This is a genomic window from Bacteroides sp. RCH18 (genome assembly GCF_058231005.1).
Window position 1 is genome coordinate 1,499,456 of record NZ_JBIPTC010000001.1, and the last position, 115,343, is coordinate 1,614,798.

The 115,343-nt window shown below is 41.3% G+C and carries 97 protein-coding genes and 1 tRNA gene (1 of these 98 cut by a window edge); 38 read left to right on the forward strand and 60 right to left on the reverse strand.

What is annotated here, in order from left to right:
- The 13 genes from rho to ACHLI0_RS06110 form a co-directional block, all read left to right on the forward strand.
- Positions 1-164, forward strand: the final stretch of a protein-coding gene (rho, locus tag ACHLI0_RS06050; RefSeq protein ID WP_490748659.1) for a transcription termination factor Rho. The gene continues 2,008 nt to the left of window position 1, outside the view; only the last 164 of its 2,172 coding nucleotides appear in the window; its start codon lies off the left edge, out of view; the stop codon is at positions 162-164.
- Between the two features lie 268 nt (positions 165-432).
- Positions 433-1,899, forward strand: a complete 1,467-nt coding sequence (locus tag ACHLI0_RS06055) for a sulfatase family protein (RefSeq protein ID WP_490748660.1) — start codon at positions 433-435, stop codon at positions 1,897-1,899.
- Between the two features lie 83 nt (positions 1,900-1,982).
- Entirely contained in the window at positions 1,983-3,839 is a 1,857-nt protein-coding gene (locus ACHLI0_RS06060; RefSeq protein WP_490748661.1) for a tetratricopeptide repeat-containing sensor histidine kinase, read from the forward strand.
- Positions 3,836-5,803 (forward strand): tetratricopeptide repeat-containing sensor histidine kinase, encoded by a 1,968-nt coding sequence (locus ACHLI0_RS06065; RefSeq protein WP_490748662.1) that lies wholly within the window; start codon positions 3,836-3,838, stop codon positions 5,801-5,803. The genes ACHLI0_RS06060 and ACHLI0_RS06065 overlap by 4 nt, the downstream gene beginning before the upstream one ends.
- A 39-nt stretch (positions 5,804-5,842) precedes the next feature.
- Positions 5,843-7,165 (forward strand): MATE family efflux transporter, encoded by a 1,323-nt coding sequence (locus ACHLI0_RS06070; RefSeq protein WP_234119423.1) that lies wholly within the window; start codon positions 5,843-5,845, stop codon positions 7,163-7,165.
- Positions 7,166-7,223: 58 nt separating this feature from the next.
- On the forward strand, positions 7,224-8,546 hold the full coding sequence (ffh, locus tag ACHLI0_RS06075; protein ID WP_008767918.1) for a signal recognition particle protein: 1,323 nt from the start codon (positions 7,224-7,226) through the stop codon (positions 8,544-8,546).
- A 615-nt stretch (positions 8,547-9,161) separates the two neighbouring features.
- A complete protein-coding gene (locus tag ACHLI0_RS06080) occupies positions 9,162-10,040 on the forward strand; it encodes a cytochrome c biogenesis ResB family protein (protein ID WP_413555539.1) in 879 nt (292 codons plus the stop codon).
- Positions 10,024-10,809, forward strand: a complete 786-nt coding sequence (locus ACHLI0_RS06085; protein ID WP_413555540.1) for a cytochrome c biogenesis protein — start codon at positions 10,024-10,026, stop codon at positions 10,807-10,809. Before ACHLI0_RS06080 ends, ACHLI0_RS06085 begins: the two co-directional genes overlap by 17 nt.
- Before the next feature lie 20 nt (positions 10,810-10,829).
- A complete protein-coding gene (locus ACHLI0_RS06090) occupies positions 10,830-12,212 on the forward strand; it encodes a cytochrome c peroxidase (protein WP_413555541.1) in 1,383 nt (460 codons plus the stop codon).
- Between the two features lie 251 nt (positions 12,213-12,463).
- Positions 12,464-13,345, forward strand: a complete 882-nt coding sequence (gene folD / locus ACHLI0_RS06095) for a bifunctional methylenetetrahydrofolate dehydrogenase/methenyltetrahydrofolate cyclohydrolase FolD (RefSeq protein ID WP_490748663.1) — start codon at positions 12,464-12,466, stop codon at positions 13,343-13,345.
- 154 nt (positions 13,346-13,499) lie between these two features.
- Positions 13,500-14,636: a CapA family protein gene (locus ACHLI0_RS06100; RefSeq protein ID WP_490748664.1), complete on the forward strand. Its 1,137-nt coding sequence runs from the start codon at positions 13,500-13,502 to the stop codon at positions 14,634-14,636.
- 65 nt (positions 14,637-14,701) lie between these two features.
- Positions 14,702-14,778: transfer RNA gene (locus ACHLI0_RS06105), tRNA-His, on the forward strand.
- Between the two features lie 140 nt (positions 14,779-14,918).
- The gene (locus ACHLI0_RS06110; protein ID WP_369897843.1) at positions 14,919-16,181 is read left to right on the forward strand and encodes a phage integrase SAM-like domain-containing protein; all 1,263 of its coding nucleotides are present in this window, start codon (positions 14,919-14,921) and stop codon (positions 16,179-16,181) included.
- Positions 16,182-16,302: 121 nt separating this feature from the next.
- Here the strand turns inward: ACHLI0_RS06110 and ACHLI0_RS06115 are convergent, their stop codons facing one another.
- Positions 16,303-17,547: a hypothetical protein gene (locus tag ACHLI0_RS06115; protein WP_369897841.1), complete on the reverse strand. Its 1,245-nt coding sequence runs from the start codon at positions 17,545-17,547 to the stop codon at positions 16,303-16,305.
- A gap of 422 nt (positions 17,548-17,969) precedes the next feature.
- Here ACHLI0_RS06115 and ACHLI0_RS06120 point away from each other — a divergent pair, with 422 nt between their 5' ends.
- The 4 genes from ACHLI0_RS06120 (at position 17,970) to ACHLI0_RS06135 (ending at position 22,211) form a co-directional block, all read left to right on the forward strand.
- Positions 17,970-18,584 (forward strand): hypothetical protein, encoded by a 615-nt coding sequence (locus ACHLI0_RS06120; protein ID WP_369897839.1) that lies wholly within the window; start codon positions 17,970-17,972, stop codon positions 18,582-18,584.
- A gap of 369 nt (positions 18,585-18,953) precedes the next feature.
- Entirely contained in the window at positions 18,954-19,784 is an 831-nt protein-coding gene (locus ACHLI0_RS06125) for a radical SAM family protein (protein ID WP_369897837.1), read from the forward strand.
- A 156-nt stretch (positions 19,785-19,940) separates the two neighbouring features.
- Positions 19,941-20,393 carry a leucine-rich repeat protein gene (locus tag ACHLI0_RS06130; RefSeq protein WP_369897835.1) on the forward strand — a complete coding sequence of 151 codons (453 nt, stop codon included), beginning with the start codon at positions 19,941-19,943 and terminating at the stop codon, positions 20,391-20,393.
- 3 nt (positions 20,394-20,396) lie between these two features.
- Positions 20,397-22,211: a hypothetical protein gene (locus ACHLI0_RS06135; protein ID WP_369897833.1), complete on the forward strand. Its 1,815-nt coding sequence runs from the start codon at positions 20,397-20,399 to the stop codon at positions 22,209-22,211.
- A gap of 851 nt (positions 22,212-23,062) precedes the next feature.
- Here the strand turns inward: ACHLI0_RS06135 and ACHLI0_RS06140 are convergent.
- The gene (locus ACHLI0_RS06140) at positions 23,063-24,124 is read right to left on the reverse strand and encodes a helix-turn-helix domain-containing protein (protein ID WP_221659270.1); all 1,062 of its coding nucleotides are present in this window, start codon (positions 24,122-24,124) and stop codon (positions 23,063-23,065) included.
- Positions 24,125-24,677: 553 nt separating this feature from the next.
- Here ACHLI0_RS06140 and ACHLI0_RS06145 point away from each other — a divergent pair.
- Genes ACHLI0_RS06145 through ACHLI0_RS06155 form a run of 3 tightly spaced genes read left to right on the forward strand, consistent with a single transcriptional unit; the run spans position 24,678 to position 26,809 of the window.
- Positions 24,678-25,325 (forward strand): multiubiquitin domain-containing protein, encoded by a 648-nt coding sequence (locus ACHLI0_RS06145; RefSeq protein WP_221659269.1) that lies wholly within the window; start codon positions 24,678-24,680, stop codon positions 25,323-25,325.
- On the forward strand, positions 25,285-26,460 hold the full coding sequence (locus tag ACHLI0_RS06150; RefSeq protein ID WP_221659268.1) for a ThiF family adenylyltransferase: 1,176 nt from the start codon (positions 25,285-25,287) through the stop codon (positions 26,458-26,460). The genes ACHLI0_RS06145 and ACHLI0_RS06150 overlap by 41 nt, the downstream gene beginning before the upstream one ends.
- Positions 26,453-26,809, forward strand: coding sequence for a ubiquitination-like system serine protease family protein (locus ACHLI0_RS06155; RefSeq protein WP_221659267.1), 357 nt, complete (start codon positions 26,453-26,455; stop codon positions 26,807-26,809). Before ACHLI0_RS06150 ends, ACHLI0_RS06155 begins: the two co-directional genes overlap by 8 nt.
- 286 nt (positions 26,810-27,095) lie before the next feature.
- Here the strand turns inward: ACHLI0_RS06155 and ACHLI0_RS06160 are convergent, their stop codons facing one another.
- The 12 genes from ACHLI0_RS06160 to ACHLI0_RS06215 all read right to left on the reverse strand — a co-directional run bounded on the left by ACHLI0_RS06160 (position 27,096) and on the right by ACHLI0_RS06215 (position 37,128).
- The gene (locus ACHLI0_RS06160) at positions 27,096-27,533 is read right to left on the reverse strand and encodes a hypothetical protein (protein ID WP_369897829.1); all 438 of its coding nucleotides are present in this window, start codon (positions 27,531-27,533) and stop codon (positions 27,096-27,098) included.
- Position 27,534: 1 nt separating this feature from the next.
- On the reverse strand, positions 27,535-28,098 hold the full coding sequence (locus ACHLI0_RS06165; protein ID WP_369897827.1) for a hypothetical protein: 564 nt from the start codon (positions 28,096-28,098) through the stop codon (positions 27,535-27,537).
- Between the two features lie 474 nt (positions 28,099-28,572).
- Positions 28,573-29,154 (reverse strand): hypothetical protein, encoded by a 582-nt coding sequence (locus ACHLI0_RS06170; protein ID WP_144426528.1) that lies wholly within the window; start codon positions 29,152-29,154, stop codon positions 28,573-28,575.
- 40 nt (positions 29,155-29,194) lie between these two features.
- Complete coding sequence (locus tag ACHLI0_RS06175; protein ID WP_490748668.1) at positions 29,195-31,531, reverse strand: carboxypeptidase regulatory-like domain-containing protein; 2,337 nt, start codon at positions 31,529-31,531, stop codon at positions 29,195-29,197.
- Positions 31,532-31,594: 63 nt separating this feature from the next.
- Positions 31,595-32,449, reverse strand: a complete 855-nt coding sequence (locus tag ACHLI0_RS06180) for a DUF5683 domain-containing protein (RefSeq protein ID WP_062694730.1) — start codon at positions 32,447-32,449, stop codon at positions 31,595-31,597.
- A gap of 4 nt (positions 32,450-32,453) precedes the next feature.
- A complete protein-coding gene (locus tag ACHLI0_RS06185; RefSeq protein WP_128832512.1) occupies positions 32,454-33,092 on the reverse strand; it encodes a hypothetical protein in 639 nt (212 codons plus the stop codon).
- A 7-nt stretch (positions 33,093-33,099) separates the two neighbouring features.
- Positions 33,100-33,540 carry a hypothetical protein gene (locus tag ACHLI0_RS06190; RefSeq protein ID WP_062694733.1) on the reverse strand — a complete coding sequence of 147 codons (441 nt, stop codon included), beginning with the start codon at positions 33,538-33,540 and terminating at the stop codon, positions 33,100-33,102.
- 478 nt (positions 33,541-34,018) lie between these two features.
- Positions 34,019-34,708 carry a recombinase family protein gene (locus ACHLI0_RS06195; RefSeq protein ID WP_062694735.1) on the reverse strand — a complete coding sequence of 230 codons (690 nt, stop codon included), beginning with the start codon at positions 34,706-34,708 and terminating at the stop codon, positions 34,019-34,021.
- Positions 34,709-35,165: 457 nt separating this feature from the next.
- Positions 35,166-35,441, reverse strand: a complete 276-nt coding sequence (locus ACHLI0_RS06200) for a hypothetical protein (RefSeq protein ID WP_490748669.1) — start codon at positions 35,439-35,441, stop codon at positions 35,166-35,168.
- 19 nt (positions 35,442-35,460) lie between these two features.
- Positions 35,461-35,706, reverse strand: a complete 246-nt coding sequence (locus tag ACHLI0_RS06205; RefSeq protein ID WP_258983035.1) for a hypothetical protein — start codon at positions 35,704-35,706, stop codon at positions 35,461-35,463.
- 95 nt (positions 35,707-35,801) lie between these two features.
- The gene (locus tag ACHLI0_RS06210) at positions 35,802-36,827 is read right to left on the reverse strand and encodes a DUF3871 family protein (protein ID WP_270439273.1); all 1,026 of its coding nucleotides are present in this window, start codon (positions 36,825-36,827) and stop codon (positions 35,802-35,804) included.
- 154 nt (positions 36,828-36,981) lie between these two features.
- Positions 36,982-37,128 carry a hypothetical protein gene (locus tag ACHLI0_RS06215; protein WP_272193206.1) on the reverse strand — a complete coding sequence of 49 codons (147 nt, stop codon included), beginning with the start codon at positions 37,126-37,128 and terminating at the stop codon, positions 36,982-36,984.
- A gap of 563 nt (positions 37,129-37,691) precedes the next feature.
- Here ACHLI0_RS06215 and ACHLI0_RS06220 point away from each other — a divergent pair.
- Positions 37,692-37,928, forward strand: coding sequence for a PspC domain-containing protein (locus ACHLI0_RS06220; protein WP_258973122.1), 237 nt, complete (start codon positions 37,692-37,694; stop codon positions 37,926-37,928).
- A gap of 70 nt (positions 37,929-37,998) precedes the next feature.
- On the opposite strand, the gene ACHLI0_RS06225 is transcribed toward ACHLI0_RS06220, so the two are convergent.
- Positions 37,999-39,858, reverse strand: coding sequence for a DNA polymerase III subunit gamma/tau (locus tag ACHLI0_RS06225; RefSeq protein WP_490748671.1), 1,860 nt, complete (start codon positions 39,856-39,858; stop codon positions 37,999-38,001).
- 158 nt (positions 39,859-40,016) lie between these two features.
- Here ACHLI0_RS06225 and ACHLI0_RS06230 point away from each other — a divergent pair, with 158 nt between their 5' ends.
- Together ACHLI0_RS06230 and ACHLI0_RS06235 are read left to right on the forward strand one after the other, a co-directional pair.
- Positions 40,017-40,319 (forward strand): FtsB family cell division protein, encoded by a 303-nt coding sequence (locus tag ACHLI0_RS06230; protein WP_008762119.1) that lies wholly within the window; start codon positions 40,017-40,019, stop codon positions 40,317-40,319.
- Positions 40,316-40,657, forward strand: coding sequence for a hypothetical protein (locus ACHLI0_RS06235; RefSeq protein WP_008767910.1), 342 nt, complete (start codon positions 40,316-40,318; stop codon positions 40,655-40,657). The genes ACHLI0_RS06230 and ACHLI0_RS06235 overlap by 4 nt, the downstream gene beginning before the upstream one ends.
- Positions 40,658-40,751: 94 nt before the next feature.
- On the opposite strand, the gene ACHLI0_RS06240 is transcribed toward ACHLI0_RS06235, so the two are convergent.
- Together ACHLI0_RS06240 and ACHLI0_RS06245 are read right to left on the reverse strand one after the other, a co-directional pair.
- The gene (locus tag ACHLI0_RS06240; protein WP_008762117.1) at positions 40,752-41,354 is read right to left on the reverse strand and encodes an OmpH/Skp family outer membrane protein; all 603 of its coding nucleotides are present in this window, start codon (positions 41,352-41,354) and stop codon (positions 40,752-40,754) included.
- Positions 41,355-41,380: 26 nt separating this feature from the next.
- On the reverse strand, positions 41,381-41,614 hold the full coding sequence (locus ACHLI0_RS06245) for a hypothetical protein (RefSeq protein WP_008762116.1): 234 nt from the start codon (positions 41,612-41,614) through the stop codon (positions 41,381-41,383).
- A 132-nt stretch (positions 41,615-41,746) separates the two neighbouring features.
- Here ACHLI0_RS06245 and ACHLI0_RS06250 point away from each other — a divergent pair, with 132 nt between their 5' ends.
- From ACHLI0_RS06250 to ACHLI0_RS06285, 8 genes are all read left to right on the forward strand, one after another.
- Positions 41,747-43,207 carry an aminoacyl-histidine dipeptidase gene (locus ACHLI0_RS06250; protein WP_008767909.1) on the forward strand — a complete coding sequence of 487 codons (1,461 nt, stop codon included), beginning with the start codon at positions 41,747-41,749 and terminating at the stop codon, positions 43,205-43,207.
- Positions 43,188-44,384, forward strand: a complete 1,197-nt coding sequence (locus ACHLI0_RS06255; protein WP_490748672.1) for an endonuclease/exonuclease/phosphatase family protein — start codon at positions 43,188-43,190, stop codon at positions 44,382-44,384. Before ACHLI0_RS06250 ends, ACHLI0_RS06255 begins: the two co-directional genes overlap by 20 nt.
- Before the next feature lie 91 nt (positions 44,385-44,475).
- Complete coding sequence (locus tag ACHLI0_RS06260; RefSeq protein ID WP_490748674.1) at positions 44,476-45,039, forward strand: RNA polymerase sigma-70 factor; 564 nt, start codon at positions 44,476-44,478, stop codon at positions 45,037-45,039.
- Between the two features lie 78 nt (positions 45,040-45,117).
- The gene (locus ACHLI0_RS06265; RefSeq protein WP_490748675.1) at positions 45,118-46,125 is read left to right on the forward strand and encodes a FecR family protein; all 1,008 of its coding nucleotides are present in this window, start codon (positions 45,118-45,120) and stop codon (positions 46,123-46,125) included.
- A 113-nt stretch (positions 46,126-46,238) separates the two neighbouring features.
- Entirely contained in the window at positions 46,239-49,691 is a 3,453-nt protein-coding gene (locus tag ACHLI0_RS06270; protein ID WP_490748676.1) for a TonB-dependent receptor, read from the forward strand.
- A 13-nt stretch (positions 49,692-49,704) separates the two neighbouring features.
- Positions 49,705-51,561, forward strand: a complete 1,857-nt coding sequence (locus tag ACHLI0_RS06275; protein ID WP_490748677.1) for a RagB/SusD family nutrient uptake outer membrane protein — start codon at positions 49,705-49,707, stop codon at positions 51,559-51,561.
- A 292-nt stretch (positions 51,562-51,853) separates the two neighbouring features.
- Positions 51,854-53,413: a beta-N-acetylhexosaminidase gene (locus tag ACHLI0_RS06280; protein ID WP_490748679.1), complete on the forward strand. Its 1,560-nt coding sequence runs from the start codon at positions 51,854-51,856 to the stop codon at positions 53,411-53,413.
- A gap of 13 nt (positions 53,414-53,426) precedes the next feature.
- Complete coding sequence (locus ACHLI0_RS06285; RefSeq protein ID WP_490748680.1) at positions 53,427-54,929, forward strand: arylsulfatase; 1,503 nt, start codon at positions 53,427-53,429, stop codon at positions 54,927-54,929.
- Between the two features lie 166 nt (positions 54,930-55,095).
- Here ACHLI0_RS06285 and ACHLI0_RS06290 read toward each other — a convergent pair whose 3' ends face one another.
- The 12 genes from ACHLI0_RS06290 to ACHLI0_RS06345 all read right to left on the reverse strand — a co-directional run bounded on the left by ACHLI0_RS06290 (position 55,096) and on the right by ACHLI0_RS06345 (position 77,862).
- Positions 55,096-56,271, reverse strand: coding sequence for a mechanosensitive ion channel family protein (locus tag ACHLI0_RS06290; RefSeq protein ID WP_490748681.1), 1,176 nt, complete (start codon positions 56,269-56,271; stop codon positions 55,096-55,098).
- Positions 56,272-56,405: 134 nt separating this feature from the next.
- Positions 56,406-57,953 (reverse strand): sulfatase family protein, encoded by a 1,548-nt coding sequence (locus tag ACHLI0_RS06295; RefSeq protein ID WP_008767901.1) that lies wholly within the window; start codon positions 57,951-57,953, stop codon positions 56,406-56,408.
- Positions 57,954-58,039: 86 nt separating this feature from the next.
- The gene (locus tag ACHLI0_RS06300) at positions 58,040-59,857 is read right to left on the reverse strand and encodes an alpha-L-fucosidase (RefSeq protein ID WP_225695782.1); all 1,818 of its coding nucleotides are present in this window, start codon (positions 59,855-59,857) and stop codon (positions 58,040-58,042) included.
- Positions 59,858-60,024: 167 nt separating this feature from the next.
- On the reverse strand, positions 60,025-63,096 hold the full coding sequence (locus ACHLI0_RS06305) for a glycoside hydrolase family 2 TIM barrel-domain containing protein (RefSeq protein ID WP_490748682.1): 3,072 nt from the start codon (positions 63,094-63,096) through the stop codon (positions 60,025-60,027).
- Positions 63,097-63,122: 26 nt separating this feature from the next.
- Complete coding sequence (locus ACHLI0_RS06310) at positions 63,123-65,453, reverse strand: glycoside hydrolase family 20 protein (RefSeq protein ID WP_490748683.1); 2,331 nt, start codon at positions 65,451-65,453, stop codon at positions 63,123-63,125.
- 15 nt (positions 65,454-65,468) lie between these two features.
- The gene (locus tag ACHLI0_RS06315; RefSeq protein WP_490748685.1) at positions 65,469-67,052 is read right to left on the reverse strand and encodes a sulfatase family protein; all 1,584 of its coding nucleotides are present in this window, start codon (positions 67,050-67,052) and stop codon (positions 65,469-65,471) included.
- A gap of 196 nt (positions 67,053-67,248) precedes the next feature.
- On the reverse strand, positions 67,249-69,144 hold the full coding sequence (locus ACHLI0_RS06320; RefSeq protein ID WP_490748686.1) for a DUF5006 domain-containing protein: 1,896 nt from the start codon (positions 69,142-69,144) through the stop codon (positions 67,249-67,251).
- Between the two features lie 30 nt (positions 69,145-69,174).
- Positions 69,175-71,010, reverse strand: a complete 1,836-nt coding sequence (locus ACHLI0_RS06325) for a RagB/SusD family nutrient uptake outer membrane protein (RefSeq protein ID WP_490748687.1) — start codon at positions 71,008-71,010, stop codon at positions 69,175-69,177.
- Positions 71,011-71,026: 16 nt separating this feature from the next.
- Positions 71,027-74,356: a SusC/RagA family TonB-linked outer membrane protein gene (locus tag ACHLI0_RS06330; RefSeq protein ID WP_181981961.1), complete on the reverse strand. Its 3,330-nt coding sequence runs from the start codon at positions 74,354-74,356 to the stop codon at positions 71,027-71,029.
- 334 nt (positions 74,357-74,690) lie between these two features.
- Positions 74,691-75,614, reverse strand: coding sequence for an Rpn family recombination-promoting nuclease/putative transposase (locus ACHLI0_RS06335; RefSeq protein WP_225658162.1), 924 nt, complete (start codon positions 75,612-75,614; stop codon positions 74,691-74,693).
- Positions 75,615-75,685: 71 nt separating this feature from the next.
- The gene (locus tag ACHLI0_RS06340) at positions 75,686-76,432 is read right to left on the reverse strand and encodes a nucleotidyltransferase family protein (RefSeq protein ID WP_259020436.1); all 747 of its coding nucleotides are present in this window, start codon (positions 76,430-76,432) and stop codon (positions 75,686-75,688) included.
- The gene (locus ACHLI0_RS06345; RefSeq protein ID WP_008762096.1) at positions 76,432-77,862 is read right to left on the reverse strand and encodes a RapZ C-terminal domain-containing protein; all 1,431 of its coding nucleotides are present in this window, start codon (positions 77,860-77,862) and stop codon (positions 76,432-76,434) included. Before ACHLI0_RS06345 ends, ACHLI0_RS06340 begins: the two co-directional genes overlap by 1 nt.
- Before the next feature lie 131 nt (positions 77,863-77,993).
- Here ACHLI0_RS06345 and ACHLI0_RS06350 point away from each other — a divergent pair, with 131 nt between their 5' ends.
- Both ACHLI0_RS06350 and ACHLI0_RS06355 read left to right on the forward strand, forming a co-directional pair.
- The gene (locus ACHLI0_RS06350; protein ID WP_490748688.1) at positions 77,994-81,959 is read left to right on the forward strand and encodes a two-component regulator propeller domain-containing protein; all 3,966 of its coding nucleotides are present in this window, start codon (positions 77,994-77,996) and stop codon (positions 81,957-81,959) included.
- A gap of 37 nt (positions 81,960-81,996) precedes the next feature.
- Positions 81,997-83,526 carry an arylsulfatase gene (locus ACHLI0_RS06355; RefSeq protein WP_008762095.1) on the forward strand — a complete coding sequence of 510 codons (1,530 nt, stop codon included), beginning with the start codon at positions 81,997-81,999 and terminating at the stop codon, positions 83,524-83,526.
- A gap of 277 nt (positions 83,527-83,803) precedes the next feature.
- On the opposite strand, the gene ACHLI0_RS06360 is transcribed toward ACHLI0_RS06355, so the two are convergent.
- A complete protein-coding gene (locus ACHLI0_RS06360) occupies positions 83,804-83,953 on the reverse strand; it encodes a hypothetical protein (protein ID WP_008762094.1) in 150 nt (49 codons plus the stop codon).
- A 156-nt stretch (positions 83,954-84,109) separates the two neighbouring features.
- Here ACHLI0_RS06360 and ACHLI0_RS06365 point away from each other — a divergent pair, with 156 nt between their 5' ends.
- Positions 84,110-84,736, forward strand: a complete 627-nt coding sequence (locus ACHLI0_RS06365; protein ID WP_055299260.1) for a BT4734/BF3469 family protein — start codon at positions 84,110-84,112, stop codon at positions 84,734-84,736.
- Between the two features lie 58 nt (positions 84,737-84,794).
- Positions 84,795-86,642, forward strand: coding sequence for a DUF3987 domain-containing protein (locus tag ACHLI0_RS06370; RefSeq protein WP_490748689.1), 1,848 nt, complete (start codon positions 84,795-84,797; stop codon positions 86,640-86,642).
- 199 nt (positions 86,643-86,841) lie between these two features.
- Here ACHLI0_RS06370 and ACHLI0_RS06375 read toward each other — a convergent pair whose 3' ends face one another.
- A complete protein-coding gene (locus tag ACHLI0_RS06375; RefSeq protein WP_008767886.1) occupies positions 86,842-87,060 on the reverse strand; it encodes a DUF4248 domain-containing protein in 219 nt (72 codons plus the stop codon).
- A 219-nt stretch (positions 87,061-87,279) separates the two neighbouring features.
- Here ACHLI0_RS06375 and ACHLI0_RS06380 point away from each other — a divergent pair, with 219 nt between their 5' ends.
- From ACHLI0_RS06380 to ACHLI0_RS06390, 3 genes are all read left to right on the forward strand, one after another.
- Entirely contained in the window at positions 87,280-87,780 is a 501-nt protein-coding gene (locus ACHLI0_RS06380) for an HU family DNA-binding protein (protein WP_490748690.1), read from the forward strand.
- 90 nt (positions 87,781-87,870) lie between these two features.
- On the forward strand, positions 87,871-87,975 hold the full coding sequence (locus tag ACHLI0_RS06385) for a smalltalk protein (RefSeq protein ID WP_008767884.1): 105 nt from the start codon (positions 87,871-87,873) through the stop codon (positions 87,973-87,975).
- Between the two features lie 4 nt (positions 87,976-87,979).
- Positions 87,980-88,393 carry an N-acetylmuramoyl-L-alanine amidase gene (locus tag ACHLI0_RS06390; RefSeq protein WP_048697669.1) on the forward strand — a complete coding sequence of 138 codons (414 nt, stop codon included), beginning with the start codon at positions 87,980-87,982 and terminating at the stop codon, positions 88,391-88,393.
- A gap of 297 nt (positions 88,394-88,690) precedes the next feature.
- Here ACHLI0_RS06390 and ACHLI0_RS06395 read toward each other — a convergent pair whose 3' ends face one another.
- The 29 genes from ACHLI0_RS06395 to ACHLI0_RS06535 all read right to left on the reverse strand — a co-directional run bounded on the left by ACHLI0_RS06395 (position 88,691) and on the right by ACHLI0_RS06535 (position 115,084).
- Entirely contained in the window at positions 88,691-89,788 is a 1,098-nt protein-coding gene (locus tag ACHLI0_RS06395; RefSeq protein ID WP_048697671.1) for an MraY family glycosyltransferase, read from the reverse strand.
- A 31-nt stretch (positions 89,789-89,819) separates the two neighbouring features.
- Positions 89,820-90,932 carry a glycosyltransferase family 4 protein gene (locus tag ACHLI0_RS06400; RefSeq protein ID WP_048697674.1) on the reverse strand — a complete coding sequence of 371 codons (1,113 nt, stop codon included), beginning with the start codon at positions 90,930-90,932 and terminating at the stop codon, positions 89,820-89,822.
- A gap of 38 nt (positions 90,933-90,970) precedes the next feature.
- Positions 90,971-92,059: a hypothetical protein gene (locus ACHLI0_RS06405; RefSeq protein ID WP_048697676.1), complete on the reverse strand. Its 1,089-nt coding sequence runs from the start codon at positions 92,057-92,059 to the stop codon at positions 90,971-90,973.
- Positions 92,060-92,109: 50 nt separating this feature from the next.
- Positions 92,110-93,045, reverse strand: coding sequence for a WaaS/CpsH family glycosyltransferase (locus ACHLI0_RS06410; RefSeq protein ID WP_490748691.1), 936 nt, complete (start codon positions 93,043-93,045; stop codon positions 92,110-92,112).
- Positions 93,046-93,095: 50 nt separating this feature from the next.
- Entirely contained in the window at positions 93,096-94,241 is a 1,146-nt protein-coding gene (locus ACHLI0_RS06415) for a glycosyltransferase family protein (RefSeq protein ID WP_048697680.1), read from the reverse strand.
- A gap of 2 nt (positions 94,242-94,243) precedes the next feature.
- Positions 94,244-94,936, reverse strand: coding sequence for a CatB-related O-acetyltransferase (locus ACHLI0_RS06420; RefSeq protein WP_490748692.1), 693 nt, complete (start codon positions 94,934-94,936; stop codon positions 94,244-94,246).
- A gap of 115 nt (positions 94,937-95,051) precedes the next feature.
- Positions 95,052-96,515: a lipopolysaccharide biosynthesis protein gene (locus ACHLI0_RS06425; protein WP_490748693.1), complete on the reverse strand. Its 1,464-nt coding sequence runs from the start codon at positions 96,513-96,515 to the stop codon at positions 95,052-95,054.
- Positions 96,515-97,399 (reverse strand): glucose-1-phosphate thymidylyltransferase RfbA, encoded by an 885-nt coding sequence (rfbA, locus tag ACHLI0_RS06430; RefSeq protein ID WP_048697683.1) that lies wholly within the window; start codon positions 97,397-97,399, stop codon positions 96,515-96,517. Before rfbA ends, ACHLI0_RS06425 begins: the two co-directional genes overlap by 1 nt.
- Positions 97,400-97,404: 5 nt before the next feature.
- Complete coding sequence (gene rfbD / locus ACHLI0_RS06435) at positions 97,405-98,283, reverse strand: dTDP-4-dehydrorhamnose reductase (RefSeq protein WP_055230263.1); 879 nt, start codon at positions 98,281-98,283, stop codon at positions 97,405-97,407.
- A gap of 23 nt (positions 98,284-98,306) precedes the next feature.
- Entirely contained in the window at positions 98,307-98,555 is a 249-nt protein-coding gene (locus ACHLI0_RS06440) for a hypothetical protein (protein ID WP_055230261.1), read from the reverse strand.
- Positions 98,556-98,557: 2 nt separating this feature from the next.
- Positions 98,558-99,130: a dTDP-4-dehydrorhamnose 3,5-epimerase gene (gene rfbC, locus ACHLI0_RS06445; RefSeq protein WP_055230289.1), complete on the reverse strand. Its 573-nt coding sequence runs from the start codon at positions 99,128-99,130 to the stop codon at positions 98,558-98,560.
- A 9-nt stretch (positions 99,131-99,139) separates the two neighbouring features.
- Complete coding sequence (locus tag ACHLI0_RS06450; protein WP_055230259.1) at positions 99,140-99,739, reverse strand: MBL fold metallo-hydrolase; 600 nt, start codon at positions 99,737-99,739, stop codon at positions 99,140-99,142.
- Positions 99,736-100,959, reverse strand: coding sequence for an acyl-CoA reductase (locus ACHLI0_RS06455; RefSeq protein WP_225719486.1), 1,224 nt, complete (start codon positions 100,957-100,959; stop codon positions 99,736-99,738). The genes ACHLI0_RS06450 and ACHLI0_RS06455 overlap by 4 nt, the downstream gene beginning before the upstream one ends.
- Positions 100,925-102,010 carry a LuxE/PaaK family acyltransferase gene (locus ACHLI0_RS06460; protein WP_055230255.1) on the reverse strand — a complete coding sequence of 362 codons (1,086 nt, stop codon included), beginning with the start codon at positions 102,008-102,010 and terminating at the stop codon, positions 100,925-100,927. Before ACHLI0_RS06460 ends, ACHLI0_RS06455 begins: the two co-directional genes overlap by 35 nt.
- A gap of 2 nt (positions 102,011-102,012) precedes the next feature.
- Positions 102,013-103,425 (reverse strand): AMP-binding protein, encoded by a 1,413-nt coding sequence (locus ACHLI0_RS06465; RefSeq protein ID WP_055230252.1) that lies wholly within the window; start codon positions 103,423-103,425, stop codon positions 102,013-102,015.
- A gap of 5 nt (positions 103,426-103,430) precedes the next feature.
- Positions 103,431-104,402 carry a transketolase family protein gene (locus ACHLI0_RS06470; RefSeq protein ID WP_055230250.1) on the reverse strand — a complete coding sequence of 324 codons (972 nt, stop codon included), beginning with the start codon at positions 104,400-104,402 and terminating at the stop codon, positions 103,431-103,433.
- A gap of 10 nt (positions 104,403-104,412) precedes the next feature.
- Complete coding sequence (locus ACHLI0_RS06475; RefSeq protein ID WP_016267471.1) at positions 104,413-105,234, reverse strand: transketolase; 822 nt, start codon at positions 105,232-105,234, stop codon at positions 104,413-104,415.
- A gap of 10 nt (positions 105,235-105,244) precedes the next feature.
- Positions 105,245-105,988 (reverse strand): SDR family NAD(P)-dependent oxidoreductase, encoded by a 744-nt coding sequence (locus tag ACHLI0_RS06480; RefSeq protein WP_055230248.1) that lies wholly within the window; start codon positions 105,986-105,988, stop codon positions 105,245-105,247.
- Between the two features lie 2 nt (positions 105,989-105,990).
- Positions 105,991-106,470 (reverse strand): 3-hydroxyacyl-ACP dehydratase FabZ, encoded by a 480-nt coding sequence (gene fabZ, locus ACHLI0_RS06485; RefSeq protein WP_055230245.1) that lies wholly within the window; start codon positions 106,468-106,470, stop codon positions 105,991-105,993.
- Positions 106,471-106,544: 74 nt separating this feature from the next.
- A complete protein-coding gene (locus tag ACHLI0_RS06490; protein WP_055230243.1) occupies positions 106,545-106,781 on the reverse strand; it encodes a hypothetical protein in 237 nt (78 codons plus the stop codon).
- Positions 106,782-106,799: 18 nt separating this feature from the next.
- Positions 106,800-107,546 (reverse strand): SDR family NAD(P)-dependent oxidoreductase, encoded by a 747-nt coding sequence (locus tag ACHLI0_RS06495; RefSeq protein ID WP_490748695.1) that lies wholly within the window; start codon positions 107,544-107,546, stop codon positions 106,800-106,802.
- 4 nt (positions 107,547-107,550) lie between these two features.
- A complete protein-coding gene (locus ACHLI0_RS06500) occupies positions 107,551-108,606 on the reverse strand; it encodes a ketoacyl-ACP synthase III (RefSeq protein WP_055230239.1) in 1,056 nt (351 codons plus the stop codon).
- Positions 108,607-108,609: 3 nt separating this feature from the next.
- The gene (locus ACHLI0_RS06505) at positions 108,610-108,840 is read right to left on the reverse strand and encodes a phosphopantetheine-binding protein (protein WP_055230238.1); all 231 of its coding nucleotides are present in this window, start codon (positions 108,838-108,840) and stop codon (positions 108,610-108,612) included.
- A gap of 1 nt (position 108,841) precedes the next feature.
- Positions 108,842-109,387 (reverse strand): GNAT family N-acetyltransferase, encoded by a 546-nt coding sequence (locus ACHLI0_RS06510; RefSeq protein WP_055230236.1) that lies wholly within the window; start codon positions 109,385-109,387, stop codon positions 108,842-108,844.
- A 1-nt stretch (position 109,388) separates the two neighbouring features.
- Positions 109,389-110,519, reverse strand: coding sequence for a DegT/DnrJ/EryC1/StrS family aminotransferase (locus tag ACHLI0_RS06515; protein ID WP_490748696.1), 1,131 nt, complete (start codon positions 110,517-110,519; stop codon positions 109,389-109,391).
- Between the two features lie 36 nt (positions 110,520-110,555).
- Positions 110,556-111,683, reverse strand: coding sequence for a chain-length determining protein (locus ACHLI0_RS06520; RefSeq protein ID WP_490748697.1), 1,128 nt, complete (start codon positions 111,681-111,683; stop codon positions 110,556-110,558).
- Between the two features lie 14 nt (positions 111,684-111,697).
- Positions 111,698-114,109 carry an SLBB domain-containing protein gene (locus ACHLI0_RS06525; RefSeq protein WP_181982094.1) on the reverse strand — a complete coding sequence of 804 codons (2,412 nt, stop codon included), beginning with the start codon at positions 114,107-114,109 and terminating at the stop codon, positions 111,698-111,700.
- 17 nt (positions 114,110-114,126) lie between these two features.
- Entirely contained in the window at positions 114,127-114,495 is a 369-nt protein-coding gene (locus ACHLI0_RS06530; protein ID WP_490748698.1) for a UpxZ family transcription anti-terminator antagonist, read from the reverse strand.
- A gap of 10 nt (positions 114,496-114,505) precedes the next feature.
- The gene (locus ACHLI0_RS06535; RefSeq protein WP_011107925.1) at positions 114,506-115,084 is read right to left on the reverse strand and encodes a UpxY family transcription antiterminator; all 579 of its coding nucleotides are present in this window, start codon (positions 115,082-115,084) and stop codon (positions 114,506-114,508) included.
- Between the last annotated feature and the right edge of the window lie 259 nt (positions 115,085-115,343).

Here is a 115,343-nt window from a genome sequence, read left to right on the forward strand (position 1 = left end):
CTCGTCGCGACGATCTGCTGCTTGATAAGACAACACTCGACCGCATGTGGATATTACGCAAATACCTTGCAGATATGAATCCTATCGAAGCAATGGATTTCGTAAAAGACCGCCTGGAAAAAACAAGAGACAACGACGAATTCCTGATGAGCATGAATAGCTGATCAAGAATAAACGATCATAAATAAGGAACGGTGAATAGACTGGACGATGAATAATCACAGTTTATTCACCGTTCCTTTTATGATTCCCATTAATTGTTTTCATTGATTATTCATCGTGGCCTTTGCTGTTCCTCATGAAACGTTCATCGCGTATTTCATTTTTGTACAAATTACTTTCATTTACGTCCAAAACCACTCCCCCGCCCTTTTTTGCTTTTTGTTTTTTCCTACTTTTGCTACCCAATCAATTACTTAATTCTAGCCAAGAATGAAAACAATTTATCCATTCATGGGATTAGCCCTTTGTGGCGCAGCAGCCCAGGCACAAGAAAAGCCGAACTTCCTGATTATCCAGTGCGACCATCTCACACAGCGTGTCGTAGGCGCTTACGGACATACACAAGGCTGCACACTTCCCATTGACGAAGTAGCATCAAGAGGAGTAATCTTCTCTAACGCTTATGTAGGCTGCCCCCTCAGCCAACCTTCACGCGCAGCATTATGGAGCGGTATGATGCCTCACCAGACCAATGTACGTTCAAACTCCAGCGAACCCGTCAACACCCGCCTACCGGAAAACGTACCTACACTGGGTAGTCTCTTCTCCGAAAGCGGTTATGAGGCCGTACACTTCGGCAAGACTCACGACATGGGCTCACTGAGAGGCTTCAAACATAAAGAACCGATAGCCAAACCATTCATCGACCCCGAATTTCCGGTCAACAATGACAGTTTCCTGGATGTAGGTACCTGCGAGGATGCCGTTGCCTACCTCAGCAATCCTCCGAAAGAACCCTTTATCTGCATCGCGGATTTTCAGAACCCGCATAATATCTGCGGATTCATCGGCGAAAACGCAGGAGTACACACCGACCGGCCGATCAGCGGACCGCTGCCCAAATTGCCGGACAACTTTGACGTGGAAGACTGGAGCAATATTCCGACTCCCGTACAATATATCTGTTGCAGTCACCGCCGCATGACACAGGCTGCCCATTGGAACGAAGAAAACTATCGTCACTACATCGCCGCCTTCCAGCATTACACCAAGATGGTGTCCAAGCAAGTAGACAGCGTACTGAAAGCCCTCTACTCCACCCCTGCCGGAAGAAACACGATTGTCGTAATCATGGCGGACCACGGTGACGGCATGGCATCCCACCGCATGGTGACCAAGCATATCAGCTTCTATGATGAAATGACCAACGTTCCGTTTATCTTCGCCGGTCCCGGCATCAAACAGCAAAAGAAACCTGTAGACCATCTGCTGACACAGCCGACATTAGACCTCCTGCCCACCCTTTGCGACCTGGCAGGCATCGCCGTTCCGGCAGAAAAAGCCGGCATCAGCCTTGCACCGACTCTAAGGGGAGAGAAACAAAAGAAAAGCCACCCTTACGTTGTCTCCGAATGGCACAGCGAATATGAGTACGTTACCACTCCCGGACGCATGGTGCGCGGGCCGAGATATAAATACACCCATTATCTGGAAGGCAACGGAGAAGAACTGTACGATATGAAAAAAGATCCGGGTGAAAGAAAAAATCTTGCCAAAGACCCTAAATACTCCAAAATACTCGCCGAGCATCGTGCTTTGCTGGACGATTACATCACACGTACCAAAGATGATTACCGCAGTTTGAAGGTAGATGCCGATCCCCGGTGCAGAAATCATACTCCCGGCTACCCCAGCCACGAAGGCCCTGGGGCACGGGAGATTCTCAAAAGAAAATAATTCTATAAAAAAGAGTGAAGATTGCTTGCCAGTCTTCGCTCTTTTTATTTCTTTTGCACATCACCATACGAGCAAACAAAATAGTGAATAGTAATTTACAGCATATAATAGCACTCATCGCAGCCATATTCATATCGGCGGCTCTCTATGCAACAAACCTGAACAAAGAACGACTTACCTTACTCCAGCCACTTGTCGAGCATGATCTTTCTTTCAATACCAATATCGATATTACAACGGACAGCATCATCTTATGGGAAAAACTCTTAAGCCCCGAACTGGAAAAACAGCAAGAATATCATATTCTGTTTCCATTGAAAATGATGGCAGTTCAGGCATTAATTACGGAAGGAAATATCAGTCTGGCTGTCAACAACGCCAACTCAATGTATCAGCAAGCCAAAGCTATAGATTATCCTTTCGGAACAGCACTGGCATTGCGTGCCCTTGCAGACACCTACCAAAGTTCGGGAAATCCCCAGTCTGCTATGGAGTCTTATGAGGAATCTCTGAAAATAATGCAAAAAATTCCGGCAAGTATTCCATATCTTAAGACGAGCATGTTTCATTTGATCTTGAGCAAACTCAAATCCAGGCAAATGACAGATATCGAAAAAGATTTTGCCTATCTGGAGTCCCTTTACCATAAAGAATCAGGTTTGCCCGATGACTTCTATCTGCCTTGCAGCTATGCCTATTATTATATACAGACAAACGATCTTCCCAAAGCACTGGAGTATCTGAAACAACTGGACTCCATCTACGAAAAATATCCGTATCCGTACTATTCTTCAATCAGCAACTATATGTATGCCGGCTATCATATTGAGTCTAAAGAATATGATAAAGCGCTGAAAGAATATGAAGAATTACTCACAATAACAAAGAAAACGGCTTTATTCAGGCACGTTCAGTTATTACAGGAACGCGCCAAAGTGCTGGTACTTATGAATCAGAAACAAGAGGCGTGCAAGATTTATGAGGAGATTAATCATCTCAAAGATTCATTAGACGCCCAAAGCTATCTCAGCCAGATAAACGAACTACATACCCTGTATCAGATAGATAAAAGCGAACTTAATTATATCAACATACAAAAAAATCTCTATTATTGGAGTCTGTCTGTTATCCTGGTGATCGTAGTACTGATCATCATTGCCATTTTCCGCATCAAGCGCACCAACAATCGTCTTCTGCAATCACAACAGGAACAGGAAAAAGCCAAGAAACAGGCTGAAAAGTCTATCCACACCAAAAGCCTTTTTCTCTCCAATATGAGCCATGAGATTCGTACTCCGCTCAATGCTTTATCAGGTTTCTCAGCTATTCTGACAGAAGAATCCATCGACAACGAAACGAAACAACAGTGCAACGATATCATCCAGCAGAACTCGGAGCTACTGCTCAAACTGATTAATGATGTAATTGACTTGTCCAGCCTTGAAATTGGAAAAATGCAATTCAAATTCAACGAGTGTGATATTGTAGCGCTATGCAGAAATGTCATCGACATGGTAGAGAAAATAAAGCAGACCCAAGCGGAAGTACGGTTTTCCACCTCTCTTGATTCACTGAAGCTGACCACGGACAGTGCCCGCCTGCAACAAGTACTGATCAACCTGCTTATCAACGCCACAAAGTTTACTGCACAGGGCACTATCACCCTGGAACTGGTGAAACAAACGGAAGATACGGCCCTTTTCTCCGTTAGTGATACCGGTTGCGGAATCTCCAAGGAGAACCAGAACAAGATATTCAACCGCTTCGAAAAGCTCGATGAAAACGCACAGGGCACAGGACTCGGATTATCTATCTGTCAGCTTATCATCGAGCAACTGGGAGGCAAAATATGGATCGACCCGGACTATGACAAAGGAGCACGTTTTCTGTTCACACACCCGATTCGCCATGCGCAGATAAAAAAGGAGGAAGCACGATGAAACGACTGATATTACTGATCATCACCTGCTATGGCCTGCTGTCGGGCTATGCAAACACCGATACTGCCTCAGACAGTCTGCTGCAAATGTTGCAGACACTGCCGCATGATACCACACGCCTCTCTACACTGAATGCAATCATAAAAATAGAGCAAAACAACTACAAATGTATCCAATATTCGGACACGTTGATGCTAGAGGCATTAAAACTAAAGAATGATAAGTACGCCAGTCTGGCCGCCTACTATCATCTATTGTATTATTACAACCGTTGCGAACAGGACAGTGTAGCCAAATGGATAGTCAAGATGGAACCGCTTGTACAAAAATCCGGTTTATGGGATTATTTCTTCGACGCCCGACGCTTTCAGATTGACCTATACACCTTTACCGAACAATATGAGCTTGCCATCAGCGAAGCAAACAAGATGAAACAGAAAGCCCTTGATATCGACAACAACCGTGGAATGGTAGCTGCTTATCAGTGCCTGTCCAACGCATACATCGGCAGCCAGCGTTGGAACGAAGGACTCAAAGCGCTGGAAGAAGCCTACAGGCTGCTTCCAAAGAATGGCAATGCGGTAGTCCGTATCTCCGTCTTGTCACAGCTCATATCCGTTTCCAAAGAAATGAAAGACAATAACAGGCAACTGAAATACCTGCAAGAACTGGAAAATGTACTCCGTAAATTCATCATTGACAACCCATCTTTAAAAGACGGATTTGCCGACGTATTCATTTTCAATGAGATTTTCTACGCACATTATTATCTGAATACCGATCAGCCCCAACTCGCTTATTCACATATAGAAAAGTCTAAAAAGTATCTGACTGAAAACACCTATTTCATGTATAAGGTGCTCTACTACGACATCTATGCGAAATACTATCAGAGTATCAAACAATATCAGCAGGCATCAGCCTACATCGACACGACATTAACTATGCTCAAGAAAGATTTCACCAGCGACTATGCCGAACAACTGCTGAAACAGGCTAAAATATGGGTGGAAGCCGGAGATAATAACAGAGCGACAACCCTCTACCAACAGGCACTGGCCATCAAGGACTCGGCTGCCATGGCACTCTCCAACACCCAAATGGAGCAAATCAAGAAAAGCTATAATCTGGACAAGATAGAACTGGAACAACAGAAGCAGACCAACCAAATACGTCTGATCAGCCTGATCGTAATCAGTGTCATTCTGATCGTATTATTTATTTCCCTGTTCCGGCTCTCCAAAATCCGCAAAGCCCTGAAATATTCGGAGAGCGAAATACGCAAAGCAGCGGAAACGGTGCGGGTAACCAACGAAATAAAAAATCGCTTCCTGTCAAACATGAGTTATAACATCCGGACCCCGCTCAACAATGTGGTAGGTTTCTCGCAACTCATAGCCAGCGAACCGAATATAGATGAAAAAACAAGAGAAGAATACTCGACGATCATCCACCAAAGCTCAGAAAGATTAATGAGACTGGTCAATGATGTACTCGACCTGTCTCGCCTGGAAGCCAAAATGATGAAGTTCCAGATACAAGACTATGATGCCGTCGCACTTTGCAATGAAGTATGCTACATGGCACGCATGAATAATGAAAAGACAGGTATTCAAGTCCGTTTCACTCCGGAAGTCGAGTCACTGTCGCTTCGCACGGATACCACCCGATTGGGACACGCCCTGCTTAGTAGCCTGACCTACCCGCATGAGCATGAAACGGAGGGACAACAGGAGGAACGGATAATCCGCTTTACATTAAGCCGGAACGGTGAAATGCTTTATTTCCGCATTCTCAACTCTCCATTGGCGGACGAGGCTTTCACCTCGCAGGAGACCGTCATCCGGCATGAGATCAACCAGTTATTGCTGGCTTACTTCGGAGGAAGCTATCAGGTAAACGCCCGAGGAACGGAAGGTCCGGAAATTGTTTTCACCTATCCCATTGCTTCAGAATCGGAATAAAGCGCTATCTTTGCAAACTGTAAACTTAAACGCTTAATTATGTATACCAACAAACAGATTTGGAGTGTCAGTTACCCGATACTACTCAGCTTGCTGGCGCAAAATGTCATCAATGTCACCGATACCGCATTCTTAGGGCACGTTAGTGAAGTGGCCCTAGGAGCTTCGGCTATGGGCGGACTTTTCTATATATGTATATTCACCATCGCTTTCGGATTCAGCACAGGATCACAAATTGTCATTGCACGACGCAATGGAGAAGGACGTTACAGTGATGTAGGTCCCGTAATGATTCAGGGAGTCATGTTCCTCCTGTTGATAGCTATATTGATGTTCGGCTTCACCAAAGCGTTCGGAGGAAATATCATGCGGTTGCTGGTTTCTTCCGAATCCATCTACGAAGGCACTATGGAGTTTCTGGACTGGCGTATTTACGGGTTCTTCTTCTCGTTTGTCAATGTCATGTTCCGTGCCCTGTACATCGGTATCACACGTACAAAGGTATTGACCATCAATGCTGTCGTTATGGCATTAACCAACGTCATACTGGACTATGCACTGATTTTCGGTAAATTCGGTCTGCCGGAAATGGGAATCAAGGGAGCTGCCATCGCCTCTGTGCTGGCGGAAGCCTCTTCTATTCTCTTCTTCCTGATCTATACATATATCAGTATTGATTTGAAAAAGTATGGCCTGAATCGTCTGCGCTCGTTCGATCCGGCATTGCTGATGCGTATTCTCAGCATCTCTTGCTTCACGATGCTTCAATATTTCTTATCGATGGCGACCTGGTTCGTATTCTTCGTTGCCGTAGAACGGTTGGGACAACGGGAACTGGCCATTGCCAACATTGTCCGTAGTATCTACGTCGTACTGCTGATTCCGGTGAATGCACTGGCAACAACGACCAACAGCCTTGTCAGCAATGCTATCGGCGCAGGAGGTATCCAGTACGTCATGCCGCTTATCAATAAAATAGCCCGGTTCTCGTTCTTCATCATGCTGGGACTGGTGGGATTGTCGGTTTTGTTTCCTCAGTTCCTCCTCTCCGTTTATACCAGCGAAGCAGCGTTAATCACCGAGTCCGTGCCTTCGGTATATGTCATCTGCTGCGCCATGCTCATTGCGTCGGTAGCCAATGTCGTATTCAACGGTATCTCCGGAACAGGAAATACACAGGCAGCCCTGTTGCTCGAAACCATCACGATTGTCATTTACGGTTCCTACATCGTTTTCGTCGGAATATGGCTCAAGGCACCGATTGAAATCTGCTTTACAATTGAGATTCTGTACTATACCTTGCTGTTGATAACAAGCTATATTTACCTCAAAAAAGCAAAATGGCAGAATAAAAAGATATAAATACAAGAGATTTTTGTACATTTGCAGGCTCAAATAATTAATTCGTAATTAAACAACTATGTTCGATAATTTAAGTGAAAGACTAGAACGGTCATTCAAGATTCTGAAAGGTGAAGGCAAAATCACCGAAATTAACGTGGCGGAGACGCTGAAAGATGTACGTAAGGCATTGCTTGATGCCGACGTTAACTACAAGGTTGCAAAAACTTTCACTGACACGGTGAAGGAAAAAGCCATCGGTCAGAATGTACTTACGGCTGTGAAGCCAAGCCAGTTGATGGTGAAGATTGTGCACGACGAACTGACCCAGTTGATGGGTGGCGAAACGGTAGAAATCAACCTCGAATCCCGTCCGGCAGTAATCCTGATGTCAGGTCTGCAAGGTTCGGGTAAGACTACTTTCTCCGGTAAGTTGGCACGCATGCTGAAAACGAAAAAGAATCGCAAACCATTATTGGTAGCCTGTGACGTTTACCGTCCGGCAGCTATCGAACAGTTGCGTGTACTGGCAGAACAAATTGAAGTGCCGATGTACTCAGAACTGGACAGCAAAAATCCGGTAGAGATTGCACAACACGCCATTCAGGAAGCCAAAGCCAAAGGGTATGACCTCGTAATCGTCGATACAGCCGGACGTCTGGCCGTAGACGAACAGATGATGAACGAGATCACCGCTATCAAGGAAGCGATCAATCCAGACGAAATTCTGTTCGTGGTAGACTCCATGACAGGACAGGATGCCGTCAATACAGCCAAAGAATTTAATGAACGTCTGGACTTCAACGGTGTGGTACTGACCAAATTGGATGGTGACACCCGTGGTGGTGCGGCTCTTTCTATCCGTTCGGTAGTCAACAAGCCGATTAAGTTTGTGGGTACAGGTGAAAAGCTGGATGCTATCGACCAGTTCCACCCGGCACGTATGGCAGACCGTATCCTCGGTATGGGTGACATCGTTTCGCTGGTAGAACGTGCTCAGGAACAGTATGACGAAGAAGAGGCCAAACGTCTGCAAAAGAAGATTGCCAAAAATCAGTTCGACTTCAACGACTTCCTCAGCCAGATTGCCCAGATCAAGAAGATGGGTAATCTGAAAGAACTTGCATCCATGATCCCGGGCGTAGGCAAAGCTATCAAAGATATTGATATCGACGACAATGCTTTCAAGAGCATCGAAGCGATCATTTATTCCATGACTCCGGCAGAACGTTCCAATCCGGAAATATTGAACGGCTCACGCCGTACACGTATCGCTAAAGGTAGCGGAACAACGATTCAGGAAGTAAACCGTTTGCTGAAACAGTTCGACCAGACCCGCAAAATGATGAAGATGGTGACCAGCAGCAAAATGGGAAAGATGATGCCGAAAATGAAAAAATAAAAAGAATTTTATTCTGTTTCAGATAGAAGGAGGGGTGTCAAAAGTAACTAAACTCCCCTCCTTCAGGAAGGAGGGGTGGCTGAAAGCCGGGGTGGTAGGTATATTGCATAGCTGAATATCAATAGCTTACGTATTTACCTACCACCTCCCCCTACGGGTACTCCTCCTTCCTGAAGGAGGAGAGTTTAGTTACTTTTGACTTTTGACACACCTTCTTTATTTTTGGTATTACAGATTTCACTTTCCTATATCAATCAGCTTTTTATCAGACAGCTTCAATTTTATAAATCTCCACTTTCCACTACCTCTTGTATCGACTACTCCCGCTATGGTAAGTCCAATATAAAACACTGCGTTTTACAAGGTATAAAGCTATGCTTTAGGGAGTGAAAAGCATAGCTTTATACCTTGTAAAGCATAGCTTTATACCTTGTAAAGCGTAGCTTTAGCTTCCATATCCTCTCCCCTTTCACCAACAACTACACTGAAGGATTACCCTAAACTCATATTAATATCATTATCTACTTGTAACGATTACAATTTTATAAAGATTTTATATGAATATTCATTTTTATTTCTTTACTTTGCAAAAGATAACAAAACAGAAGCACGAATATGTACTATGTATATGTAGCAGGTTACATTTTATTTGCAGCAGCCATGCAGTTGTTCACAGGAAACTTTCCTGTTTCTTTTCTCGCCTTTCCGCTGAATATCATCTTTGCGGCGATCTGGCTTTTCCTGTTATGGATACTATATAAAGAATATAATAATCTAAGAATCACCCGTTTTCTCGGTTCATCCAAAGCCAGCGTTTTATCTATCAGCCTGTTTATCGGTGGTTGCCTGATCATAGGACTTTTCCCCCAGCTATCTGAACCGGAAGCCGAAATGCGCAAAGGAATATCAGCCTCATTGGGATGTTACAATTTCATGACTTCATGGATATTCATTTCTATACTCTTATTATTATTAAGCAATCTGGCGATGATCACCATCCACGCCTGTCGGCATCGCAAACAAGCACGCTGGCGCTTTATTCTGAACCATACAGGTTTATGGCTGGCTCTGTTTGCCGGATTTCTGGGTAGCAGTGACACGCAGACATTACGCATACCTTTATATAAAGGTGAACCGACACATGAGGCATTCGACATGAATGGCGCATCTTATTATTTAGATTATGATATGGAACTCAATTCGTTCGCTGTAGAATATTACCCGAACGGACGTCCTTCCCGCTTTTCCGCCAATGTACGTTTGGGGAATGAGAACGTTCTGTTGGAAGTAAACCACCCCTATTCCTACCGACTGGGGGAAGACGTCTACCTCACCGGATACGACGTTACGAAAGGCAACGAAAGCAATTACTGTATTCTACAGGTCGTAAAACAACCCTGGAAGTATGTGATGGTAGCGGGTATTCTGATGATGCTTGCAGGAGCAGTTCTTTTATTTGTAAACGGAGCTAAAGCGTATGATAAACTGGGATAACTTCTATGTATTTGCAGCAGTATCCAACTGCTTATGGTTGGCAGGAGCTGTATTTGCCCTTCGTTCATCATCGAAAAGTAAGGTGGCAATCGGTTTTACTTCCAGCGGCATTATTATATTGGGAGTATTCATTGCCGGATTATGGATATTCCTCCAGCGCCCTCCATTACGCACTATGGGAGAAACCCGCTTGTGGTATTCATTCTTCATGGGAATAGCAGGATTGCTAACCTATATCAGATGGAAGTATCGCTGGATTCTCTCTTTCTCGACGTTACTTTCCACAGTTTTTGTGATCATTAATTTGATGAAGCCTGAGATACACGACCAGTCATTGATGCCTGCGCTGCAAAGTGTATGGTTTATCCCTCATGTGACCGTATATATGTTCTCTTATTCCGTTCTGGGATGTGCTTTCATCATCGCCCTGACCGGACTGTTCCGTCATAAAGAAGAATACCTGCACACAGCAGACAATCTGGTTTACGCAGGTGTCGCCTTTCTTTCCATCGGTATGCTACTCGGTTCTCTTTGGGCAAAGGAGGCTTGGGGAAACTACTGGAGCTGGGACCCTAAAGAAACTTGGGCAGTCATCACCTGGATGGGATATTTGCTCTACATTCACCTCCGCCTGTTCAGAAGAACCGGACAGAAAACTCTCTATGCCCTGCTCATTGTCTCCTTCCTTGCTTTACAAATGTGCTGGTATGGAGTCAATTACCTGCCGGCGGCCCAACAAAGCGTACATTTATATAATCGTAATAACTAACCTCAAAAAACAAATGTGAAATGAAGAGAAGTACAAAACTAATCGTAGCATTATTGGTAGTCGTGGCGGCATTGGCAGTCACTTACCGACTGATGCACCGGGTGCCTTCTGCCGATTTGGAAGCAAACGTGCAGATGCAACAGATTATTACGGATGCAGGATGCCTGAGATGCCATACCTCGACACCGGAACTGCCGTTCTATGCAAATATGCCTGTCGCCGGAAAAATTGTAATGGAAGACGTGAGCAAAGCCTATCGCGCTTTTGACATGACTCAGATGGAGAAAGACATGAAGGAAGGCCGCCCTCTTAATCCGGTTGACCTGGCTAAAGTAGAAAAAGTAATCCTCGACGGAAAGATGCCGCAGGCAAAGTATTACCTTGTACATTGGGGAGCTTCTTTCAACGATGCAAAGAAAGAGGTAGCACTGAGCTGGGTAAAAAATCACCGCATGGGACTGTATACCGATGTAGCGGTAGCACCTGATTTCATTAACGAACCGATTCGTCCCATTGCCGACTCGATCTCAGTCGATGTACGCAAAGTGGTCTTAGGAAATCTGTTGTATCACGACACCCGCTTATCGGCAGACAACACCGTTTCATGTGCCAGCTGTCATGGCCTGGACACCGGTGGCGTTGACAACAAGCAGTATTCTGAAGGAGTAGGCGGTCAGTTGGGCGGTGTCAATGCCCCGACCGTATACAATGCTGCCTATAACTTTGTTCAATTCTGGGACGGACGTGCCGGAACTCTGGCAGAACAAGCTGCCGGCCCTCCATTGAATCCGGTAGAAATGGCTTGCGAGTCATTCGATCAGATCATCAGCAAACTGGCAGAAGACAAGAATTTCGTAGTAGCATTCAACGAAGTATATCCCGACGGATTGAGCGAAAAGAATATCACAAATGCTATTCAAGAGTTCGAAAAGACATTGCTGACTCCTAATTCACGCTTCGACCGTTATCTGAAAGGACAGAAAGATGCCATCACCGCAGATGAAATCGCCGGATACGACCTTTTCAAGAAATATGATTGTGCGACTTGTCATGTGGGAGAAATCCTCGGCGGACAATCTTATGAACTGATCGGTGTACAGCATGATTATTTCGCAGACCGTCAGGCAGAAATGACTGAAGAAGACAACGGACGATTCAAGCAGACAAAAGCAGAGCGTGACCGTCACCGCTTCAAAGTGCCGGGATTGAGAAATATCGAACTGACCGCTCCTTATTTCCACGACGGCAGCATGGCTACTATGGATGATGCGGTTCGCGCCATGGCCAAATATCAGTTAGGCATCGAACTGCCACAACCGGAAGTAGATAAGATTGTCGCCTTCCTCCGTACATTGACCGGAGAGTATAAAGGCAAATTACTGACGAATAAGAACATGATCTGACAAGACCAAACAGAGGCTCCATTTCACCCGAACAGAGCCTCTGATTGATGCAAACAGAGCCTCCGTTTCACCTAAACAGAGGCTCTGTTTTTCTTGCCTGAAAATCAGAGCTTTTCCTTGTTCTTTTTGCCTTCTTTCCTGCTCGTATTCCAATATGTTCCGCTGTCCCCTCTCCACAAAAAGTCCATTCCTTTTGGAGAGTTCAGTTATTTATTTTACTTTTGTCCATCACCAATAAATACTCTGAAAATATGACTCTGATAGACGGAAAAGCCATTTCCGAACAAGTGAAACAAGAGATTACAGCCGAAGTAGCCGAAATTGTTGCTCGTGGCGGTAAACGCCCGCATCTGGCAGCAATCCTTGTAGGACATGATGGTGGCAGCGAAACGTATGTAGCCGCCAAAGTAAAAGCCTGCGAAGTATGTGGATTCAAATCCTCCCTCATCCGTTACGAAAGTGACGTGACCGAAGAAGAACTACTCGCCAAAGTACGCGAACTGAACAATGACGACGACGTAGACGGATTTATCGTACAGCTCCCGTTACCCAAACATATCTCCGAACAGAAAGTTATCGAAACGATCGACTATCGTAAAGATGTAGACGGATTCCACCCTATCAACGTGGGACGCATGTCTATCGGACTTCCCTGCTATGTATCCGCCACCCCGAACGGTATTCTCGAACTGCTGAAACGCTATGAGATAGAGACGTCGGGAAAGAAATGTGTTGTACTCGGCCGCAGCAATATTGTCGGCAAACCGATGGCTGCCCTGATGATGCAGAAAGCGTATCCGGGGGATGCAACCGTCACTGTATGCCATAGCCGCAGCAAAGACCTGGTAAAAGAATGTCAGGAAGCAGATATTATTATCGCTGCTTTGGGACAACCCAACTTCGTGAAAGAAGAAATGGTAAAAGAAGGTGCAGTGGTAATCGACGTAGGTACTACCCGTGTGCCGGATGCCAGCAAAAAATCCGGCTTCAAGCTGACAGGCGATGTGAAGTTTGATGAGGTAGCGCCAAAGTGCTCATTCATCACTCCCGTACCGGGCGGTGTGGGTCCAATGACGATTGTATCACTGATGAAAAATACACTTTTAGCCGGTAAAAAAGCTATTTATAAGTAGAACATTGAAGGACAGTGAAATGCATTTCACTGTCCTTTTCCTTCCCTTAATCTGACAGTTATGAAAACAATTACGATTCTCCCTCTCTTATTATGTCCGTTTCCTGCCTAAGTAACAATCATTCTCGAAAAGACATTATAATCCTCTTGAACGTATGAAAGAACTATTAGTATCCCTTCTCTTGGTTACACAATTCTCTTGTATCAGCAAAGCGCAAGAAAATGATACTACCACACAGATACTGACAACTGACAGCCTGCAAACAGACACCCTTTCGCTTCTTTTTGCAGGTGACCTCATGCAGCATCAAGGACAAATTAACGCTGCACGTACTGCGACAGGAGGCTACGATTATTCCAGCTATTTTGAATATGTCAAAGACGAAATCCAAAGTGCTGACTTTGCCATAGCTAATCTGGAAGTTACTCTCGGAGGAAAACCCTACAAAGGCTACCCTGCTTTCAGCGCTCCCGATGAATATCTGACCGCTATTCATAATGCCGGATTCAATGTACTGATAACCGCCAATAACCATAGTCTCGACCGTGGCAGAAAAGGTTTGGAACGCACCATACAATTAATAGACTCCTTAAAAATTCCACACGCCGGAACGTACCTCAACGCTGAAGAGCGTGAAAATAAATACCCTCTTTTATTAGAAAAAAAAGGCTTCCGCATTGCCATACTCAACTATACATACGGAACAAACGGAATCCCTGTCACTCCGCCTAACATCGTCAATTATATTGATACGACCATTATATCCAAAGATATCGAAGCAAGTAAAACACTGAATCCCGATGCGATTATTGCTTGTATGCATTGGGGGATCGAATACCAGTCACTCCCCGACAAAGAACAGAAGTTTCTGACCGATTGGCTGCTTCAAAAAGGAGTAAATCACATAATCGGTTGTCATCCGCATGTTGTGCAACCTATCGAAGTTCGCGAAAACAGTCTGACAAACGAGAAGCATCTGGTAGTCTATTCACTAGGGAATTATATTTCCAATATGTCCGCCCGTCGCACGGATGGTGGCCTGATGGTTAAAATGGAATTAGTAAAAGATAGTACCACCCGACTCAACCATTGCGAATATAGCTTGGTATGGACAGCCCGTCCCGTTCAATCAGGAAAAAAGAATCATCAATTACTACCGATTAATTTTCCCACTGACTCCATTTCCGTAAATGCACGTAACTCTCTGAGAATCTTCGCAAATGATGCGCGATCCCTCTTCAGCAAGCATAATCGGGGAATAAAAGAATATCTTTTTTATAAAAAAAAGTAGTAGAATCTTTTGGAGATTTAAAGATAATATCTATCTTTGCACCGCGTTAGAGAAACGCAGACATGGTGGATGTAGTTCAGTTGGTTAGAGCGTCAGATTGTGGTTCTGAATGTCGCCGGTTCGAGTCCGGTCTTCCACCCCAAAGAGAATCCTTGATAATCAGTAGATTATTGAGGATTTCTTCGTTTTAAGCGGTTCGTTTTCAAGTACCACATTGGCTTCATTTCACTAGTTTTACTGCATTTGTTGATTAATAGTTTATTAATTAAAAACAGATGTAACATGTTGACATTCAGAGAAGAGATTATGAGAAACGAGCAAAAGAGTGATGGAACTTACAATGTGAAGATAAGAATCACTTATCAGCGCAAAATCAAAAGGTTATCCACAAGTATATTTGTGCTAAAGAAAGACCTGACTAAAGATTTCAAACTAAAGAATCCAATCTTTATTAAGGAAGTAAACGACTTAATACGTAACTACCAAGAACAGTCAGCTAAACTACAATTAGAGCTAAACAATTACAGTATCAATGAGATAGTAACATTTCTAAAAGAAGAGCGTGAAAGATCTAAAACAATTGACTTTATTCAGTTTAGCAAAGACTGGCTGGAATACACAGAGATAAAAGGTAAGAAGAATTATAAATCAGCGATCAATGCTTTTATCACTTTTTTAGGTAAGGATAAGCTAAACACTAATCAAGTTACCAAGTTACTTATGATGGAGTTCATGGACTATCTCAATAAAAAAAGAGATAAACAAGTCACAGAACTCCAGAAGAAAGGTAAGAGAATCCCTTCCAACAGAATGGTCTCCCTGTATATGGGTAGCATTAGGCATCTGTTCAATGAAGCAAAGAAAAAGTATAATGACTACGATAGAAATATCATTCTCATACCCAATTCTCCTTTTGAGAACCTAGAAATACCTAAACAAGAGGCTACAAGAAAAAGAGCATTATCAGCAGAGTTAATCAAGAAGATATGGGAACTACCTTATATCATTAATGCTAATGGTAAAGAAAGAAATTGTCCATTCAATTTGGCTAAAGACTGTTTCATATTATCCTTTTGTTTAATGGGAATGAACTCCGCAGACTTACATAACTGTTCGGAAATTCAAGATAATATCATTACCTATTATAGAAGTAAAACTACTGGCAGAAGGATCGATAAGGCTAAGATGCAAGTTATCATACCTCCTATTATACAACCACTTTTAGTTAAATATAAAGATTACACAGGCAAGAAAGTATTCAGGTTTTATCACATGTACAATAGTGCTAATAATTTCAATAGAGCTATCAATCTTGGATTAAAACAGATTGGCAAGATATTAAAAGTAGATGACCTAGAGTACTATGCTGCAAGGCACTCATGGGCTACATTAGCTGTTAATAAAGTAGGTATTGATAAGTACACTGTTCATGCTGCTTTGAATCATATTGATGAAGCCATGAGAATCACTGACATCTATATTGAAAGGAACTTCAAAATTGAGAATGATGCTAATGCTAAGATTGTGAAATTCGTTTTTGGATAAAAATGACAATCCATTACGCAAAACTCATTGATAAGTACATTATGAACAAATGAATAAATTAATGACGTTCACAGAGGATCTGGTCGAACAGACCTATTTTCTCTTTGGTTTATTCCACCTGTTAATATGCAGGTGGATTTCCCAAAGCGTTCTTTAACACTTCATAAATATCAACAAGAAAAGTCATATTTTCTTTTCTAATCCGCAAATAATCAGGTTTAATGACATTCTCTTCTTTATCTACGAATAACTTTAGCATTCGCTTTCTGTCAGCGTAAAAAGAAGGAATAGTCAAGACTATATCTTCCCATGATTTTATACGATCTTCTATTCCCCCAATTTTATCCTCGATTTCAATTCTTTTCGATTCTAACTTATGTTCCTGTGTGTACCTTTTTAACAGTTTACCCCCTATTTCCATTTTGCTCCCTTCTCTTTGTTCTTTTTTAATCAATTCTAAAGTTCTTTTTTGCTCTTTTATTTGTAAATGTTGAGCTGTGATAAGATTAAATTTTATTACATATTCACCTAATTGATCTAATGCCTTTAATCCTATCAACAAAAATTCAATAGCTGAAAAATTGTGATTTGAAGGAGTTTTATACCATTTAATCGCCTGTATATCATTTACTTCATCATATCCTAAGAAAAATGAAACAAATGATTCCCCTTTGTTCGGTTCGATAAATCCCTTTTCAACCAATTTATCGTATACTGTTTTTAGATTATTTTTATTCCAATGAGTTTCTATTTGAATAAACTCAATTACAGGAAAAGACATCAAGGAACGCTCCATATTGTATTTTATATTTAATGAGATAATTCTCTTTTTTAGATTCTCTAAAAATCGGTTACATTGCTTCTTCCTATTTTTGTCTATTTTTACCAATACGTTATATAGTTTTATATTTTCAGGTGTGACTTTTCTTTCAAAAGAATGGATGTCATATTTTCCACAAGGAAAATCAATATTTGCAGGTAACATAATCTTATGTTGATACAATCGATATTGGGTTTTATAATCAAACATATTAGAATTCCCTTTATTTGATGAATTCTCTATTTGCAACTTACTTTGTTCATAATTATATCTCGCCATTGTTGAAGTTTGCCAGCGTTCCGGAACATAATACATATATGGTGAGTCAAATAGATTATTGGGATTGTTATAAATAGAAGAAAGTTCGCAATATCTTTTATATATATATTCTATGAAAGTAGATTGCTGAGATTTTATTGACTTCAGATAAAGCTCTATGTTTTTAATGACTGAAGTATACTTTGGAGGTTTTTCATCCTCTATTAAATATCTCTTGACCTTTAAATAATCTTTTTCTATCTCTTCTTTTCTTTTTTCACGTTCCATCTTTATTTTTTTAAACTCAATAACACTAATGTTAATTAATCCTTCAAAAAATAGCAAGATACATTCATATACCTAGTAATTTGAAACATTTTATTACCGTATCAATCTAATAATCAATCATATATGTACTGCGAAAACCTTTTGAAATTATCCTTCTATTTTTGCAGCAAAATTAATAGAAATAGTAAAGAACTTAATAAAATGTACTGCTAAAATAAAACAATAAAGGATAACCAATCCATGCGCTCTTTGACATATTGAACAACCATTCAGCTCTGATAGGTCAGAGTCTGATTTGATCCAAATACTTGATAAGTGATGGTTCGCTTTACAAAGGTATGATTTGGTATTATGAATAAATCGTATAAGGTTCGATTCCTTACATACCTACATTGTTTAATTTAAATTACATAATTTATTTCATGAAAACAAGTAAAAACAAGAAAAGACACTACTCTATTCAGAATGGAAGTAGTGTTAACGTTCAGTTAACCGAACGTAAAATCAGTAACAATGAAAACAACAAAGTAGTCAATAACAAATTAAATAAGGAGGACATAAAAATGGAAAAAATCAAAATTTCAGTTCAAGAATTGGTAAATGCTCAATCAAAAGAAGCAAAGAGAGCACTGAGAGAAAAACTGTGTATTACAAGAAAACAATTAAAAATGATTATGAAAGATTTAGAGCAAGGAAAATGCAATGTAAATAATGGTTTTATTTATGTTCAAACAGAAGTGAATACCGAAGACAAACAAACTGATCTGATTCGGAAACAGATACAAAACAAGGCAAAAGAACAGCAGATACAATATGTGCAAACGAAAAAGAACAATAACCAAGCGCAAACCCCACCTAAGGGTAAAGGTGGGTGGAGTTACAAAACGACTATAGCAGGTGTTTTAGCCCATGAAATTTGCGGACAAGAAGAAAAAACCCCTAAATCAATTACACGTTCTGCATGTACTATAAATATTGCTTCTGCTATCTTTTTATTAATAGGTGCATGTTATTTGTGGAGAAATAATATGAAATAAATCAATGAAGGGTATATTCGAAACCTATTTCCTGAATAACATTCTTACTTGCTATGAAAACGTACAAATAATAATTAGGAAATTTAGGAGTTCTAGTATTACCCTTCAATCAATATAATTATTTTTTAGTTTATAGAATCATCAAAAACGACATTATGTCTCCCTTATAGAACACTATAGTAAGTATTTACAAGCATAGGGCATTTCACTTTTAACAATAAAAATCTTATGAACAATTGTATTGTAACCAGACAGGAAGTCATAATCTTCTTGCCACAGTCTCTTCTTTGCCTAATAATATCCCGGGAATGAAGGAGATAAAGGGTTTAATAAAAGTGGATATTATTAATTTAAATTTAAAAATAAAATATGAAAACAGTAAAAAATTATCATGGTAAAGCAATCTATCAACCTGCTGGAAAAGCTGCCGAATATGGAGAATGGGGTTGTAATTTTTATATTGGCTGTTCGAATTGGTGCGGCTATTGTTTCTGCTCAGAAATTTTAAAGCCAGGTTTGTGGAGTTCTACAGTAACCTTGAAAAAAGCCTTCAAGGATGAACAGGATGCTATTGCGGTATTTGAGAAGGAACTCTCCAAAAATTTGCAGGCACTACATGACTTCGGATTATTTTTCAGTTTTACTACTGATCCGCTACTTCCTGAAACAATGGAACTGACAGCACAGGGAGTAAAGACTTGTGTGGAGAACGGTGTGAATGTGAAAGTTCTGACCAAGCGTGCCGATTTCATGGACAATCTCTTTGGATTGCTGGCTAGCTATGGGAACTTTGATGAGGACCAGTACAAGAAGCATGTGGCTTTCGGATTTACCCTGACCGGACACGATGAACTGGAACAAGGTGCATCATCCAATATAGAACGTATCGGTGCTATGGAAAAACTGCATAACAGGGGGTATAGAATATTTGCAAGTATAGAACCGATTGTAGACTTTCCGTCTTCCATGCAGATGATTAACGGTTCTCTCCCTTTTTGCGATCTCTATAAAATAGGATTGATGTCAGGTAATGGAATAACGTATGATCCGGTTGAAGCACAAACCTTTTTATCGGAACTACAGCAGTTATCCGGACAACCTAAAATCTACCTAAAGAATTCCTTAGTCAGATTGCTTGGGGTGGATAGAAAGACACTGCCTAAGAATTTTGTAGAGAGTAACTACAATATGTTCGGCTGAGAATAATGCACATGGGGAGCCTCGAATGAAGGGGCTTCCCCTTAATCTCAATTATATTATGTTTAGATTGAATTCAAACCGGGGAAGATGCGGTTCATATGTCTTTTCCACATGATTGTGACAGATGAAATTATAAATAATCAAATAAATAACAGAATGAAAACGAATGAAGAAAATCGTGGCATCCCTAATTGGATGCATTACAAAAGTGCAAGCATTGATTTGTCGAAAAGTGAAACCTATTTGTCTCCCGGTGCTTTCTGTGGAAACAGATACATTGAAAGGGTGATTCTTCCAGAATGGGCTGAGACAGTACCGAGAAACTTATTTAAAGGATGTACAAAATTGAAAGAAGTCACCCTTCCTGCCGATTCGGATATTAGCGAGTCTGCATTTGAAGGATGCGTAGCTCTGACCGACATTTATCTGCCGCTTTGTATTGGTAATATAGCGGCAAATGCTTTCAAGGGATGTCCAGAAAATATCAGGTTCCATGTGAATTCCCCTATCATTAGCCCTGAAAAATTGAGACAGCATATTGAGAAGGAATTAAGCCGGAGCATCGAACTGTATGACAACATTGGGGGGAAATCAAGAAACAGTTTTTAGTTTATGGATTTATTGAAAACCATATTATGTCTTCCTCATAGAACACCGGAAAGAATAAATGTTACGATTCATCCGGGAGAAAACGGATTTGATATACCTTTTCCGTTTGGAACGATAGTAATACCGGACACACCGGATGGATATTGCATTTCTAGTGGTTGTGGTTCAGGAAAGACTGAATCCATTAAATCGCTGATACGTCAGAAATGGGATCAAGGTATATTATATTGTGTTGATACGAAAAACGAATGTAACAGAATGTATCAATGGATCGTAGATAATCTGATTGGAGAGATACTACATGGCGAAACCTTAAAGCCCAATGATGTACTGATGATCCATTCGGATGCTGATTTTGAGAAGATGAAGGAGTACAAAACACATCCGGAGCAAATAGTTCGTATTAGGATTCTAATCATCACACATGTACGTTTCTTTACTGACCTGATTAACTATTTCTTGCTTTATGAACCGAATAATCCTAATCCGGTTGTTCCTGTATTTGATGGTGACTTCAAGAAACTAATGCAGCAGGATAACCTGAGAAAATATATCCTTCTTGATGAAACTCCATTGTTCTTAAGACCATTCATTACTTTCTCTAAAGGTTTGTTAGGCGTATTCTCCGAGAAGAATAAAAAGGGTGGTTATCGGTGTAAGTCCCAAGCGGATATAAAGGATATGTATGATACATTTATAAAGGGAGGGAGCTTGGAATTCTATAAAGGGACAGACAGGGTTAGCCAAATCAAACGGAATGTTGTTTTGGGGTTGATACCGAAGTATTACTCTGAATGGATGGGGATGAAGGATAAAAACTGTAATATTCATTTCTATCCGTCTGACTTGATACACCCCAGCATGAAATCCCATGTGATTATCTATGAAGGAGCAGGAGATGTGTTGTTGGGTAAAGGTTCCTGCTTTAAGCTACTTGATATAGTACCCAAGTATAATAGTCAGGTTGATTTTAGAGAATTGACTTTTGGGTTGAACAGAAAACATAAACCGGATAATACAACGTATGCGTCATTCGTCAAGTCTGTTTGCTCTTTATGTTGTAGTAGTTCATTTGGGAAAACACTGATTGTTATCTGGAAAGACTACAGGACGGATGATGAAAGAACATTAACTAAGGAGGCTGGTAAATCGGAATGGGCTGATAAACTTAGAGAAGCACTACTGACAGAAGGATTACCCGAAAGTAGTTTTACTGTTACATATTATGGTGCATCCGATACCAAATCAACCAATGTATACAGAGATTATCAGAATATTATCCTTTGCGGTAATTGGGATTTACCTCCGTCTGTATCGGGACAACTAAGGAAAGCATATAAATCTAAAACTAGTCAGGATGAGTATAAGTTCTGGTATACAATCCAATTGCTCTCTAGAATTGGCATAAGAAAGAATGATGGACTAAAGTATACAGTTTATTATTCTTCTGATCACCCGAAGAAGTTTCTCAAGTCTTTGGACGATTACCTGAATAAGAACAAGATAACTATGAAATCGAAGAAGGCTACTACTGATCCCGTATGGATGGTACGAGTAAAATCTATAAAAGGAGGGAGTAAGTATGTAGATAAAATTGGGAAACTGATAAAATATAACCCAGCTTTGGAAAAAGCGATTAGTAATAATGACAAAACCTTTCAGATGGATATTCCTCTTAATGTTATTGGGGGAATTATCCCAATGGGAGGCAAAAAGCAAAGCTCAAACTATAAGAGGTTGATTGATTTCATGAAGACTAGTTTAGGTATTTCCCTAAGTATACCTGATAATAGAAAATCTATAAAACCCAAACCTTAGTCCGTATTTTTGAAATTGCGGTATAATATATATAAGAGTATAAAAATACGGAGTAGTAGAGAATTATCATAAAGATAGTATTAATGAAAACAAATGTTGTTTTCCATGAGGAAGTATCTCCCAAAGGAGACACTTTCTCTGTGTTTATGAAATAATGCTATGTATTAATTGCCATAATGTATTTGCTTGTTATCCTTTATATATAGCTTCATTATTTCCCCTTCATTTCATCCAATTAGCCATGCAAATAAAAATGACGGACATAATTGAAAACTATGAAGGGATGAGTTTAGAAGCTATATCATTATTACCTCAAGTACCCCATTTATTCCAATTATCATCCTCATTGTTTAATTTATCATTTCTCCGAAATCTCTATATCCCAATGAATCCCCTAATTGATAACAGGGGGATTGTCCAAGTGCGGAGCGAGAGTGAACCCTTTAGAGTATGTCTGTGGGAGTGACGTTATTGTCTTTCGTAGTGTAACGGAGAAAGAATAGTCACGAGTTTCTTTAGAGACATACGTGGTGAACGTAAGCGTTAATAAAAGAATGATAACTATGCCGCAATTTTAATTTTACGGACTTGCCTTAAGTCTTTCCAGTATCTATTTCATTGTACAAAATTATTATTTACCAAACAGCTCAATTACAATCGCCAGCAAACAGAATCATTTGATTACTATGCCAGAATTATGAATAGATCCATATCTGCAATAAAACTGCAAGAACAAGAATTTCAATCCCAACAAAGTAAATAAGCAACCATATACATTCTTGTACAGGGAGATAATTGTGTTTATCTACATCTTTTGGTAAGTTAAATAATAAACAACGAATAAATAAAAATTACGATAACATATATTCTCTTCTAAAGTCAGCTACACTTTGATTGTTATTGAGAGATGCAGCCTTCTCTTCTGAAATCAAATTTTCAGAAAAAGCTCTAAATAAAAGTTGTTTAAATCTTGTAGACTCTTCTCTACCTTCATACACAATAGGTTCATTGATTTTCCAACCCAATTGTTTAATCATGAAGAAGAATTGTCTCGTATAATTATCATTTATAATTCCACAGTCTTTCGCTCTCATAATAAGCGCTTGCATAGATATACCATACTGTTGTTTTATATTTGCAAGTTCCGCAAATGAAATTTTAGTTCTATGTTCCCCTAACTTCATTTGCAATGTTTTGGCAGGCATTAACATAGCTCCAGCAAATTGATGACAAATAATCTCTTTTTGTGCTTCAGGGAGATCCTTAAGATAATCAGAGAAAAGTATATGTCCCAATTCATGAAGGAGTGTAAAGCGAATTCTGTCTTGCTTCTCTTGATTCTTTTCATTGAATACAATCACAGGTATTGATTCATTAATTGTAGCTTTGAGACCATCAAATGAATCATCAGCATCTAGCTTTATAATTTTTATATTTTTTTCTTCTAGCAACTCTACTACATTATAAATAGGATTATTCCCTAAATTCCATTTTTCTCTTAAACATTCAGCCCAATAATCAGCTTTAATACCTACGGCATCCATATTATCTCCTAAAAATGGATTTTCGAATTCACTAGATAAACCTACAATTTCTTCCAGTTCAAGATAACGAGACAAATACTCACGTGTCTGTTCTTTAATTTTAGTTTGTTCTTTTACTGATAACTTTTCTTGTTTTCTAAATTCGATATCTTTTATATCGACAACGACTTTCCTATAAAAAAAATCAGGCAGTAGATCCAATGCTTTGGCTATAACTTCTATCATTTCAACAGAAGGTACAACTTCACCTTTTTCATAGCGATGCAAAGCTTGTCTTGATACTCTATTCTCTAGAATATCAGCTAAATCCTGCAAAGAATACCCTTTAAGTAGTCTTGCTGACTTAAACCGTTCACCAAAAACAGACATAGCAACTTATTATTTATAAAGTGAGACAAGTTCATTTTCTTGTTGACAAAGATACAAAAAAAAATGGGAATGACAACTGGGATGTACTAAAAAGATAATGTATTGCAAATATAATAAACTACAATTACCTCATAATCAATAGGATATAATTTAAGAGATATTGAATAGTAAAAAAACAAACGATTGATTGACAAAAATGCCGTTACAAATTTGCATATTAATATATATTTTGTAACTTTGCGGTGTAAAATAAAACCAGGCAAAGAAAATCACCTGGCTTCAATTCTAAAAGAACACAAAAGTCCTCGCAAGGCTTTTGGTAATTTCATTGTTGGCGCATCAAAATTACCTCTTTTATTTGAATTGACCAAGTCCAATATTGGTTTTAACTAATAGACAAAACATTTGTTAAAAGCTATTCCTTGCCGGATATATAAATATTAAATTTGAAATTATTGCGTCTTATTTTTTTGCATGGACTTATAACGGGCTGTTGAAATGATACATACAGCATTAAAAAGAATACAAATTATAAATTTTAATATTTTACAATATGGCAAATATTTTAATATACAAAATTGAAGGAAAAACTTTCAAAACAACAGAACAATATATTACTGGTGAAGAATTAAAAAAACAGGGGAACATTCCTCTTGATGTAGAACTTTACTTAGCAGTTCGAAAGCCTTTCGAAGACGAGTTGATAGAAAACAGCACAAGGGTAAATCTTGCTAGACCTGACATAGAACAATTTTTCTGTAAGAAAAAGCTATATTATTTTATTAATAATAAAGAATATATATCCTACAAGCAATGGATATCTGGCGCGGAATTAAGAGAAAAAGGAAATATTCCTCCAACAGATGACATTTATTTAAAAGTAGATGAGGGGTGGGAGAATGATTTGATTCTTGATGATGAACTCGTTGATCTAGCTAGACCCGGGAAAGAACATTTTTATACAAAATCTCGTCTGAATAAAATATACATAAACACAAAGCTCATTGAATGGAAAGAGAAAGTAATTTCTTATGAAGAAATAGTGAAGTTAGCTTTTGACTCATACAATGCGTCAATAACATACACTGTTGCTTATTCTAAAGGATTCCCTCCTAAGACCAGTGGCTTTCTAGTGATAGGACAAAGTATTGTAGTAAAAAATGAAATGGAATTTGATGTTACAGCAACTCATAAATCATAATGAAGATATCAAACGTCTAATAGACGATGGATATGAAGTGGAAATTAATGGTGGGTATATATTTACCCACCATATTCCCTATGTTAAAAGTAATTTAGAAATAGCATATGCGACTCTTTTTTGTGCTTACAATAAACAGGGACTATTGTTATCACCAATAAACCACACTATATATTATATAGGAGGTACCCCTTGTGATAGAAAAGGGAAAGCTCTTGAAAATATATTCCATAGCGAGAATATTAAGGTTACAAATGAAATTACTGCTGATAGAATGTTTTCAAGTAGACCGAATAACAGAGACTATAAAGGCTTTTATGAAAAATTTAAAACCTATATTGCTATTTTATCTAGCGAAGCTATCGCAGTAGATCCTGATGTAACAGCAATAACGTACAAACCTATCAAATTAACTGAAGAGAATTCACCTCTTCAATATTTGGATACAAATTCAACACGTGCTAACATTGAATTTTTGAATCAAAAATTTTATAATCAAAAAATTGCAATTGTCGGATTAGGTGGAACTGGTAGTTACATTCTTGATCTTATAAGCAAAATTCCAGTAAAAGAGATACATTTATATGACAATGATGAGTTTAATACGCATAATGCGTTTCGTTCACCTGGAGCAGCATCTTTTGAAATTCTAAATCAAAGGTTATCGAAGGTTAATTATTATAGCAGTATATATAGCAATATGCATAAATCGATTATACCTCATAATGAATTTATAGATGATTCAAATATTAGTCAGTTATTACAATACGATTTTGTTTTTATATGCATTGATAGCAATAAATCTAGATTGAAAATTTGTTCTTTTTTAATTGAAAAGAATATTAAATTTATTGATGTTGGGCTAGGAGTCAATCTTATTGATGATGCATTATCGGGTTCAATTAGAGTTTCATTTCCATTTGGTCAAAACATTAATATTATTCAAAACCATTGCGGAAAAGGAAATCTTGAGGATGATCTCTATGCTTCAAATATCCAAATAGCAGAATTAAATGCCTTAAATGCAACATTAGCTGTAATTAAATGGAAATGTGAATTAGGATATTATAGGTGCCTCCAAGAATATCACACTCTTAGTTATATTTTATCTATGAACAAGATCATCTATGAATAAGATTAGTCCCAAATTTGTAGATTCATTTCCAGATAAATTAGAAGAAGGTATACTTTATATTTCTCTGAGATTTAACACTGCTGTCCATCTGTGTGGTTGTGGTTGTAAGCAACAAGTTGTTACCAAAATAGCACCTGGTGAATGGAGATTTACTTATAATGGGCAGGATATTTCTCTATATCCATCAATTGGAAATTGGAATTTTAAATGTAAGTCTCATTATTGGATTAAGGATGGACAAATTGTCATCATAAGAGACCTAAAGTATAAAGCCAAATTGAAAAAAAATAGAAAAAAGAAAAATCTCTTTTCTAAAATTCTAAGAATAATAACAGGAGTTATTTCATAACATGAAGGCGAGTTGTAGCGACGGTTTAGCACACTATTCTACAATTCGCCTTGTATTGTTTTTTGCATATAAATTAAATAAAGACATACTCCAATGATTTTGTATGATTCTAACAAATTATTCTTTTTATTTCTAGTATTTAGACAAATAGACTATCGTTAAACCACATAGAAAATTATGGATAAATAATAAAGCGACTAAATACCAAAGTGACAACTTTTGCGAAAGTCTATGAGGAAAATCTAAAAAAATAGAAGATAGTCTCTTATAACTACCTTCCTTTTCTTTAATACGCCAAAGCAAGAATAATCTTATCCAGCATTGTATTTACTTCTGCAAATTTTAACCTGCTTCCTCCAAGTTTCACTGCTGACTTCTTGTAGCAATTAATAAATTCCTCCTTTGGCATAAAGAATGGATAACCGTATGGGACTCCTCCCCAATAGACGGGAACTCTAAAACCATCAAATCCATAACCAGTTATGATCTTTGCGTCGGTACAGTAAATTGTCTTTGAATCATAATTAAGCCAATCAATTTCTCCGTCCCTATATTGGCGAGTGAATATTAGCTCCAAAGTCTTCTCAGATGTAATATCTATTTTGAATCTAATCCCACCAGCAGAGAACTTATCTAAATCCTTCTGTATTTCATTTCCGATTTCACTAATTTCTTGTTTGGCGAGATCATACACCTTGCCCATTACAAATATTTTCCTTTTCATGTTATTCTAGTTTTCTTTCTATTATTATTGATATTTCTCCTTGTCCGTCAGTTTTGAAACTTAGTTTCTCGTAATTAACAAGTTGGCATAACCGATCCTCATATGTATCTATCAGCCATTGCATACTAACCAATGAATGCCCCTCTTCATCTTTATATAGTTCCTCGTCCTCATCCGCTATATCTGTCATATCAGAGGTAGTCAGACTGAATATATGAGCAGCCAATTCTATACGTACATAATTATCATCATCAGTCCCATATAGTTGAGGGGGATATTTTATTTGGATGAATACTGCATTCTCAAAACAACTGATTCTATGTCTTACCGGAATATCAGAGAGCCCGTCCATTAGAAGCTCGACTATGTGGTAATCTACTTCCCGTATATCTCCTGTATAATAACGCTTCATCATTTCCACTCTAAAATTGGCTATCAAAGACAAGTCCTGTATTGGCATTTTTGCAAGCCGGGGGTATAAAATACCGTTCTCATCAATATAGCTTTCGGGATCAGTACATTTCAATTCTTCATCTCTAACTGTTGAAAATCTTTTTACTTTCATGTTATTTAGTTTTTTGTGATTTAATAATTAAGGTTGTGTTATAATTCTCTTTCAGATATTTTTGGAGTTGAGAATATCTGTCTACCCTGCATCTTCCACGTGGACATAGCACGAATATATCTTTTAGGCTTATTTCTAGTATCAATCCTTGGTCATTCTTGTTCGTTACCAATAGAGAAGCCAGTTGAGGAAACTTCTGAGATAACGCTGCAATATCATCGGAGAATTTATTCGTTTGCTCTTTCGAATCAAGGGATAATTCTACCGGAGTTTTTGATATGTCACTACAATCTTTATTGAGCGAATACCAGAGTTGGGATGTGTCTGTCATAAATTTAAGTATTGTTTCATAGTTAGGGATTTCAAGGCTTCGTAGTGGAGTTTCGGCATTTTTTAGGGTAGGAGAAAAATAAAGAACGAGATACCAAATTAATGATACCTCGTTCTTTATAAATTTGAAAATATTTACTCTACTTAATTTGTTGCTTTAAGGATCGTTTCTCCATTGCAAATGTATTCGTCAAATAATCCTTGAGAGCCAAAAGGTGCAATAATGTGATTGTTTTCATCCAAATACATATATGTCTGTCCATCTATTTTTCCAATATACTTGAAAGAATGTTCTTTGGCATCTCTTACTTTAAAAATGAAAGACTGTAGTGTCAACAATTTATCTCCAATAGATATAATAAGTTCACTTTTTCCATCGCCATTGAAATCAATGCAAGATGCTTGAATATAATATTCTTCATTTAGCTCGCCATATTCATCAAAAAATGACTCATCACATTCAATTCCATCTAATAGTTGTTTTCTATACTGCTCTTTGAACACACAAATTTTCGTACCAATAGGGTGGGATCTACCTATAATAATCTTTTCTTTCTTCCCATCTGAATCTAAGTCAACATTCATGGATTTATCTTGTGACAATTGACTTGATGAGCTAATTATAAATTTATTATTTCTTACGTCAAAAAGATTATTAAGTCTATTCTGAGCAGATAATCCAATTGTAGATATGGAGAATAATAGCATTACAACAAGTTTGTCCATTTTTTTTGCAATTTTCATATTACTAATTCACGTTTTATCTCTATTTAAATTCAAAGTAATTATGTGGACTTGTTAGTTTTCCCACATTCTTAGTGATGACATATGCTCTTATGAATGCTGCATTGTATGAAAAATCTTGATGTAGATTGGTGACATCAACTTTCAATGTACCATCACTTTGTACCGTTCCAGTAAATAATTTGTAACCACTAGAATTTTCCCAATAATAGTCTTTTGAGCATTCCATTCCTGCTTCTATAATTTCATCGTAAGGATCTATTGTCACTGTAGAAGTTGCAGTTGCCGAATTTCCTGAAATATTTGATATAATAGGTTTGGTAGGAGGTATACGCAAATATGCCTTAGTCCCAAAAGACACCCTATTTCCTACTGTTTTATATGAGCTATTCAAAATCGTATAAGGTCTTATGTAATACTGAGTGTTTTCTGAAAGGGAACTTAACTCTATTGATACTGTACCATGTACTATTGAGCCTATAGATTGTACGGCATTATTAAAATTAGATTGTGTGGAATATTCTACTCCTGTTTCCGTAATTGTTTTTCCTGCTAAACTAATTGAATAAACAACAGATGCGGTGGTTGGTGTAATGTTTGAAACAGAAACATTGGAAAACTCAATATTAGGAAGTGTCGTAAAGTTTAATACTTCTCCATAGCTTGTACCTTTTGAATTAGTGGCATATGCTTTATAATAATAAGTTGTACCTTCTGCCAGTTCCGTTAGGTTCAATTTTAATTCATCCATACTGTTTTCTAATTTCTTTTTGTTCGTGGTGTTCTCATTTGTTCCATAATAGAAACCATATTCTGTTATATTAGAACTGCCTCTATCTAATACAGTACCATTTAAAGTTGCGGACTTTGTCGTTATGTCTGTAGCTGATTTAGTTTCTACTGTTAGTGCATTTTCACTTAAGGTCTTAAAACTCATTACTTCTCCATATGCTGTTCCTTTTGAATTAGTGGCATACGCTTTATAATAATAAGTTGTACTTTCCTTAAGATTAGTCAGCACCAATTTCAAAGCCGATAAACTATTATCACCTAAAGATTTTTTAATCTCAGTATTTTCACTTGTTCCATAATAAAAACCACATTCTATTATTTTATCGCCTCCATTATCTGTTATATTACCATTCAGCGTTGCAACATCTTTACCTATATCAGTCGCTCCCTGTGTTTTAACTATTGTTTTTTTAATATATGGCATTGTAATATTTCTCTGCTCACTGTATACAGTACCCTTGTTATTAACAGCATAAGCACGTACATAATATGTTTTACCTGCATCCAATCCACTAATATTACTCGTAAACTCTCTTATCTCTGTTGAGTTCCCGAAATTATTCTTATTATCATTTTCAATGGTTGGAGTATCATGTTCAGACCAACAATGTCCATATGATGAAATTTCATGTCCTCCGGTTGATAGAATTGTCCCTTTAATGGAGAAAGAAGTTTCAGTAATATCACTAAATGAGCTACCAATTCCAACTTTAGCCACAGTTCTTTCTATCTGCTTAACAATAACCGAAATCTCTTTTCTTCCATCTTTGGTATTTATAGTCAATTTTTCATTGTAATCATTTGTAGCTAACCCGTCTCTATTTACAAGAACCTTTATCTTATCGGTGTTTGTATCAACAGTTCCTTCATTAGAACTCAATATAATCCAATTAACAGACGGTTGAATAGAATAAGTTATACTTCCTATTTCGGTTTCATTAGAAATAAAAAGTTCTTTACTCGTTTCTATTTCCCCAAAATCAAGAGTTGAAGGTGTAACCTTTAAAACAGCTCCTTTAATAGACATATTTACTTTTATTGTGGCAGTTCCCCCATTTGATGTGATATTGATACTACCATTATAATCTCCTTTAGATAATCCTGTTCTATCTACGGAAATTAATACAGAAGCTATATCTTTTGTTGAAGTGCCAGAAGTCGGATTGATTTTAATCCATTTTGTACCTGTTGATATTTCCCATTTTAAAGTACTTTTTCCATCATTTCTTATTTCAATAGGAAGTTCTGTCTCACTATCACTAAAATCAAGATTTATCTTATTGACTGATAATTTGGGCATCTGCTTTGTTAGTTGCATATCAGCCTTATTGGGTTGACCTGCTACAATTGTAACTTCTTTCTTGGCTGGTTCATAATCATTCTTAGATACATCTATGGAAAATACTCCGGCAGCTAAGTTATCAAAAGAAAAAGAACCGTCATCTCCTGTTGTAATGGATTTGCCTGTTGGCGATATCACGACCAAGCACCCTTTTAAGAGGTTCCCGTTCTCAGAATCCTTAATAGTACCATGTAAACTTCCTGTTGTAGCCTCTTCATCAGCCACACAAGAGGTAAGGCACGAAATTGAAAGCAATAGATATATAAAACAGTTTCTTATCATATCATTCTAAAATTTAAGTGCAAGTGAAATTCCATAATTAGTTTTTTCATCTATGAATGGAGAGAATGCAATAGAACGCTGATTGTTGTATCGTTTAGCACCTTTGGAGGCTAGCACATCTATAATATTATAAATGTAAATAGCTGATGCGGCAACGATAAAGCCGTTTCTCATATTTCCCCATGTGTTACTTTTATTTTGATACGATTGTCTCAGCTTGCTATCCTGCTCCTTCTTGGTCTTATTTTGATAGCTCTTATGCAAGTTCTGTGATATAACAATTCCACTGATTGATGCAATTTCTGTTCCTAAAATTGCTATTCCTTTCGCTTTCTGTCGCTTGTGCATTTGTCCCCACCCGGGTACAATAACAGAACGAAGTAATGCGGATGCTCCATACTTAGTTGTATATGTGACTGTCTCAAATCTTACAAATTTTGGATCATTAGCTACCTCATATAATATATAACAGACATAGTTACCATTTAATAACTCCCAATATTCATCCGCTACCTGAAAAGATATTTTTTGCTGATCGTATTCTATATTATATGAATAGTCTCTTAAAGTCGTTTCATTATATTCTTTGTTAGAATCGCTTGAAAGAATCTGTTCAAGCTCATTGCCTGATACGGTGAATCCTTTTGCTTTCATCAAATCCCCCAATAGAGCCAATGTTGCATTTTGCCTTGCTTCCGATAATGTTTTTCCTTCGCCGTACATTTGTTTGAACCAGTAGCTGTGATTAGTTTGTATAGGTAGATCACCTCTCATCCATGGTGGACGTTGGCTTTCTGATTTTTGCTGGGCTTGAATCTGTATATAGAAACATAATCCTAATATTAAAATAAGATATTTCATACCTTTACTGATTTATATTTTCTACTCCTTCATTTACAAATTTAGAAATCTCATTGGCATACTTTTGAGCTAACTGACTCTCTTCTAAAGCACGTTGCATCGCTTTTTTCCTCGCTAGTAAAGCCTTATCCTCGTTTACAAAGAATACTATTTGGTATTCATTAATATCACCTTTTTTTCTTTTGATGCTATAACTTTCTTTGAGTACTCCATTCTTTATTTCACTTCCGATTACTCGCTCATAAGCTGCATAAAACTTATCAAACTCTGCTGTATCATCTTTATCTGACGAATTTAGATTTACATCAGAAGCTGTCCTACCTTTTACGTATGATGCAGCGAGGCTGGCATAAGTTGTAATAGCATTATTATAAGCGACTTGACGACATACATTCACAGAACGACAATTGGATGTTGTACCTACAATCTCTTGATTATTTTCGTCTTTCAGTTTTTCATAATGTTCCAGTAGAACAACCTCTATGGTCTTAGAACTAGAATCTAGCTTCCATCCTTCTTTTTTGTACTCCTTGATTTTAGCTTTGTACATTTTAGAACGTTGTTTTTCCAACTGCTTGTTTTGGCAAAAAGCCATACTAGACACTCCCATCAATATGGCAAGAAATAGAAATAAATTTTTCATGTGTAAATTATTTATTTAATATTTTATAGGGTTTTATGAATTCAAAGTTATAGCCTTCATACTCAATCAATGATAAAGAAATATCCCAGCTAATTATATCAGCATGTTTCCAATACCATAAGCTCCACTTTCTTCTTTGAGAGTCTAAAAGACCGAAATATGTATTATCATTTGTATATATTTCCTTTGAGTCTATTTTAAATGTTTCTACAAGCCATTCTCCATCAGCATTTTGGATTTTAATTATTGCTCTCTGATTATTTTCATCAACAGAGACACGTGCTTCTCTATACCATATTGTAGCTTTTCGATCAGCACTACATGTATATGGATATACTTTATTAAAATAGTATGTTTTTTGGGCATACGAATTGAATGTAAATACAGAGAGAAAAAAGAAAATAAGAAGTTTCTTAAAAATGCAGAGTTCAGTTTTAATATCATTCATGGCTTCATTCTCCTATACGCCTATAAGTCTCCGAATTTAGCCGTTTAATTGATTAAACGTTTGTATATAAGAAAGGCATGAGACTTGTCTGCTACTCATTAAGATCAGGTATCTGGAAAAACCTTGCAAAAATGAGTGAAGAAACAATACCCCATGCCATATTGTTATGTAGAGATACAACATTGGCTGTATCAAGTACATATACAAAACAGAATGAGCGTCATATTGTCTCTATCCCTTTGCCTTGAAATTTTCCAGATTTCGATCTTAGGATAAAGCAAAAACGCTTTCTATATATTCGACCATTTCTCTTAGTCGAACACTGCAAAGATAGCTTTTTTGTTCAATATGACGCTCTTGTTATGAGTATTATTTCTTCAAAGATAAGGAAATTAGGTCTTTCGAGACGTAAAGATACAGGGAAAGAAAAAGAAAAGAGGGAATTTCACCCTCTAATTCTTAAAATATTTCCAAGATTTTATTCTCTTTCTCTATTTAAGCTATATCTCTTTAATAATATACTGACTTGTGAAGCTTTGAATTGACCTCCTTTAGCTGTCACAAATCCTTCTTTATTCAATATTCTAGCCATCTCTGACAGAGACTTATCCTCTTTGGCTAAGATCTTTAACATTGAAATTGCTCTTCTATTATTAGGATTATCTAAGGCTTTCTGTCTGTTCGTCTGATTACTCTTCTCTACTGCTTGATCTAGTTTGCCAAGCAAGTTTTCTGGTTTCCCTAATGATACACCTCTTGCTTTCTTTGCTCGTAGTGATTGTTTGGTTCTTTGGCTGATTAATCCGGCTTCATATTCGGCTATACTACTGATAATATGCAGCACGAGTTTGTTTGCCTCTGGAAAATCACAAAACACAATCTCAACATCACTTTCCAATAGTTTACTGGTGAAAGCTACGTTCCGGCTTAATCGGTCTAGTTTGGCAACAATCAATGTAGCACCTGTTTTTCTACATTCACTTAAGGCTTCTATCAGTTTTGGTCTGTCAGATTTCTTGCCGCTCTCTGTTTCGATATATTCAGAAATAGCCTTTTTGTCTTTTAGATAATTTCTTATTATTTCTCTTTGTGCTTCTATACCTAATCCTGACAATTCTTGTTTTACAGTAGATTGTCGTAGGTAAGCTATATAATTTTTCTGTTCCATTTTTAACAATGTTTTAACATCCTTCTCGATTACCAAACGTTCGTTCAATAACCTTTAAGACTGGATGTATGGTTATTAAAAAAGGAATCCTATAAGATTTCAAGTTTTGATAGACTTTACTTCCTAACAAGATTCCAGTTTCTTTAAAATAGGAAATCTCAGATAATCACTAATACCTTATTATATTAATAATATCAAGATTCCTTTTCTCTTATATTTATCTTTTCCTGATAAAATACTCTGTTGCTGAATGAACGAGAATGTAATAATCCCCATTCACTCTACATTGATTTTCCCAGGGATTATAGAATTCCAAACATAGCTCCTTATATAATAAAGGTAGCTGTTTCTTGATCCGTTTTACTAACCAACCATAATTGAGTGGTCGGCTATTCTTCATTTTCTGTTTCCATTTCTCTATCGAAATCTGAGAACAAGTACATTCCAAATACATGACTTATATATAAGGTAGACATTCTGTTGCTATCACCTTCACCAATTTCTTGGCTATCTCATGGGAAGCTATATTCCGGGCATCATAGTACCTTTCATCATCTGCCTGAACATAGATAATCTCCCTGATCAATCTAAATAATGATTGCTGTAGAGTTGGATGAAAGTACTTGATACTCTCGGCAAAGTTTTTATAGTCAAAACATGTATTATTTAAAGCATTTTTTAATTCCATTGCAGCCTTAAATTCTCTACTGTTTTCTAATTCAAATCTTTCCATAACATTTCATTTAAAGAGTTTATTCTAATATGATTTTTACATTCGATTTTATTTCTATTCCCATTGGTTCACAACCGAACTGCTGACCAAAATAGCAGATACAATTATTCAGTGGCATATTCCTGTAGAAATTAAGGACATCATCTTTACTAGCTGTATAATCAAATAGATGGTCTGTATCACCAAAACACCGACCATTATCATCCATAAATACAGGACGATTCCAATCATCAATCCCTTTGAACTTTAATCTTAAATCTTTCATATCTGTTTTTTTTAAGTTGTTTAAAAATAAAAGAGGATACCACTGTTTTTATCAGTGATACCCTCTTCGGATAATACAAATCATATTCTCTCCAGCTATTCGATAAACCATGAATATGCTTCGTCTTTATGATTCAATGCTTCTGTTAATCCAAATGCTACTTCTGTTGCATTAACGCTACGCCCTAGGAATGAATCGAGATAACTATTTTTGTTTGCTCCTGTGACCAAGTTATAGAATTTCCACATACTTAATTCGCCATTACTTCCGGCAAAATTATCATCTTGGATATATTGCTTAGCCACGTTATTAATTTGACTGTCGGTGATGAGTAATCGTGGTAGATTCTTCTGTTGATATTGGGGCAAATAGTTATATAATCTCATTCTTCCTAAGATTTGGCAAAATTGGTGTTCTGTGAGCATAGTATCACCAAGCGACTGCATTAGGTGAATATGTTTTGCTACATTATATTGGCTGAACAAGTCTAAGGTGAATTGATATAAATCCCTTGAACTTGTAGCTCTGATCTCTTCCTTGTACCCGTCAGTCGATAGACATTGGTTAGTACAGGCAAGATTTAAGAATCCGACAGCAATACTAAATTTCTGTGCTGTCATTTTTCCCGATAAGTTATCTCTCCCATAGCTTTTACAGCCTGTGATTGATAAATGTAATTGATTTCCATTTACGTCCTGATGAATTGTCGGAATTTCTATATTGAAAATCATTCTTTCATAATACATTGTTTTGTCCGATTCCAGTAGTTGATCTGTTCTTTTATTGATCGCTTCTGGTATTCTTCCTTTTACAATATGGCTGACTCTTATATCTGGGTTATAAATAGTTTCCCCATGATAAAAATCTTTGGTTGCTTCATAAACTGATTCTATGAAACTTTGATGTGATATACATACCTCGTTGTCCTTAGAAAACACGGGTATAATACATTCATTCCTGAGATGATCTAAAGTGACCTCTGTGGTGTTTGCTTCTATGAATGGCGAACGTTTCTGTGGTTGTTCTCTAATAAGAACTGCATCTTCTACGTCTTGTTTCCAATCATTAGATCTTACCATCATCATATTATGAGATGGTGCTATTAATAAATTTGTTTCCATTTTATTCGATTTTAAATTGTTTCTTACTCTGTTTTTGTTTTTGAGACCTTCTTCTTCAAAAGATTTCTAAATTTCTTTGCATTTTTAAGCGTACATAGTACAACTTCAAAAACTATAATCAGACCCGTTTCGATCTTCTCGAATTTAGTCATGATCATTCTTCTGTTTTAAATCCAACCGGATTTGGTTTCTGTCGAGTTCGCCTTTTAATAAAGGATTCTATAAACTCAAACGCTTCTAGTAAATGGGCAAGTAACCCGATAAACTTTACTACTTCAATAATCAATTTTACTTTTTTCATTGTTATTTCTCCTATTCTTTAATTGTTAATAATTCATTGTTTTAATTCATAAATAAGGCTTTCAAATGAATAGAAGTGGGTGGTAAGTGGTGGAAAAAAATAAAGAGAGCCTTTAGCTCCCTATGTCGAAAGAATATAGATACGATAAATCCCCACTCTCGGCATCAATTAATGCTGAAAATGAGGATGGTCTCTCGGTGGTAATATTTTGTCTTTAAAATTATTACACCGTTTATATGTTTTTTATTTCTTGTCTATTTGTTCTTTCTCATATATAAGGATTTGAGATCTTTGAGAACGTAAATTATGAATTATCAATAAGCAGTATTACAACTATAAAAAGAAATACTATCTTTGTACTGTTGATTAATAGTTTATTAATCTTCATTATAAGAGATATTTAATTTATTGACAGGCAGTATAAATTAGTGAGGATTTTAGAAGATTGTGGTTCTGAATGTCGCCGGTTCGAGTCCGGTCTTCCACCCCAAAGAAATACTAAAAGACAAGTCCTGTAAAGCGAAAGATTTACAGGACTTATTTTTTATTAATACAATCGCTTTATGGAAAACAACAAAAAACTGACTCGTTCCAGAAAGGAACGAATGATAGCCGGAGTATGCGGAGGTTTAGCCGAATACTTGGGATGGGACCCTACTTTAGTAAGAATAGTCTATGCACTAGCCACCATCTTCACTGCTTTTGCAGGAATCATTATTTACCTTATTCTATGGATCATTATGCCGGAAGAAAGGTACAGCGACGGATACGGTGACAGAATGAATCAACGTTTACATTAGTATCGCTTTCATATCCATCCGGAGCATTTACTTTAAAGATCCGGATGGAAATCTTATAGAGATCAGTACATTAATATAATTCAAGTCCGAACTCATCTTTCAATTGCATGAGTGCCTGATTCTTCTGTGCCATCATCTGGAACTTCTCGACACGACCAACCGCCCGAACAGTTTCCGTCGGTTCACTGACCCGTACTGTCATCGCCACTTTGCTGTTCTTCAATCTTCCACGAAGGTAAGTCTGTAATTCCGGAATCAAAGCTGTAAAATCTTTAGCAGCAATCTCATTATCGACCACTACTTCAAAAGTAGTCGAATTATTCAACAATACCGGACGTATCACTTGCATACGCTTTGCTATAGCTACCTGTTCTTTGGGTAACTGTCCCGCATACTCCTGCCAGTAATAATTCAAATCTCTGTCGTTGAAGATAAAGTCTTCCTCCGGCTGTGTTTGCACCTGAGCAACATTGGTTTTGGCTGTATTCTGAGCAGCCTGATCACGTTGCGGATTTTTGATAGATACTCCCAGACTAGACATCTTCATCACAGGAATCTTCCGTTCCTCTTTGGAAATCGAAGAAATTCCAGCACTCTGTGACGGAGCGGAAGCAGTATTTGCCGGAGTAGAAGAACCCGGAGCAGCAGACACTTGCGGTTGACGCACAGCAGTATTAGCGGCAGACGGAGCAGTAGCCGGAGACGGAGCAGTATGAACAGTAGTCTGTTGAGCAGACGTTGCAGAAGCGACCTGCGGCTGCTGAGCTGCGGCAGGTTGGGTGAATACGGGTTTTATGGTCTGCTTAGGGCCACGCCCACCACTTACGTCATCCCCCTCGGTGGTAAGCTGGGCAACCTGTATCAAGGTCAGTTCCACCAGTAAGCGCTTGTTCTTGCTGGCACGGTAATTCAAATCACAATCATTGCAAAGTTTCATCGCACGGTAAAGAAACTGCAACGGGCATTTCTGCGCCTGTTCCTGATAACGCTGACGTATGCTCGCCCCTACTTCCAGTAATGGCAAGGTAGCGGCATCCTTACTGACCAGCAAATCCCGGCAATGCGAAGATAATCCGGTGATGAAGTGACTACCGTCAAATCCTTTATTCAGTACATCATTGAAAAGCAACAAGGCGTCACTCACCCTGTTTTCAAGAAAACAATCCGTCAGACGGAAATAATATTCGTAATCGAGAACATTCAAGTTCTCAATAACATTCTTATAAGTGATATTCCCTCCCGTAAAACTCACTACCTGATCGAAGATAGACAATGCGTCACGCATACCTCCATCCGCTTTCATCGCAATGACATTCAGCGCTTCGGGTTCTGCCGTAATATTTTCTTTTGCAGCAACGTACGACAAATGATTCACCGTATCTTCGACACTGATCCGGTTAAAATCATAAATCTGGCAACGGGAAAGGATAGTCGGAAGAATCTTATGCTTCTCCGTCGTAGCCAGAATAAAGATAGCGTGGCGGGGAGGTTCCTCCAATGTTTTCAGGAATGCGTTGAAAGCGGAAGCCGAGAGCATATGCACCTCATCGATAATATATACCTTATATTTACCGATCTGTGGCGGGATGCGCACCTGTTCCACCAATTGACGAATATCATCCACCGAATTGTTGGAAGCGGCATCAAGTTCATGGATATTATACGACCGCTGTTCGTTGAAAGCCACACACGATTCGCATTCGTTGCAGGCTTCACCATCGGCAGTAGGCGTCATACAGTTGATGGTTTTGGCGAAGATACGCGCACAAGTAGTCTTTCCCACCCCGCGCGGTCCGCAAAACAAATAAGCATGAGCCAATTTCTGGGTAGCGATTGCATTCTTTAATGTAGTAGTCAGCGCTCGTTGTCCCACCACCGATTCGAATGTGGACGGACGGTACTTACGAGCTGATACAATATAGTTCTCCATATCCGGGATTCTCTCTGTTTTTTTTGATTTTTCGCTTTCAGTGCAAATGTACACAAAAAAGTGATAAGTAATAAAGGATAGAGAAAGAAGTTTTGAACCTAAAGCGGTAAGTTTTTAAGTTATTAGTTTTATCTTTGCGGATATAAAAAAGAGAAATTATGGATAAACTGATCACTATCTGGAGTTTCATATGCCGGCGCAAGTATCTTATCACCGTCGTTGCATTTGCTGTTATCATTGGTTTTCTGGACGAGAACAGCCTGTTCCGCCGTCTGGGATACGAACGCGAAATCAGCCAGCTGAAAGAAGAGATAGAAAAATACCGGGCGGACTACGAAGAGAATACCAAACGTCTCAACGAGCTGAACAGCAATCCGGATGCTATCGAACAGGTGGCACGTGAAAAGTATCTGATGAAGAAGCCCAACGAAGATATTTACGTTTTTGAAGATAATAAATGAAACAATTAGTACCCGCACTTTTCGCCGTAGGCGCAATCATGGCTCTCACAGGGGCTGCCGTATACATCACCGGATGGAACTATGCTCCTTATATCTATACCATCGGAGCCGGATTCATTGCTCTGGCACAAGTAAACACACCGGTTAAAGGAAAAAGCAAAATATTAAAACGTCTGCGTATCCAGCAGATATTCGGAGCACTTGCGCTGATACTTACGGGGGCTTTCATGTTTACCACTCGCGGAAATGAATGGATTGCCTGCCTGACTATCGCTGCCGTACTTGAACTTTACACCGCTTTCCGCATTCCACAGGAAGAAGCAAAAGAAGAGAAATAAAAAAACCTGTTCAAAGCTTCTCAGTCTTGAACAGGCATCAATTTATTAAAATCATGAATGCCCTTAGGAAACCCAAGGGCCTAAAAAAACATTTTTATTTCTTAGCAGATGAATATCTGGCATTCAATCCATCTACAATTTCTTTTGTGATATTATATGCACTATCAGCATAAAGCAGATTATCGAAACCTGTGTTGCTGAAGATCAGGCTATATCCACGAGTTTTATTATATTCTTTCAGGAAAGCGTTGATAGAATCACGGAAAAGCAGACTATTAGCATTATTGTCTTCCATCAGGCCATTTTGAAGTTTATTGCTCAATTCCTGCAAATCCTGTTCCATTTTAGCCAAACGATTGTATTCCTGCTGAGCTCTTTCGGGTGAAAGGAAAGCATTGCTTTCATATTTCTTTTGGAATTCCTGTTTTTCTTTGTTCAAAGCTGTCATCTTCTGGTTCAGCGTCATGCGAACATTTTCGCTCTTCTTTACCATAGCCTCATTCAAGTCAATACAGAAATTGTATTTAGCCAACAAGGTATCTATTTCAACATAAGCTATTTTCATTCCAGACAATTCTGCATTAGCCGAAGCCGGAGTAGTTGCAACTTGATTATCAGCTTTGCCGGCGCATTGTGAGAATAAAACGATAAACGCAAGTGCAGCTAAACCGTTCATGAGGTAGTTTATTCTATTCATAACTCTAAAATATTGTTTTTAATTAATTAGTTCATACTATCGTTCAAGGCTTTTTCCAACTCATCAATAGAAAAACGTGATTTCTTTTGTGCTTCACGATCCTGCGACTGCGCACAACCGATTCCTTTCTTACGCAACTCTTTATTACCGCTCACATGACCATTAGGGAACTTCCCCCCCTTCGTAAAGAATACTTTCACCCCCAATAATAGCAGGGAAATAGCAACTATTAACAAAGTTATCAGTATAGTCTCAACCATTTCTATTAATTTTGTGAGTGCAAAGATAGGCTTTAATGAGAAATGAGTTCAGATAAGTCAAGCAAATTAACCATATTTAGCAATAAGAGGAACCAAAATGAACCTCCTATTCCTATTATAAAAGAAAAAAGCATGGAAAAAAAAGACCTTAAGCCGGCTGGCGTATTCAAGTATTTTGAGGAAATCTGCCAAGTGCCGCGTCCTTCCAAGAAGGAAGAGAAAATAATTGCCTACCTGAAGGCATTCGGAGCAAAACATAACCTGGAGACCAATGTAGATGAAGCAGGAAACGTACTGATCAAAAAGCCTGCCACTCCGGGCAAAGAAAACTTTCAGACTGTCATATTGCAATCGCACATCGACATGGTGTGTGAAAAGAACAATGATGTACAGCACGACTTCCTCACCGATCCCATCGAAACAGAAATAGACGGAGAATGGCTGAAAGCCAAAGGAACTACCCTCGGAGCTGATAACGGTATCGGTGTAGCTACCGAACTGGCTATCCTGGCGGATGACAGCATCGAACACGGTCCGCTGGAATGCCTATTCACCGTAGATGAAGAAACCGGTCTGACCGGAGCTTTCGAGCTGAAAGAAGGTTTCATGAGCGGTGATATTCTGCTGAACCTCGACTCCGAAGATGAAGGAGAAATCTTTATCGGATGCGCCGGAGGTATCGACTCCGTTGCAGAGTTTAGTTATAAAGAAGTAGAAGTCCCCGCAGGATATTTCTTCTTCAAAGTAGAAGTAAAAGGACTGAAAGGCGGACACTCCGGTGGTGATATTCACTTGGGACGGGGCAATGCAAACAAGATACTGAACCGATTCCTGTCCCGAATGGCTAACCGTCAGGATCTGTATCTCTGCGAAATAAACGGAGGTAACCTGCGCAATGCCATCCCCCGCGAAGCATACGCTATCTGTGCAGTTCCCGAAGATGCCAAACATGACGTCCGCACGGAACTGAATATCTTCACAAGTGAAGTAGAAAACGAACTGGCCGTTACCGAACCGGACCTGAAACTGGTTCTTGAATCGGAAACTCCCCGTAAGATGGCTATCGATCAGGATACTACTACCCGCTTGCTGAAAGCATTGTATGCTGCTCCTCACGGTGTATATGCCATGAGTCAGGATATCCCCGGACTGGTAGAGACTTCAACCAACCTTGCTTCTGTCAAAATGAAACCGAACCATATTATCCGCATCGAAACCAGCCAACGCAGCTCTATCTTATCTGCACGCAATGACATGGCGAATACGGTTCGTGCCGTCTTCCAGCTGGCAGGCGCCGATGTGACCTTCGGTGAAGGTTATCCGGGATGGAAGCCGAATCCTCATTCGGCTATCCTCGAAGTGGCAGCAGAATCTTACAAACGACTTTTCGGTGTAGAGGCGAAAGTGAAAGCAATTCACGCAGGATTGGAATGCGGTCTGTTCCTCGACAAGTATCCGACATTAGACATGATTTCTTTCGGACCTACCCTCACCGGAGTACACTCTCCCGACGAACGGATGCACATCCCTTCCGTTGAGAAGTTCTGGAAGCACCTGTTGGATATTCTGGCACATGTTCCTGCCAAGAAATAACAGTCAGGTAAGACATCATAGAAAAGATGATGGTGATAGCAGAAAAATATTTGTTATGACCGTCATCTTTTTTATAATGCTCTTTTTTGTACCCTCTTATATCATAGGGCAAACTTCCTTTACAAGGCAAACTTCCCTTATCGAAAAAGAATCGTTCAGCAATAAACAATCTGTTTCCCAAAAGAAGTCTTCCGCTGAAGAACGAATCCCCTTTCGTGTCATGAGCTGGAATGTTGAAAACCTCTTTGATACTCACCACGACACACTAAAGAACGATAACGAATTTCTCCCCGACGCCATCCGTCACTGGAACTACACCAAGTACAAGAAGAAACTGGCCGATATGGCCCGTGTCATCACTGCCGTCGGTGAATGGAATCCACCCGCCCTTGTAGGTCTTTGTGAAGTAGAAAACGACAGCGTACTACGTGACCTCACACGACGTTCTCCTTTAAAGGAACTGGGTTATCGGTATGTTATGACAAGTTCTCCCGATCTGAGAGGGATTGATGTCGCTTTATTATATCAACGTGACCTATTCAAATTATTATCTTTCCGGTCTATCCCCATTCCCTCATTCAAGCATCATCGCCCCACAAGAGATTTACTGCACGTCAGCGGACTATTATTAACCGGAGATACACTTGATGTAATCGTCTGCCATCTGCCTTCCCGGTCCGGTGGAGCCAAGGAATCAGAACCTTACCGGCTACACGCCGCCCGAATACTACGCACAGAAGCCGACAGTCTGCTGAATATCCGCCTTCATCCGCAACTGGTCATCATGGGAGATTTCAATGACTACCCAACCAACAAATCCATCAAGGAGATCTTAGAAGCTACTGATCCCCAACAGTCAGTCACCTTCCCAAATCCCCGAAAGCTCTACCATCTGCTTGCCCGAAAAGCAACATCCCGCCATTTTGGCTCTTATAAATATCACGGAGAATGGGGATTGCTCGACCATTTGATTGTATCCGGCAACTTACTCGATGCTTCCTCTAAATTCTTCACCGGTGAAGACAAGGCAAATGTTGCCCGCCTCCCCTTTCTATTAACTGAAGACAAGAAATACGGTGATGATGAACCTTTCCGTACCTATAAAGGAATGAAATATCAGGGAGGAATCAGTGATCATCTTCCTGTTTACGCAGATTTTAAACTAATTATATACTAGCCGAAAGAGTTTTTTATGTTAATAAACGGGGTTCGATACAAAATTTACTTATTTTTGCAGGGTTTACAGCATTTACAAAAAAATACCCCCAATGGAAACCTTTGACGAAAAACAACTTCTGAAGGCTATTAGCGAAGGAGATGAGAAAGCCTTTAAAACTTTCTTCCTATACTACTATCCCCGCATCAAAGGGTTTATCAACGGACTACTGCAATCGCAGGAAGAGGCCGAAGATTTATCGCAGGACATCTTTCTTACGTTATGGAACAACCGCTCATCTCTCCATACCATCAATAACCTTAAACCTTATCTTTTCCGCATTTCCCAAAATGCGGTATACCGGCACATCGAACGCACACTACTGTTCAGAAACTATCAGCAGAAAGAAACTGAAAAGTATAGCCCGCCACAGGAAAGCAACGAAACCGATGACACCATCCATCTCAAAGAACTCGAACTATTGGTGACAATGGTTGTAGAAAAAATGCCTCCACAACGACAGAAAATATATAAGATGAGCCGGGAATCAGGAATTAACAACGAAGAAATAGCCCGCGAACTAGGCATCAACAAACGAACAGTAGAGAACCACCTTTCACAAGCACTTACCGACATCCGAAAAGCATTATTCATAACCTTTATTTTATTTTTCTAAAAAAAAGTAGCATAGAGGCTGTGCGTTATTAATCAGTTACGTATCTTATATATGTAACCACACCTAAAATGCGCTAATATGTCGAACGCTCATAAAATAATTAAAAACTTTACTTCCGATAAGTTCAGTCCGGAACTTAAAGAGAAGTTATGGAAATGGCTTGTCGACTCCACTGAACAGGCAGAAAAAGATGAAGCATTGATGGAATTATGGGAAGCCCAGAATTTCAAGGCCGATGCAGGTACCGAACGTTCCTATCAGAACTTCCGCAGAAAGATTGCCCCCCGACAGCGGAAGGCAACCACAAGGTATACCTTACGCAGATGGGCGCAAGTGGCGGCTGTATTACTGATTCCCCTACTCTCTATAGTGGCATCCTACCTATATATACAATCGAATGAAGAGCATACAGAACTTGTCGAGTACTATGTGCCCAGAGGCGAACAAAAACAGGTTACCTTGCCCGATGGCACCACAGCATACCTCAACTCAGGAACTTTACTGGTATATCCGCAAAAGTTCACCGGGGATATCCGTTCGGTATATCTGATAGGAGAAGCTAATTTTGACGTAAAGAAAGACAAGCAACATCCATTTATCGTCAAGACCAACCATCTGAAAGTAAAAGTATTGGGAACTAAATTCAACGTACACGCCTATGCAGAAGACGAGAAGACAACCACTACTTTGGAATCGGGTTCCGTAGTCGTTCAGAAAGCAAACAATGAAGATATCATCACCCTTACACCGAACGAGCAACTGGAATATGACAACCCGTCCGGAGAATTTAATAAAAAGATTATCGACGCCTCTGTCTACTCCGGCTGGACCAGAGGCGAGCTGAACTTTGCGGCAATGACTCTCAGCGATATTTTCATTACGATAGAGAGAATATACGACATACACATCATCGTCCCTCCGCATCTGGCTACCACCGATGTATATACCATCAAGTTCAAACAAAAAGCTCCTATCAAGGAGATCATGAATATCGTGACCAAAACCATAGGAAACATAGACTATAAAGTCGAAGACGAGAACATTCTCTTAATTTATTCACCCCTAAATAAGAAAGGAGGCCGATAGACAGAAAAAAGGGAGTCGATATTTCGCGGATACCAACTCCCCCAAATCAAAATTACTTCATTTAAATTAGTTGTGTACACTTAAATTAGTATTAATGATTAACTCACAAAAGTATGAAATTTTATAAATTGTCGGGCATAGGTTATCCCGTAAAAATTCATAAATTTTATATATTGTTATTCGCTTTATGTTTTTATAACATAGCCTATGGGCAAAATCAGCCAATAACAGTATCTATGAAAAACCAACCTCTATTAAAAGTATTCGAAATCATTGAAGATCAGACCGATTTTAGTATCGCTTATAATCAGACGAAACTGGACGTGAAACAAAAGGTCAGCGCCAATTTTGTCAGGGAAGCAGTCTCTTCCGTTCTGAACTCCGTACTCAAAGGAACAGGATTCACTTACAGGCAAGAAGGTAAGCATATTATTATCATTCCTGTCCCGGCAAAGGCAGAAGCAGCCCCCAACAACACTACTTCTACCCAGCAGTCCATAAAAATACGGGGAACCGTAACAGATGCGCAAGGTGAACCTCTAATTGGAGCAAACGTTCTGGTCGACGGCAGCAAACAGGCGACCATTACCGACATGAACGGGGAATTCTCACTGGAAGTGCCTGCCAACAGCAAGTTACGGGTTACTTATATCGGTTACGTCACACAAGAAGTAACAGTCAAAAACAAGACACTTTTCAACATACAGCTACAGGAAGATACCCAGACTATGGATGAAGTGGTAGTCATCGGATTCGGTACACAGAAAAAAGTGAATATGACCGGCGCTGTAGCCTCTGTAAATATCAAAGAGTCGTTGGGTGACCGCCCGATTACCAACGTTTCGGCTGCCCTGCAAGGAATCGTGCCGGGACTAAAAATTGAATCGACAACGGGAACTCCGGGAGACGACATGACGTACAATATCCGTGGAACAACTTCCATCAATGGCGGTGAGCCTCTCGTATTGGTCAACAACGTACCGATGGATATCAACATGATTGATCCGCAGGATATTGAATCTGTCTCTATTTTGAAGGATGCCGCTTCCGCAGCTATCTACGGTGCCCGCGCAGCTTTCGGTGTGATTCTGATTACTACGAAGCAGGGTAAAAAGGACATGGCTCCCAGATTCAATTACAACAACAACTTCTCTTTCTCGAAAGCATCGGAGCTTCCGCAGAAAGCAAGTCCGTTGGAATCGGTACTGGCGTACAAGGAAATGGGATGGGCAAACGATACCTATGTAGACGGGAAAAACATCACCCAATGGGAAGGTTACATACGAGACTATCAGGCGAATCCTTCCAATTATCCGAACGGATATATCTTCGATGATCAAGGCAACCTGTTTCTGATGAGGGAGAATGATATGTTTGCCGATATGATGGATAACTTCGGATTCATGCAGAACCACAGTTTCTCCGTATCGGGAGGCAGCCAGCGGACCAGCTACCGACTGAGCCTGGGATATACCGGTGAGGACGGCATTCTGGTAACGGACAAAGACAAATTCGACCGTATCAATATGTCCAGCTTCCTGAGTGTCGACGTAAACAAGTGGCTGACCACCCAACTGGATATCAGATACGCGAACTCTACCCAGAACAAAGTGGAGCAAGGTGGACGAAACGGTGTCTGGGGAAGTGCCATGTACCTGCCGTCCTACCACAACATCCTGCCGTACGAACAAGACGGCATCGAATATCCTGCCGAAACGTCCGCTACTTTCGTACGCTACGGAGAACCGAGGGTGATCAAGAAGACCAATCTGCGTACTTTAGGACGTGTTATCATCTCTCCGCTGAAAGGACTGAAAATAACAGGTGAATATACTTACAACCGGATCACCGAGTACAACCGGATGTACGTTAACAAATACAAGTATATAGGATTCAACTTTACAGGGCTGCTGAACAATGTAGAGAACTCACGTTATGCCCTGACGCAAGGATTCACCAATTACAACGCTATTAACGCATTCGCCAATTATGACTTTTCAATAGGTAAACATGATATCGCTATTATGGGTGGTTACAATCAGGAAGAGAGTCATAAGGAATCGCAATGGTCGCAGCGCACGGACGTATTACTGGAAAATCTGCCGTCGCTCTCCGGTTCTACCGGAACGGCATCCGTCACCGACAGTTTCGATGAATATGCCATCAGAGGGTTGTTCTACCGTGTCAATTACACTTACGACGGTAAATATATGTTCGAAGCCAACGGACGCTACGACGGTACTTCCCGTTTCCCCAAAGACAGCCGTTTCGGTTTCTTCCCTTCCTTCTCCGCCGGATGGCGCATTTCGGAAGAAGCATTCATGAAGAATACCAAAAGCTTCCTGTCAAACTTGAAACTACGTGCCTCATGGGGTTCTATCGGCAACCAGATCATACTGAAGCCGGACAACACTCCGGAAAACTATCCCTACATCCCTTCCATGTCACCTAAACTGACGGAATGGCTGGTGGACGGACAAAAGACGACTACACTGGATGCTCCGGCAATGGTCAGCAGCAGTTTCTCGTGGGAGAAGGTATACACACTGGACTTCGGAGTCGATTTCGGATTCTTCGACAACCGCTTTAACGGAACTTTCGACTGGTATCGCCGCGACACCAAAGGCATGCTGGCACCCGGTATGGACCTACCATGGGTAGTGGGAGCCACCGCCGCCAAACAGAACGCCGCCGACCTGAAAACGTACGGTTGGGAACTGGAACTGAACTGGAGAGACCGCATCAACAAGGACTGGAGCTACCGGATCGGATTCAACCTGTACGACTCACAAAGTGAAATCACGAAATACAATAATGAGACCAACCTGCTAGGCGACAAGATTTACCGCAAGGGTATGAAAATGGGAGAAATCTGGGGATACGTCACCGACCGCTTCTACACCGAAGACGACTTCAACGCAGACGGTACACTAAAACCGGGAATCCCCATTCCGAAAGGAGCAGGACAAGTTTTTCCGGGAGACGTGCTGTATAAGAACTTCGATGACGATACCGAAACCATCTGGAGCGGCGAAGGAACCGCCGACAATCCCGGCGACCAGCGTATCATCGGTAACTCGACTCCACGTTTCCACTACGGCATCACCGCAGGAATCAGCTGGAAAGGACTCGACCTCTCCATCTTCCTACGAGGCGTAGGCAAACGAGATTATTGGCGCACCGACCAGATCGCATGGCCTACCGGAGGCTGGGGAAGCCTGTTCAAAGAAACTCTCGACTTCTGGACTCCGACTAACACCAATGCCTATTATCCGCGCGTGTATTCCAACGACGGGGTAAACACAAGCTACAACCACTGGAAACAGTCGAAGTATCTCGCCAACGCCTCCTACCTGAAACTGCAAAACATCACGCTTTCCTATACCTTGCCCAAAGTATGGTCCCAGCGTCTCTACTTCGACGATGTGAAAGTATTCTTCAGCGGAGAGAACCTCTACACGTGGGATCACCTGCCGGAAGGACTGGAAACCGATATGCTGTCAAAAGGTGCCTGGGAATATCCGTTCATGAGAAAATTCTCTTTCGGTATCAATGTTACATTCTAATAACTAATGTATTATGAGAAAATATTTACTCTTTGTATGTACAGTTTTGTTAGCAAGCTGTCTCAATAACGATTTCCTGGAAAGGTATCCTTTGGGAGACCCGACTGCCGAAACGGCTTTTGAAACATACGACAACTTCAAGGCATACGCCTGGGGATTGTATGAAACCCTGCCTTCATTGGGCTATGGTTCGGAAAATTCTACGGACGACATCTCGTACAACCAGACAAGAGGAACCAGCGAAAGCAACTGGATCAGAAAACTGGTGACCATCCCCGACAAGAAAGACAATACTTCCTGGAACTATTACAGTTATATCCGGCGGGTCAACCTGATGCTCGACCGCATTGACGGTTCGAAAATGACGGATGTAGAAAAGGCGAACTGGCGCTCCGTCGGTTACTTTTTCCGCAGTTACCGCTACCTGTCTCTCCTGTCGGCTTACGGTGGCGTACCCTGGATTGACCATGTGCTGAGCGACGACGAAACAGAACTGATCAAAGGTCCCCGTGCCTCCAGAGATGAAATAGCCGGTCACATTCTGGAAGACCTGCAATTTGCCGAAAAGAATATCAACGTGAACGGAGAAGGCAGAAACACCATCAACAAGGCTTGTGTACAGGCTTTACTCTCCCGCTTCTGCCTTTTCGAAGGTACCTGGCGTAAATATCACGGACTCAACAACGCCGAAACTTATCTGCGGGAATGCAAACGGGTATCCGCCGAACTGATGCAGACTTATCCGAACGTGGCGGACTGCTACGACGACCTGTTCTGTTCACTGGAACTGAAAGATGTTGCCGGAGTCATTCTGTACAGAGAATATTCGGATGCTGTCGGTGTAGTGCACGCTGTCAGCATCGGGGGAACGACCGCCACCTCCTTTTACAATCCGACCCGCGACTTAGTCGACAGTTACCTGTGCACGGACGGAAAGCCGCGCTGGACGAGTGACGCCTATCTGGGTGACAAGGATATATACAACGAGTTCAGCAACCGCGACCATCGTTTGTGGCTGCACGTCACTCCTCCTTACCAAGTAGACCGTTCGGCTTCCAGCACAGCCTGGGACAATAAATGGAATTTTACGGATAGCCCCAAAGACCGCAGTTTCATCGACAGCCTCACCGTCCGCATGGGAATCGGGTACGGCACCAGCAAGGAACGACAGAAGTTATTGCCATTCCGTCAAGGATATGACGGTGGTATTCTGGGTGCATCGCCTCACTTTGACTTCTATCTGGAGAACCAGCCGTGGTACAAGTCAGCCTTCGGATATAATAACTGGAAATACTACTGCTGTTACCTGAGCATGGGCAGCCAGCGAAATGAAGAGACGGATATGCCTATCTTCCGCATCGAAGAAGTCATGCTGAACTATGCGGAAGCCATGTGCGAACTCGGCGAGTTTGACCAGACAGTTGCCGACGCCACAATCAACAAACTGCGTCCGCGTGCCAATGTAAAACTCATGAAAGTCTCGGAAATCAACTCAGCCTTCGACCCGAAACGTGATCTCGGAAACCCGGATTATCCCAACGACTACGAAGTGAGTCCGCTATTATGGGAAATACGACGGGAACGACGCATCGAACTTTTCTCCGAAGGATTCCGTTTCGACGACCTGAGAAGATGGAAGAAATGCCACTATGCACTGAAGAAGAAACTCGGACAATACGTACGTGTATCCGACTTCAAGGCAGGAACCAATGTGACTATCGACGGCGGCGGCTCCGAAGGATATCTCGAATTCCATCCGAAACAGAATCATCTATGGCCGGATCACTATTACCTCAACCCTATTCCGCGCAACGAACGGGTACTGAATCCCCAACTCGAACAGAATCCAGGATGGGAGGAAGGAAATTAACCGGTAATCCATTACCAACCGGATAATCCGGAACTAACCGGAAGAGGCTGTGGCAAATATTGGTTCTTCTTGACAGTCATCCCAATGACAGCACAAGCATTTCGTCATTAGCGTGGCCGAAAGACCTTGATATTTGACACTGCCTCTTCCCTCTTTAACTGTACTGATTTCGTAAGTTTACTCAAAAGAATTATTGAATACTTGAAATTTATTCGTATTTTTGAGACATCAAACTAATACGGGTAATCCTTTTACCGACACTTACCAAATCTAAATAAACACAATGTATCCCATGAAGCATCTAATTTTTACAGTCCTCTTTCTTCTATCGTACACAGTCGACGTCCGTGCCCAAATCGTATTTCCTACCCCCAATCAAGTGGAAATGCAGACAGGCAAGCTGATTTTAGGGAAAAAGGTTTCTATGTACGCCGAAGACACTACCGCTTTTTATCTAAACCTTTTCCGGGAAGAAGTACTCTCCCGCACTCCCATCAAATGGCAAAAAAAAGAATCCAAAGCCGATATCTGCTGGATAACCGACTCATCCTTGCCCCCCGAAGGCTACCGGATCAAGATTCATCCGCGACAGATGGTAATCAGCGCCTCCGACAAAGGAGGATTCACCTACGCCGTACAAACACTACGCCAATGGGCAGCCGGTTCAGCAGGATCTATCACCTTTGCCTGTGCAAGCGTGACAGACTATCCCCGCACACAATGGCGCTGCTTCTTACTGGACTCCGGACGTCAGTTTCAGAAAACTGCCACCATCAAAAAGTATATCGATATGGCTTCACTGCTTAAAATGAACTACTTCCACTGGCATCTGACCGAAGGACTGGGATGGCGCATCGAAATCAAACAATATCCGCACCTCACCCGTACAGGCGGTTCGGTAGGCAAAGGAGAAGAACAGCAGGGATTCTATACACAGGAAGAAATACGGGATATCATCGAATATGCCCGTCAACGGAATATCACCATCGTCCCCGAAATAGATATGCCGGGCCATGCCGAAGCTGCTCTCTCTGCCTATCCGGAGCTCGGTTGTTTCGGATTGCCGGTAGAGATACCGCAAAGCGGATTTACCCAAAACATATTCTGTGCCGGAAAAGACGGAACTCTCCGTTTCCTGAAAAATGTACTGGACGAAGTATGCGCCCTCTTTCCTTCTCCCTACATACATCTGGGCGGAGACGAAGCCCCGAAAGGCAACTGGGATCAATGCCCGGATTGCCGGAAAAGGATTACCACAGAAGGACTGAAAGACAGTCACGACCTCCAGCTATGGTTCTCTGCGCAAATGGCAAACTATCTGAAGTCCAAAGGGCGGAAAGCCATCTTCTGGGGCGACGTCGTCTATCACGACGGCTACCCGTTGCCGGACAATACCGTTATCCAGTGGTGGAACTACCGGGGACATAAGGACCTCGCGCTCAGAAACGCTATCAAACACCGTTATCCGGTCATTTGCAGTTCCAATTACTATACGTATCTGAACTTCCCCGTCACCCCGTGGAGAGGATATACGGAAGCACGTACGTTTGACTTGAAAGATGTCTATCTGAACAACCCTTCCGACAAAGCCATCAGCGAGAAAAATCCGCTGATTCTTGGTATGAGCTGCGCATTATGGACCGACGACGGAGTCACGGAACGAATGATAGACCGACGCCTTTTCCCCCGCATCCTCGCTCTGTCCGAACAGATGTGGCGCGAGGGGGAAGCGCTTGACTTCGACCGGTTCTACCGGAACATCCTTCACCGCAAAGCATGGTTCGAAGAAGCTGGATTCGAATTCGGACCGGCTCTGAAAGAAGAGGTAACGAAAGATTATAAATGGGATTAAAAAAAAGAACATCATGAACAAAAGAAATTTATTGATCGCAATACCCGTCCTGTGCAGTGGTTACCTGTACGGACAGCCCCAGCCCGCATCTCCCAACATTATCTATATTTTAATGGATGATCTGGGATATGGAGATATCGGTTGCTTCGGACAAGACAAAATAGAAACACCCCATATCGACCGTTTATGCAGCGAAGGCATCAAACTGACACAACATTATTCCGGTTCCCCCGTATCAGCTCCGGCACGCTGCGTACTGATGACAGGTATGCACTCCGGTCATGCGCAAATCCGCTTCAACAATGAGTTAGCCGAACGCGGAGCAGTAAACAACTACGACTCGGTGTACGTTCATAAAGAACTGGAAGGGCAATTTCCCCTACAGGCGAACACGATGACTATCGGGCGAATGATGCAACAAGCGGGATATATCACCGGATGTTTCGGCAAGTGGGGACTGGGGTATCCGGGCTCCGAAGGAACTCCCAACAAACAGGGATTCGACCGGTTCTACGGATACAATTGCCAGCGCCAGTCGCACACATACTATCCTCCTTTTCTGTATAATAACGAAGAACGTGTCTACCTGTCCAACAAAGTGACAGACCCTCACCGAAGCCCTCTGGATAAAGGTGCCGATCCGAACGACCCCGCCAGCTACGCTAAATATACGCAAAAGGAATATGCCAACGATCTGATATTCGATGAACTGATGGGATTTGTCGATGCTAATAAACGCAAACCGTTTTTCCTGATGTGGACCACTCCCCTGCCGCACGTCTCGCTTCAGGCCCCTGAACGCTGGGTACAGCATTATGTAGAGAAATTCGGGGACGAAAAGCCCTACACCGGACAAGCGGGATATCTGCCCTGCCGGTATCCGCATGCTACCTATGCGGCAATGATCAGTTATTTCGACGAGCAGATCGGCCAGCTGATCGAAAAACTGAAAGCGGAACATCTGTACGAAAATACCTTGATTGTGTTTACTTCCGATAATGGGCCTACATTCAATGGAGGCAGCGATTCTCCCTGGTTCAACAGCGGGGGACCTTTCAATTCAGCATACGGATGGGGGAAATGTTTCTTGCATGAAGGCGGTATCCGTGTCCCCGCCATTATCACATGGCCCGGTAAAATAAAACCCGGTACGCAAAGTGACCACATCTGCGCTTTTCAAGACGTAATGCCTACACTGGCAGAACTGGCAGGCATCACTTGTCCGCCAACGGACGGAATCAGCTTTCTGCCCACATTGCTCGGCAAAAAAGGGAAACAAAAAGAACACACTTATTTATATTGGGAATATCCTGACCCAAGGATTGGCAACAAAGCAATCCGCATGGGAAAATGGAAAGGAATCATCACGGACATCTGGAAAGGCAATACGCAAATGCAGCTTTATAACCTGGAGACGGACATCAGAGAAGAACACGATGTGGCTGCGCAACATCCCGATATCATAAAACGCTTCGAACGACTGATGAAAGAAGCTAGAAACGGGCCGGACTTTTAACGACCTTCCTTGCTAACTGACGGGACATACTGGAACATCATCCGTAACATCCCTGCGAAAGACTTGTGCCAACGCTTTGGCACAACTATGCCAACAGCTTGGCACGGCCGTGCCACAGGCGTGGCACAGTTGTGCCAAGCCTGTGGCAAAGATGTCCCCTATAGAGTTAGTCAGAATACTGGTATACCTTCAAGTCGAACTTCGGCACCATCGCCAGCAAATGGTCGAAGATATCCGACTGAATCCGCTCGTACTCTTTCCACACCTTATTGCGGGAAAAGAAATAAACCTGAATAGGAACTCCGTACATGGTAGCCTCTTTCTGACTGATAATCAAATCCAAATCCTGATTCACCACCGGCAGACTGCAAAGATACCGCTCGATATACACCCGATAAACCTGTGAATTGGTGGGCACTACTCCTTCCTCCGGCTGATAATCCGCCATGAGTGGAATCTCTTTCCGATAACGGTCAAGCATCTCCGGCGTACAGAACTGGAGTGTCGTCAGGTCCAGCGTAATATTCTTCATTACCCGCCGCCCACCGGAATCCTTCATACCGCGCCAGTTCTGAAAAGGACTGCTGACCAGCGTATAAGGCGGAACCGTAGAAATCGTATTATCAAAGTTCTGAATCTTGACCGTGTTGAGCGTGATCTCCTGCACCGTACCATTCGCATCGCCAGAAGGAAGCGTAATCCAGTCTCCCGGACGCACCATATCATTGGCAGAAAGCTGAATACCTGCCACAAACCCCAAGATGGAATCCTTGAATACCAGCATCAGGATGGCTGCCGAAGCACCCAGTCCCGCAAACAGACTGGCAGGCGATTTATTTACAAGAATGGCGATAATCACAATTCCCCCGATAAAAAACAAAAGTACCTGAAGTACTTGAATGAATCCTTTCATCGGCCGATTCTTCATTGTCTCCTTTCCATCGTAAATATCCATAATCATCAACAGAATCCCATTGATAGCCAGCAACAAAGAAAAGGTGATATAAATGGCACAAGCCTTCTGCGAAATAACCAGCAGTTCCTTGCCACGCATGAAAGCCATCGGCAACAGGGCATAGACAAGGATGGCGGGAATCGTATGAATCAGATTATGAAACACTTTGCGTTTCATTAGCAATGTATTCCAAAGATGCGGTTTCCTGCGGGTGTACTGCCTCATCCCTCCCACCAGAATTGCCTGGCAGAGATAATCCAGCCCGACAGCAATCGCTATCATCAGTATAGCAATAATTGTTTCATCAAAACGATCGGCAACCTTCGCATCTATCCCCCAATCTATCAGGATTTTGTTCATCCATTTTCCTAAATCGACTACTAACATAAGCTATTTCTTTATATATCATTTATATAGAAAGATAACAGTGAAAGCCCTCGTTTGGTTTAAAAAAAAGACTGGCGTCCGATTTACTAGAAATCAAGACCGCCAGTCCCACTGCTACTCTCTAAGCATTTCTTTTATAGTGGCAGACCGTAGCGTCCATCTACAATTTTCTCCAACTGTGCTGCCATCTTCTTTACCAGTTCCGGATTCTGACCCGCCACATTAATCTTTTCTTTCGGATCTTTCTTCAGATCGTAGAGCTGCGGTTCCTTACTGTTTCCCAATTCGATATTCACAGCTTTCAGATACGCCGGTCCATTTCCCGGACGGAGATATTTCCATCTTCCGTCTGTCACCGACAGGTTATTCTGCGCATTCTGAAGTACCAGCCATTCGCGTCCCTTCTTTTGCTTGCCTGTCCACGCTTTCAGCATCGGTTCACTATCCGGTGCCGCACCTTCCGGCAAGCGGACATTCAGCATTTCGGCAAAGGTTGCAAACCAGTCTATCTGACAAAGCAACGCATCCGAAACAGTTCCCGGACGAATCACGCCCTGCCAACTCCAGATACAAGGAATACGTGTGCCCGCTTCGAACGAACTGTACTTTCCTCCGCGATAAATGCCACCCGGAGTATGATCGCCCAGCAATTCCACTGCCTGATCCTTATATCCGTCGTCCACTACCGGACCGTTATCACTGGAAAGAATCACCAGTGTATTCTTATCCAATCCCAGTCGTTCGAGCGCATTCAGAATCTCGCCTACCGACCAGTCAAATTCGAGCAGACAATCGCCACGAGGTCCCATACCGCTCTTTCCTGCGAACTGTGGAGACGGAACACGGGGAACATGCGCATCCTGCGTGGCAAAATACAGGAAGAAAGGAGCAGACTTGTGTCCTTCAATAAAGGAAACAGCTTTTCCTGTCAGCGTCTCTGCGATTTTCTCATCCTGCCAGAGAGCCGACTTTCCGCCCTTCATATATCCGATACGGGAAATACCGTTCACAATACTCTGGTCGTGTCCGTGAGAAGGATGCATCTTCAGCAACTCCGGATTGTCCTTCCCGGTAGGTTCTCCCGGAAAGTTCGCTTTGTAACTCACCTGAATCGGGTCATTCGGATCAAGGTTGATCACCTGATCATTCTCTACAAATACACAAGGCACGCGGTCGCCCGTAGCTGCCATGATAAAGGAATATTCGAAGCCGATATCATTCGTTCCCGGCTGCAAAGGCTTGTTCCAGTCTTGTTCTCCGCCCTTGTCGCCCAGTCCCAGATGCCATTTGCCTACGACTCCGGTGTTGTATCCGGCATCCTTGAACAGATTCGCCATTGTATAGCGTTCCGGACGGATGATAGCCGCAGCGTCTCCGGCAGCAATACCTGTTCCGGCTTTGCGCCATGCATATTCGCCGGTCAGCATCGCATAGCGGGAAGGCGTACTGGTAGCAGCCGCACTGTGCGCATTGGTAAAACGTACTCCCATTTTGGCAAGACGTTCCACATTGGGAGTATGGATAGTCTTGGCTCCGTTACAACTCAAATCACCGTAACCGATATCGTCTGCATAGATAAAGACAACATTCGGACGCTGGGTCTGTTTCTCCTGAGCAGTGGCCTGAGAAGCCAGACAGGAAGTTAAAGCTAAAGGTAATATACCATAAAATTCTTTTCTCATTTTATCTTTTGATAATTATTAGGTTAGAATGAATAAGTATCTTTTCTCAAAGTGATGTACTTATTAAGTTAAAATTCAATGTTTCGTCAAGGAGCTACGGTCACTCCGATTTCATTCATTTCTACTTGCGCCGTTGTGGCTGTAGGGGTGGTAGCTTCCAGCTTGATAAAGCGTGCCTTTTCCTTCTGACCGAAAGAGACAGTCTGCGGCAACGGATTATGCATGATATTGCTGAACTCGCCGTTGGCAGGCACTTCCTTCCAGTTCTTGCCATCTGCGCTCACGTAGAATTTGTAACGGAAAGCCATCGTCGGTTTCGCTTCCGCTTTCAGAGGCGCATAAGTAAATGCGGAGAGTTCGACTTCTTTGCCCAAATCAATGGTCAACGGAGAAGCAGCCACCTGTTTCCATGAAGCACGAGGCAGATTGTTCCAGTTTTCCGTCCGGTTCTCTTCTTCCAGAGGGTCTGCATAGTAGGCTGCCACCTGACTGATGTGAGCCGTCAGACGACATTCGTTGATCTTCACCCGAAGCTGAGTAGCCTTTACTGCCGGAAAACGTACCATACGCTTATAGCCCACAGTCGTTCCTTTCGCCACTTCCTGCCAGCCTTGTTCCGTCAATGCCTCTACGGTAAAAGACTCTACCCGTTGCCCCTTCGTGATATCTTCCTGCAACATCACAACGTTGATTTCTGACTCCGGTTTCAAGGAATAAACGGTTGCACTGCCGGACACGGCCTCCCAGTCTTTTCTTCCTTTCTCTACCCGGTTGTCCGTAAATATCTTCTCCCGATAAGCAGCAAATTCGTTCAACCGCTGCACATCCGCTTCATGAATCAATCCTCTGCGGTCGGGAGGAATATTCAGCAAGAGCACCGAGTTATAGCCTACCGACTGGAAATAGATATCAGCCAGATGCTTCAAGGATTTCACTTTGCTGTCTTCTTCCGCATGATAGAACCATCCCGGACGGATAGACACGTCTACTTCGGAAGGATACCAAAATAGCTCCGTTGCCTTTTCCAGCATCGCACGGCTTCCCAAGTCTTCCGCTTTGCTAAAAACGCCCAGCCGTTTGTTATTTTCTCCGGAACGGGCATAAATAGCCGGAGTCAGCACCGTTGCGCTCCACTCCGTTTCGCGTCCCAATCCTTTTTCATTACCTACCCAACGGACATCATCGCCCATAATTGCCATCACCGCTTTCGGCTGCAACTGTTGGATAGTCTTGTAGAACGCATCCCAGTCATAGATTTGTTTCTTCCCGTTCGGTCCTTCTCCGTTTGCGCCGTCGAACCACACTTCGTGCACTTCGCCGTAATTAGTTAGTAATTCCGTTAATTGCCGAATAAAGAATTCGTTGTATTTAGGAGAATCTCCGTAGCATTCCGCATTCCGGTCCCACGGAGAAAGGTATACTCCGAATTTCATATCATATTTGTCGCAGGCGTTACGCAGTTCTTTCACTACATCACCCTGACCGTTTTTCCAAGGGGAAGAAGCTACCGAATGTTTCGTGGTAGCCGTAGGCCACAGACAAAAGCCGTCATGATGCTTTGCCGTGAGAAGTACCATCTTGAATCCGGCGTCTTTCAGGCTGCGCACCCATTGTTCCGCATCCAACTCCGTAGGGTTAAAGATGGCAGGGTCTTCCTGACCGTTGCCCCATTCTCGTCCGGTGAATGTATTGATACCGAAATGCAGGAAAGCAGTCAGCTCCATTTGTTGCCATGCAGCCTGCTGGGGAGTAGGAACCAGCCTTGCTGCCATATCGATTTTTTGTTCGAGGGTTGCATCCTGCGGAAATTCAACATGCTTCACATAGTAGTTTTCTTTCGTCAGTCCACATCCGCCCAACGTTATCAAAGATGATAAAAAGAGAGAAGTTAGTAGTTTGTTCATCATAATAAATATTGATTTAATGCTAATGAGACAAAGATAAATATAAAGGAGCAAATTTCATGGCTTTCCCGAAGCGCTTTTCATTAAACTTCGCTAAATCCATGCCATTCGCTCCCCTATATTCTATCTCAATGCAATATTTCTATCCAAATGCAATCAGTTTCAGGCTATTTTACCGGATAAAGCGTAAATTCAAAACTCTGCTTTTTCACCGGTACCAGATATTGCGGCAATACACCCGGTCCGCAGGTAGCCGTACCTACTCCTGCCTGTTCGGCATCCAGATGTATGGTCATCATTCCGTCACGCTCCAGTTCATTAATGTGGTGCGCCTTCTCTAATAATACATCCGAGAAAGGAATGATACTAAACTGGAAAGGACGATTCGATTCCATAAAGACACCTTCGCCTGCCTGATCCGTCAGTTTCGCCCAGCGTACATCTGTCCGGTTAGCTGTAGATTGCGGGGTAGCGTAATAGTGGAACATCCGTTCTACCGTCGTATCATACAGTCCTATCCTACCGGACTGGTTGCGGTCGATATACGTTTCATGATCGCCACGTCCCAGATAAGATACCTGATCATAAGCATCTGCCATGCGGAAGGTCAGCCCCAGACGAGCCATCGACTTCACAATCGCCGTATCCGGCTGGAAGGTGGTGCGAACCTTCAATGCCCCGTTCTTGTCGAGTGCATAAACAAAATCCGCTATTCCTACTATCTGTCCTTTTCCATTGAGTATCTCAGCACGAACCGTTGCCGATGTCTTTTCCTCTTTCAGTGATACCACTTTCTGTGTCAGGTTGTTCAAACCTGCCTTGCGCCACAGACGGGCTCCGTTCCTATCCCGGTTGTCATTATCCGTAGCCGGACGGAACAGGCTCAAAGTGATTGGTGCAGCCAGCAATTCCTTTCCATTCAAAGTCAGGGAAGAGAGTGCTCCGATGTTTTTGTCCACAACGAAAGCTGTTTCTCCCGCCTTCTGCGGACGGTAAGCCGTCGTATTCTTATTAGCGGCAAGTACAAACTGGTCGTATGCTACTTCCCAGTCGGTATCCACTAGCGGAGCGGCCTCTTTACGGCTCCAGCTTAGGTTCAGATAGGCTTCCCGAACGGTATTCGGGAATTTGACGGCACCCAAAGTAATATCTACCGTAGCGTGCGGTTCACAGTCTACTTCCTTCGTGCCTTCAGCAAGTACGGTTCCATCCTCCCCTTTCACATTCCAATGCAGGATATATTCATTCAGATTAGAAAAGTCATACCAGTTCTTTATGCTGACTTTCAGATTCTTCCGGTCTGCCAAAGTCGCTTTGATGTTCTGATATATTTTCTTCACTTCGAGCAGATGCGGATGCGGTTCACGAACAGCGTTCACCAGACCGTTGCCACAGAAATTACCGAAGCTGGGGATTCCTTCCGGTCCGTAATCGCCCCCGTAAGTCCAGTACCATTTTCCGTCTTTGTCTATTTCACGGAAGTTCTGATCCACCCAGTCCCAAATGCAGCCACCTTGTGCCATCGGCTCATTTTCAAAGACGTCCCAGTATTCTTTCATTCCACCGCAACTATTGCCCATTGCGTGCAGATATTCGCAAAGGATGAAAGGACGGTAAATATCCTTCTTACCCACGTATGCCTTAATTTCGTCCACACTGCGGTACATACGGCAGTAGATGTCCGTATTGTAATTCAGTTCGGCACGTTCATATTGCACGGGACGGCCTTTCTCTACCGATTTCAGCCAGTCGTAAGTACGTTCGAAGTTGATACCGTTGCCGGCTTCATTGCCCAGCGACCAGATCACGATAGCCGGATGATTCTTGGAACGTTCGTACATACGTTGTGTACGGTCCATGTGAGCGGTCAGCCAAGTGCTGTCTTTGGCAAGAGAGGCAGGCCCGTATCCCATACCATGCGATTCGATATTCGCCTCATCAATCATATACAGCCCGTAGCGGTCGCAAAGCTGATACCAGTACGGATGAGTCGGATAATGTGAGTTACGCACCATGTTGATATTATGCTGTTTCATCAGGCGGATATCCTGTTCCATCAGTTCTTTGCTTACGGTACGTCCCAGTTGCGAATGTTCGTGACGGTTCGTTCCTTTCACCAGCACCGGAACACCGTTGATACAGAAACGTCCGTCCTTGATTTCCGAAGTACGGAAACCGACTTCACAACCGGTCAGTTCGGTTACTTTTCCTTGCGCGTCTTTTAGTTCGAGCACCAAGGTATAAAGGTTAGGATGCTCTGCATTCCATGCTTTTACTTCTGCAATCTTCTTCTCATCGAAAGCGATAAAGTTACTCAGTCCACGGGACTTGATGTGAATGGCATCCTGTAATACTGCCTTTCCGGAAGCATCCTTCAGTGTATAAGCGATGGAGCTGGCAGTAGCAGAAGGGCCTTCCACCGTCACTTCCAGATTAAAGATACCTTCTTTGTATTGCTCTTTATCAAGGGAAGCACTTACTTTATAGTCAGCAATATACTGTTTGGGAGTGCTATACAGATAAACATCCCGTTCGATGCCACTCAGACGCCACATATCCTGACATTCCAGATAAGCACCCGAACTCCAGCGATATACTTCCAGAGCCACCACATTCTCTCCTTCACTCAGCACATCGGTAATGTCCCATTCGGCAGCTGTCTTCGATCCCTGATTATAGCCAAGCAACTTTCCGTTCACCCATACATAATAGAAAGAGATCACTCCTTCGCAGCAAAGCACTACCCGACGTCCTTTCCAGGCGGCAGGCACTTTAAACGTGCGGCGATAGGAACCGACTTCGTTCTCGGCAGATGGAACCAACGGCGGATTCTTCTTGAAGTTGAACATCTTGTCGTCAAATTCATAAGTTTCGTTGACATAGATAGCTGTTCCGTATCCCTGCCGTTCCCAGTTGCCGGGAACATTAATATCCGCCCATCCTCCAGTATAATAAGAGGGCTGGTAGAAGTCTTTCGGACGGTTATCCGGGTTCTTCACCCAGTTAAATTTCCACTTCCCGTTCAGACTCATATAATAAGGAGACTGTTCATATCCTCCCGGCTTTTCTATATCGGAAGCGTCGGCGTAAGGCCATACATAGGTATGAGGAGCGAGTTTATTCAGTCCTACCGCATACTGGCTCTGCCACTCCGGCAAAGGCTGTTTCTGAGCCGAAGCGAAGGTAGCAGTCAGTGCTGCCATCAAGATTAAAAACGTTCGTTTCTTTAATTTCATCATTATTATATTGGTTATTTAGTGACTGGTTATTCAATGATCAGTTCATCGAAACAGACTCTTGATTCTTGTCCGGGACGGACATGGTCTGCCGGGCATTCTCCCGCTCCTTCCATTGTCACCCGCACATAACGGGCAACGGTTCCTCTCATATCTATCGATAGGTCTTCGATGAAAGTTCCTTCACGGAATATCTCTGCGGAAGTATATTCCAGTTCATTGATATCCCGATAAGTCGCATTATCGTCCGACACGGCTACCCGGATTGATTTCGGTTTATGCACTCCCATTCCATAGTTAGTGATACAACCGATTGTCAGCGTATTCATCTTCTCTTTTTGCAGCAGATCGACGGTGAAGGAAATACGGTCGCTACTTCCCCAACTGCACCATTCAAAGTCCGTTTGCTTCAGACTTCCCCTGACTCCGTTGTTCAGAACGGCTTCATTCACTTTATTACCCAGCAACGGTTTTGCCGTAGCCTTGTTCCAGTGTACCGGAAGCGTCAGTGTTTTCCCCATCTGCTGTCCATCGGAAAATGTGGCTGCATTGACTGTTTGAGCTTCTTTTACCAACAATGGTTGTTCATAGAGCGGTGAAGCGGCGGTCGGCTCGCTTCCATCCATTGTATAACGGATTTCCACATCCGGACGGACACATTCCAGTTTTACTTTCAGTGCTCCGTCTTCCGGTCTTACGGTATGCTGTATATTGTACATCGAACGGGCATACACTATCCCTTTGGCTGCGAGATGTTCATTAAACGAATCCATTCCTTTCAGGAACGAAGTCCAGTCTTTCTTTTCCGGTTGTGTCCATGCCACTTCCGCCAATGCTGCCAGACGTGGGAATACGAGGTAATCCACATCCTCCGGCTTATTACAGAACTCTGTCCACATACAAGCCTGTACGCCCATCAGCAAATCCGCATATTCCGGTTTCCAGTCTTTCTGAACCGGCTCATAGTCATACACATCTTTCAGCGTATTATTGCCGAAATACGTCAGCGGCTCAAACCACTGCGGCCCTTGATAACGAATCAGGTACATGATACGTGCGGGAGTCATAATGAAGCGATGTCCCTTCTCGGCAGCCTTCAGTGCAGCCTGTCCGTATCCCTGCCACCCCAGAATAATGGCATCGTCCGGCAAAAAGCTACTATTCGTCAGCTCATCCCAGCCTATCACCTCGCGCCCTTTGCTACGTACATATTCGCTCATCCGGTTCATAAAATAACCTTGCAAATCTTCTTCATTGGCAAGCTTCTCCTTTTTCATCCGTGCCTGACACAGCGGGCATTTCTCCCAATAAGTCTTACGGGCTTCATCACCGCCGATATGGATATATCGGGAAGGGAACAAATCCAGAATCTCATCCATCACATCCTGAAGGAAAGTGTAAACGCTGTCGTTTCCGGCACAATAGATGATCTCGGAATTTCGTCCTCCCAAACCGGGGAGCACTCCGATATATTCCTTCACCACCGGACAAGCTAAATGAGGATAAGCTGCCAATGCCGAATTGCTGTGTGCCGGCATATCGATTTCCGGTACCACTTCAATCTGACGTTCAGCGGCATAAGCCACCATTTCCCTTATTTCTTCCTGTGTGTAGAAGCCTCCTACCGGAGTGGGTTCTCCGGGTTCCGGATTCCGCCGGGCAGGAAAAGGCAGGTCCGTACGATCCACTCTCCATGCACCTACTTCCGTTAAACGGGGATATTTCTTGATTTCCACACGCCAGCCGTTATCATCTGTCAGATGAAAGTGAAGCGTGTTTATTTTGAGCATTGCCATACAATCGATAATGCGCAATACATTCTCCTTGGGAATAAAGAAGCGTGACGCATCCAGCAATAACGCACGGTAACCAAAACGCGGTTCGTCCTGAATACTCACTGCCGGAATACTCCATTTTACTTTTTTATCCGACACTTCCTCCTTTTCGATGGATGCCGGAAGCAACTGGCGAATGGTCTGCAAAGCATAAAAGAATCCTTTTGCATCCGATGCTTCGATAATAATTTCTTTCGGAGACACTTGCAGCGTATATGCCTCACTTTTCAAGGTTGCATCCGTCTGGAAACGAACATTTCCCTTTTCCGCATCGCCTACCGTCAGCTGCGGAGTAAAGCCTGCCGTACGGGTAAACAAAGCTATAAAGCTGCGTGCCACTTCCGCCTGCTCCTCGTTCTCTACGGCAAATACCGTTTTACCGGAGAAAAGGTAGTTCCCGCTGCCCGGCACTATTTGCGCCGGGCGTGGAACCAAGGGTATGTCATGTGTCAAGTTAGTATCGCTACATCCGGCTACTATCGAAGACAGAAAGCCTATCAGTAATATTAAAATCGTTCTTGTCATTGTATTATTCGGGGGTTATTCCTTGTCCCTTTCCGGAGAAAAGCGGACGGGGTCATTATATTGTTCCTGTAGTTTCAGCAATTCGTCTTTCAGTTCCTTTACTACCGGTTCATACTCAGCCTCACCGTAGAGGTTGTGCATTTCCGACGGGTCTGCCTGCATATCATACAGTTCCCACCAGTTGATATCATTATAAAAATGAATCAGTTTATAGCGTTCCGTACGTACGCCATAGTGACGTTTCACCATGTGTTCGGCAGGATATTCGTAGAAGTGGTAATACAGAGACTTTCTCCAGTCCTTCGGATGTTCACCCTTCAACAGAGGCAGCAGTGATACTCCGTGGATATCTGCGGGAATCTCCGCTCCTGCCAGTTCAAGGAAGGTAGGTGCATAGTCGATGTTCTGTACCATTTCGGTGATATCTCCCCTGCGGTCGAAACCTTTCGGCAGACGCATGATAAGTGGTGTGCGCATAGATTCTTCATACATGAAACGCTTGTCGAACCAGCCGTGTTCGCCCATGTAGAAGCCCTGATCGGAAGTATAAACTACCAGTGTATTGTCCAGCAAGCCTTTTTCCTTCAGATAGTCGAGCACACGCCCTACGTTATCATCAAGAGACTTCACGGTCTTCATATAGTCGCGCATATAACGCTGGAACTTCCAGTTAGCCAATTCTTTGCCTGTCAGATTCTGTTTGTAGAAATCATCGATAATCGGAGCATAGAACTTATCCCATGCGGCACGCTGTCCTTCGTCCATGCGTCCGAGGAATCTTTCATAAAGTGATCTCAGGCGTGATTTCTCATTCGGACGAAGCATCTTCAGGTCGTAAATCATATCCATGTCCTTCACGATGCTCATTTCCTGAGCAGCCGCAGCAGGGCGACCTTCATAGTCATCGAAGAAATTATCCGGCAACGGGAATGTCTTGTCCTCGTAAAGAGCAAGGTTACAGGTATCCGCCATCCAGTTACGGTGAATCGCCTTGTGATGAATCAGCAGGCAGAACGGTTTCTCCGGATCGCGCTTGTTTTCCATCCAGTCAATAGCGTCATCGGTAATCAGATTCGTGATATATCCGTGCTTCTGGATGGTATCATTATGTTGTGTAATAAAGGCAGGATTATAGTAATCCCCCTGTCCGGGTACTATCTGCCAGTAATTAAATCCGGATGGCAAACTTTCCAGATGCCATTTGCCGACCAGTGCAGTCTGATAACCCACCTTTTGCAGTAACTTCGGGAATGTCTGTTGAGAACTGTCGAATACGCAAGTGGTATTGTCGTAGAATTTATTGGCACAGCTATGCTTACCCGTAATCATACAGGCACGGCTGGGACCGCTTAATGAATTGGCTACAAAACTTTGAGTAAAACGTACGCCATCCGCCGCAATGCGGTCAAGATTCGGAGTTTCCATGTAGCGGGTGTCATAGCAGCTCATCATCTGGGCTGTATGGTCATCTGTCATGATGTAGACGATGTTCAGCGGCTTTTGTTCTGTCGTTTTCTGCTTGTTTGCACAAGATGCAAGGGAGGCAACTGCAGCTACTCCTGCCAAAGAATAGAACAAGTTTGATTGCAGGTTTTCCATAATGATTAATTTATTTAGATTACATGGCAAAGATAGGGAAGATATGTAAAAAGTATGTCTACAAATAGCTAATGTATTTACAATATTCTCTATTTCCGCCCGAATTAGCAATAAATGCCGGAAGTAAATCGCTGTTAAACGATGGCCTTCCGGCATTGGACTTATATCATACTATTGAAAACGGTTCAATATATTTTTAATAGTAGGTATGCGCATTAGGGTTGTGCAGGTTAATACCGGCAGGTTTACTATAATTATCGTTTGAATAAAATCTGATCCAATCGACTTCCATACGAGGTGACTCCTGACTCGTTTTGCTAGCCTCATAACTAATAGAAGCAAATCCTGAATCCCAACCTGCCGGAGGAAGATCCTTATATCCCAATCCCCATGCACTTGGAGCTCCTAATGTCAACAGATAATGGAAGCCCAGAGGATTCTTTTCCAGGTTGAACGGCCATTCGCCGGAAGCGCTGCCCAAATCCGCAGATGTGATTACTTTGGTAGTTTTACCGTTAATACCCATTTTGATTGTATGATCATCAACAATTTCGACCCAATAAATATTCCATTGATCCATCTTGCTGATAGCATTCTGAGTCGTCGGATTTTTATAAGTACCAGTTGCCTGATTACCCATATGTACTGTTTGATGAGCATTATTCTGTCCTGTTATATTTCCCACCGGATTTTCCATCACATCAATTTCACCATATCGTGGCCATGCGCTATATGGATCCGAGACCTGACTTTGCGTATTTCCTTGCAGCCAGATAGCGGCATTAAAACCATTCTTATTACCACGGATACGGGCGCGAGTCTCAATTCGGGTTCCCACTCCTATCCAGGTATGTTGCGGTGCATATCCTTGATTCATATTAAATTTACCGGAGAAACAAGCAGAGAATCCATACTCTTTTTGTCCGGCACCTCCTCCTGTAGCATTTATTTTCTCTTTCACTGCCCACATTTTCAAGTAACCTTCATCTGTTACATCTGTATACCGATCGTTATTGACGGCCATATATTTCTGTACCATCGCTGTATTCTGAGCCCCAAATCCTAGTACAGGACATACTCCGTTAGCATTTTTAGCCGTACGGCATTGACCATTGATTGCATGGAATTCCATTGAATTCACAAACTTCCACCCTTCAGCAGCCAGCGCTTCATTGGGATGAGGGGTTCCTGCCTTCATAGCCAGCGCCTTTTTATCTCCCCACCATGTTTTAAAGGCTTTTGCATTCTTTTCCGAATAGAATGGTTCATCAGGTGATGTATACACGTAACGTTCATCTTCCAGCTCCGAGCCAAGAGGAGTATCAATATCCTGTTTCGTAATCTCCATCTTCTCTGCCAACAAAGGATGATGCTCGGAATCGGTTGTAAATGTTAAAGTCAGTTTGGTATCTCCAAAAGGATAACCATCTGTCAACATCGTTACCGGATCACTATCTACAGAGAGTTCCCCAGCAGGAATAGTCAGAGTGGACGGAAGATTTTCATAAAGGTCAGCCTCACCTGCTCCCGGAGTAATACTAACTACTATATCTTCTTTAGCAGGTACATCTACTTTCATTTGTAAAATAAATGTATCCCCCTCTTTCACCACCAAGTCCGAGTTGCCCTTGATAGAAACCGCTGTACGATAATAATCAGAAACCTTAATAGCCTGTTCAGATCCATCCATCTTATACCCACGGGCAAAAGCAGTGAGCTTCATTAAGACAGATTCCGTAATACCTGAAGATTTTACCGGAACAGAAACTTCTAATGTTTTCTCTCCTTCCGGGAAAGTTACCATTTCCGGAAAGTTATTGAATAAAGTTTTTGATACATCCGTGGAACCATCAGTTGCTGTCAGATAAATATCAAATTCTTCATTGGTAGCTATCCCTGCTCCCTGTTCGTCTTTTACACTGAAAGTCATAGTCAGTGTTTCGCCCATTACCAGTGTGTTACTCTCCAATGCCAGCGTCAATGGTACCGGTTTGGGAAGCGGAGATACCTGATCGCCGTCTTTACACCCAGCCAGAGTTATAGCCCATATTCCCAAAGGTAAACATGCGTATAGTATATTTCTTATCTTCATTGTTTTATACTTTAATATGTCCTACTATTATTACTTCGTTTTTGTCCATCCCGGGTTTTGTTTCAACTGCTTATTCAGTTCAAGTTCATCCGGCGGTATAGGCAATAAATAATCACGGTCCGGCTGGAATTGATATCCTTGTGGCAAATAATCTTTCAACGGATCCATCCAACCACTATCATTGGTAGAAACCAGTCCCAACGATTCTTGTGCTTTGGGTGAGAAACTTTTATAAAGAACTCCATCAGTTCCCAGATAAGCTCCCAAGCCTCGTTGCCCTTTTATCAGCTTATGACCGGCCCAACGCATCAGGTCATCCTGACGAAAGCCCTGGAAAGCCAGTTCGGCACGTCTTTCCCGACGGATTTCCTGCATAACAGGAGTCAGAGAGTAACCAAAGGAAGTAAAGTTAGGGTCAATCTGAGAAGGACGTATATAAGTAACACCCGCACGTTCACGCAAAGGTTTTAATGTCTTATTCAAGACATCATCGTTACAAAGATTCAATTCTTCCGCAGCTTCCGCATAAGCCAGTAACGCCTCCGAATAGCGAAATAATATAATTGCCATATGGCTGCCTCCTTCTACAAACGTAGTGTCAATACCCAAGCGAATATGAAATCCGGTAATATTCTTACCGTTACCGTCTCCATTCAGATTAGGAGAAGAAATATCCTTATTCTTCTCTTTTATTTCCTCATCTGTTCCTGTATTATCATAAGCTCTCACATTCATCGGTTTAGAACCTTTCGCTGTAGAACGGAACTTCGCTCCTGTATTCATGACCGACTGAAGCAAACGAGGATCACGTTTTTCAAAAGTCACATTAAAGTCCTTATATTTCTCATCATTCGGATTGATAAACGTACCATCCGCATTCAGATAATTATCAACCAGCGATTTTGATACACCTGCCGGGCCATCGTTATCCACAACTCCACCACCAAGCAATCCACCTAAACCGTGGAACACACCATCGCCGGCATATTTCTTCCAGAATACAGCTTCAGTAATCTTAGAAAGATCATCCTTATTGAACAAATGAGCAAATGCATCACCTGGATTTACAGCTTCATTATCCGTAGCATCCGTATTCAGGCTCAACCCTGCTTTGAAAAGTTCGTCTCCCCATTTCATTACTTCCCTAAAGAAGTAGTCTGAGTTATCAGTTTCAGAAAATTCCGTCCCTTTATGATACTTTTCCCAGGACCCTTCATACAAAGCTACCCGCATTGCCAATATCATGGCTGCTTCTTTGCTGATACGCAAACCACTGTATTTACTTCGCGACTGAAGCATTCCTTCTGAAGCTGTCTTCAAATCTTCCAATATAAATTTAGCCACATCCGAACGTGATGCAGGAGGAATCTGCAAACCGGCTACTGTTGCATTCTCATCCCACAACCGATCCATTAAAGGGATATCTCCGAAACGAGTCAACAAGTAGAAATGCCAGTACGCACGCAGGAAATATGCTTCCCCTTTCAAAGAAAGAACATCTTCTGTTTCCTCGTTCTCCGGAACACAATAATAATAAAAGAAGTAATTTACATTACGCAAATTCTGATATCCCTTCTGCCATTCAGACGAACCACTGAAAGCATTGTATTCTCCATTCAGACGCAGGTCATACTTTTCGGCAAGAATATTGTCACTGTTCTTTTCTTCACCTCTCACTCCCATACCATATTGAGAAGGAGCAGGAAGCGCCATATACAAGCCGTTAATGTAATTTTCCACCTGAGCACGGCTACATAAGTATTCTTCATTATTAGGTTCCGTCAATGGTTTTCTGTCCAGGAAGTCCGAACAAGCAGACAACATTACCCCAATGAAGGCTGTTAACAATATATATTTCTTTTTCATGTCTTTTCCTCTCTAATTAAAATGTAAAATCAAGTCCAAATACAAAGTTCCGGTTCATCGGATACACTTTACCGTTACCATTTTCTTTAGCCGGAGAAGTCAGTCCCGGTGCAGATTCATTGCTACCGCCTGCCCAGGTATTCACCTGATTCAAGGTTTCAGGATCAAACTGCTTGGGCAACTTTGTTATCGTAAATAAGTTGTCACACGTGAAATATACTTTTAGATTTTCCAGCCCTATGTTACGAAGCATTCTCTTATTAAAAGTATAAGATACCATCAGATTCTTCATACGCATATAAGCCGCATTCACCAAATATCGGGAAGTATTATAAGCAGAGTTGGCCTGAAAATCCGGTTTATTGAACTCAGTAAGTCTAGGCAGATAACCATTCGGTTGATCAGCACTAAAATAATCAAGATGTTCTTTAAAGAAGTTCTTTCCTCCGAAAAGGTAAGTACTTCCAGCCAGCGGGAAATCTCTTTTGGCAACCCCCTGGAACAAGGTGGACACTTCAAATCCTTTATAACCCACATTCAAATTAATACCGAAAGAATATTTAGGAGTTGCATTACCAATAACCCGCAAGTCACCATGATCGCTTAATGTTCCTTTACCCGGATCTACTTTACCATCGCCATCTACATCAAGATATTTCAAATCACCGCGTTGCCACTGGCTATCCGGTTTGAAGAAGCTAAGATCCACTGTTCTTAGATAATCATCAATTTCGCGGTTGCTCATAAATAAGTCATCAGCACGATATCCCCAGATTTCACCAATATCCATACCTTCATAATATCCTTTGTTTGATGGCAACCCAGTATGGTTATTAAAGATGAGTCCTTCCGGGTTGTTATATTTGGTAACAACAGCTTTGTAATTGAATAGATTAAAACCTACACCATAGCTGAAACCACACTTCAACTGGTCATGCCAATTGACAGAAAGCTCCCAACCACGATTTCGTAAAGTTGCATTGTTTACTTTGGCACGATCGGCATTTGCAATACCTCCGATAGATGGAATAGCCTCTGCCGGTCCGATCATATCACGTGTGGTACGCTGATAGATATCTGCCGTAATAGAAAGACGATTATCCAGCAACATCAAATCGAAACCTAAGTTGGCATTATCCACCTTTTCCCAAGTGATATAAGGACTGACCATTTTCGGAGTTTTGGCTATCGTACCTTGAGTAGGTGTAGAACTGATACCCGGAAGCAACCAGGCATTAGGGTCAGCCGCCACAAGTGGCATCACTCCGATATAGTCATAATATCCGGCTCCGTTCTGATTGCCCAGACGACCATAAGAGACACGTACTTTCAACTGAGAGAATGGTAATTCCAATTTTTGGAAGTAATCTGTACGTGCAATATCATACCCAGCAGAGAAAGAAGGGAAAAATCCCCAACGATGCCCCGGAGCAAAACGGGAAGAGCCGTCATATCGCCCACTAACTTCAAGGAAATACACATTCTGATAATTCCAGTTCATACGGGCATAAGCACCCATTGTAGCCCAATGCGTACGATTATCACCGGCATAAAGAGTTCCATTGGCATTGGCAAATGAAAATATATCATCACTTAACATTCCATCTTTATAGGTATATCCATCAGAGTTTTCCTGCACTTCCATCTGGAATCCTGCCATTGCTTTGAAAAAATGTTCTCCCCATTGATGCGTATAAGAAGAAGATACGTTCGGGGAAAGATAATAATTGAAGGCATCCCCGCGGGTATATGAACCCCATGTAGAGTTTTTCCAGTGCATTCCCGGATATTGATAGCCCTGCGTATTGCCAGTCACGGTGTACAATTGTTTATTGGGGTTTTCATAAATAGGAGTTCCCCGTTCGAAGCTGTTCTTCTCCACATCCAGACGGACTTTCATTTCACCGACAATATCCCATCCCTCCAATGGAGTAATAACAGCAGAAAAAGACATAGCATCCGAAATACGATTCTGATTGTAACGGGATTGCTTCATACGCAAGAATTCATTCCAATCCGGAAGATTATATTCCGAATCAACAGGAAGAACTGTCGGACGATTAGGAAAAGCATTACCTACTGTACCATAAAAAATAGTCTGATTAGCCAACGGACGCTTGATTATGTTCAGAGTCATATTATTATTGAAATTGAATTTCAACCATTCATTCGCCGTTATCTGAAATTTAGTATTTATATTATATTTACTCAAATTATCCTCTACCTGATCCAGCAAACCTTCCTGATAGGTATATCCCATACCAATGTAATAGTTGAATTTATCAGAACCTCCTGTTATATTCAAGTTATGAGAATGGCGGATAGCAGATTTCTTAAAATAATAATCAAACCAATCAGTATTGGCATATACCGCATCCTGAGAACCGGCCCATCCTGTTCCCTGCTGATTAGGTTCTACACCCGGAAATTCTGCTGAATAAGGATTAGCCATAAAACCTTTCATCTTCTCGATCAGCTGATCAGAAAAAAGACGCTTCACACCCATGTTATCATTACGTTCATTTACATAATGAGCAAACTCCAGGGAGTTCATCATTTCAGGCATATTAATAGGAGAACTGAAGCCGACTGTTCCACGGTAAGTAATACGTGTCTTTTCCTTCTTACCGCTTTTTGTTGTCACCAATACCACACCATAAGCTGCACGAGCACCGTAAACAGCAGACGCAGAAGCATCCTTCAGTACACTGATACTGGCAATATCGGCAGGATTCACATTCTGCATACTCTGTTCTACACCGTCCACCAGTACATAAGGTTCACCACCATTAATAGAACCGATACCACGAATATTAAATTTAATCTCTGCTCCCGTTTCACCACCGACACCACTCGCCGTAGCATCAGAAGCGAAATTCAAACCTGCCACATTACCTTGTAGCGCACTGGTCAAATCGGTTACAGGACGGTTAACAATAGCTTTCTCATTGACAGTAGCTACAGCAGCCGTAATGGTATTACGTTTTTGCTTATCCATACCTACTACAACGACTTCATCAAGTACTTTTGAATCTTCTTTCAGCACAAAACGATTACCTTCCAGTTTTGTCACCTTTACTTCGAGCGGAGAAAAACCGACATAAGAGATAGTCAATGTGTTTCCAACTTTTCCTTTTATAGAGAAATTCCCGTCAATGTCGGTTATAGCACCTTCTTGCGTTCCTTTCAACATGACCGTGGCTCCGATAACTGTGTCGCCTTTATCATCCACCACTTGTCCTTTAATCATTTGTTGCTGCGCAAACGCTCCTGAAGGAAATAAAAGGAGGAGCATCAGAAGAACAACAAAGTAGCTTTGTTTTTTCATAAGCTTCTTTTTTTTCATAATACTACAATTTAATAATTAAAGATACTAATTTATTAGCTAACAAAAATAAATCCCAATACAATTAAGATTCGAAAGTTCTCACCAACTCATTTAAATAGGTAGGACTTTCGGCAACAAAAATAGGCACAAGCCCGAAAAGCGATGTTCTAAATTCACTATTTCGCCTCCAATTTTGTCTAAAATAGTCCATTTCACCGCATTTTTCATGGTGACAGACATTATCAGACAACTTTTGAGACAAAAGAAGAAAGGCGGTAATATTCATTTCCGAATATCTCCGCCTTTCTTCTTTGTAAATTATATACCTAAATATATTGGCTATTGTTTTGAATTAAATTTTCTTTACTTCATCAACTGTCAATCCGGAAGATTTAACGATCACCTCTACAGGGATTCCTGCCTTTTTCAAATTACGGGCAATCTGGATCCGGGCCTCTCTTTCTCCTTCTGCACGACCTTCCGCAATACCCTCAGCACGTCCTTCCGCACGACCTTCGGCACGTTCTGTGAAAATGTTATCTCTCAAAATCACAATATTATCCAAATGCCGGTAATACGCATTCAATTCTTCCTTCGTCATCCGGTCAAGTTTCAGCCTTTGGCGGGCTTCATTCAGTCCAGGAGCTGTAGCAGTATCCGGAATATCTCCTGTATTCAAATAATAAATCCATTCTTCAAGAGGACTTTTGGCTATCTGGTTAAAATCATTCACCTTCAATATATAGTACTCCGGATATAACTGGCTTACGCTATCCACTTTGAAGGTCTGTTTTTGAAAAGGAGTCAGTTCCAGAATATCCCCTTGATGGATGCCACGAAACTCCGTTTTACCATGATAAACAAGATCCTTGCCGCAGCCTAAAGAGAAATATACGATATTGACACTGTATACTTTACGGACTTGGTCATACCCTTCTCCACGATTGATATATTCGGTTACTAACTTAGAAGCTCCGAAAAGCATACGTTGAAAATAGGCGTATTCATTATTATTCTGAACTTCAATCAAAATCAGTTCACCTTTAGAATTCTCAGCAAGCATATCCACACGGTTATACTTATCGAACTCATCTTCCTGATTACTTTCACTTTCCAATAACTTCTGAATCAAGATTGTTTCACCCAGAAGAGTAGTCAAAAGGCCTTCGAGTACGGCGAAATTGGCTTTATTACGCAAAAGGCGTTTCATCGCCCAATCGAAACGAATATAATTACTTGGCATAGGTTCGTCTCCTTTCTCTGTTTCTATTTTCATAATAACAAAGGTACACGAAATATGTTAGATTCCAAAGCAATATGTTTATATTCACAAGCGTTTCTTTTCTATCATCCTAATCTTTTCACAAACTCTTCCGCCCGTGCCAACGTCTCCGGCTTGCCGATATCAATCAGTTCCAGCTTTTCCGTAAGATAACCGCAATAATCCGTTTGCCCGCAGGTAGCCAGATAAAAGTCCATAATAGAGAACTTGCCTTCCCAGCACGGCACTTCCATCAACTGGAAGACAGCAGGCGAAAAAACATGGATACCGCTAAAGGCATACTCTCTATACAGCGACTCATCATATAGGAAACCTTCGGGCCTCACCAGTCCCGTATCTTTGTTGATCCATCCTCGCAATCTTCGTTCCACATCAAAAAGCAGATAACGGGAAGTTTTACGGCGACTGGCGAGCAAGGTAGCTACACTTCCGTTCCGCAAATGAAAGTCATACAGTTCTTTCAGATTCATATCCGAAAGAATATCCACATTATGCACAAGGAAGGGTTCATCGGAATTTTCAAAGAATCGACGGGCTTTTCTGATTCCTCCCCCCGTATCGAGCAGCAGGTCCCGTTCGTCGGAAATATGCAACGTCAGTCCGAAATCATTGTTAGCTTTCAGAAAATCAATAATCTGCTCACCGAAATGATGGATATTAATCACTATTTCGGTAAAACCGGAAGCTTTCAGTTTCAAAATCACATGCTCCAGCATCGGACGTCCGGCCACGGGAACAAGGGCTTTGGGCATCGTATCGGTCAGTGGTTTCAGCCGGCTGCCCAACCCGGCTGCAAATATCATTGCTTTCATTACACAGTTGCCTCAAAAGTACGTTCTATATTCTGTTCGCGGTGCACCAGCTCCACTTTCACGCCAAATTTGCGGTTCAGGTGCTCTGCCAGATGCTGCGCCGAATAAACCGAACGATGTTGCCCTCCGGTACAGCCGAAGCAAACGGACAAATTACTGAAGCCACGTTCCATATATCGCTTCACCGAAGCATCTACCAACGCATAGACAGAGTCGAGGAAACGGAGAATTTCACCATCTTCTTCGAGAAAACTGATCACCGGTTCGTCCAGTCCCGTGAAAGGTTTGTAGCGTTCGTACTTACCGGGATTGTTCACGGCACGGCAGTCAAAGACATAACCGCCGCCATTACCGGTAGGATCATCGGGAATCCCTTTCTTATAAGCAAAACTCATCACTTTGACGGTAAGCTGCCGTTTCTTGAGATCGTCGGTGAATTGCTTGAGTTCGGTAAGTTCGCGTAGCACATTGCAAAGATACGGGTATTCAGGGTACGCTTCTTTGAGCAAGTCACGCAGGTTCTGGATAGCAAAAGGAACACTCTGGATAAAATGAGGTTTCTTCTCAAAATACCCCCTGAAACCGTAAGCTCCGAGCACTTGCAACGTGCGGAAAAGAACAAAATGACGAAGCTGACTATAGAAATAGGGCTCGTCGATAGGCTGATATTTGCGCAGGGCATCGATATACTCCTTCAGCAATTCCTGACGGAGACTATCGGGATACTTCGCCTTTGCCTGCCACAGGAAAGAAGCGACATCATAATAGAACGGCCCTTTTCGTCCGCCCTGAAAGTCGATAAACCACGGCTCACCGTCTTTGATCATCACATTGCGGCTCTGAAAATCGCGGTACATAAAAGTAGCGGAAGAACTGCGCAGCAGCACATCACTCATCTTCTGAAAGTCGTCCTCCAGTTTATCTTCCTGAAATTCCATGCCGGTAGCCTTAAGGAAACAATATTTGAAGTAATTCAAATCCCAAAGGATAGAACGCTGATTGAACTCCGGCTGCGGATAGCAACGGGAAAAGTCGAAGCCGTCGGCTCCGGCAAACTGTATGGCAGGAAGCAAACGGACCGTCTTGCGGAGCAACTCTTTTTCCTCTTCGGAAAATACGCTGGTAGCACGTCCTTTCTCGATTGCATGAAACAAAAGGGTATCTCCCAAATCTTCCTGAAGATAGTAACTCTTATTTTCGGAAACGATATGAACTTCGGGTACAGGCAGGCCGGACTTGCGGAAATGGGCTGCCATATAAAGGAAAGCATCATTCTCCTCGACAGACGTGCCACATACGCCGATCAGGGTTTTCGCACCTGTCAGCCGGAAGTAGCGGCGGTTGGAACCGGAAGATGGTAATTCTGTTATATTCTCTGCGGGAACTCCCGTATATTCCTGATATAGTTTCTGTAGTTCTTCGGTAATCATAGTCGTACATTTTCGAGCAAAGATAAAGATTATAGATAAATTAATATCATCTTTGCTCAAAACTCTATATCATTTTATTCAATATTCATCCGAATGTATTATCTTTGCTTCTGTTTACTCGACCTAATTCAATGAAAGCAAGACTCTATATCGTCCTATACATCGCATTTATCACACAAATGGCCGGTGTCCTTCCTTTACAGGCGGGGCATTACTATTACAAGCAGATTTCTCTGAAAGAAGGACTACCTTCCACCGTCCGGTGTATCCTTACGGATGAACAGGGATTCGTGTGGATAGGCACCCGCTCCGGTCTGGGACGGTTTGACGGCCACGAACTGAAGAAATACATCCATCATGCAGACGATCCGCATTCGTTGCCTCACGACCTCGTCCTTCAGATTGCAGAAGACGAACAATACAATATCTGGATCTTGACTGATAAAGGGGTGGCACGCTACCAACGGCAAAGTGACGACTTCTACCTGCCAACCGACGAAAAAGGAAAGAACATCACCGCATATTCCACCTGCCCTACCCCAGAGGGGTTATTATTCGGAGCCAAAAACAAAATTTACTTTTACAGCTACCGGGACGGTTCTTTCCGCCTGCTGCAGGAATTCGACCAGACACCGGATTTCAGAAACTTCAATATCACGATACTCAGCCTTTGGGATGAAGAAACTGTACTCTGTTGCAGCCGCTGGCAAGGGCTACTCCTGCTCAACCTGAAAACCGGAGCATACAGCCGCCCGCCTTTCGACTGCGGAAAGGAGATTATGAGCATGATCATCGACTCGAAGAACCGGATATGGATTGCCCCCTACAATAACGGGCTCTACTGTTTCGACCGGAACGGAAAACAACTGGCATCATACACCACCCGCAACTCCTCGCTGAGCAACAATGTCATACTCAGCCTTGCCGAACGGGAGAACAAACTATGGATCGGAACGGACGGAGGCGGTATCAACATCCTCGAACCGGAAACCGGACAGCTTTCCCTGCTGGAACACATCCCCGGCAGAGACAACTATTCGCTCCCCGCCAACTCCATCCTCAGCCTCTACAACGACCGTAACAACAATATATGGGCAGGAAGTATCCGGAACGGACTGATCAGCATCCGCGAAGTGTCAATGGTGACCTACACGGACGTAGTGCCCGGCAACGACCGTGGACTGAGCAACAACACCATCCTCAGCCTCTATCAGCAGTCCGACGATAAAATATGGATCGGAACAGACGGAGGCGGAGTCAACCTTTTCAATCCTCTCACGGAGAAGTTCACCCATTATCTCTCTACGTGGGAAGACAAAGTGGCATCTATCTGTCAGTTCACTCCCGACAAACTACTGATCTCGCTCTTCTCACAGGGAGTATTCGTCTTCAATCCGTCTACCGGAGAGAAACAACCGTTCACAATCATTGACGACGAAACGACCACCCGCCTCTGCAATCGGGGAAAAGCGGTCAACCTGTATCAAAACAGCCCCGACAACGTGCTGCTGCTCGGCGACCACGTCTATCAATACGACCTGAACAAACGCACTTTCCGGATTGCCACCGAACAGGAGGGACAGGACATCATCGGCGCTCTTCTGCCCATCACCAATCACGAAAACTATACCTATCTCAACGATACGAAACGTATCTACCAACTGGACAAACGGAACAACCGCCTGACGTCTCTGTTCCGTTGCTTCAACGATACGGTCATCAATTCCGTTGCGCGTGACGAATACGGAGACTTCTGGATAGGGAGCAACTACGGACTGATCCACTATAATCCCGCTACCAAAGTACGTACTCCCTTTACCACCACGCTATTCACGGAAGTAACGCTCATCGTGTGCGACCAGCAGGGAAAAGTATGGTTCGGAACGAATGACATGCTTTTCGCATGGCTCATCAAAGAAAAGAAATTCGTACTGTTCGGCGAATCGGATGGTGCCATTCAAAACGAATATCTTTCCAAACCCCGTCTGCTGAGCAGCCACGGAGATGTCTACATGGGCGGCGTCAAAGGACTGCTGCATATCAACAGCAATCTGCCGCCGGCTACTTCCGAGCTGCCCAAACTGCAATTATCGGATGTCATCGTCAACGGAGAATCCGTCAACAATGAACTGTGCGGTGACCCGACCGGAATTTCCGTTCCCTGGAACAGTAATATAAGTATCCGTATCATGTCCAAAGAAGAGGATATCTTCCGGCAGAAAGTGTATCGGTATCAGATAGAAGGGCTGAACGACCAGCAGATCGAATCGTACAACCCGGAACTGGTCATCCGCTCGCTTCCGCCCGGCGATTATCAGATTATGGCTTCCTGCACAGCAAAGGACGGCAGCTGGATTCCCAGTCAGCAGATACTGGAACTGACCGTACTCCCTCCCTGGTACCGCACATGGTGGTTCACGCTGGGCTGTGCCTTGTTAGTAACCGGAATGATTGTCGAAACTTTCCGGAGAACACTGAAACGAAAAGAAGATAAGTTGAAATGGGCCATGAAGGAGCACGAGCAACAGGTGTACGAAGAAAAAGTACGTTTCCTGATCAATATCAGCCACGAACTGCGTACTCCACTGACACTGATCCACGCTCCGCTCAGCCGCATATTGAAGTCCTTATCCCCGGCAGATACCCAATACCTGCCGCTGAAAGCGATTTACCGGCAGTCTCAGCGAATGAAGAATCTGATCAACATGGTGCTCGATGTGCGCAAGATGGAAGTGGGAGAAAGCAAACTGCTCATACAGCCTCACCCGCTCAACGAATGGATCGAACATGTATCGCAAGATTTCGTCAGCGAAGGGGAAGCAAAGAATATACAGATTCATTACCGGCTCGATCCACGCATCAAAATAGTGAGTTTCGATAAGGACAAATGTGAAATCATTCTGAGTAATCTGCTGATCAATGCACTGAAACACAGCCCGCAAGACACGGAAATCACCATCACTTCGGAACTGCTTCCCGAAGAAAAAAGAGTACGCATCTCCATTACCGACCAAGGTTGCGGATTGCAGCAGGTAGACACACAGAAGCTCTTCACCCGTTTTTATCAGGGCATGGGCGAACAGAGCGGAACGGGCATCGGCTTGTCTTACTCCAAGATTCTGGTGGAACTGCACAGCGGCTCCATCGGCGCACGGGACAATTCGGAATCGGGAGCCACCTTCTTCTTCGAACTACCGCTGAAACTGGAATCGGAAGAGATCATCTGCCAGCCCAAAGCATATCTGAATGAATTGATGAGCGACGACAGCGGCAAGCAGTCACAAGAGGAAGACAGCTTCGCCACCGCCCCCTACAGCATTCTGGTGGTAGACGACAATCCCGACCTGACGGACTTCTTAAAGAAAGCACTGGGAGAATACTTCAAACGTATATTGATTGCCTCGGATGGCGTAGAGGCAATCCAGCTTATCAAAAGCCATACTCCCGACATCATCGTCAGTGATGTCATGATGCCCCGCATGAACGGATATGAGCTTTGCAAAAACATAAAGGAAGACATTACGATCAGTCACATCCCCGTTATCCTGCTGACGGCAAGAGACGACAAACAAAGTCAGATGAGCGGCTACAAAAACGGTGCGGACGCCTATCTGACCAAACCGTTCGAAGTGGAAATGCTGATGGAACTGATCCGTAACCGACTAAAAAACCGTGAACATACCAAGAAGAGATATCTGAACGCAGGACTGATCCCCGCTCCGGAAGAAAGCACCTTCAGCCAGGCAGATGAAACGTTCCTGCTCAAACTGAACAAGATCATTCAAGAGAATCTGGACAGTAGCCGATTGGATATTCCTTTTATATGCAAAGAAATCGGCATGAGCCGGGCCTCTCTTTACAACAAACTGAAGGCACTGACGGACATGGGAGCCAATGACTATATCAATAAGTTCCGGATGGAGCAGGCAATTCTACTGATCACCGGCACGGAAATGTCATTTACGGAAATTGCGGAGAAAGTGGGATTCACTACTTCCCGTTATTTCAGCACGACTTTCAAGCAGTACACGGGCGAAACACCGACTCAATATAAAGAGAAACATAAGAGAGAGACATCAAAAACAATTAATCAATAAAACCCCTAATATATAAATTTCTTAACACATTATTTTTATGAACTACAAATTATTTTCTTTAGTAAGCGGTACGCTTATTCTTTCCAGTCTGTCTGCCAGCGGACAGAAAAACAACACAAAGCCGAATATCCTCTTCATCCTCTGCGATGACATGGGATATGGCGATCTGGGATGCTACGGTCAGCCATTCATCCGCACCCCCCATCTGGATGCGATGGCAAGCGAGGGTATGCGCTTCACACAGGCATACGCAGGAAGTCCCGTCAGTGCTCCTTCCCGAGCTTCATTTATGACAGGGCAGCATACAGGACATTGCGAAGTACGGGGCAACAAGGAATATTGGACGAACGCCCCCACAGTAATGTATGGCAACAACAAGGAGTATGCAGTAGTCGGTCAGCATCCTTACGACCCCGATCACGTTATCCTGCCCGAGATAATGAAAGAGAACGGATATACCACCGGTATGTTCGGCAAATGGGCGGGAGGTTATGAAGGTTCCTGCTCCACTCCGGACAAACGCGGGATAGACGAATATTTCGGCTACATCTGTCAGTTCCAGGCCCACCTTTACTATCCTAATTTCCTCAATCGCTACAGCAAGGCATTAGGCGACACAGGCGTAGTACGTGTCATCATGGACGAGAACATCAAGTATCCGATGTATGGTGCCGATTATCAAAAACGCCCGCAATATTCGGCGGATATGATTCACCAGAAAGCAATGGAATGGCTGGATGAGCAGGACGGCAAACAACCGTTCTTCGGAGTGCTGACTTATACCCTGCCCCATGCGGAACTGGTTCAGCCGGAAGACTCTATCTTAAATGAATATAAAGAGAAATTCAATCCTGACAAGAGCTACAAAGGCAGCGAAGGATCGCGATACAACGCGATCACGCATGTACACGCACAATTTGCAGGAATGATTACGCGACTGGACTACTACGTCGGAGAAGTACTGAAAAAGCTGAAAGAGAAAGGACTGGACGAGAATACACTGGTCATTTTCTCCAGCGACAACGGCCCTCACGAAGAAGGCGGAGCTGATCCTACATTCTTCGGCAGAGACGGTAAACTGCGTGGCTTGAAACGCCAATGCTATGAAGGAGGTATCCGTATCCCATTTATCGCCCGCTGGCCGGGACGTGTACCTGCAGGTACAGTGAACGACCACATCTGCGCTTTCTACGACCTGATGCCTACTTTCTGCGAGATCATCGGCGAAAAGAATTACGTAAAGAAATATGCGAACAAAGACAAAGAAGTAGATTACTTCGACGGCATTTCCTTCGCCCCGACATTACTGGGAAAGAAAAAGCAGAAGGAACATGACTTCCTTTACTGGGAATTTAATGAAACAAATCAGATTGGCGTACGCATGGGAGACTGGAAGATGGTAGTAAAGAAAGGGATACCTTTCCTTTATAATCTGGCAACGGACATTCATGAAGACAACAATGTGGCCGACCAGCATCCGGAGATTGTAGAAAAAATGAAGGCAGTTATCTTTGCACAGCACACGCCTAACCCAAACTTCTCCGTTACACTACCGGAGAAGAAATAAGGTAATAAAAGTTTATCATTTAGGCACAGATTTCGCGGATTACACGGTTTTCAGAGTTGAGTAATTAAAAAACGTGTAGTTCCGCGAAATCCGTGCCTGACTGTTATCAATAGCCGAATAATCCGCTATTGATCCGAGAATTTCCGTGCGGATTCTTTTTCTTCCTCCTGTCTCTTCCTATACCGGATATACCGCAGTGACCACTCATGCATTTTCTTCAGAAACTCCTCTTCTGTGAGCGTATCATAGTAATAATTAAATATACGCTCGTAATAGTTCAAACACTTATCATCCCTTTTTTTAGCATTTCGTAAGTTCCCTTACTCATGCCTATAGCTTGACACATGGCTGAAATACCCACTTTCTCACATTTAAGTACCTCTTCGATAAAAAGGCCGAATGCAAAATGATGATACTCTTTTTTCATTTTTTCTTGTTTTAAACGTTAATAATAATTTAGTTGTTATAAAAATATTCACATTAGTTCGGATATGTCCGAACTGCCGTTATATCATTTTGTCCTAATTTTGCGCTGCGTTTCAAAAACAGAACCGCATTATTAAAAGAATTAACGATAAATGTTATGACAAACAATTTCAGAATGTCTTATTTCATGCCCCCGATTGCTCCCATCAGGAACGAACAAGGACAAACCATTACACCCGCCACACTCACTCCCTTCTGCGAAGTTTCGGTCGAACAGGTATATCAGATGATCACCTGCAACGAAAACCTCAAAGCACTGACCGAACAAGTGCGAAGTGCCGGAGACCTGCGAATGGCAAAAGCCTCTTTACTCCCCTACGTAACCCCATGCGGCATATTCATACGCCGGAGTAGTAAATTCTTCGCATCGCCTTCCGGGCTCGTAGTGGTAGATATAGATAACCTCGACTCCTATCATAAAGCCGTGGAAATGCGTCGTACACTGTTCGACGACCCTTTCCTCTGTCCCATACTTACATTCATCAGTCCCAGCGGCCGGGGCGTGAAAGCATTCGTACCTTATAGCAAACTTTACGCAGACGATCAGACACGGAACGTAAAAGAAAGTATAAACTGGGCAATGCAATACATAGAAATAACCTACGGAGCAGAAATGAACGACTCCACAGAAACTCCGCCAAAAGCCGTAGACACCTCCGGCAAAGACATCGTAAGAGCCTGTTTCCTCAGCCACGACCCACAAGCACTATTCAGAGAGTATTGAACAGTCAATCTTGAATAACCAACAGTGAACTATCTATTATCAATTATCCATTAAGAAAATGACCAATATTGAATCTTTACGCCTCATCACTGAGGCAGTCGAAACGGCAGGTGCCGACATTGCACCCTCTTACGCCGAGTACGTACAATTAGCATTCGCCATCGCAACAGACTGTGGCGAAGCAGGACGCGAGTTTTTTCACCGCCTGTGCCGGATATCCGCCAAATATCAGCGTGAGCATGCCGAACGAATGTTCTCCAACGCCCTTATAAAGCAGCATGGAGAAATACATCTGGGAACGGCTTTTCATCTCGCAGAATCGACAGGAGTGAAAATCTGCCGGGAGGAAGTTATGAACAGCCGGAAAAATGCAGAAAATGCACTAAATGCACCCTACAATTTTCCCACACACAGGCGCGCGTATAATAAGGTGGAAGAGGAAGAAAACGACAACGACGAAAACACCAATGCTCCAGAAGAACTCTCGACAGACAGTGATCCTCTACAACCCCTGCCTACTTTCCCCGAAGCAGACTGGCCTAAAATCCTAATGCTCATTATGAGCTATGCCACTTCTCCCACACAACGGGACATACTCTTACTCGGAGCACTGACCGCACTAGGAGCTACGATGGAACGCTATGTGAGATGTTCCTATTCCGGAAAATACCAGTCTCCTTGTCTGCAAACCTTCTTTGTAGCCCCTCCTGCTTCGGGAAAAAGCGGACTTTCACTTATCCGCTTGCTCGTGGAACCTATTCATGACAAAATTCGCCAACAAGTGGACGAAGAAATGAAAGCCTACCGGAAAGAAAAGAAAAACTATGAGTTGCTGGGCAAAGAGCGTGTCAATACAGAAGCACCTCAGATGCCTCCCAACAAAATGTTTCTTATCTCGGGCAACAACAGCGGCACCGGCATTCTGCAAAATATCATGGACGCCAACGGAACAGGACTCATCTGCGAAACCGAAGCGGACACCATCGCCTCCGCCATCAGTTCCGAATACGGCCATTGGAGCGACACGCTCCGCAAAGCCTTCGACCATGACAGACTGTCCTACAACCGACGTACCGATCAGGAATACCGGGAAGTAAAGAGAATCTTTCTTGCCGTCCTGCTTTCGGGGACACCCGCACAGGTGAGAGCCCTCATCCCGTCGGCGGAGAACGGACTTTTCTCCCGCCAACTGTTCTACTACATGCATGGCATCTATACATGGGCTGACCAATTTGCGTGCGGAGAGATAGATCTGGACGAAATCTTCAGGTCCATAGGCAGGGATTGGCAACTAAAGCTGGATATACTGAAAGAACACGGTATCCATACACTTCGCCTCACCGACGAGCAGAAAAAGGAATTCAACGCTCTCTTCTCCGATTTGTTTTTCCGTTCGGACATTGCCAACGGCAACGAAATGAGAAGTTTCATAGCCCGTCTGGCTGTCAATATCTGCCGCATCATGTCAACGATAGCCATGTTACGGGTGTTGGAAATCCCCCAACCCTATCAGCTTAAGAGTTCTGGCAGATACGCTCCCGTTCCGGACAAGGAAATTCCCACAGATAACGTCAAGGACGGCATTATTACCCGTTGGGATATAACTATCACTCCTGAAGACTTTAAAGCTGTTCTTGGGCTTGTAAAGCCTCTCTATCGGCATGCCACGCATATATTATCTTTCCTTCCATCTTCGGAAATCCCACACAGGGCCAATGCCGACCGTGACGCCTTCTTCGATGCGCTGGGTGACGAGTTCACCCGTACACAGTTGACGGAACAGGCTACAGCTATGGGAATCAAACCCAACACCGCACTCTCCTGGCTGAGACGTCTCGTAAAAAAGGGACTCTTTGTCATGAAAGAAAAGGGGACTTACGTACGCGCACGTGTGTGCGTGTGTTAGGGATGCCCCGTAAAAGTGCATTTTTGCATCGGTTGATAACTTTGTGTCATAGGGACATAACGTTTTGTAGAAGCTAAAGCACTGCTTTAGATACCGTAAAGCTATGCTTTAGAAGTCGTAAAGCATAGCTTTAGCCAATACAAAACGCCCCTCGCAGTCTACAACACTTATTACCTGTTACCTAATACTTATTACCTGCTCATGGTTCTCCCAGCGCATCCACGATCGCCCTTACCTCCAACGGAGTGTAAGAACGGTGCTGCGGCTGATAGCCCAAATCGGACAGGCGTTCCTGAAGACCGGGACAGCGGACAATCCATTTATTCATTTTGCGGTAAGCGGCAATGCCCGTAAGTTCGGGAGAATAAAGCTGTGCCAGTTCCATACGACCGTAAGCACGTATTTTGAATTCTATCATGACAAATAAGTTTCTGTTTTACAGTCACAAAAGTAACAAAATATATTCACATCACCTACGTTTTATCAGGGAATAACAGACTATAACTGACAACAATTGCACATTACCGACTGCCACTGTACACAACCGATTTTTCCGAGTTACAGCATACTATCTTTGTGTCATCGAAAGGGAGAAATCCTCACGAAAGTATGTTTAACTCTTTAAAATTATTATTTTATGATTCGTTACAAAATTTATCAGAACCAACAGAAGAAAGGCTTGAATGCGGGCAAATGGTTCGCCCGGGCGGTAAGCGACGAGACATTCGACCTTGCCAAACTTGCCGAACACATGTCGAAACACAATTCACCGTATTCCAGTGGGGTGATCAAAGGCGTGCTCACTGATATGGTGGACTGCATCAAGGAACTACTGCTCGACGGCAAAAGTGTAAAGATTGATGATCTAGCCATCTTTGGTGTAGGAATCCGAAGCAAGGCTGCCGAAACGCTGGAAGAGTTCTCGCTGGAGAAGAACATCACAGGTATGCGACTCAAAGCACGTGCCACAGGAAACTTATCGACGACCAATCTGAAACTCGACAGCCAACTGAAACAACAGGCGGAGTATCAGAAACCGACAACGCCCGGAGGAGGAGGTTCCGGGTCAGGCAACACTCCCGATCCGAAACCTAATCCGGACGAAGGAGACGAAGAAGCACCGGACGCGACTGTTTAAGTCATAACCTAAACCCTGACAAAGTCTTTAGCCGGGATATGCTAAAGACTCATTAAAAATCAATATTTTTTTCATTTAAAACCAAAAACTATGAGTAATTCATCATCCCGATCCGTATGGAGTTTCATTATCAAAGTAATCATCACTGTCGCTACTGCCGTAGGTGGTTTGATAGGAGTACAAAGTTGTATGTAAACTTATGCGGACCATCACACTGATTATCATTCATTGCAGTGCCACGCCGGAGGGAAAATCCCTCTCGGCGGAGGCTTGCCGACAGGATCATATCCGACATCGGGGATTCCGTGATATCGGTTACCATTTCTACATCACACGTGATGGGGAAATACATCCGGGACGACCGTTAGAGAAGATCGGAGCACATTGCCGGAATCATAACACACATTCCATAGGAATCTGTTACGAAGGAGGACTGGATGCGGAAGGACAAGCGAAAGACACACGTACGCTGGCGCAACGGGGGGCGCTGTTAGCTTTGATTCGTGAGTTACGAAAGAGGTTTCCAAAAGCATTGGTCGTAGGACATCATGATTTAAATCCTCATAAGGAATGCCCCTGTTACCCTTGTGTAGAAGAGTACAGAGAATTGTAGGTTAGTAAAATCAATCGCAACTATCAAGTTCTGTAATGATTTGTCCCGACCAAAAACTGTCGGGACAAATCTTTTATTATTATATCATCTCACCTTTTGTATTCAACATTTTTATACTTTTTCAATCCGCCAATCTCCCATTGTACAACTCTCACCATTCTCACCATCAAAGTTGACCACTACCTTCACTATCGGCAATCCACACAAAACATAATTTCCCGAAACGATGCGGACGACTCAAAATCCTCCATATCAATTATCTTTTTCGCAAAACAACGAAAAAATATCAGATTTACACTAGGCAGTTATCTTTTTCCTTCTCACATTACTCCACCACAGGTTTAGTCCTATCCATACGACAATATCTCCTATCAACATCAACGTATTATCAACATAAGGCATCAGTAAAATATTTATTCCACTAAAAACGCAAGAAACTAAAAGTATCAAAAGCATAGCCTGACGGACTGTAAAACCCATTGCCAAAAATTGATGATGAATATGGTTTTTGTCCGGTTCAAATGGGCTTTTACCATTATAAATACGAACTATAACAACACGAACCACATCAAATGCAGGGACAATAAGAGTACTAAAGGCTATAACAAAAGCCCCTTGTGTAACAGGAATAGATTCTGTATTCTGACTATATTTTATTGCTAAAAAGCTCAAGATATATCCTAAAGTCAAGCTCCCGGTATCCCCCATAAAGATCTTTCGGGCATGTTCCGCACTACCAAAAACATTGTAATAAAAGAAGGGTACAAGCACTCCAAAGGTACTAAAAGCAAGCATACTATAGATCCACAATCCTTTTTCTATAAATAGAAATCCGAAGACTAACAATGCGACGCTACTTAACCCGGAGGCAAGACCATCAATCCCATCAATCAAATTTATTGCATTTGTTATGAAGACAATAGTCAGTATAGTCAAAGGAATTCCAATGTATGGAGAAATAAAGTCAATGCCAAACAAACCATATAAATCATTAATCCAAAGTCCCACTGCAGGGAATAAGCTAGCACAAAGAATTTGAACAATAAATTTCTGACGATAGCGCACACCTACCAAATCATCTGCAATACCAGTTAAATATAAAAGCACCATTCCACATATTAACACCAAGAATTCCGGCAAAATATAGGATGCCAGCAAAGTAGAAATTTCATATCCTGTCAAAGTTCGAATCACAAGGACTGCACAACAGGAAAGCAAGATCGTCGGAAAAAAAGAGACCCCACCAAGACGTGGTATTGCTCGTTTATGCACTTTTCTCTCATCCGGCATGTCAAACAGTTTTTTGCGAAATGATATTAGTAAGATCCGAGGAATGATAAGACGAGCAATATATGCAGAAATAACAAAGGCTATTAAGATAAATACAATATTCATAGCTACAGAATTCTAATTAAAATTATTCCAATCACAAGTACCTAGAAATAGTCTCAATATATTGTTTAAAGACAATATCTAAGCTATACTTTCTTTGCACAAGGTCTCTCCCATTCTCCCCCATCATATTAAGTTCCTCTATTGGAGCGTTTATGATTTTATCCATAGCTAAAGCTAAAGAATCTACATCTTTCTGTTCACAAATAAAACCATTATAGCCATCATTTATGACCTCTTTACATCCTACACCATTTGTAGTAATGATAGGTCTTTTAAGAGAAGCCCCTTCAAGAAGAACAAAAGGAATACCCTCTCTATAATATGAAGGTAAAACTACACATGTACAATCATTTATAAATGGAATTACGTCCCTAGTCTCACCTAAATAAACCACATTTTTTTCCTCAATCCATTGATCCATTATTTCATCAGGAATAGCACTCGGATTTTTCACGCCTCTCATTCCCAACAATTTAAAAGTCACATTAGGATACTTTCTTTTCAAAGTTTCAGCAGCTCTCACAAAGACTTCCACTCCTTTATCATAAAGCATTCGAGATATCAATAGAAAAGAAATATCTACAGGTAAAGGACACAACTCTTTGTTGGAATATCTATCCATATCCAATCCCTCACCTGGTAATAATCCTATTTTACTTTCAGAAACAATACCTGCTTTCCGAAAAATGTCCATATCATCCTTATTTAAGAACCAAACTTCATTAGTTTTCATAAAGGCTATTTTATATAGCACTTTTACAATTTTAGATATCATATTTTTAGACAAAAAAGCGTATCCTAGTCCAGTAGTAATGGCAATATGAGGTATTTTCAATAATGAAGCAGCAATAGAAGCATAAATATTGGGTTTAATGGTATAGAAGAAACAAATATCAGGTCTCAATTTTGCTAAAAATTTGTAATACTGAATTAGCAAACGTAAGTCAAACCAAGGATTTAAACTTTTAGCCTTCAACTTAACTGTTTCAACTTTAAGTCCTAATTTACTTAACTCATGTATATATTCATCATAAGGAACAATCACAATAACTTCATGCCCCAAAGTAAGCAATCGTTTCATTAGTTTCCCACGAAAATTATACATCCCCCAAGCAGTATTACCCGCAAATACAATCCTTCCCATAAAATAAAAATTATTTCAATATGCTAATAGGAATGTTCTCACCCCTTGTTATATATATGTTTGTAAGTTTTTTGTAGATATAAGAATAATAAGATAAACAGGAACAAAAAATTTGTCCGATATCTGATAGCAGAGCCAGGATTGAATATACCGAAAGGATAATGTAACAAAGCTATCCCTGTTATAATAATAAAGTAAGAAAAGAAAAGTGTCACATTGAGTTTATATTGATAAACCAACCGATAAAAAAAATGGCTTCCTAATATTAGAAAAAGCATTAATAATATACAACTTTCTATTCCGGCAATCAGATGCGTCGGTGTATGCATCATCTCAGAAACCGTAGGACCGAAAAATGCGACAAACATCCCTCGTGGCGCTTCGTAAAAAAAATCATTGTCCTTCAACCAAAGATTGTCGCGTGTAGATGACCCATCAAAATCAAAATGAACATACATCATATTAGCATACTCATTAACCACATCTTTCACCAAATATAAAAGTACAGCATTGCAGAAAATGACTAAAAGCCCCAATAATACTTTTCTAGAAATAGTACGGCAAAAACGATTCATTACATATATCACGAATAAACCTTGAATAATAAAAGGGGCATATTGAGGTTTAAAAATCAAACAAAGATACATCGCAAATATATGTTTTTTCTTTATCGAATAGTTTCCGCTCAAAAAATCAAGAACAAAACTTCCAAGTATAGCAGAAAATACCAAACCAACTGTTTCCTTTGAACAAATATCTGTCCATATACAAAAATTTGGCAAACTAAGCACAAAAAGTAAAAGTCTATTATTAATATACTGTCGAAAATGGTATTTATCAATAATCCACTTTACCGTAAAAAATGAAAGAATAGTAAACGGTAAGTTTGTTAGCACATTCGATCCTCCCAATATACCCATAATACTGCCTATAGCATCCATCATTTTAGTCGAATTCCACAAAAAAGAGAAATCAGTTACAGAACTTAAGGAAGCATTTAAATATCGTTCCGTATCACCAAGCTGGGTTAACTTTCCATAAATGTGGATAGCAAATATCAAATAAAGAATTCTAATAGCAAAATAGTAGACCCAAAATCGTTTTGTTCTTATGCAGTATCCAATCATTTATTTTATAATAACTTATACATCATTTTAGTTAAAGGATATATCAAGCACTAGGAGTTTAATACAATATGTTCAACCAAGTCTTCAAAATAAATATTATTCAGTACAGAAGTTTCTATTTCAACGTATGGTTTATTCATAAATTCAGGTAATGATTCTATTTCATCTTCACCCAAAATAAAAATATTATCAGGGTGAAAGAAATCGTATTTTTTTAACCAAACACAATCTGTGATCAATTTAATTTTATGCACTAAAGATTCTTGTACTCTTATCGTAATACACTCTTGACTGCCATATCCCAAGTATAAAATAGCTTTCGTCTTCCCTAAGAATTTTAGGACCTCAGTATATGGAAGAAACTTTTTATATCGTTTATTTTTGTATAAATCATATCTATGCTCAGGAGCAATATGAAAATAGGTTGTAAGTCCCAACAGATTGAATTGTCTTTCCAAATTTATCAGATTACCTAATCGTTTATTGCCTTTATCACTCCCTATAAAAAAAATATCAAATTTCGGTTCAGTTTTAGTAACCGTCCAAGAGCGAACATAAGAACCAACATTAGGACATAAGTTGAGATTATAATTATGACAATCATTGATATCTCCACTCCATAACTTCAAGAAGTCGCGACGGAATTTCTCAGGCGAATTAACCTTCGTACAGTTATTTAAATAGAGCATGATTATTTTTGAATGAGGATACAAAGAATGCAACCAATCAATATATTCAGGAATAACCAAGCACTCTAAAATAAAATATGACTCATATTCTTTATCTACTTTATGAAACCATATATGTTTTAATGGCAAGTTGAGCCTAAAGTGAATTTCCCTAAATACTCTCAAAATGACATTATCTTTCCCTTTATAAATCGGTAAAACATTCATGCGAGATTCTTTAAAACTAGCATAATAGAAATTATGCTCTGGCATGACAAATAAAATGTTCGACAAAATATTGCATATTTTTTGTGGCATATTCAATCAAATTACTTATAATTAAATAAATTAATAAAAAGAGGCATTATTTACACACGGCAAACTATACGATTCAAAATAGACTTGACACCTTCATACCTGTAGTGATACTTCACTCTCTCATAAAAATCTCTACAATTATAAATAATGGCAGCCAATAAGGGTCTCCTGTATATAATTCTATCTTCTCCTGATTTTGAATAGTATTCTATTTCTGCACATGAATTTCTTAAACTTGTTACCATTGAATCTATTGAGTGCTTATCCCTTAAATTCTGCTGAGAGTTAAAAACGATACGATCAATCAGATTCTTATTATGAATAATTCTTATTAATGAATACCTCCAAGCCAAAGCTGAATCAGCAACCAGAACTCCATTAATACCATCTTTTACTGCAAGCGTATAAGGCATAGTATCAGAATATAATCCCATTATACCATATTTTGCATATTCAATATACTTAGCAAAGTATTTTCTGGCAGCAAAAGATGATCTACCAAGAGGCGCAAGTCCTATATCAAAATCATGATTCTTCATATAAGATGAATACTCTTCATATGACATTCCTTTAATCAAATGAATAGAGTTCTTGTACTCCGATTCATCTAATTTAGGCTCAACTCCAATAATAGTTATATCGACCTCTTTATGATATTTAGCAAGGATATCATAAAGTATTGGCTTAATATATTTATTGAATAATTCAAGATGATCCCTACCAGCAGGATAAACGATTCTCAACTTATTTCCGATAATGTGCGGAGCTTTAATTTCACAATCCTCGACAATAGCATTTGTTAGTATAGCCTTGGCATCTGGAGAATACTTGTAATAGTCATTAAGTATTAAAGGGTTGGGACTGATAACAGCTTTAGCATATTTGAGACAAAACAAAGAATATTTTTTCTTCCATTCTTCCGGATGACTAGAAGGAAGATTGAGAAGATCATCATCGAAACTTACTATATAAAAAATCCCAGTCTTTTTAGCCACTTCCGCTATTCTTTGAGAATAGACACTATTAGGTCTGATAGCAAGACATACATCACACCACAACAAATCAGAATGACTCACGAGAGTGGTCTTCTTTTCTCTCCATTGGATGGACATGTGAGAAAATAGTAATCTGAATGATGCTAAGTTCACATCAGTCGTGTTATTCCCTCTCTCGTAAGTAATTAAAACTTTACTCATTGTTATCTTGATATTTTAGAAATAATATAATCAATGTTATATTCTGTAATCTCCATATCGCAAAACAACTTGAATGCATTAAGATTGATTGTATTTAAATCAAGTTTACTCAATTTTTCACACACCTTTTTATCAAAACGATATTTTAACACATTATTTCCGATCCATATCGCATACGGAGGAACATCTTTAGTTACTATGCTTTTAGCACCGATAATCGCTCCCTGATTTATAGTAACACCAGATAAAACAGTAACTCCATCGCCAATCCATACATCATCGTAAATAATAATGCCTTTCATTATACTTTCACCTTCCGGCATTTTAAACACATGCCTTAGAAATGGATATGTAGACAAGTGATTTACAGGATGTTCACCCCCTCCCAAAAACTTCACGTTACATGCTATTGAGCAATAATTTCCTATACGCAATTCCTCATACTTACCACCATAGTAACAAAACTCAATATCGCCATAAGTCTGTTTTCCAACAGTAACTTTATCTATAGGAAAAAGATTCTTGGCACATGTAAAGTTGTGATAGTTCTTTTTTCTCCACTCAGACTTATGTTTAGCTAACTTTATGTATTGCCATATGGGATAAAGGATAAAAAACAAGGTGGATGTTCTTAAAAGTCTCATTAATTTAACTCTTTTGAAAAATCGCTTATTAAGCCTTCTTAATAGTAACATAGTATCAATTCCTCTTTTTACATGTAACAATTTTATTACCTTAAACATAACGTATTTCAAATATTCGAATGTCATCTATCTTATACTCTTAACTAATTCGTATATAAGCTAAACATTAGTTATTTTTCTTTCTTTCAAAAGAATACCTTATATATTCCTTTAAAAGAATAATATTTTTATTTTTTACCATAAGTGACATTCCCATATAAACTATTCCCCCAATTAATACTTGAATTATTAATAGCAAAACTTTATTAATTTGTATACTTCCTACCCAAAACACAAGTAACATCATAATCAAAGACATCGCTAAAGAAGGCAAAATGTCTGAACACAATTCACGAAATGAATAACCAATACATAATTTCACTTTACTGTGAGTTGTCGCGGCTACGATCAAACTGATTAAAACATTAGACAGTAGAACATAAATTAGAGCTTTATGAAACACAAAAACTACTATAAGGATACCAGCAATCATCAGTGTAGCTCTCAATATCTCTATATTGACACTCAAACGACTATCCCCCCTAGCATAAAACACATTATATCCTATCGCCCTGATAGGATTAATCGCAAAACTAATGCAGCAAAAATACATCAATGAAATACTTGGAACCCATTTATCTGTTAACAATACTGGTATCAAAACATTTGCAACTCCGATAAGACCAAACATCATAGGAAGAATAATGTATTCCGTAAGCGACATTACTTTCCTTGTTACTCTCTTCATGGCGTCCCTATCATTTTGCAAAGAAGCCAATGTAGGAAGCAAGACACTATTTATAGAGTTATATGCATTAAGACCTATTGTCTCCGGAAATATATTTGCACGATTGTAATAGCCTAAGTCCTTTGTTGAATATGACTTACCTATTATAAGACTAGAAACATTATTACCCAAAAAGTCTAAAAATGATGTTCCAAGTACCCCTACCGTAAACTTGAGCATCCCCTTCACTACTGAAAACGAGATTTTTAATGACAAATGCCATCTAAAGATATGCATTAGAATAATCATATCAAGGAATCCTGCAAGTAACTGCTGTGCAACAAGAGTCCATATTCCCCATCCCAGATATGCTAGAACTAAAGCAATAACACCAGCAGAAACATTACTAATGAAAGCCGATATTACCATCTTTTTGAACTGTAATTCCCGTGTGCCTTTAGCTCTAATAACAGATACGATTGACCTGAAAAATAGTAAAATAGTTATTATTCTTAATACTAAACAAAGATCGGGACTCTTATAAAAGCTGGCAGCATAAGGTGCTGTAACAAAAATAATCAAATACATAAAAACTGTAAATACCAGACTCATTGTTGTTACCGTTGAGTAATCTATTTCATCTACAGTCTCTTTTCTTATCAAAGCAATATTAAATCCATTTTGAATAAAAATATCACTAAATGCAATAAACACCGTAGTCAGCGCCACTATTCCGTACGCTTCAGGAGCTATCAACCTTGCAAGCAGAATTGTAATCACTAATAGAATCAACTTATTGGAGATCATATCAGCGAACTTCCACATAGCATTATTGGCAAACTGATTGGAGGTTACTCGTCTCATTAATAGACAAATTTGCCTTCTGCTACATTCTTTAAATGCTGTCCGTAAGGCGATTTACCATAACGCAGTGCAGAAGTCATTAGTGTTTCCTTATCAATCCAACCGTTACGGAACGCAATCTCCTCCGGTGCGGATATTTTCACCCCTTGTCTTTTCTCAGTCATCTGTACAAACTCGGATGCTTCAATCAAACTATCCATAGTACCGGTATCAAGCCAGGCAAAACCACGACCTAATATAATTCCTTTCAAGGATTCATCCGCTAGATAAAGATTATTGAGTGATGTTATTTCTAATTCACCACGAGCTGAAGGCTTTACATCTTTGGCTAATGAAACGACTCGCTTATCGTAAAAATAAAGTCCGGTGACACAGTAATTACTCTTTGGATTCTTAGGCTTTTCTTCCACAGATAGAATCTTACCATCTTCATTGAATTCCATAATACCGAAACGTTCCGGGTCATTGACATAATAACCAAAAATTGTAGCATACCCGTTTTCGGCATTACTCACTGCACTCTTAAGTTTTTCTTTCAGACCACTTCCGTAAAAGATATTATCTCCTAATATCATTGCGCACCAATCATCACCTATGAAATCTTCACCCAGCAGGAAGGCCTGAGCAAGGCCATCTGGAGATGGCTGTGCTTTATATGACAATTGAATGCCAAACTGACTTCCATCTCCCAAAAGCCGTTCAAAATTGGGTAAATCTACAGGTGTAGATATAATCAGGATTTCCTTTATCCCCGCTAACATAAGCGTAGACAATGGATAAAAAATCATTGGTTTGTCATAAACTGGAAGCAATTGCTTTGAAGTAACCATTGTTAAAGGGTACAATCTTGTACCTGCCCCACCAGCAAGAATAATACCTTTCATGAGTTTTATTGTTTATTATTAATACACTGTTCAAGGGAAATAAGCCAATGCGGAATTGTTATACCAAAAGTTTTCTTTACTTTTGATTTATCCAAAACAGAATAATTGGGTCTTATCACCTTAGAGCCATATTCTTCAGAACTGCAAGGATTAACTTTGCAGTTGTGCCCACTCAAATAATTGATGGCTACTGCAAAGTCATACCAAGATACCGAACCTTCATTAGTAAAATTATACTCACCTGTCATATCTAATTTATCTTCATCAATAACTTTAAAAATTATAGATACTAACTCAGGAGCGTATGTCGGGGTACCAACCTGATCATATACTACGTTTAGAGTTTCCTTCTCAGCCGTCAAGCGGAGCATCGTTTTCATAAAGTTACTTCCAAAGCCAGAAAACATCCAAGCTGTACGAAACAAAATGAACTTACATCCGACTTCATGGATAGCCACTTCCCCGGCATATTTAGTTGAAGCATAGACATTTATTGGATGCTTCTCATCAGTTTCCACATAAGGAGCGGCTTTCCTACTGTCATAGACATAATCAGTAGAGATATGGATAAGCGTGATGTCGCATTCCTTAGCGACAGTTGCTAGATTTCTTACGGCATCACAATTGATAAGATTTGCCATTTCAAAATCTGTTTCCGCTTTTTCCACATCCGTATAGGCAGCACAATTGATGATAACATTAATTTGCGCAGACTTGCAGACAGAACGAATGGCATCCTCGCTAGTGATATCTAATAGGATCGTTTCTAACATATCATCTGCAATCACATCTGTAAATATTATATTGTGATTCTGGAAACAACGAGATTGCGCTCTGATAGCCTGCCCTAACTGACCGTTAGCACCGGTGACTAAAATATTCATATTTAATATTGTTTGAATAATTGTTAGTACTTGACGGACCACTCATACTTTTTAAGAGCGCCATCTACGTTTTCTTCTATTTGGATTCCGATGATTGTGTCACCATAATAATACAAAGGTTTGAATGTTATTCGATCCCTATTTGCTTTCAGATACTCTAAAATGCCATCATTACTTAGATGTTTATGATCATCATCTCCGATAAACATATTGTGATTCTTTACAAAATCTACAACTTGCTCCAATGTCATCGATAAATCTTCGAATTTCATTTCTAATATAATTTATTATTTATATCAAAATCATAAGATGCATCCTTAAGACAAGCATGCTTCAGATCTTTTTCGCTAAGAATAGCATGCTTAACAGGAACTTTCCAGTCAATCCCTAAACTCTTATCTTTGATATTTATGCCGGCATCGGCTTCCGGATGATAGAAGTTATCACACTTATATTGAAAGATAGCTATCTCACTCAGCACTGCGAACCCATGGGCAAACCCACGAGGAACAAAGAACTGACGATGGTTTTCTTCCGTAAGTTCTACCGCTACATGTTGACCGAAGGTGGAACTGCCATGTCGAATATCCACTGCAACGTCAAGAACCGCGCCTTTCACACATCGTACTAGTTTACTTTGGGTATATGGCATCTTTTGGTAATGTAATCCACGCATCACACCGTAGGAGGACATGGATTCATTATCTTGTACAAAGTGAATATCCATACCTGTTTTTTCCGCAAATTCGTTAGCATTGAAACTTTCGAAGAAATAGCCGCGTTCGTCTTGATAGACTTTAGGTTCTATGATTACTAAGCCTTCAATAGTAGTTTTAATTATATTCATCATTTAACATTAATTATGGACATAATGTCCGGACTTAATTTCTAATTTGTTCAACTCAGCCAACTGTTGCAGCCTTTCATATTGTTTGTAGGCTACCGTCTTATCACTCTTCGGAAAGTGCACCAACAACCGAGTATTCGGTATCAGACTATCACCTGTAAAGAGCCATCTATCCAGCAAATAGCTAAGACAACTCCAGTCGTGACCAGGAGTGCTAAGTACCTGCATCGCTACTCCGTCAAAGAGAGGTAAACTTGCATTTTCATCTATGATAGCAACATTATCAAACCGATAAATGAAATGCGGTATCTCAATCTGATAACGAGACATATTATACTTGGGAGAATATAGACCTTCCTTACCGTGTTCAGAGGTATATATTGTGCTTTGCGGAAAAGCTGACACCACTTCATTCAGACCATAAATGTGATCAAAATGTGTATGAGTGAGAAATATACCTCGTAATGTAAGTTCGTATTTATGGACATAATTTATTATCGGTTGCACATCACCACAATCTACGATATATAAATCTTGACTATTATCTGAATGAATCAAATATGTCATAGAGTTAAATACGGAATTGACAATGCTATCCAAATATATCATATTACCGATGGAATCCGTGTAAACGTATCTATTAAATTGTATCCATCCCAAGTAAGCGCAAAAACAGTCGTCTCTCCGATGGGCACAACACGATCCAGTCCCTTCAGACGATTGCGGCGAATGAAATCAATGAGTTCGTTCTTTTCAAATCCGTAATACCCCAGTGTCTGGTACTTGGTGGTGACGATCGGAGCAATCTCATCCAACGATCGAACAGTGTATTCTGAGAAATAGCCACATGTACAGCGGAAGTCTTCAATATTCTTCGGCAGTTCCACTAATTCGGAACGTACCGCCACATTGTCGGGCATCTTCTCATACTTAACATCCATGTATGCAGCCTGACGATAGAATGCAGTTATTTTGTCCACACTCACCACAGCTTGTAGTCGATATTTATGCTCAGCATGCTCATGAACAGCATTCCAAAAGCGATCCTTGGCCGCTTCCAAGTGCTCATCTTGCAACCAAAAAATAGTATGGGGAGCTGAACAGGCATTTTGATCAAACAAATAGGTATCGTTATAAAAGGCCTCCGCCAACTTTTTCATATCGGCATCACAGGTTGCCATTATGGCTTTTGGACGGATGGCTGCAATGGAATATCGGTCAGCGAAGCAGACATCAAAGCTACGTGCCGGTAGTACATTTTGACGCAGGGTGGCAATGGTCGTATCCCCCCCCCAAATGACACGAACGTCACAAAGAGAAGAAAAATAAGCATTAGCATCACTTGTATGGTCATATCGAACCAGAACAATGCGTGAAGCAATATCATCATACTTTCCGCACTCTATCAATTCATGTAAATGATCAATAATCAAGTCAACCTGTGTAAACTGTTTGCCGCTGACACGAACCACATTTGCATTACCTGCTAACAGACCGGCCACCAATGAATAACCAAAATTGATAGGTACATTACTGGGAGCAATGTGGAACAGTATGCCACGACCCAATCTCAGTTTATCCTGCATATACCGTTCTTTCAGTGCTATCAGATTTGCCCTTCGACAGAAAAACGCAAAAGTAATGACATCCGGAAACATACGACTTCGATGATCTTTCAGTAAGACTGAAGATAAAGCATTCAGAAACTCTATCACACCGTCCGAGAATGGTTCATCGGGGTGATATTGCGTAAACTTCTCCCAATCAATCTCTTGTGGGAAAAGCAAGATATAATCAGAACTTTGTTGCATAGGTATCACTACATCCACGGATTTCCGCATTTTTAATTCGACCTTCAATCTTGAAATACTTGCCTTTCAGACCACAAGGACAATCGTCTTCACCCAATATCATACCTTCATCTTCAGTCAAAAGCACATGTCCGGGATAGCTACCGGGCAATACGCTCACCACTTCAATCAGACCTTGTTCACCTACAGCGGCTAATGAAAAATCTTTCGGGCGGCGAATCAACACATCACTGAAAACAGAAGCATGCAAATAACCGCATTGGCACTCCATATACACACAACCGGTCTGCTCAACCATCCCGTAATAGTCATGTATATTCTCCGGCAAAATGCCACAAACTTCATTCAGACGTTTCTTATATTCTATTGGAGAAACTTTCTCATTGACCAGTTTTTTCCAACCACCACCATGAATAAGCACACCTTTGGAAAGGTTGGGTAAGTAACCGGTTTCGATAAGTTTTTTGTAAAAATGCTGCCAAATCATAAAAGTAAAACCAAACATAAAGATCGTTTCATCCTTATGTTCTTCGAGGAAGTTCTTCATGCCTTCGATGTCCAATTCCATATTTTCATCCAGTGCATACTGACGTTTACTTCCGAACATGGAAAAACCTAAAATACCGGCTCCACGGGCAGAAAACATACTTCTATTCTTGACAACAGCTGATGTATCCAGTATCAGCATGGGCACACGCTTGGTGCCAATGAAGTGACTGACGATTTTTGTCAAACATTTCTGCTGGGCACTACTTGTTTCACGATCCAGAAAGATACGCGACACCTGCTGACCTGTAGTTCCCGATGATGTCATAGTCTTTACAATTTCATCTTTCTCACAACTGCGAAGTTCAAACTCCTTAAATAGACGAACAGGAAGGAATGGGAGCTTTTCGTAACCGGGAAGATTATCCATGTCCAGTTCCATTGCATCCATCATTCTACGATATGGCAGACATTGCTCATAATGTTTGCGTGTCAGTTCATGCAGACGATTATTGAGTAATTCGCGCTTTTGGTCTTTACTTAATGAATACGGGGATATTTCCAATATTTCGTTTATTTCCATACTCAAATCATTTTTTGAAGTTCAGGGTATTGTATCTTACCTGATGTGTATTTGGGAATTTCCGCAATCACTTGAATAGCAAATGCGCGGGGATTGAATCCGGTCTTCTCCACTAGTAAATTCTTGATTTGATCTTCTAGTCCTTCTTCAGTCACAAACACTGTTATCTTATCATCCACACCTACACATGCGCAATTTGAAGTAACTGCTTTTACGAGTTGTTCCGTAGCATCTAAATTACAACGATTACCCCAGACTTTTACAAATCGTTTCATACGTCCGGTGATATAGTAATAGCCATCTGCATCTTTGCGAGCAATATCACCTGTATGCAATATTCCATGATTCTCATCACCTTTAGACAGATCTTCACGACATTCTGCATATCCCATTGAGACATTAGCTCCCTTATAAACCAACTCACCGTCAATATCCGTGTCTAGTATTTCATTACCTGACGCATCTGCCAATGAGAATTCACCACCCGGAATGGCAATGCCGATACTACTAGCTTTCTCTAATGCTCTTTCCCAAGGAAGATAACTCATTCTGGCAGTAGCTTCAGTCTGTCCGTACATTACAATAAATTGTTTGTCGCTCTGCTTAGCAAAATCTACAAACTCCTTCACAAAAGTGGCGTTCAACTTCCCACCAGCCTGCGTCATGGTCTTAAGATCCGGCAGTTCCATACGAAAGAAACGTAATCTGCGTAACATCTCGTAAGTATAAGGAACACCAGCTATAGATGTAGCTTTCTGCTCTTTGATGAACGACCAGAACTCTTTTTGAATAACAGATTTATCAGTTAATAAAAGGGTGGCACCTTTAATCAAGTGACTGTTGATTACCGAAACGCCAAAACTATAATACATTGGAAGTGTTGTTACGGGACGTTCATTTTTATCAATTTGAAGATACTCGGCTATAGATTCAGCATTACTTTCCAGATTTTTTAATGACAGACGAACTAGCTTTGGTGATCCAGTACTTCCAGAAGTGGTCAGACAAAGTATAAGGTCCGGATTTAAAATCTTCTCTTCAGTGGTAAAGTCATGATCATAAGTTATCTGCTGGAGTGAGAAGTCACCATATTCATAAAGTGTCTTTCCACCTATTTCACATTTGCGATGTGTAGGCATCCAAAGGTATTCGGGATGATAAATAGTAATAAGCTGTTGTATTAATTCCAGCTCTTTACTTCCATCAAGTAATACAGCAGGAATCTTTTTCATTATACATGCCATATATCCCACTAAAGACCCCAGTTGATTTTCGCACAAAAAGAAAATAAGTCCCTTTACAGGTATATGCTCATGAAAATCCTCTACTTTTGTATAAAGTTCAGCATAAGTAAGTTTTTCACCACGGTCAGTAATGACGGCTATTTTTGCCGAATATTGCTGTAGATTAAACATCGTTATCAAATATCAGCCAGTTTATTTTGTATTTTCTCTGCTATATGTTGGGCATCAAGACCAGTTTGTGCAAGCATGTATTTATAAGAACCAGCATGTGGGAAATCAGTCAGACCAAGTAGGAGCATCTGTGGTATTTTCTTGCCACTCTGTACTAAAGTTTCTGCAACAGCAGCACCAAGTCCACCTGATACAAATCCTTCTTCACAGGTTACTACCAATTTACAGTCATGGCAATATTTAGCAAGCACATTTGTATCAAGAGGCTTTATTGTATGCATATTTATTACCGTACATTCAATACCTTGTTCTGCCAACTTTTTCGCGGCTTGAAGTGACTGATACACCATTGTACCAGTAGAGACTATAGTAACATCGGCTCCTTCACACAGCGTTATAGCCTTACCTATTTCAAAATCATAATCGGATTTATACACCATAGGGTCATTAGCTTCACCACAAAGCCTCAAATATACAGGACCTTCAAAGTTAAGAAGGGCTTCTGTTGCTTTAACTACCTCAGTCGAATCGGCTGGCGATACTATAGTCATGTTAGGTATAGCACGCATCAAGCAAATATCATCAAGACCGTAGTGGGTATTACCCTGTTGCTGAACACCGAAACCAGCAGCCAAGCCAACAACTTTTATATTATGCTGCATATATCCGCAATGGATCTTCACTTGCTCATAGCTGCGTGTTGCAATGAATGCTGCAAAAGATGTAGCAAACACATTGTAGCCCTCACTGGCAAGTCCAGACGAAACTCCGATAAGATTCTGCTCGGCAATACCTACATTAAGAAACTTATCAGAATAAACCTTACTATATCGTTCCAAACCGGAAGAACGTGTAAAGTCTGCTGAAACCGCCATCAGATTATCAGCTATAGGAGCGAACTCGGTAAGCGCGGAACCGAAAGTACCTCGTTTGCCGAGCATAGACCAAGTACGAAGTTGTATTCTGTTATATTCCATAATTATCTGTTTATTTTAGTTCTTCCATTGCTTGTTTATATTGATCTTCGTTCATTGATGAATGATGCCATGAGTTGACACCCTCCATAAATGATACACCTTTCCCCTTGATTGTATGACCGACTATAACAAGAGGTTTACCATTTATTGGTCTATTCTCCAAAGCATTAATTATAGCTTCCGTGTCATTTCCATCAATCTCTACCACTTTACAGCCGATGGCTCCCAAAGTATCAGCAAAAGAAAAATTCATGATCTCAGACGTCATACCATCCTGCTGATATCCATTATGGTCAATGAACACGATAAGATTATCCAATTTATACTGAACTGCAGACACAAATGCCTCCAATGTACTTCCTTCGTTACACTCTCCGTCACCCACGACAACATATGTTTTATAATCAAGTTTTTTCTTTTTTGCGTTAAGAGCCTTCCCGACAGCGAAGGATAACCCCATACCAAGACTACCTGTAGAACACTCAATGCCCTTGTCCAATTGCTTAATAGGATGTGCAGGATACAATCCTCCGTCAGTCATGAAATTTTCATGATATTCCATTGTTGAGAAAAAACCACGAAGGCTAAGGACTGAATAAAGCGCAGTGTATGCATGCCCTTTACTCAACACAAAACGGTCACGCCCTTCTTTAAACGGATTAGAGGGGTCAATATTCATAACACCACCATACAACACAGCTAAAAAATCGGCAAGGGAAAGGGCTGGACCTATATGTACACCTACCTTACCTGTGCCATAAGATGACACGACTATTTCTCGCCGAAGTTCTTTGGCTAACTGTTTACAGTTATTTATTTTTTTTTGTTCCATTATTATTGCTCTAGTTTAAACCTCCATCAATGCGCACTACCTGTCCGGTAATAAACGAAGAATCATCCGAAGCCAGAAATAATGCAAGTTTAGCTATCTCTTCTGGTTGGGCAATACGTTTGAGCGCAGTACGCCTCATTATTTCCTCATTTGCTTCTGCTCCCATCTGCTCTTTCATACGGGTATCAGTCATACTGGGAGCAAGAGCATTCACCCGTATTCCATAAGGAGCCAGTTCCTGAGACAAAGTCTTTGTTAAATATATCATTGCAGCCTTGCTGCATCCATAACTTATGTATGCAGGATAAGCATCAATTCCTCCAACGCTTGCCATGTTGATAATTACACCTTCCCGTTGCCGCATCATTATTTTAGAAACACCCTGTATGAATTGCACATGGGCAAAAAAATTAACCTGAAAAATTTCGTGCAACTGTTTCATCGTTGTCATTTGTAATAAGCCTTTCGTTACCACACCTGCATTATTTATCATTATGTCAATACGCTGTTTACTCTTGAATATCTGTGTGATAGTACTTTTTATACTATCTTCATCCATCATATCGAAATAATACTTGGTAATCATCGTGCCATTCCTTTGGATTATTTCCTCACATAGCATGTCGAACTCTTCATTTTTCTGTCGCAAACAAGCAATAATATTGCACCCTTGTGCAGAAAAAGTCTCAAGCATAGCTTTACCAATACCTCTGTTACATCCTGTGATGAGGACAACTTTTCCTTTTATATCCATAATCAAATCTTTGGAGTTAATGCCTTGCGCTCTTCCGACTCTGAAAGAGTAAAAGTCATTTCACATGAACAAACTAGTTTGCCGTCAACCATAGCTCTTCCTTTACCTTTTGCTATACCATGACGGTATGACAACAGCTCTGTGTCAAGTACCATTTTGTCACCGGGACGAACTTTCTGAAACAGACGCAACTTATCACAAGAGAGGAGCAACACTTGCTTGCCTTTATTGCCTTCCAATGTCAATATACAAAGAGCACATACTTGCGTCAAAGCTTCTGCTTGCAGGAAACCGGGCATACAAGGATCACCAGGGAAGTGAATAGGGAAAAACCATTCGTTATGAGTCAAGTTCTTATACCCCTTACACCTCTGTCCCGGTATTACTTCATCAATCCTATCAAAAAACAAATAAGGATATCTGTCTGCTTGATACTCTAAAATCTGATTATAATCCAATGATTTTATTTCAACATCTTCCATTGTTTAATAATTCTCTGTTAATATGATACATTTTAAATATAATGAATAAAAATCATTATTTAGCATATTAGATTTTAGAATGTGATATCGTATTTCTGAAGAATCTCCATCCCCTTTTCGAAAGAAGAAAGGTCAACAATATCGTCTGTTTCCAGCATGATATCAAAAGTATCCTCCAAAGCTGCAACAAGAGTCATATGACCTACGCTATCCCAAAGTTCTACACCTTGATATTGAAGACCTTCACACTGTTCTGCTGTTATTTGCAGATTTTCCACGAAAACATTTGTATACTTTTCTAAAGTTGTCATATCGGATTATTTTAATAATTATTTTAATGTTAAACCTCCATCAAGGATTAAATTTGTACCAGTTATCCAACTGGAGGCGTCAGATAACAAATATATCATCGCCCATGCAATATCATATGGATCACCATAGCGTCCCAACGGATATTGTTTCATATCTTCCTTTAATTGCTCCTTTGTTACAGATCCACCCTCAAGAATACCTGTATTAACCATTGCCGGACAGATGGCATTTATACGAATACTTTTGGGAGCAAGTTCAAGAGCCGCAGTCTTTATATATGCACTTATCGCACCTTTACTGGCAGTATACATGGAATTACCGACAGATGTACATCCTAATCCTGCCATAGAACTAGTAAATACAATAGATGCACCCTTCTTTATTTTCTTCTTTTTTAGAAGTTTTTGGAAAAGGAGAACAGGGGCTATAGTATTTACTTGAAATATGGATTTCAAGTCTTCTTCCTTTACAAATTGAAGTAAAGACAACTTTGTAAAACCAGCGTTATTGACCATCCCATGAATTTCAGGTAAATTTGAAACCAATCCATCTATTGCCAATGTGTCAGCAAGATTACAAAGGATCATACAATGATCATCTCCTTCCAACTGTTCAAGAGTTTCCTTCAATCGTTCCTCATTACGGGCTGTAATGATTACCTTTGCGCCCATCCTTGAACATTCTATAGCCGTAGCACGCCCTATCCCGGATGAAGCACCCGTGACTAAAATAGTCTTACCTTCTAATGAAAACGGATTATACATTAACTTAATAAAATATTAATTCTGAACAAACTATTTTATTTGTCTGAAAATGAACACTTCCCCATGCTAGTCCCACACCGAAAGCACAACCAATAGAATCTAGTTTTCTAGTTGCAAAGTCTTTGCTACACTGTGTTATGATAGTGACAGGAATAGAAGCACAGCTCGTGTTACCAAAATCACGAAGGCTATAAGGTGTCTTTTCTGGAGCAAAATTTAGTTTCTTTCGAATTTTCTCGTTCATGTAGTGATTGGCTTGATGCAGAAAGAGATAATCCATCTGTTCAAGATTTAGTACATATTTTTCGGCTAGTCTTTTTACACTTTTCGGAGCAACAGACATTCCGAAAGCGAACACATTCATGCCATCCATAGTACAGTCAATATTACGACGTAATTGATTTGGACCATACTCTATGAATTCAAGGTCTTTCGCTGTAACGGCATTCCGACAACCACCAACAGGAGTATAAATAGATTTAAAGTCCTTGCCACGAGTGCCATGTTCAAACTCCAAGGTGGAAGCTATAGTGTCAAATTCTAAAGCAGTACATGAACCGGCATCACCAAAGAGTGGTCGCGTTTCCTTATCAAAAGGTGAATGGAGCAATGTCGAGGTATCACCACAAAGAAGCAGAGCTCTTTTCAAACAGCCTCCCATTATGAGGGAAGCAGCAGAGTTCAATCCTACCACCCACCCCGAACAACCATGCTTAATTTCAATAGAAAGGCAAGTCTCTGGCAATCCCAGTTCTTCTTGTATTATACAAGCTGTTGGCGGGACTACATAATCGGCTGATGATGAAACGAACACAATTACGTCTATCGTATCTTTTCCCCAACCTAAGTCCTCAAGCAATTTATTGGCAGCCTTAACACAAAGATCGCTAGCTGTAGTACCTGATTCAACCGTATGTTTGCGTTCTATGCCTGTCTGAGCTATCACACGAGAAGCCTCGCCCTCCTTAAAGACAGGAAGGTCAATGTTTTCTTCTACATGTGACGGTACACATGCTGAGATTCCCCGAATAGCTACATTAGGTATTGATATGAATGCCATAAGTTACTTTTTAGATTCTACTATAGCAAACAAATCCTCGATAGTATTGCAATTGCGAAGATCATTCCCGTTAATAACAACATCATATTCATCATCAATCATTGATATAATTGCAAGAGATGAAAGGGATGACCACTCATCAAGCTGCCTAAACTCTGTTGTAGCCTGAAATTCACTTGCATCAGTTTCGTCAAACTGATTAGCAAAATTCTGAATAAAATCATTTATTTTCATATTATATTTTTATTTTAGACAAATTATTCCTTATTTTCTGTGATTTTATGTCGAATCCTTCCTTCGTTAAAGTACCATATAAATATGGAATACCTTTTTCATCTTCACCTTCTCCTTCCCATACACACCCCAACCCCTTGTTTAAAGCAAGCACTGATTTATTATCTTTATACACCCAAATATCTAGATAATTAATACCTAACTTTTGGAATATAAAGTCATCCAACATTAATGCCGCTTCAGAATTTTGAATCGAATTTCCGAAAGAGCAGAAACGACCTACCTCAGCATGATTCTCTATAATGTTGTAAACACTAGTGGTCCCTATTCGCATTTTAGTTTTATCTTCGATAATAAAATAATAACTATTGATGTCGTTTCTTTGCTTGTCTATCCAACTTTGTTGCTGATCAACTGTGGCATTCAGAGAAGGAAGAAATTTTGAAATTTCCGGATTATTCCTAATTTCCAAAATGAACTCTGCGTCTTCTTTCGTGACAGGACGAAGATTGACAAAACGTCCTTCAAGGATTCCTTCATAAACCATATTACTTCACATAATCGTTTACAACAGCTATGATTCTATTAACTTCTTCATCAGCGAGCCACATGTGTAGCGGAAGTGTAATGAGATGTTTGCTGACTTCATGAGCACGGGGGCAAGTTCCCTTAGCATATAGATACATGCTATACTCTGTATTGTCACGGTAATGTACGCCACCATAGATAGCATTTTCAGCTAGTTGTCCTAAAAGCCCTTCACGATCGGGTACAATAAGTTCGTAAATATGGAAAGAGCATTCATCTGCATGAGGAGCCCTTATTATTTGAATCTTCGAATTATTTTCGAAACCTTTGTTATACATCTCAACGATTTCACGACGGCGTGCATTATCTCTATCAAGATATTTAAGTTGAACCAATGCAATAGCAGCCATTATAGCATTGCCATTGTACTTATAACCCACATAGTCCACATCATATTTCCAAGCATAGGTTCCTTTGTTTGAACGAGCATAGGTATCTTTATTAATACCCAGCCAAGCAAGCTGACGTGCTAGTTTATCGTCTTTCTCATTTGCAAAACAAATCATACCACTATCACCGGTAGGAAGGTTCTTCACAGCCTGATAAGAATAAACTGTAACATCTACACCATCCCAAGTACCCGGAGTAACACCATTAACTCGTGTGCCAGACATGTGAGCAGCATCAAGTATTAGTTTTAGATCATACTTTTTACATATCTCTATGATCTTATCTAGTTTTCCTACGCGTCCACCATAACCTACAAAAATAATAGCTTTGGTTTTATCACTTATTTTCTTCTCAACATCTATGGGATCAAGACAAAGATACTCATCTACATCAGCAAATGTAACATGCATATTTTCGTACATAACTGCGTGATTGGTCGATACAAAGGTGATAGGGGTTGAGATAATTTCATCACCATCTTGCCATCCATTCTGCATTTTAAGAATTTTCACAGCAAGATGAAGACCTACAGTGTTGGAATTAAGATAATATGCATATTTATGACCGGTGTAATCTTTCCAGGCTTCTTCGAATTGAGCGGTTTTAAAGCCCATGCCTGTCCAGCCTTGTTCAAGGCATTCTTTTACAGCCTCGAGACATTCTTCAATCTCAAACTTTGGTTTCAATACTTGAATTGACATAATCTTGGATTTAATATGATTTGGTAAACGCCTCAATTAGACGTTAGTTATAATTATTTTTAGAATATTTTTTACAAGAAATTTCCAAACTATAGTAGTCGTTATGGAGAAAAGCACGAAAACAATCACATAAATCATCAGTTTCATACCCGAAGGATTTAGTGGAACGATAGCAGGTTCCACCACAGCAAAAACAGGTTTCTCCTCTTGTACTTTAGCACGTGCCACTTGCAATTGGTTAGCGACTTGACTATAGATTTGATAAGCTAGACTCATGTCATTTTGTAAGCGTTCCTGCTCCGTACGAACACTTTGAAGAACTAAATTATCATGCGTATCTACATAATTGGCATATTTCTTTTGGGCAGTATAATATTCGCGCTGTCGCTCCTTGAATAGTTTCTCCAAATAAGCACAGTCATCCTTAACTTTGGAAGTGCGATAATCAGTAATGTACTCTTGTAACTTATGAACGACGGAATCCGCCACAACCGCTGCTACCTTGGGACTCTGTAAACTGACGGACACATTGGTTATTGCCGTTTTGGTATCTATAGAAGCTTTGACACTGTTACGAAGAACATTGACTTTAGTATTCTGTTCTTGTGATAATTCAAGAGTACCACGACGTCCTACATTCTCTAATGTGTCTAACGTTCCTTCACTAAACAAGGATTTCACTCCTCCTACCAACATGCTGGGAAAACCTATGACGTAATTCCACCAAGGAGAGGACTGGTCATCCAAGTAAGTATCCAGAACCATATTACCATTCCCATCCGGAGCAGGAATATCAATGGATAAAAGTTCCAGTAAAAAGGGGGTAGAAGAAACTATTTCCGAGGAAAGGGAGGCGTTCAACGCATCGGAACTATCACCCGATGAAACACCACTTCCCAAAAAAGAGGCAGCAATCCCCACTAATCCATTTCCACTTTTGGAACCACCCATTTCAGGGGAAAGAGTAACATTCACCGTATATTGTTTGGGAATGCTTAAATAAACTATGATGCCAATGATCACCCCTACTCCCGCTGCTTTATAGAGCGTCTTACGAATACTAATAATCTTGCGGAGAACATCCATTAAATCTATTTCCATCTCATCATTTAATAATTTATCCTGTTCTGAAGAGATATTTCTATTTAGTTGTTGTTCCGACATAAAAGTAAATTCTATTATTTCTTTATCAAATTAGCAATAGAAGCAATCATCATACCCAAAGAACTGAAAGAAGTAGCATAACCTAAAATATTAGCTATGTTCCCTTTCTTCTTAGCCTTACTAGGCACAATAATCTCACATCCCGGCTCAATCTGTTTCTTACCACTACCCTTAACCTTAGTCACCTGACCATTCATGTAAACAATGAATTTCTTACTCTTCCTTGCATTATCAGAATAACCACCGGCCTGATTCAGGTAATAATCCACATTCTTGCCCTTCATATAAGAAACCGTATTCGGAACCATGACAGCACCATTGATAGTCACAGTATTATTATTCTTTGGTATGAAGACCACATCACCTTCACGTAAGACAAGGTCGGCACTACCCTTAGGATTAGTCAAAGCCTTCTCCAGATCAATGCCTACCGTAAAGGTATCCTCAACACCAATACCCAAAGAGTCAATCATGGCCTCTCCCAATTGTCTGCTCATCAGGCGAATCACATCACCCATACGTTTCTTCTCACCGGCACTTGCCACACGGGTCAGCTTTGCACCACGAAGATAGGCAAGGTTAGTAGGACCACCCGCTTTATTCACCAGATCGGAAAGACGTTCCTCACGGCTGGTCATGGCATAATTTCCTCCGAAAAGGATTTCACCATCAATGACTACATTCTGTTGTGCCTGATAACCCGGACTGCGACGGACATAAACTTCATCATAAGGCTGAAGGATAAAACCGGGCTGACCGTCAATGACAAAACCATCCTTTAAAGAGAAGGTATACATCTGACCGATAGTATCATTATCCGCGGTACTACGGGGATTCTTGATTCGTCTCGACACATCAATGCGGACAGTGGAGGCGGCTTCTTTCAAGCCACCGGCCTGAATGATCAGATCCTCAAGTGTCATGTTATCAGCATAGGGATAGGAATCCGGTTGGGCGACCTCACCGTAAACTGTAACATTGCCACGATCTTCCAGATCGTGAATGCTCGGAATGTAAAGGATGTCATTCTTCATCAGGGCGAGGTTCGGGGAAGTACCGTCCATGATAGACCTGATGTCTATCTGAACAACTTCACTGGTCAAATCCTCACGCTGGCGATAAAGGACGGCACGATTCAGGAAAGCGTCACCGGTCAGGCCCTGGGCTTCATGGACAAGTTCGCGGATCGTATTCAGTTTACCGCTGAGCTGGTAGATGCCGGGACGATAGACAGCGCCACGGATTTCCAGTTTGTTTGTGAAGCGGTTAAGGATGGCTTCGGCTGTTACAACGTCACCGTTACGCATTGTGTAGATACTGTAGTCCATATCCTTGACTGTGTTGACTTCATATTCCTCACCATTCTGACGGACAACACGTAATGAACGGGTGTAGGCGTCAGCTTCAAAGCCGCCGGCATATTTGATGAGAGTAGCAAGGTTCTCGTCTTTCTTCATTTCAAAACGCATAGGACGTTTTACCTTGCCGCTGATCTTTACCAAGACATCATAAGCAGGAACAATCACGACGTCACCTTCCTGAAGGCGAATGTCATCCAGTGTATTTCCTTTCATGATGAATTCGTAGACGTCGATGGTGGCAATATTCTTTCCGTTGCGTACCAATTGAACGTTTCGGAGGCTACCGATATCACTCACACCACCTGCACGATAAAGCGCATGGAAGACGGTAGAGAAAGAAGAAAGGGCATAAGTACCGGGCTGTACGACTTCTCCCATCACATTGATCTGAATAGTACGGATATTACCCAAAGTCAGACGGATGTCGGAAGTAGGGTCGGTAGTATTATTCAGACCATTATATATTTTATTCAGGGCGTTCTTCAGATAGTCATTGGCGGCAGAGACTGTCATACCGCTAAGGTTGACAGGGCCGATCTTCTGAATGTTGATGGTACCTTCCGGAGATATTTGCTGGCGAATCGTGTTTTGGCTCGCACCCCAGATATCAATAATGACTTCATCACCGGGACCAAGACGGTAATTGGAGGGAGTGGCGAGATTGACACTGGGTTCAAATGTCAGGTTGCGGGTATTGAAGATGTTACGTCCGAAGACCTGATCGCCACGGGCAAGGTCCTGAGTGGTGGGATGGTCCTCCAGCATGTCGGAAGTATTTTCCTTAGTCTCTTCACGAAGGCGGGACTCGTTGATATCCGTACCGGTGGATTGGGAAGTGTTTACATTGTTCTGCTGCTCGTATAGCTGTTTCACACGCATAGCCTGTTCCTTGGTTACACCTTTACGTGCAAGTTCGGAAGCAAGCTGCTTCTGTTCCTTGCCTTGCCGGATACCGTCCTTTACATATTCCAGTACTTGTGAATCACTCATGGACTGAGCCATAAGCGAGCCACTTCCCAGCATCAAACAGAAGAGTAGAATGCTAAAAAGTCTTTGTATTTTCATTGACAAATAAAAAAGTTTCAGTTGATTTCACACAGTTCCTGCATCCCGTAACAGACGGCAGATAACTGTTGCTTAAGAAGAGAAGGGGGAAGAACATCGAGAAGAGACAGAGAACGGGTCAAAACATCCTGTTTTCTTTCTTCGTCTTCCGGATTGGCGTACATCGACACATTATATCCCTGAAGGATGGCCAAACACAGGGTAGCATCCTGCTCCGGTGTCTCCCCCCGTTGAGAATATAAATCGTTAATCTTTTCGTGGATGGATCCTTGTAATGCTGAAAGATCATCCAGATACACGCAGCCTGCACTCCCCCCACCAGGAAGCAGCATACGTACCAAACTTAATAAACCCTCTATGTTTTCTTGTAAAATAATAGCATCCATATCCCTTGCCTTAAACAGCCGCCATAATAGGCTCTACATAACCGACAGGCATATCAACACAGGCGCATCCCAGCATATTCAAGCGAACAGCAATCTTACTTCTGCCATCCACATTAACCAGTTCGCCAACAAGACCCGTCAACGGACCTTTAATCACGCGAACCTTTTCGCCACGGGCCAAAGGAGAACTGTTCATGCTTATCGATTCTTCCGAATAATCAAGCATGAAACGGAAACGAGCCATCTGCTCGTCAGGAATTACAGCAGGACTACTCTCACCGCGCATCACCATGTAACGACTGACAGTAGAAAAACTCAGGACTTCCATGCGTTCCTTAGGATCGGCGTGTACAAACACCATCATAGGAAGCAAGACGGAAGTGACCAGCTTACGACGGTCGCTCCATTGGTGAAGTTCCTGTTGAACGGGAACGAAATTCTCGATTCCCATCTTGTCCAAATGCTCGGAAACCTTCTTTTCATGGTGCATCCGAACCAAAGCAACATACCAGCGTTTTGAGTGTGCTACGCCTTCCCCTGTCCCATTAATAGGCCCAGCATTGAGTGATTTCTTTTTTCTTAAAATCATATTTTTTTACCCCATGTTTATCCGTTACTTCTTAGGTAACGAACAAGCATAGAGCAAGCAGAAAAGGGAACTTTTTTCAACGAAAACATCGGAAGAGGACTGGTATTCAGGAAATAAGGCAGAAGTGAAGGGGTTTTTCATAAATTGGAATAAAAAAAGACATAACACGGATATTGTCATTTTCCGTATGTTATGCCGACTTTTGATTCATTTTAAGAAATTAATTTCATTTTTGTTTGCGTATTTTCATAAATATGTC

Excerpts from the sequence above, each read along its gene's own strand:
- ACHLI0_RS06055 (WP_490748660.1), top strand. The coding sequence starts at position 433 with ATGAAAACAATTTATCCATTCATGGGATTAGCCCTTTGTGGCGCAGCA.
- ACHLI0_RS06065 (WP_490748662.1), top strand. The coding sequence starts at position 3,836 with ATGAAACGACTGATATTACTGATCATCACCTGCTATGGCCTGCTGTCG.
- ACHLI0_RS06070 (WP_234119423.1), top strand. The coding sequence starts at position 5,843 with ATGTATACCAACAAACAGATTTGGAGTGTCAGTTACCCGATACTACTC.
- ffh (WP_008767918.1), top strand. The coding sequence starts at position 7,224 with ATGTTCGATAATTTAAGTGAAAGACTAGAACGGTCATTCAAGATTCTG.
- ACHLI0_RS06080 (WP_413555539.1), top strand. The coding sequence starts at position 9,162 with ATGTACTATGTATATGTAGCAGGTTACATTTTATTTGCAGCAGCCATG.
- ACHLI0_RS06085 (WP_413555540.1), top strand. The coding sequence starts at position 10,024 with ATGATAAACTGGGATAACTTCTATGTATTTGCAGCAGTATCCAACTGC.
- ACHLI0_RS06090 (WP_413555541.1), top strand. The coding sequence starts at position 10,830 with ATGAAGAGAAGTACAAAACTAATCGTAGCATTATTGGTAGTCGTGGCG.
- folD (WP_490748663.1), top strand. The coding sequence starts at position 12,464 with ATGACTCTGATAGACGGAAAAGCCATTTCCGAACAAGTGAAACAAGAG.
- ACHLI0_RS06100 (WP_490748664.1), top strand. The coding sequence starts at position 13,500 with ATGAAAGAACTATTAGTATCCCTTCTCTTGGTTACACAATTCTCTTGT.
- ACHLI0_RS06110 (WP_369897843.1), top strand. The coding sequence starts at position 14,919 with ATGTTGACATTCAGAGAAGAGATTATGAGAAACGAGCAAAAGAGTGAT.
- ACHLI0_RS06115 (WP_369897841.1), bottom strand. The coding sequence starts at position 17,547 with ATGGAACGTGAAAAAAGAAAAGAAGAGATAGAAAAAGATTATTTAAAG.
- ACHLI0_RS06120 (WP_369897839.1), top strand. The coding sequence starts at position 17,970 with ATGAAAACAAGTAAAAACAAGAAAAGACACTACTCTATTCAGAATGGA.
- ACHLI0_RS06125 (WP_369897837.1), top strand. The coding sequence starts at position 18,954 with ATGAAAACAGTAAAAAATTATCATGGTAAAGCAATCTATCAACCTGCT.
- ACHLI0_RS06130 (WP_369897835.1), top strand. The coding sequence starts at position 19,941 with ATGAAAACGAATGAAGAAAATCGTGGCATCCCTAATTGGATGCATTAC.
- ACHLI0_RS06135 (WP_369897833.1), top strand. The coding sequence starts at position 20,397 with ATGGATTTATTGAAAACCATATTATGTCTTCCTCATAGAACACCGGAA.
- ACHLI0_RS06140 (WP_221659270.1), bottom strand. The coding sequence starts at position 24,124 with ATGTCTGTTTTTGGTGAACGGTTTAAGTCAGCAAGACTACTTAAAGGG.
- ACHLI0_RS06145 (WP_221659269.1), top strand. The coding sequence starts at position 24,678 with ATGGCAAATATTTTAATATACAAAATTGAAGGAAAAACTTTCAAAACA.
- ACHLI0_RS06150 (WP_221659268.1), top strand. The coding sequence starts at position 25,285 with ATGAAATGGAATTTGATGTTACAGCAACTCATAAATCATAATGAAGAT.
- ACHLI0_RS06155 (WP_221659267.1), top strand. The coding sequence starts at position 26,453 with ATGAATAAGATTAGTCCCAAATTTGTAGATTCATTTCCAGATAAATTA.
- ACHLI0_RS06160 (WP_369897829.1), bottom strand. The coding sequence starts at position 27,533 with ATGAAAAGGAAAATATTTGTAATGGGCAAGGTGTATGATCTCGCCAAA.
- ACHLI0_RS06165 (WP_369897827.1), bottom strand. The coding sequence starts at position 28,098 with ATGAAAGTAAAAAGATTTTCAACAGTTAGAGATGAAGAATTGAAATGT.
- ACHLI0_RS06170 (WP_144426528.1), bottom strand. The coding sequence starts at position 29,154 with ATGGACAAACTTGTTGTAATGCTATTATTCTCCATATCTACAATTGGA.
- ACHLI0_RS06180 (WP_062694730.1), bottom strand. The coding sequence starts at position 32,449 with ATGAAATATCTTATTTTAATATTAGGATTATGTTTCTATATACAGATT.
- ACHLI0_RS06185 (WP_128832512.1), bottom strand. The coding sequence starts at position 33,092 with ATGAAAAATTTATTTCTATTTCTTGCCATATTGATGGGAGTGTCTAGT.
- ACHLI0_RS06190 (WP_062694733.1), bottom strand. The coding sequence starts at position 33,540 with ATGAATGATATTAAAACTGAACTCTGCATTTTTAAGAAACTTCTTATT.
- ACHLI0_RS06195 (WP_062694735.1), bottom strand. The coding sequence starts at position 34,708 with ATGGAACAGAAAAATTATATAGCTTACCTACGACAATCTACTGTAAAA.
- ACHLI0_RS06200 (WP_490748669.1), bottom strand. The coding sequence starts at position 35,441 with ATGGAAAGATTTGAATTAGAAAACAGTAGAGAATTTAAGGCTGCAATG.
- ACHLI0_RS06205 (WP_258983035.1), bottom strand. The coding sequence starts at position 35,706 with ATGAAAGATTTAAGATTAAAGTTCAAAGGGATTGATGATTGGAATCGT.
- ACHLI0_RS06210 (WP_270439273.1), bottom strand. The coding sequence starts at position 36,827 with ATGGAAACAAATTTATTAATAGCACCATCTCATAATATGATGATGGTA.
- ACHLI0_RS06215 (WP_272193206.1), bottom strand. The coding sequence starts at position 37,128 with ATGAAAAAAGTAAAATTGATTATTGAAGTAGTAAAGTTTATCGGGTTA.
- ACHLI0_RS06220 (WP_258973122.1), top strand. The coding sequence starts at position 37,692 with ATGGAAAACAACAAAAAACTGACTCGTTCCAGAAAGGAACGAATGATA.
- ACHLI0_RS06225 (WP_490748671.1), bottom strand. The coding sequence starts at position 39,858 with ATGGAGAACTATATTGTATCAGCTCGTAAGTACCGTCCGTCCACATTC.
- ACHLI0_RS06230 (WP_008762119.1), top strand. The coding sequence starts at position 40,017 with ATGGATAAACTGATCACTATCTGGAGTTTCATATGCCGGCGCAAGTAT.
- ACHLI0_RS06235 (WP_008767910.1), top strand. The coding sequence starts at position 40,316 with ATGAAACAATTAGTACCCGCACTTTTCGCCGTAGGCGCAATCATGGCT.
- ACHLI0_RS06240 (WP_008762117.1), bottom strand. The coding sequence starts at position 41,354 with ATGAATAGAATAAACTACCTCATGAACGGTTTAGCTGCACTTGCGTTT.
- ACHLI0_RS06245 (WP_008762116.1), bottom strand. The coding sequence starts at position 41,614 with ATGGTTGAGACTATACTGATAACTTTGTTAATAGTTGCTATTTCCCTG.
- ACHLI0_RS06250 (WP_008767909.1), top strand. The coding sequence starts at position 41,747 with ATGGAAAAAAAAGACCTTAAGCCGGCTGGCGTATTCAAGTATTTTGAG.
- ACHLI0_RS06255 (WP_490748672.1), top strand. The coding sequence starts at position 43,188 with ATGTTCCTGCCAAGAAATAACAGTCAGGTAAGACATCATAGAAAAGAT.
- ACHLI0_RS06260 (WP_490748674.1), top strand. The coding sequence starts at position 44,476 with ATGGAAACCTTTGACGAAAAACAACTTCTGAAGGCTATTAGCGAAGGA.
- ACHLI0_RS06265 (WP_490748675.1), top strand. The coding sequence starts at position 45,118 with ATGTCGAACGCTCATAAAATAATTAAAAACTTTACTTCCGATAAGTTC.
- ACHLI0_RS06270 (WP_490748676.1), top strand. The coding sequence starts at position 46,239 with ATGAAATTTTATAAATTGTCGGGCATAGGTTATCCCGTAAAAATTCAT.
- ACHLI0_RS06275 (WP_490748677.1), top strand. The coding sequence starts at position 49,705 with ATGAGAAAATATTTACTCTTTGTATGTACAGTTTTGTTAGCAAGCTGT.
- ACHLI0_RS06280 (WP_490748679.1), top strand. The coding sequence starts at position 51,854 with ATGAAGCATCTAATTTTTACAGTCCTCTTTCTTCTATCGTACACAGTC.
- ACHLI0_RS06285 (WP_490748680.1), top strand. The coding sequence starts at position 53,427 with ATGAACAAAAGAAATTTATTGATCGCAATACCCGTCCTGTGCAGTGGT.
- ACHLI0_RS06290 (WP_490748681.1), bottom strand. The coding sequence starts at position 56,271 with ATGTTAGTAGTCGATTTAGGAAAATGGATGAACAAAATCCTGATAGAT.
- ACHLI0_RS06295 (WP_008767901.1), bottom strand. The coding sequence starts at position 57,953 with ATGAGAAAAGAATTTTATGGTATATTACCTTTAGCTTTAACTTCCTGT.
- ACHLI0_RS06300 (WP_225695782.1), bottom strand. The coding sequence starts at position 59,857 with ATGAACAAACTACTAACTTCTCTCTTTTTATCATCTTTGATAACGTTG.
- ACHLI0_RS06305 (WP_490748682.1), bottom strand. The coding sequence starts at position 63,096 with ATGATGAAATTAAAGAAACGAACGTTTTTAATCTTGATGGCAGCACTG.
- ACHLI0_RS06310 (WP_490748683.1), bottom strand. The coding sequence starts at position 65,453 with ATGACAAGAACGATTTTAATATTACTGATAGGCTTTCTGTCTTCGATA.
- ACHLI0_RS06315 (WP_490748685.1), bottom strand. The coding sequence starts at position 67,052 with ATGGAAAACCTGCAATCAAACTTGTTCTATTCTTTGGCAGGAGTAGCT.
- ACHLI0_RS06320 (WP_490748686.1), bottom strand. The coding sequence starts at position 69,144 with ATGAAGATAAGAAATATACTATACGCATGTTTACCTTTGGGAATATGG.
- ACHLI0_RS06325 (WP_490748687.1), bottom strand. The coding sequence starts at position 71,010 with ATGAAAAAGAAATATATATTGTTAACAGCCTTCATTGGGGTAATGTTG.
- ACHLI0_RS06330 (WP_181981961.1), bottom strand. The coding sequence starts at position 74,356 with ATGAAAAAAAAGAAGCTTATGAAAAAACAAAGCTACTTTGTTGTTCTT.
- ACHLI0_RS06335 (WP_225658162.1), bottom strand. The coding sequence starts at position 75,614 with ATGAAAATAGAAACAGAGAAAGGAGACGAACCTATGCCAAGTAATTAT.
- ACHLI0_RS06340 (WP_259020436.1), bottom strand. The coding sequence starts at position 76,432 with ATGAAAGCAATGATATTTGCAGCCGGGTTGGGCAGCCGGCTGAAACCA.
- ACHLI0_RS06345 (WP_008762096.1), bottom strand. The coding sequence starts at position 77,862 with ATGATTACCGAAGAACTACAGAAACTATATCAGGAATATACGGGAGTT.
- ACHLI0_RS06350 (WP_490748688.1), top strand. The coding sequence starts at position 77,994 with ATGAAAGCAAGACTCTATATCGTCCTATACATCGCATTTATCACACAA.
- ACHLI0_RS06355 (WP_008762095.1), top strand. The coding sequence starts at position 81,997 with ATGAACTACAAATTATTTTCTTTAGTAAGCGGTACGCTTATTCTTTCC.
- ACHLI0_RS06360 (WP_008762094.1), bottom strand. The coding sequence starts at position 83,953 with ATGAAAAAAGAGTATCATCATTTTGCATTCGGCCTTTTTATCGAAGAG.
- ACHLI0_RS06365 (WP_055299260.1), top strand. The coding sequence starts at position 84,110 with ATGACAAACAATTTCAGAATGTCTTATTTCATGCCCCCGATTGCTCCC.
- ACHLI0_RS06370 (WP_490748689.1), top strand. The coding sequence starts at position 84,795 with ATGACCAATATTGAATCTTTACGCCTCATCACTGAGGCAGTCGAAACG.
- ACHLI0_RS06375 (WP_008767886.1), bottom strand. The coding sequence starts at position 87,060 with ATGATAGAATTCAAAATACGTGCTTACGGTCGTATGGAACTGGCACAG.
- ACHLI0_RS06380 (WP_490748690.1), top strand. The coding sequence starts at position 87,280 with ATGATTCGTTACAAAATTTATCAGAACCAACAGAAGAAAGGCTTGAAT.
- ACHLI0_RS06385 (WP_008767884.1), top strand. The coding sequence starts at position 87,871 with ATGAGTAATTCATCATCCCGATCCGTATGGAGTTTCATTATCAAAGTA.
- ACHLI0_RS06390 (WP_048697669.1), top strand. The coding sequence starts at position 87,980 with ATGCGGACCATCACACTGATTATCATTCATTGCAGTGCCACGCCGGAG.
- ACHLI0_RS06395 (WP_048697671.1), bottom strand. The coding sequence starts at position 89,788 with ATGAATATTGTATTTATCTTAATAGCCTTTGTTATTTCTGCATATATT.
- ACHLI0_RS06400 (WP_048697674.1), bottom strand. The coding sequence starts at position 90,932 with ATGGGAAGGATTGTATTTGCGGGTAATACTGCTTGGGGGATGTATAAT.
- ACHLI0_RS06405 (WP_048697676.1), bottom strand. The coding sequence starts at position 92,059 with ATGATTGGATACTGCATAAGAACAAAACGATTTTGGGTCTACTATTTT.
- ACHLI0_RS06410 (WP_490748691.1), bottom strand. The coding sequence starts at position 93,045 with ATGCCACAAAAAATATGCAATATTTTGTCGAACATTTTATTTGTCATG.
- ACHLI0_RS06415 (WP_048697680.1), bottom strand. The coding sequence starts at position 94,241 with ATGAGTAAAGTTTTAATTACTTACGAGAGAGGGAATAACACGACTGAT.
- ACHLI0_RS06420 (WP_490748692.1), bottom strand. The coding sequence starts at position 94,936 with ATGTTACTATTAAGAAGGCTTAATAAGCGATTTTTCAAAAGAGTTAAA.
- ACHLI0_RS06425 (WP_490748693.1), bottom strand. The coding sequence starts at position 96,515 with ATGAGACGAGTAACCTCCAATCAGTTTGCCAATAATGCTATGTGGAAG.
- rfbA (WP_048697683.1), bottom strand. The coding sequence starts at position 97,399 with ATGAAAGGTATTATTCTTGCTGGTGGGGCAGGTACAAGATTGTACCCT.
- rfbD (WP_055230263.1), bottom strand. The coding sequence starts at position 98,283 with ATGAATATTTTAGTCACCGGTGCTAACGGTCAGTTAGGGCAGGCTATC.
- ACHLI0_RS06440 (WP_055230261.1), bottom strand. The coding sequence starts at position 98,555 with ATGAAATTCGAAGATTTATCGATGACATTGGAGCAAGTTGTAGATTTT.
- rfbC (WP_055230289.1), bottom strand. The coding sequence starts at position 99,130 with ATGAATATAATTAAAACTACTATTGAAGGCTTAGTAATCATAGAACCT.
- ACHLI0_RS06450 (WP_055230259.1), bottom strand. The coding sequence starts at position 99,739 with ATGATATATTTGGATAGCATTGTCAATTCCGTATTTAACTCTATGACA.
- ACHLI0_RS06460 (WP_055230255.1), bottom strand. The coding sequence starts at position 102,010 with ATGGAAATAAACGAAATATTGGAAATATCCCCGTATTCATTAAGTAAA.
- ACHLI0_RS06465 (WP_055230252.1), bottom strand. The coding sequence starts at position 103,425 with ATGTTTAATCTACAGCAATATTCGGCAAAAATAGCCGTCATTACTGAC.
- ACHLI0_RS06470 (WP_055230250.1), bottom strand. The coding sequence starts at position 104,402 with ATGGAATATAACAGAATACAACTTCGTACTTGGTCTATGCTCGGCAAA.
- ACHLI0_RS06475 (WP_016267471.1), bottom strand. The coding sequence starts at position 105,234 with ATGGAACAAAAAAAAATAAATAACTGTAAACAGTTAGCCAAAGAACTT.
- ACHLI0_RS06480 (WP_055230248.1), bottom strand. The coding sequence starts at position 105,988 with ATGGATATAAAAGGAAAAGTTGTCCTCATCACAGGATGTAACAGAGGT.
- fabZ (WP_055230245.1), bottom strand. The coding sequence starts at position 106,470 with ATGGAAGATGTTGAAATAAAATCATTGGATTATAATCAGATTTTAGAG.
- ACHLI0_RS06490 (WP_055230243.1), bottom strand. The coding sequence starts at position 106,781 with ATGACAACTTTAGAAAAGTATACAAATGTTTTCGTGGAAAATCTGCAA.
- ACHLI0_RS06495 (WP_490748695.1), bottom strand. The coding sequence starts at position 107,546 with ATGTATAATCCGTTTTCATTAGAAGGTAAGACTATTTTAGTCACGGGT.
- ACHLI0_RS06500 (WP_055230239.1), bottom strand. The coding sequence starts at position 108,606 with ATGGCATTCATATCAATACCTAATGTAGCTATTCGGGGAATCTCAGCA.
- ACHLI0_RS06505 (WP_055230238.1), bottom strand. The coding sequence starts at position 108,840 with ATGAAAATAAATGATTTTATTCAGAATTTTGCTAATCAGTTTGACGAA.
- ACHLI0_RS06510 (WP_055230236.1), bottom strand. The coding sequence starts at position 109,387 with ATGGTTTATGAAGGAATCCTTGAAGGACGTTTTGTCAATCTTCGTCCT.
- ACHLI0_RS06515 (WP_490748696.1), bottom strand. The coding sequence starts at position 110,519 with ATGTCAATTCAAGTATTGAAACCAAAGTTTGAGATTGAAGAATGTCTC.
- ACHLI0_RS06520 (WP_490748697.1), bottom strand. The coding sequence starts at position 111,683 with ATGTCGGAACAACAACTAAATAGAAATATCTCTTCAGAACAGGATAAA.
- ACHLI0_RS06525 (WP_181982094.1), bottom strand. The coding sequence starts at position 114,109 with ATGAAAATACAAAGACTTTTTAGCATTCTACTCTTCTGTTTGATGCTG.
- ACHLI0_RS06530 (WP_490748698.1), bottom strand. The coding sequence starts at position 114,495 with ATGGATGCTATTATTTTACAAGAAAACATAGAGGGTTTATTAAGTTTG.
- ACHLI0_RS06535 (WP_011107925.1), bottom strand. The coding sequence starts at position 115,084 with ATGATTTTAAGAAAAAAGAAATCACTCAATGCTGGGCCTATTAATGGG.